The sequence below is a fragment of the Flavobacterium nackdongense genome (genome assembly GCF_004355225.1).
Lineage (GTDB): Bacteria > Bacteroidota > Bacteroidia > Flavobacteriales > Flavobacteriaceae > Flavobacterium > Flavobacterium nackdongense.
This window is the reverse complement of the sequence record NZ_CP037933.1, coordinates 3,861,717-3,977,059: the sequence shown is the minus strand read 5'-3', so window position 1 is coordinate 3,977,059 and position 115,343 is coordinate 3,861,717. Positions and strand designations below refer to the sequence as shown.

74 protein-coding genes, 1 other RNA gene and 1 pseudogene (2 of these 76 cut by a window edge) are annotated in these 115,343 nt (G+C 37.0%); 30 read left to right on the top strand and 46 right to left on the bottom strand.

What is annotated here, in order from left to right:
* Window positions 1-1,106: the 5' portion of a glycoside hydrolase family 2 protein gene (locus tag E1750_RS16915; RefSeq protein WP_133277899.1), read on the bottom strand. It extends 694 nt beyond the left edge of the window; only the first 1,106 of its 1,800 coding nucleotides appear in the window; it begins with the start codon at window positions 1,104-1,106; its stop codon lies off the left edge, out of view.
* A 673-nt stretch (window positions 1,107-1,779) separates the two neighbouring features.
* Between E1750_RS16915 and E1750_RS16910 the strand changes: the two genes are divergently transcribed.
* The 10 genes from E1750_RS16910 to E1750_RS16865 all read left to right on the top strand — a co-directional run bounded on the left by E1750_RS16910 (window position 1,780) and on the right by E1750_RS16865 (window position 18,272).
* The gene (locus E1750_RS16910; RefSeq protein WP_133277898.1) at window positions 1,780-3,192 is read left to right on the top strand and encodes a glycoside hydrolase family 5 protein; all 1,413 of its coding nucleotides are present in this window, start codon (window positions 1,780-1,782) and stop codon (window positions 3,190-3,192) included.
* Window positions 3,193-3,256: 64 nt separating this feature from the next.
* Window positions 3,257-3,859 (top strand): VPS52 family protein, encoded by a 603-nt coding sequence (locus tag E1750_RS16905; protein ID WP_227873920.1) that lies wholly within the window; start codon window positions 3,257-3,259, stop codon window positions 3,857-3,859.
* Between the two features lie 52 nt (window positions 3,860-3,911).
* On the top strand, window positions 3,912-4,907 hold the full coding sequence (gene mgrA / locus E1750_RS16900; RefSeq protein WP_133277897.1) for an L-glyceraldehyde 3-phosphate reductase: 996 nt from the start codon (window positions 3,912-3,914) through the stop codon (window positions 4,905-4,907).
* Window positions 4,908-5,357: 450 nt separating this feature from the next.
* A complete protein-coding gene (locus E1750_RS16895) occupies window positions 5,358-9,494 on the top strand; it encodes a two-component regulator propeller domain-containing protein (protein ID WP_133277896.1) in 4,137 nt (1,378 codons plus the stop codon).
* 340 nt (window positions 9,495-9,834) lie between these two features.
* Complete coding sequence (locus E1750_RS16890; protein ID WP_133277895.1) at window positions 9,835-12,861, top strand: SusC/RagA family TonB-linked outer membrane protein; 3,027 nt, start codon at window positions 9,835-9,837, stop codon at window positions 12,859-12,861.
* A 40-nt stretch (window positions 12,862-12,901) separates the two neighbouring features.
* On the top strand, window positions 12,902-14,494 hold the full coding sequence (locus E1750_RS16885) for a RagB/SusD family nutrient uptake outer membrane protein (RefSeq protein WP_133277894.1): 1,593 nt from the start codon (window positions 12,902-12,904) through the stop codon (window positions 14,492-14,494).
* 164 nt (window positions 14,495-14,658) lie between these two features.
* Entirely contained in the window at window positions 14,659-16,017 is a 1,359-nt protein-coding gene (locus E1750_RS16880; RefSeq protein WP_133277893.1) for a hypothetical protein, read from the top strand.
* Window positions 16,018-16,283: 266 nt separating this feature from the next.
* Window positions 16,284-17,060 carry a YHYH protein gene (locus E1750_RS16875; RefSeq protein ID WP_133277892.1) on the top strand — a complete coding sequence of 259 codons (777 nt, stop codon included), beginning with the start codon at window positions 16,284-16,286 and terminating at the stop codon, window positions 17,058-17,060.
* Window positions 17,060-17,656, top strand: a complete 597-nt coding sequence (locus E1750_RS16870; RefSeq protein WP_227873919.1) for a toxin-antitoxin system YwqK family antitoxin — start codon at window positions 17,060-17,062, stop codon at window positions 17,654-17,656. Before E1750_RS16875 ends, E1750_RS16870 begins: the two co-directional genes overlap by 1 nt.
* Window positions 17,625-18,272, top strand: coding sequence for an SCO family protein (locus E1750_RS16865; RefSeq protein ID WP_133277891.1), 648 nt, complete (start codon window positions 17,625-17,627; stop codon window positions 18,270-18,272). Before E1750_RS16870 ends, E1750_RS16865 begins: the two co-directional genes overlap by 32 nt.
* Before the next feature lie 630 nt (window positions 18,273-18,902).
* On the opposite strand, the gene E1750_RS16860 is transcribed toward E1750_RS16865, so the two are convergent.
* From E1750_RS16860 to E1750_RS16830, 7 genes are all read right to left on the bottom strand, one after another.
* Window positions 18,903-20,288 carry an MFS transporter gene (locus E1750_RS16860; protein WP_133277890.1) on the bottom strand — a complete coding sequence of 462 codons (1,386 nt, stop codon included), beginning with the start codon at window positions 20,286-20,288 and terminating at the stop codon, window positions 18,903-18,905.
* A 43-nt stretch (window positions 20,289-20,331) separates the two neighbouring features.
* A complete protein-coding gene (locus E1750_RS16855; RefSeq protein WP_133277889.1) occupies window positions 20,332-21,789 on the bottom strand; it encodes a sialate O-acetylesterase in 1,458 nt (485 codons plus the stop codon).
* Window positions 21,790-21,822: 33 nt separating this feature from the next.
* On the bottom strand, window positions 21,823-24,366 hold the full coding sequence (locus E1750_RS16850; protein ID WP_133277888.1) for a glycoside hydrolase family 2 protein: 2,544 nt from the start codon (window positions 24,364-24,366) through the stop codon (window positions 21,823-21,825).
* Between the two features lie 211 nt (window positions 24,367-24,577).
* Window positions 24,578-26,857: an FAD-dependent oxidoreductase gene (locus E1750_RS16845; RefSeq protein WP_133277887.1), complete on the bottom strand. Its 2,280-nt coding sequence runs from the start codon at window positions 26,855-26,857 to the stop codon at window positions 24,578-24,580.
* A gap of 13 nt (window positions 26,858-26,870) precedes the next feature.
* Entirely contained in the window at window positions 26,871-29,231 is a 2,361-nt protein-coding gene (locus tag E1750_RS16840) for a glycosyl hydrolase (RefSeq protein WP_133277886.1), read from the bottom strand.
* Window positions 29,232-29,246: 15 nt separating this feature from the next.
* A complete protein-coding gene (locus tag E1750_RS16835; RefSeq protein ID WP_133277885.1) occupies window positions 29,247-31,568 on the bottom strand; it encodes a glycosyl hydrolase in 2,322 nt (773 codons plus the stop codon).
* Between the two features lie 564 nt (window positions 31,569-32,132).
* Window positions 32,133-34,400 carry a sialate O-acetylesterase gene (locus E1750_RS16830; RefSeq protein WP_133277884.1) on the bottom strand — a complete coding sequence of 756 codons (2,268 nt, stop codon included), beginning with the start codon at window positions 34,398-34,400 and terminating at the stop codon, window positions 32,133-32,135.
* Window positions 34,401-34,710: 310 nt separating this feature from the next.
* On the opposite strand from E1750_RS16830, the gene E1750_RS16825 reads away from it, so the two are divergent.
* Window positions 34,711-35,736, top strand: a complete 1,026-nt coding sequence (locus E1750_RS16825) for a LacI family DNA-binding transcriptional regulator (RefSeq protein ID WP_133277883.1) — start codon at window positions 34,711-34,713, stop codon at window positions 35,734-35,736.
* Here the strand turns inward: E1750_RS16825 and E1750_RS16820 are convergent.
* The 8 genes and pseudogenes from E1750_RS16820 to E1750_RS16790 form a co-directional block, all read right to left on the bottom strand.
* Window positions 35,729-37,210: an alpha-L-fucosidase gene (locus E1750_RS16820; RefSeq protein WP_133277882.1), complete on the bottom strand. Its 1,482-nt coding sequence runs from the start codon at window positions 37,208-37,210 to the stop codon at window positions 35,729-35,731. The two genes, E1750_RS16825 and E1750_RS16820, sit on opposite strands and share 8 nt — an antisense overlap.
* A gap of 15 nt (window positions 37,211-37,225) precedes the next feature.
* The gene (locus tag E1750_RS16815; protein ID WP_133277881.1) at window positions 37,226-43,171 is read right to left on the bottom strand and encodes a glycosyl hydrolase; all 5,946 of its coding nucleotides are present in this window, start codon (window positions 43,169-43,171) and stop codon (window positions 37,226-37,228) included.
* Window positions 43,172-43,214: 43 nt separating this feature from the next.
* Window positions 43,215-45,176 (bottom strand): sialate O-acetylesterase, encoded by a 1,962-nt coding sequence (locus E1750_RS16810; protein WP_133277880.1) that lies wholly within the window; start codon window positions 45,174-45,176, stop codon window positions 43,215-43,217.
* A gap of 13 nt (window positions 45,177-45,189) precedes the next feature.
* Window positions 45,190-45,927: a T9SS type A sorting domain-containing protein gene (locus tag E1750_RS16805; protein WP_133277879.1), complete on the bottom strand. Its 738-nt coding sequence runs from the start codon at window positions 45,925-45,927 to the stop codon at window positions 45,190-45,192.
* A gap of 236 nt (window positions 45,928-46,163) precedes the next feature.
* The gene (locus E1750_RS16800) at window positions 46,164-48,524 is read right to left on the bottom strand and encodes a glycosyl hydrolase (protein WP_133277878.1); all 2,361 of its coding nucleotides are present in this window, start codon (window positions 48,522-48,524) and stop codon (window positions 46,164-46,166) included.
* Between the two features lie 408 nt (window positions 48,525-48,932).
* A pseudogene (locus tag E1750_RS16795) lies at window positions 48,933-49,691 on the bottom strand (IS4 family transposase).
* Window positions 49,630-50,094 (bottom strand): DUF4372 domain-containing protein, encoded by a 465-nt coding sequence (locus E1750_RS17950; protein WP_227873918.1) that lies wholly within the window; start codon window positions 50,092-50,094, stop codon window positions 49,630-49,632. The pseudogene E1750_RS16795 and the gene E1750_RS17950 overlap by 62 nt, the downstream one beginning before the upstream one ends.
* A 261-nt stretch (window positions 50,095-50,355) precedes the next feature.
* Window positions 50,356-51,867, bottom strand: a complete 1,512-nt coding sequence (locus tag E1750_RS16790; protein ID WP_133277877.1) for a family 16 glycosylhydrolase — start codon at window positions 51,865-51,867, stop codon at window positions 50,356-50,358.
* A gap of 1,173 nt (window positions 51,868-53,040) precedes the next feature.
* Between E1750_RS16790 and E1750_RS16785 the strand changes: the two genes are divergently transcribed.
* The 4 genes from E1750_RS16785 (at window position 53,041) to E1750_RS16770 (ending at window position 60,276) form a co-directional block, all read left to right on the top strand.
* Window positions 53,041-55,467 carry a T9SS type A sorting domain-containing protein gene (locus E1750_RS16785; RefSeq protein WP_133277876.1) on the top strand — a complete coding sequence of 809 codons (2,427 nt, stop codon included), beginning with the start codon at window positions 53,041-53,043 and terminating at the stop codon, window positions 55,465-55,467.
* 314 nt (window positions 55,468-55,781) lie between these two features.
* On the top strand, window positions 55,782-59,465 hold the full coding sequence (locus E1750_RS16780) for a T9SS sorting signal type C domain-containing protein (RefSeq protein WP_133277875.1): 3,684 nt from the start codon (window positions 55,782-55,784) through the stop codon (window positions 59,463-59,465).
* A 20-nt stretch (window positions 59,466-59,485) separates the two neighbouring features.
* A complete protein-coding gene (locus E1750_RS16775; RefSeq protein WP_133277874.1) occupies window positions 59,486-59,719 on the top strand; it encodes a hypothetical protein in 234 nt (77 codons plus the stop codon).
* Window positions 59,720-59,820: 101 nt separating this feature from the next.
* On the top strand, window positions 59,821-60,276 hold the full coding sequence (locus E1750_RS16770) for a hypothetical protein (RefSeq protein WP_133277873.1): 456 nt from the start codon (window positions 59,821-59,823) through the stop codon (window positions 60,274-60,276).
* A gap of 348 nt (window positions 60,277-60,624) precedes the next feature.
* Here the strand turns inward: E1750_RS16770 and E1750_RS16765 are convergent, their stop codons facing one another.
* The 8 genes from E1750_RS16765 to E1750_RS16730 all read right to left on the bottom strand — a co-directional run bounded on the left by E1750_RS16765 (window position 60,625) and on the right by E1750_RS16730 (window position 69,069).
* Window positions 60,625-62,070, bottom strand: coding sequence for an MFS transporter (locus tag E1750_RS16765; protein ID WP_133277872.1), 1,446 nt, complete (start codon window positions 62,068-62,070; stop codon window positions 60,625-60,627).
* Window positions 62,071-62,113: 43 nt separating this feature from the next.
* Window positions 62,114-63,526, bottom strand: a complete 1,413-nt coding sequence (gene uxaC / locus E1750_RS16760; RefSeq protein WP_133277871.1) for a glucuronate isomerase — start codon at window positions 63,524-63,526, stop codon at window positions 62,114-62,116.
* Window positions 63,527-63,530: 4 nt separating this feature from the next.
* Window positions 63,531-64,691, bottom strand: a complete 1,161-nt coding sequence (uxuA, locus tag E1750_RS16755; protein ID WP_133277870.1) for a mannonate dehydratase — start codon at window positions 64,689-64,691, stop codon at window positions 63,531-63,533.
* Between the two features lie 32 nt (window positions 64,692-64,723).
* The gene (locus tag E1750_RS16750) at window positions 64,724-65,551 is read right to left on the bottom strand and encodes an SDR family oxidoreductase (protein WP_317126142.1); all 828 of its coding nucleotides are present in this window, start codon (window positions 65,549-65,551) and stop codon (window positions 64,724-64,726) included.
* Window positions 65,548-66,213: a beta/alpha barrel domain-containing protein gene (locus E1750_RS16745; RefSeq protein WP_133277868.1), complete on the bottom strand. Its 666-nt coding sequence runs from the start codon at window positions 66,211-66,213 to the stop codon at window positions 65,548-65,550. Before E1750_RS16745 ends, E1750_RS16750 begins: the two co-directional genes overlap by 4 nt.
* 266 nt (window positions 66,214-66,479) lie before the next feature.
* Complete coding sequence (locus E1750_RS16740; RefSeq protein ID WP_133277867.1) at window positions 66,480-66,929, bottom strand: YhcH/YjgK/YiaL family protein; 450 nt, start codon at window positions 66,927-66,929, stop codon at window positions 66,480-66,482.
* A gap of 11 nt (window positions 66,930-66,940) precedes the next feature.
* A complete protein-coding gene (locus E1750_RS16735) occupies window positions 66,941-67,984 on the bottom strand; it encodes a sugar kinase (protein ID WP_133277866.1) in 1,044 nt (347 codons plus the stop codon).
* A 77-nt stretch (window positions 67,985-68,061) separates the two neighbouring features.
* Window positions 68,062-69,069 carry a sugar kinase gene (locus E1750_RS16730; protein ID WP_133277865.1) on the bottom strand — a complete coding sequence of 336 codons (1,008 nt, stop codon included), beginning with the start codon at window positions 69,067-69,069 and terminating at the stop codon, window positions 68,062-68,064.
* Window positions 69,070-69,167: 98 nt separating this feature from the next.
* Here E1750_RS16730 and E1750_RS16725 point away from each other — a divergent pair, with 98 nt between their 5' ends.
* Window positions 69,168-70,250: a LacI family DNA-binding transcriptional regulator gene (locus E1750_RS16725; RefSeq protein ID WP_227873917.1), complete on the top strand. Its 1,083-nt coding sequence runs from the start codon at window positions 69,168-69,170 to the stop codon at window positions 70,248-70,250.
* Between the two features lie 327 nt (window positions 70,251-70,577).
* Window positions 70,578-71,198 (top strand): SOS response-associated peptidase, encoded by a 621-nt coding sequence (locus E1750_RS16720; RefSeq protein ID WP_133277864.1) that lies wholly within the window; start codon window positions 70,578-70,580, stop codon window positions 71,196-71,198.
* 21 nt (window positions 71,199-71,219) lie between these two features.
* Here E1750_RS16720 and E1750_RS16715 read toward each other — a convergent pair whose 3' ends face one another.
* The gene (locus E1750_RS16715; RefSeq protein ID WP_133277863.1) at window positions 71,220-73,880 is read right to left on the bottom strand and encodes an MGH1-like glycoside hydrolase domain-containing protein; all 2,661 of its coding nucleotides are present in this window, start codon (window positions 73,878-73,880) and stop codon (window positions 71,220-71,222) included.
* 321 nt (window positions 73,881-74,201) lie between these two features.
* Here E1750_RS16715 and E1750_RS16710 point away from each other — a divergent pair, with 321 nt between their 5' ends.
* Window positions 74,202-74,582, top strand: a complete 381-nt coding sequence (locus E1750_RS16710) for a PH domain-containing protein (protein WP_133277862.1) — start codon at window positions 74,202-74,204, stop codon at window positions 74,580-74,582.
* 35 nt (window positions 74,583-74,617) lie between these two features.
* On the opposite strand, the gene E1750_RS16705 is transcribed toward E1750_RS16710, so the two are convergent.
* The 5 genes from E1750_RS16705 to E1750_RS16685 form a co-directional block, all read right to left on the bottom strand.
* The gene (locus tag E1750_RS16705; RefSeq protein ID WP_133277861.1) at window positions 74,618-75,382 is read right to left on the bottom strand and encodes a 5'-methylthioadenosine/adenosylhomocysteine nucleosidase; all 765 of its coding nucleotides are present in this window, start codon (window positions 75,380-75,382) and stop codon (window positions 74,618-74,620) included.
* 69 nt (window positions 75,383-75,451) lie between these two features.
* The gene (locus tag E1750_RS16700; RefSeq protein WP_133277860.1) at window positions 75,452-76,417 is read right to left on the bottom strand and encodes a glycoside hydrolase family 5 protein; all 966 of its coding nucleotides are present in this window, start codon (window positions 76,415-76,417) and stop codon (window positions 75,452-75,454) included.
* 11 nt (window positions 76,418-76,428) lie between these two features.
* Window positions 76,429-77,664 (bottom strand): glycoside hydrolase family 27 protein, encoded by a 1,236-nt coding sequence (locus E1750_RS16695; protein WP_133277859.1) that lies wholly within the window; start codon window positions 77,662-77,664, stop codon window positions 76,429-76,431.
* Between the two features lie 9 nt (window positions 77,665-77,673).
* Entirely contained in the window at window positions 77,674-80,556 is a 2,883-nt protein-coding gene (gene galA, locus E1750_RS16690; RefSeq protein WP_133277858.1) for a beta-galactosidase GalA, read from the bottom strand.
* A gap of 143 nt (window positions 80,557-80,699) precedes the next feature.
* Window positions 80,700-81,578 carry a helix-turn-helix domain-containing protein gene (locus E1750_RS16685; RefSeq protein WP_133277857.1) on the bottom strand — a complete coding sequence of 293 codons (879 nt, stop codon included), beginning with the start codon at window positions 81,576-81,578 and terminating at the stop codon, window positions 80,700-80,702.
* Between the two features lie 337 nt (window positions 81,579-81,915).
* Between E1750_RS16685 and E1750_RS16680 the strand changes: the two genes are divergently transcribed.
* The 6 genes from E1750_RS16680 to E1750_RS16655 all read left to right on the top strand — a co-directional run bounded on the left by E1750_RS16680 (window position 81,916) and on the right by E1750_RS16655 (window position 91,268).
* Complete coding sequence (locus E1750_RS16680) at window positions 81,916-82,986, top strand: glycoside hydrolase family 26 protein (RefSeq protein ID WP_227873916.1); 1,071 nt, start codon at window positions 81,916-81,918, stop codon at window positions 82,984-82,986.
* 37 nt (window positions 82,987-83,023) lie between these two features.
* Window positions 83,024-84,415, top strand: a complete 1,392-nt coding sequence (locus tag E1750_RS16675; protein ID WP_133277856.1) for an MFS transporter — start codon at window positions 83,024-83,026, stop codon at window positions 84,413-84,415.
* 24 nt (window positions 84,416-84,439) lie between these two features.
* Complete coding sequence (locus E1750_RS16670) at window positions 84,440-85,630, top strand: glycoside hydrolase family 130 protein (protein WP_133277855.1); 1,191 nt, start codon at window positions 84,440-84,442, stop codon at window positions 85,628-85,630.
* A gap of 243 nt (window positions 85,631-85,873) precedes the next feature.
* On the top strand, window positions 85,874-87,067 hold the full coding sequence (locus tag E1750_RS16665; RefSeq protein WP_133277854.1) for an AGE family epimerase/isomerase: 1,194 nt from the start codon (window positions 85,874-85,876) through the stop codon (window positions 87,065-87,067).
* Between the two features lie 29 nt (window positions 87,068-87,096).
* Window positions 87,097-89,943: a TIM-barrel domain-containing protein gene (locus tag E1750_RS16660; protein ID WP_133277853.1), complete on the top strand. Its 2,847-nt coding sequence runs from the start codon at window positions 87,097-87,099 to the stop codon at window positions 89,941-89,943.
* 32 nt (window positions 89,944-89,975) lie between these two features.
* On the top strand, window positions 89,976-91,268 hold the full coding sequence (locus E1750_RS16655) for a glycoside hydrolase 5 family protein (protein WP_133277852.1): 1,293 nt from the start codon (window positions 89,976-89,978) through the stop codon (window positions 91,266-91,268).
* A 331-nt stretch (window positions 91,269-91,599) separates the two neighbouring features.
* Here E1750_RS16655 and E1750_RS16650 read toward each other — a convergent pair whose 3' ends face one another.
* From E1750_RS16650 to E1750_RS16610, 9 genes are all read right to left on the bottom strand, one after another.
* Window positions 91,600-92,100 (bottom strand): hypothetical protein, encoded by a 501-nt coding sequence (locus E1750_RS16650; RefSeq protein WP_133277851.1) that lies wholly within the window; start codon window positions 92,098-92,100, stop codon window positions 91,600-91,602.
* Window positions 92,101-92,162: 62 nt separating this feature from the next.
* Entirely contained in the window at window positions 92,163-93,125 is a 963-nt protein-coding gene (locus E1750_RS16645) for an aldo/keto reductase (protein ID WP_133277850.1), read from the bottom strand.
* A gap of 85 nt (window positions 93,126-93,210) precedes the next feature.
* Window positions 93,211-95,505 carry a beta-glucosidase BglX gene (gene bglX, locus E1750_RS16640; RefSeq protein WP_133277849.1) on the bottom strand — a complete coding sequence of 765 codons (2,295 nt, stop codon included), beginning with the start codon at window positions 95,503-95,505 and terminating at the stop codon, window positions 93,211-93,213.
* A gap of 38 nt (window positions 95,506-95,543) precedes the next feature.
* Window positions 95,544-96,923: a sialate O-acetylesterase gene (locus E1750_RS16635; protein ID WP_133277848.1), complete on the bottom strand. Its 1,380-nt coding sequence runs from the start codon at window positions 96,921-96,923 to the stop codon at window positions 95,544-95,546.
* A complete protein-coding gene (locus E1750_RS16630; RefSeq protein WP_227873915.1) occupies window positions 96,913-98,013 on the bottom strand; it encodes an SGNH/GDSL hydrolase family protein in 1,101 nt (366 codons plus the stop codon). The genes E1750_RS16635 and E1750_RS16630 overlap by 11 nt, the downstream gene beginning before the upstream one ends.
* Window positions 98,014-98,247: 234 nt before the next feature.
* The gene (locus E1750_RS16625; protein WP_133277847.1) at window positions 98,248-98,817 is read right to left on the bottom strand and encodes a 2-oxoacid:acceptor oxidoreductase family protein; all 570 of its coding nucleotides are present in this window, start codon (window positions 98,815-98,817) and stop codon (window positions 98,248-98,250) included.
* Between the two features lie 3 nt (window positions 98,818-98,820).
* The gene (locus E1750_RS16620) at window positions 98,821-99,597 is read right to left on the bottom strand and encodes a thiamine pyrophosphate-dependent enzyme (RefSeq protein WP_133277846.1); all 777 of its coding nucleotides are present in this window, start codon (window positions 99,595-99,597) and stop codon (window positions 98,821-98,823) included.
* Entirely contained in the window at window positions 99,551-100,675 is a 1,125-nt protein-coding gene (locus E1750_RS16615; protein ID WP_227873914.1) for a 3-methyl-2-oxobutanoate dehydrogenase subunit VorB, read from the bottom strand. The genes E1750_RS16620 and E1750_RS16615 overlap by 47 nt, the downstream gene beginning before the upstream one ends.
* A gap of 20 nt (window positions 100,676-100,695) precedes the next feature.
* Window positions 100,696-100,926, bottom strand: a complete 231-nt coding sequence (locus tag E1750_RS16610; protein ID WP_133277845.1) for a 4Fe-4S dicluster domain-containing protein — start codon at window positions 100,924-100,926, stop codon at window positions 100,696-100,698.
* Between the two features lie 342 nt (window positions 100,927-101,268).
* Here E1750_RS16610 and E1750_RS16605 point away from each other — a divergent pair, with 342 nt between their 5' ends.
* On the top strand, window positions 101,269-101,961 hold the full coding sequence (locus E1750_RS16605; protein ID WP_133277844.1) for a hypothetical protein: 693 nt from the start codon (window positions 101,269-101,271) through the stop codon (window positions 101,959-101,961).
* A 133-nt stretch (window positions 101,962-102,094) separates the two neighbouring features.
* Here E1750_RS16605 and E1750_RS16600 read toward each other — a convergent pair whose 3' ends face one another.
* The 3 genes from E1750_RS16600 to ffs form a co-directional block, all read right to left on the bottom strand.
* Entirely contained in the window at window positions 102,095-102,598 is a 504-nt protein-coding gene (locus tag E1750_RS16600; protein WP_133277843.1) for a hypothetical protein, read from the bottom strand.
* A gap of 50 nt (window positions 102,599-102,648) precedes the next feature.
* Window positions 102,649-103,452, bottom strand: a complete 804-nt coding sequence (locus E1750_RS16595) for an SDR family oxidoreductase (protein WP_133277842.1) — start codon at window positions 103,450-103,452, stop codon at window positions 102,649-102,651.
* 220 nt (window positions 103,453-103,672) lie between these two features.
* An RNA gene (gene ffs / locus E1750_RS16590) (signal recognition particle sRNA small type) lies at window positions 103,673-103,770 on the bottom strand.
* Window positions 103,771-103,859: 89 nt separating this feature from the next.
* Here ffs and E1750_RS16585 point away from each other — a divergent pair.
* Both E1750_RS16585 and hutI read left to right on the top strand, forming a co-directional pair.
* On the top strand, window positions 103,860-104,909 hold the full coding sequence (locus E1750_RS16585) for a glutaminyl-peptide cyclotransferase (RefSeq protein ID WP_133277841.1): 1,050 nt from the start codon (window positions 103,860-103,862) through the stop codon (window positions 104,907-104,909).
* A 196-nt stretch (window positions 104,910-105,105) separates the two neighbouring features.
* Window positions 105,106-106,347, top strand: a complete 1,242-nt coding sequence (hutI, locus tag E1750_RS16580) for an imidazolonepropionase (protein WP_133277840.1) — start codon at window positions 105,106-105,108, stop codon at window positions 106,345-106,347.
* A gap of 49 nt (window positions 106,348-106,396) precedes the next feature.
* Here hutI and E1750_RS16575 read toward each other — a convergent pair whose 3' ends face one another.
* Window positions 106,397-107,278, bottom strand: a complete 882-nt coding sequence (locus tag E1750_RS16575; RefSeq protein WP_133277839.1) for a hypothetical protein — start codon at window positions 107,276-107,278, stop codon at window positions 106,397-106,399.
* 97 nt (window positions 107,279-107,375) lie between these two features.
* Between E1750_RS16575 and E1750_RS16570 the strand changes: the two genes are divergently transcribed.
* The 3 genes from E1750_RS16570 (at window position 107,376) to E1750_RS16560 (ending at window position 110,649) form a co-directional block, all read left to right on the top strand.
* Window positions 107,376-108,431 carry a formimidoylglutamase gene (locus tag E1750_RS16570; RefSeq protein WP_133277838.1) on the top strand — a complete coding sequence of 352 codons (1,056 nt, stop codon included), beginning with the start codon at window positions 107,376-107,378 and terminating at the stop codon, window positions 108,429-108,431.
* Window positions 108,432-108,736: 305 nt separating this feature from the next.
* Entirely contained in the window at window positions 108,737-109,990 is a 1,254-nt protein-coding gene (locus tag E1750_RS16565; RefSeq protein ID WP_133277837.1) for a DEAD/DEAH box helicase, read from the top strand.
* Between the two features lie 191 nt (window positions 109,991-110,181).
* Entirely contained in the window at window positions 110,182-110,649 is a 468-nt protein-coding gene (locus tag E1750_RS16560; RefSeq protein ID WP_133277836.1) for an Hsp20/alpha crystallin family protein, read from the top strand.
* Between the two features lie 36 nt (window positions 110,650-110,685).
* Here E1750_RS16560 and E1750_RS16555 read toward each other — a convergent pair whose 3' ends face one another.
* From E1750_RS16555 to aroC, 3 genes are all read right to left on the bottom strand, one after another.
* Window positions 110,686-112,896 carry a tetratricopeptide repeat-containing hybrid sensor histidine kinase/response regulator gene (locus E1750_RS16555; protein ID WP_133277835.1) on the bottom strand — a complete coding sequence of 737 codons (2,211 nt, stop codon included), beginning with the start codon at window positions 112,894-112,896 and terminating at the stop codon, window positions 110,686-110,688.
* 182 nt (window positions 112,897-113,078) lie between these two features.
* Entirely contained in the window at window positions 113,079-114,341 is a 1,263-nt protein-coding gene (locus E1750_RS16550) for a dicarboxylate/amino acid:cation symporter (protein ID WP_133277834.1), read from the bottom strand.
* 132 nt (window positions 114,342-114,473) lie between these two features.
* A protein-coding gene (gene aroC / locus E1750_RS16545) for a chorismate synthase (RefSeq protein ID WP_133277833.1) crosses the window boundary here: on the bottom strand, window positions 114,474-115,343 show its 3' portion. 189 nt of this gene lie beyond the right edge of the window; 870 of the gene's 1,059 nt are visible here — the last part of the coding sequence; the start codon falls outside the window, past its right edge; the stop codon is at window positions 114,474-114,476.

Genomic DNA, 115,343 nt, shown 5'->3' with positions numbered 1-115,343 from the left:
AATCCCATTTTTTCTGCTTCACGCACCATTGTCTCATTGTGTGGATAATGAGCCAAACGAACATAATTACAGCCCAATTCTTTGGCCCAAGTTAATAAAGTAATAGCGTCTTCTTTAGACCAAGCTCTTCCTTGGCGGAAAGGAGCCTCTTCGTGAATACTTATACCGCGCAAGAAAACTTTTTTCCCATTCAAGAAAATTTCTTTACCCACAGTTTTAATAGTTCTAAAACCAATAGCATCTGTTATACTATCATCAAATTTGCTAATGCTTATATCATACAGTTTAGGCGATTCAGGTGTCCATAAAACAGGATTCGCTTTTAATTCGAAATAAGCCATTCCATTCGAATCCGTAACAACTTGTTTTTTAATTTTGAGCTCCGGAATTGATAGGGTTATTGTTTGTTTTGCAACGACTGAGTTGAGTTTTACCCATCCTGAAATAACACCTTCCTTAGTTTTATCTAATTGAACCAAATAATCTTCAATATAGGTAATTGGCACTTGAGAAAGTACAACTTCACGCGTAATTCCGCCGTAATTCCACCAATCCATATTTACGGTAGGAACGTTGTCTTTATGGCGTTTGTTATCCACTTTGACAACCACAAAATTATTTCCATCTACCAGAACATTGGTTACATCAAAATTAAAAGGCGTATATCCACCAACATGGTTACCAACTAACTTGCCATTGACATAAACTTTGGCATCATAATTAACTGCTCCAAAATAAAGAATTCCTTTGGTTGAAGCCGATTTTTTGTAGACAAAATCCTTCTTAAACCACACAGTTCCTTCATAAAAAAACAACCTGTTGTCTTTACTGTTCCAATCTGAAGGAATATCCATTAAAGGCGAAGTATCAAGATCATATTCTTGTAATTCTGCGGTATTAAATTTTTTATTTTCGAAAAAACCATTGGTTTGAAAAGGCATCAAGCGATAGTCATAATAACCATTCTCCAATGGATCAACAACATAATTCCACTTCCCATTCAGGTTGATGTTATTTCTAGCAAAAACATTGGTTACTAATGGTACCTCTTGAGCCATAATGGTTCCTACCATAATTAAGGCAAAACATAAAATAATCTTTTTCATTTTTAATTTTTTATTGACGAACTTTAAATTCTTTTGTTTCAACATTATTTCTTTTTTACAAATCCTCAAATTAATGTTCGATGCAAAGCCACTCAGGGAGCACTTGCACTGGAAAGTTGCCGTTTAATCTTTGCAAAGCGTTTCAGATCTACATTTGTTATCCGTTTCTTTTAATTTTACTTTTGGTGTACAGATCCGTATTGGGATACAAATTTTAAAAAATACAGCGCCACAACGGATTCTTATAATTTTTCTTTAGGGGTTTATACGTACTTTTTAAGTCAAATTACAAAAAATTTGGCTAATTACTGATTTTATTTTGATTTGGGCTTCAACTACACATAGTTGAGTACTACTTCCTATACTACCACTTTTTGAGATAAATTATTCAGAGTCACAATCCAAAAAACTAATTTATGACTTTATTAATTTAATCATGTTCATCATAAATACCTTAAACTAGAAAATATTCTATAGCAAAAAACAGCCGAACATAAAACCAGATGTAATAAACGTCCTCAAATCATATAACAAACGTCCTTATTTGCTATTTACTGTTTTAAGATCAATGAAAACCGAATAAATTTGTGATTAAATTAATTGATTTAGCATTTAAATACTAAGAAGCAAATCTAATAAATGACCAATAAAAATTATTAATACATTTGAATCTATGAAAAAAATCATTCAAAAATTAACCTACCTTCTAGTAGGTCTCGCAGCTATCCTAAATTCTTGCAGTAGTGGCGGTGATTCTCTACCTACTACAGATACCAAAACACCATCCAATCTTTTAATTACAACTGAAATTGCTGGCGCAACGACAGCTAATCCTGGTGGTGATGGAAGCGGAACAGTACTATTTAAAGCAACTGCCACTAACGCTACTACATTTCAAATAACGGTCGAAGGAAAAACATTGCCAATGACTAATGGACAATTATCCTATACTTTTTCTACTGCTGGTACTAATACATTTACCGCTACTGTTACTGCATTTAATTCCGGAAAATCAGTCAGTGCATCTACGACAATTACGCTTACCATTCAAGGGGGGGTAACAGCAATCGATATCACTAAAGCAATGGGACCTGGATTCAATTTGGGAAATACTTTCGACAATGGAGCAAATCCAACGTCTATTACCTCAATTAAATCTATTATCGATATTTATACAGCTGCAGGAATGAAGCATGTACGAATACCGGTAAGCTGGATGCAAAGTGTAAGTGGTTCTACGCTAGCTAATACAGGAACTGGTAAAGTGGATTTTAACCACTCCCGTTTTCTTGAATTAAAAGCAGCGATAGATTACGCGATTAGCAAAGGATTATATGTTGTGATCAATACGCACCACGAACATTGGTTAAAAGATTATTATGATGGCTCGGCAACATACAATACAAAATTTTCAACTTTGTGGAGCGATATTGCAACCTATTTTAAAGATTATTCCAATAAGTTAATTTTTGATATTTTGAATGAGCCAGAGGGCACCATGGGGCAATGGGGAGCTGAAGCAGGTTTTTCATTCCCACAACCAACCAGTACTACAGCACTTAATCTTACAAGACAAATCAACAAAGTTGGTTATGATGCCATTAGGGCTACTGCTGGCGGAAACGCAACTCGAATTATCATGGTGGAACCCAACGGCCAAGGAAATCAGGGAATGATTGAAGAGGTATATCCAACCAAAGCAGATCTTCCAGGCGGTGGAACCGATAAATATCTTGTTATTCAAGTGCACACTTACGATCCTTGGGCTTTTTGTGGAGAAACGGGAGCCGATTCCGCTTATCCTGGAGCAACATCCATTGCTGCTGCCATAAATAAAGTCGCTGTACATTCAACACTTTTAGGAGTGCCTATTAATTATGGTGAATTTGGAGTGGGAAGAACTTCGGCTGCAAGAAATACGTCTGTAGTCTATGAATATTATCGTACGGTGAAAACAACCACTTTAGCTAATAATATGTCATTTTCAGTTTGGGATGACAGAGGCTGGTTTGGACTTATATCTTCACCCGACAAAATAACGTACAGTTTATCGACGAACAATATTGTTGTTGAAATGATGAAATAGCAATAATTTAAACTTTTATAAATACCCTTTTTGTAATTAGATAATAGCAAAAAGGGTTTTTTTAATGATAGTCGCTACGGTTTATATAAGGTCTGCCATAAAACTGCGAGAATTTGTTCGTGGGATTGATGGACCATTAGCTAACGCTCGTTTGAAAATACAATTGAGGCAACAACAAAAATTTAGATGTAAACACTTTAAAAAAATACTTAAAAAAATGGAAAACAAAGAAATGCTAGCAATCATAAACCATATTTTCAGCTCAATTGAAAAACTAATTCCTACTTACTTAGAAATCGATGAAGATAAAAATATCTCGAACGGAAATCTAGCCGTCTGCATCATTGATGAAAATCAAAACGTATACGGAAAAATGTTTGGAACCAATCAACCAAGTCTAAGAAATTCCTACAAACTTGCTTGGACAAAAGCCAGCCAAGTGTGGCTTACAGGAGTTAAAACAGGTGAATATGAGAGAATGGTTTTTACAAAAGAGGTAGATGAAAATGCAAATGGTATTCTTGCTCCTGATCTGATTGGATGGGAAGGCGGGCAACCTCTTGTTATGAAAAACGGGAAAAAACTTTCAGCTGGTTTTAGCGGTTTCCGCGGTACAACTGATCTTGAAATAATGGTCAAAGCACTTGCTTTGGCAGAACAGTATTAATACATTTACCGGTAATCTCATTTATTTATTTAATTTCTAAAACAATATAATAATGCAATACATAGCAAACCCAGATCGATATCAAAAAATGGAATATCGAAGATGTGGTAACAGTGGATTAAAATTACCTGCCATTTCGCTTGGTCTATGGCACAACTTTGGCCAAATCGACTCCTACGAAAATGCTCGAAATATTTTGCAAGTGGCCTTCGATAATGGAATTACCCATTTTGATTTAGCCAATAATTATGGTCCGCCAGCGGGTTCTGCAGAGGAAAACTTCGGAAAAATATTCAAACAAGATTTCATACCTTACCGCGATGAATTGGTTATTTCAACCAAAGCCGGTTGGGGTATGTGGGATGGTCCTTATGGAGATTGGGGATCCAAAAAATACTTGGTAGCGAGTCTTGACCAAAGTCTAAAAAGAATGGGGCTGGATTATGTGGATATTTTTTACCACCATCGCCCAGATCCCGAAACACCCCTTGAGGAAACTATGGGAACACTAGATTTGATGGTACGTCAGGGAAAAGCACTATATGTTGGAATATCTAGCTATGAACCCGAAGAAGCTGCCAAAGCATTTGAAATACTAAAAAAATTAGGTACGCCTTGCTTAATTCATCAACCGAGATATTCGATGTTTGATCGTTGGGTCGAAGATGGATTATTGGATTTATTACAAGAGGAAAAGGTAGGTTGTATCTCGTTTTCACCACTTGCTCAAGGATTATTAACCAACAAATATCTTAAGGGCATTCCAGAAGGCTCAAGAGCTGCTAGAAATCGTGGTAACGGTGCCATCGAAGAAGGTCAGGTTTCGGAGGAGAGGATCAACAAAGTGCTACAATTAAATGAAGTAGCACTTGAACGAGGACAAAACCTAGCACAAATGGCTTTGGCTTGGATATTGAAAGACCAACGGATTACTTCTGTTCTTGTGGGCGTAAGCAAATCGGAACAACTTTTAGACTCCATACGTTGCATTGAAAATTATTCGTTTACAAATGAAGAACTCAACAGAATAAATAACATATTGAAATAGACTAAATATCGCGTTTACCAACGGAATTTGATATAAAAGCTGCGATCTGTTTTTAAATTTGATAGCAGCTTTTCCTATTTCTTGAAATTTACTTTACTACAAAATCAAATGTTAGATTGGCAATTTGAATTTGTAGTATTGCCCCATTTCTTCAATAAATACTATTATAAGAGAGTTGTAATCTCTAATTTCACAAAGGTTTTTTTAGCTTATTGTACCAATCTGTGCATTGAAGGGTATTGGTTGAAAGTTACCAATTACAGGGCTCAACACCCAAAAAATCATATAAAAAAGGACAAATACACCCCTTAAAAAGAAAAAACAGAGACATTGTTTTATTTTCATTAGATTTACCTTGCATTGCATTAAATTATTCATCGGCGATCATCCTTTTTAAATATTGGATTCGAATTAGACGTAATTTAAGTGCCAAAAATTCATTTTATTTTTATGAAGAACATTAGTTTATTCTTAGTAAGCAGCCTTCTATTAATCACCAATTCCTTTCGTTCCCATGCTCAAAGACATGATTTGTACTTTGAGCATATAAATTATGATGAGAGTTTTTCACAAAGCATGATTTCAAGCATTCATCAAACCAAAAAAGGATTTATTTGGATGGGAACTGCCAATGGTTTGATAAATTATGACGGATACAATTTTTCAAGATATATCCTCAACAAAGACGATCAGAAAACCATCAGTAACAACCACATCAATGCCATTTTAGAGGATAATGAAAAGAATTTGTGGATCGGAACTAATAATGGTTTAAATTTATTTAACGAAAAAGAAAATAATTTTACACGCGTAGATATTCCTCCCATTAAAGGGGGTCGAAATTATATATCCTCCATCATACAAGATGCTGATAATAGAATATGGATTGGAACTTTTGGAGGGGTAAAACGCCTCGATAAAGAAAAATATTTATTGAAAGAAATTTCTAATGATCCCAATTCCCCATTCAAAACTAGCCGGGTTCTCTCTTTATTTTTTGATCCTCAATATGGCGTTTTAGTTGGCACATCTAAGGGCCTGCAATGTTTTGATCCAAAAACAGGTGCTCAGAAAAACTTACCAAAAATTTTAACAAACAGCGCATCTTTTCTTAAAGCTAAGGTATGGAAAGTGATTAGAGAAAAAAATGGGGATTTATGGTTTGCAACAGAAACCAACGGCGTTTTTAAGTATTCAATATCCAAAAATCTATTAACCAATTATTTACACAATTCCAACAACAACAGTTTATCATCTAATTGGGTCAATGATATCGTGGCTATTGATAACAATACCATTTGGTTTGCCACTAAAAATGGCCTTTGCGTTTACAAAAAAGATAAAAATCAATTTATTAAATACAAACACAACCCGCTAACTAGCTTCAGTCTGTCTGACGACGATTTAAAATGTTTCCTAAAAGACCGACGAAGCGATATATGGATCGGAACAACGGGCGGTGGCGTGAACTTATTTCAAAAAGCAAATGCCAATTTTATTAATATTAGAGAAACCATAAAACCCAATTTTGGGCTAAACAATGGATTGGTAAATGCGGTAGCCAAAGAAGCTGATGGCTCCTTATGGGTTGGAACGAATGGAGGTGGATTGAATTATTTAGACTTCAAAAACAACAAAAGCTATGTCTATACTATAGATTATTTTGATAATGAAAAAACAGTCAATACCATTACGGCCATTGTTCATCAGAATGAAGAAAATTTGTATTGTGGAACCTTTAACGGATTGTTTAAATTCAATAAAAACAATAAAAAATTTACTAAAATACCGCTTTCGCAAAAGGATTCCAAAAGTGGAGAACGACCCATAACTTGTTTAATAATGGACAATGGAGACCTTTGGGTTGGAACCAACGGAAGTGGAATCAAAAGAGTTTTGCAAGATGGAACAGTCGAAAGCTACTCGGCTGATGGTAAGCAAAGTTCTATTAGTGATAACTTTATAACCGATATAGCCAAAAGAAATAACGGCTTGTGGATAGCAACACAGTATGGATTAAATTTTTTTGATAAAAAATCTAAAAAAGTTACAAAAACATATAGAACTGCAGGAAAATTGAGCTTATCAAACAATAGCTTAACAGTCATTTTCACTGATTCAAAAAAAAGGTTTTGGATTGGCACCGAAAGCGGAGGAATGGACTTATTCGATGAAAAATCAGGACGATTTTATGGAATCAATCAATCGATGGGGTTTACCAACGAAACAATAAAAAGTATATCGGAAGATTCTAATGGCGATATTTGGGTTAGTGATAATGATCTGTTATATCGAATAAAAACAAAGATTTTCAAACCTGTTTTTAATATATCTAATTTTGAAATCACCTCTTATTCGGCTAAAGATGGCTTGAAAGTAAAACAATTTTCAAATAATTGCAGTTTGCAATTGAGTACTGATCAGCTAGTATTCGGCTCTTCAAAGGGGGTCATCATTTTCAATCCATTAAAATTGATAAAAACCCAAAATGAAAGCGAAATAATATTTACCAAACTTATCGTCAATAATGAAGAAATAAAACCAGGTAACAAAAAAATTCCTTTGGATAATTATATAACTGAAACTTCAGAAATTAGCTTGAGTTATGGTCAGGGATATATCGGGCTTGAGTTCAGTGCCTTGAATTTTGTAAATCCACAAAATAATAAATATGCGTACAAGCTAGAAAGTACTTTCAATAAAGACGATTGGCACGATATCGGTGGTCAACACGTTGTAAATTTAACCAATTTAAATTCAGGGACTTACAAATTGATGATTAAAACATCAAATGGAGATGGCGTATGGAATCCCAATATTAAAACTTTAAAAATTACGATGCTCCCACCTTGGTGGAAAACATGGTGGGCTTACCTATTCTATTTATGTTTACTCATTACTACTGGTTTCTACCTCAATCGTTTTATCAGAAATCGAGAGAAATTGAAACAAGCTTTATATTTAGAGCATCTTGAAAAAGAAAGACAAGAGGAATTGTACAAAATGAAATTGGATTTCTTTACCAATATTTCTCATGAAATCAGAACCCCTTTAACCCTTATAAGTGGTCCCGTTGAAGAACTACTTACCGGTGCTGAAAAAAATTCTAATCTCGAAAATAAATTAAAGACCATCAAAAATAATTCGGATAGATTATTGAAATTGGTCAATGAACTCATGGACTTTAGAAAGGCCGAAAAAGGAAGTATGAAAATATATTGTGAACAACAGGATATCGTTCCTTTTTGTTTTGATATTTACGAATCGTTCCGTGGTTTTGCTGTAGAGAAAAAAATCGACTACAAATTTGTCTTGAATATCAACACTAGTATGATTTATTTTGATAAAAACCAGATGGAAAAAGTAATTTATAACTTACTAGCCAATGCTTTTAAATTTACTGCTAAAAACGGCAAAATTACTTTATCGGTAGATCAAAAAGATAGTGATTCAGATACAATTGATATCAAAATAAAAGATAACGGTCTTGGGATACCCGATAATAGGAAAAAGAAAATATTTAAAAACTTTTTTCAACTAGACGATCGTGGCAGTAAAAACTTAGGAAGCGGAATAGGTCTAGCTTTGAGCAAAAGCATTGTAGAGTTACATCACGGTGAAATAAAAGTACAAACTGAAACAGATCCAAATTTCAATACTATATTTATAATTACCTTGAAAAAAGGAAAAGACCATTTCAAAAAATCACAAATTGTAGAAAACGAAATCACGACAACTGATTTAGCGAATCCTATTTCGGATATTAAAACAGAAATTATTCCCCGAGAGGCGGTACCTTTTGATGAAGAAAATAGCAATTCAAAAAAGACCTTGATTATTATCGATGATAACGAAGAAGTCTTGTCTTTTGTTAATGATATTTTGCGTGACGATTATAGAATTTTAAAATTCACCAATGGTCAAGAAGCTCTTGATTATATGGAAAAAGAAATTCCAGATCTTATCATTAGTGATGTTATGATGCCTGAAATGGATGGTTTTGAACTGTGTAAGATTTTAAAAACCAGCCAAAACACCAATCATATTCCAGTCATTTTATTGACCGCAAAATCATCGTCAGCAAACAGGATTGAAGGACTTTCTACGGGAGCCGATTCTTATATTTCAAAACCCTTCAGTATCGAGGAATTGAAACTTAAAATTATAAACCTACTATCGGCTAAAGAAATAATGCGCATAAAATATAGTGAAGGATTTATTAAAAATACCGAAGTTGAAAACATCAATACGCCCGAAAGCAAATTCTTGAAAAAATTAACTCAAATTATCGAATCAAACATAGATAATTCAAACTTTGACGTCAACGATTTGGTCAAAGAAATTGGAATGAGCAGGACTGTACTTTATAAAAAAGTACAAACACTCACTAACCAATCTGTAGCTGGGTTTATAAAAAACATGAGATTGAAAAAGGCTGCAAGTCTACTGATGAATTCCACTTACCCAGTATCTGAAATTACTTACATGGTAGGTTTTAATGACAGAAAGCACTTTAGTCGGGAATTTAAAAAACTTTACAAGTTCTCTCCAACGGTATACAAAAGTGAACAAACCAAAACAGAATAAAATAGTTTACGGAAGATAACCATTTTGCTGTATTAAATACTTGTTATAAAAAATGCCAATGGCTGTTTTTTTTAGCAAGTATTTTTTATTTACATCCATTTGAAAAATAAATTAAAACCAATTATAGACCATTTAATTATGTGTTGTATAATTTTTATCTTTTTTTTCAAGAATTCCATTTTTAAAAGGCTAGAAAGGCGTAAACAAAGAGATAAAGACATTCGTACCCCTAAAAACGGCTGAATTTCGCCCCTAGAATCCTCAGTAATTAATCAAATTTGCACTATAAATCACCAAAGATTTATTTAACCAAACCTAAGTAACAATAAAAATTTTAACAATGAAAAACAACAAACATGTAAAAAAGCTTTTTCTTGGAGGAAACTTTTTAAGAATTAGCCTGATTTTGTTTCTGTGCCTCTTTTTAAACAATGTTAGTGCACAACAAAATTTAATTTCTGGAAAAGTCGTTGACAATGCAGGATTACCAATTCCTGGAGCCAACATTCTTATTAAAGGAAGTAAGAAGGGAGTTCAAACCGATTTCGATGGTAAATTCAGCATCGATGCTCCTTCAAAAAGTACCTTAATTATTTCCTATGTTGGTATGGATAATGCTAATGTTGAAGTAGGTAACAAAAAAAATATAAACGTGGTGCTTCAATCTAGTTCTCAATCCTTAGAAGAAGTAGTCGTGGTAGGTTATGGAACCAAAAAGAAATCTGATGTAATCAGTTCTGTAGCTTCAGTAAAAACTAAGGATATGCTAAAAGTACCTACATCGGATATTGGCGAAATGCTTAGAGGTAAAGCTGCAGGGGTTCAAGTAACTACCAATAGTGGCGGGCCTGGATCCTCATCTACTATTAGAATTAGAGGAGACAGAACCTTGAGCGGAAATGATGATCCAATTATAATCGCAGATGGCGTTGTTATTGGGAGCATCAATGATGTCAATGCTAATGATATTGCTTCACTAGAGATTTTGAAAGATGCAGCTGCTCAATCAATATATGGAGCCAGAGCATCAAATGGAGTAATTTTGATTACTACTAAAAAAGGGAAAGTAGGCAAGCCAAAAATTTCTTATAATGGTTTTTCAGGAATTCAAACTATGAATAGAAATTTTGACATCTACAGCGGTGAGGAATTTGCTCAATTAAAAAGAGAAGCTGCTAGAACAAGTAACAATGGCGTTTATCAACCAGACAATGTGGTTTTTTCAAGTTTAGAATTACCTTCTGTTCAAACAGGAGATTACATTGATTGGGAAAAATATATGATCAAAACTGGTTTTACCAACAACCATAGCATAACAGTATCTTCTGCAACCGATAACACAAGTATTTATACTAGCCTTAACTATATCGATGTAAAAGGGATGATACCCAACTCTGATTTTGAAAAAGTATCCTTGAGAGTCAACGTAGACCAAAAAATTAACAATTGGTTAAAAATAGGATTGAATACTTCCATTCAGTTTGATGAATCACACGATCCAAACAAAGACGATAATGGTATTTTGATCAATTCAATAACTACATCACCATTAGGTCAAATTTATAATCCTGACGGTTCCTATCGCTTAAACCCGGGAGGAATACAAGAAACACCGAACCCATTAATTGACATCTATGAAACTACTAAATTTACCCAAAATAGAAATGACAATATTAATTTATACCTAGACTTTAATCTTGCGAAAGGATTGACCTATAAATTAAATACCAATCGAAGATCTTGGAATTACAAAAGACAATCGTATAACAACGGAAAATCTGTCTCTGGTCAAGCAAATGCGGGTCAAGGTTCAGGTCAGATCCAATTTCAAGATAATGTTGAATATACAATGAGTAATATCTTCAACTATAACTTTGCAGTGGCCGATAAGAATCACTTTGGTGTTGTGGCAGTTCAAGAAATGGTATCATCTTCCTACAATAATTTTCAAAATAATGCAGATAGAATCCCTAATGATATTCTTGGAATTTATGGACTAGAGGCCGCTTTTTTAAACACTCCCAATATTAGTGGATCAGAGGAAACTTTACTGTCTGGTGTGGCAAAAGTTGAATATGATTACGATAATAAATACTATTTTACATTATCAGGAAGAGCCGATGGTTGCTCAAGATTTGGTATAGAGAATAAATGGGGATTCTTCCCTGCCGCCAATGCAGCATGGAATGTTCACAAAGAAAGATTCATGCAAGAATATGTACCAGTGGTTAATAACCTAAAACTAAGAGCCAGTTATGGACAAGTAGGAAATAGACCCGAAAACCCATATTTAAGTCAGGCAACAGCCGATCAAAGAGATTATATCATCAATGGTGTGAAAGTATCAGGATATATTCCAGGTAGTAGATTATCTTCTCCAGATTTGAGATGGGAAACCTCGACACAATTGAACCTTGCTGTTGATTTTGGCTTATTCAAAAACAGACTGAGCGGAACGGTAGAAGTGTATGATACTAAAACTACTGACATGATCGTTAATGCCGCTATTAATCAAACAACTGGTTTTTCGAATCAATATCAAAACATTGGAGAAGTAAATAATCAAGGTATTGAGGTTACTTTAAATTCTGAAATAATTAGAAACAAAGATTTCAAATTAAATTTAGGAGCTAGCTTTACCAAAAATAAAAATAAAATCGTTTCGCTTTACGGTGATAAGGATGGTGATGGTGTTGAAGATAGCGATATAGGCAACAGATGGTTTATTGGACAACCTATATCTGTCTACTGGCAATGGAAAGGCATTGGGATATATCAGGTGGGAGAAACTATTCCTGCTGATGCAGGTACAGGGTTAATTCCTGGCGATATCAAACTATATGATGCAAATCCCGCTAATGGAGCTAAACCAGAAGATGCAGATAGAATTCTAACCCCGAGATATCCAGAATGGTACGGAACTGTTTCGTTAAATATGGAATACAAAAATTTTGATTTCTCTGCCGATGTATACACCGTGCAAGGGATTACAAGAGACAATCCATTTTTATACGGATACAACGAAGGTGCCTCCTTGCGTGGCATAAAAAATGGCTTGAAACAAAATTATTGGACACCTGAAAATCCATCAGGAACTTGGCCAAGACCAAGAGTAGGTAACGACCCACCAAACTTGAATACCATAGGATTGCAAGATGCTTCTTATATCAGATTGCAAAACATATCCTTGGGATACACTTTGCCAGCAGATTTAATTAAAAAATTAGGACTGGGTAATTTTAGAATGTACGTAACAGGCAATAACGTAATTACAATTACAGATTTTCAATCGTATAGCCCAGAAAAAAATGCTTCTGATTATCCTGAACCCGTATCTTACGTCTTTGGATTACAAGTTGGTTTTTAATACTTAATTTAAAACGTTTAATCAATTAAATAACAAGATTATGAAAAATAGAAATTTTTTATTTGTTTTGGCTCTCATTTTTCCTCTTGCATTTTCTTCCTGCGAAGATTATTTGGCAGAACCAGTGAAAGACTCAATTTCAACAGACTACATATACAACTCCCCCGCGGGGCTCGAAGTCGGAGTCAATGCACTTTACAACCGCATGCGACAATACAATTTACCTGCAGGCGATAATGCAGATTTGTGGGCTAATGTGTTCTTTATGGCATGCACGGATTTAGGATTGCATAGGACCTGGAACACACCCTACGGCACAAATCATACCCCAGCCAATTTTACAGGTTCGAAATGGTCTAATGGGTATCGAATTATCGACAGATGCTCAGCTATTATTACTGCTGCGCGAACCATCTCAATGGACGCGACTGCTAAGAAAAAATTAGTTGCTCAAGCCAGAGTGATTCGTGGCGAAGTATATTTGGATTTGAAGGAACAGTACAATACTATATTAATTGATACTATTCCAACCACTCCAGAAAACCTAAATGATCCCGTAGAATACAAAGTAGCAACTGATGCCGATGTTTGGAAACTAATCAACGACGATCTTGACTATGCCGTAGCAAATTTAGATTATAAAGTACTACCAGGTCGGTACGGACAAGGTGTGGCAAGGCACATTCGAGGTAAAGCAGCTATGTGGCAAAAAGACTATGCAGGCGCAGCAGCCCAATTTGAAGCAATTATCACAGAGGGCACACACGGCTTAGTAAATCTAACTGAAGTATGGGGACAAAACGCCAATCACAAAGAATCACTGTTAGCCTATCAAAAAGATTTTTTGCTGGGAGCTAGTAATGAACTCGCTGGTGGTGGAGGTTCCTGGTTGACTGGTGTTTTTTGCCAACGATTGTACGAGAAACAATCTGGTGCGGTAGCCGGACAGTTCGAGGTAATTAATGACATCAATTACGGAGGGCAGTCTTTAGGATGGTTTTTTCCAAATAATTACTTAAAATCGCTTTACGATCAAGCTAAAGATTTAAGATTCTCGACGTACTATTATCCAGATAGCTATTTGCTATATACAGTCAATAATCCAAAACACCCAAGATTTGGACAGCCTATTACCAAACCTGAAGATAATGCAAGAAGATTTCACTGGAGCTTGAAAAAATACCACGATTTAGAAAAACTGATTGGTACAAACGACAGCTACAAGGATATCATTTACTACCGTTTTGCCGAAACATTGCTATTGGCGTCGGAAGCGCAGCATTATCTAGGCAATGATGTCAAAGCACTAGAATATTTAAATAAAGTTCGACGAAGAGGATATACTGGCCTTTCTGCAAGTACTTCAACTGTGAACGACATCACCACTTGGACCCTAAATAATTATCTTGATGAGTCCGCTCGAGAGTTGGCTTTTGAGCATAATAGATGGTTTTTGTTAAAAAGATTAGGATTATTAGTTGAAAGACAAAATCTATATTTTCGATCTAGTACATCTGGTACTGAAGCTGGACAAGTACATTTAGATATGAAACCGTGGATGGTCAATATGCCTATACCACAAACTCAAATTAACTTGATGGGTAATCCTCCAGGATTTAATGTAGGATATTAAAAATATTTTGGTTAGTAAGTTGATTGAGATAATCGAGGTTAGATTTTTCTGGCCTCTTTTATCTTTTTCTGTGATTTAAAAAATGAGATTAATTTCAAATAAAAGGCCTATTTTTTATTTAATTTCTTGTTTTATTGTTAAAATTTACTTAAAAAAATCGAGCTATGATCAATAAATTTTTATTTTTAAGAGTATTAACTCTAATATTAATTACTTCTTGTTCTAATAAATCTCTTACAATTATAAATCCGAACAGTAAAAAAGATTCAAGCACAAAAGCGGTTTCAGAAATCCAAATAAGTCCCATTCTGGTCGGCAATAATGTTTGGTATAAAAATCCAACTCCTCAAGTTTGGGAACTAACGGCTCAATCTGGAGTGACTTCCATTCGGATTGGTGGGCACGCTTACGACGTGGAAATGCCCTCAAAAGCTGAATTACTAGATTGGGTAAAACGGATTCAAGCCACGGGCGCCGAACCTATAATGCAAGTTTCGCAATACGATTTAGCAACTTCAGCAGCAGATTTGGTAAAATATTTTAATGTGGATTTGGCTAGTGGTAAAGCTATTAAATATTGGAATATCGGTAATGAACCTTGGCTGCAAAACGGCAAACCAGAACTTTCAACTGTTGGGGCGATGGTGGAAGCGTATTTTAAACCTCGATCAAAGGCAATGAAAGCGGTTGACCCTACTATCAAAATATATGGCCCCGATGAATGCTATTATATGGAAGAAGCAATGAACGATTTGTTTGGTGGAAAAAATGATATCTCTGGCAAAATTCCTGGTAAAGACTATTATTATTGTGATGGCATTAGTTGGCATCGTTATCCTCAGGAAACGAATATCAATTTGGCTTACGAAGGCATTGAAGATTTCAAAAAATCAATCATAAAATGCAAAGCCAAAGTTGATTTTGTTAATGCTATGCACAACCGTTCTGGTGATGATGCCTTAGGTTGGGGAATCGGAGAATACAATGCTAAAGCTGGTCCACAAGTTCACACTTGGGAAAACGGACAAATGTTTGGGGGAGTACTCAATTTATGTATGAAATACGGAGCAACATTTGCCACGACTTGGAGCATGTTTGAAAATGACGGCAACAGAAAAGGCACCGATTTTAGTTCTATAGATGGAGCTAAAATGACTCCTAGACCAAGTTATCGCCATATGCAAATGATCGCCAAAAACTTTAAAGGGATTTACGTTGAGGGAAAATCTTCATTGCCAGATATCATAACTTTCGGGGCTGTTAATGGAACTACAATAAGTGTGATGATAATGAACAGAGCAAATACTCCAGCCACATTTACATTACACTTAAATAAAACGGCAGCAACTGTCAATGGGAATGTACAATTAAATATTGATGCAAGTAGCACCATAGTTTATACCGGTGCAATTGAAGCATTGGCTACACACACCTATGTTTTCAAAAACAATGAAATAAACAGAACGGTTTACACCAATCAACATTTCATTAACGAAAAAGCTCCAGATGAGTCTAAATTGTAGTTTTTGAAAATCACAAGACATCTAAATCACAATAAATCCGAAGGAATAAAAGCGTAATCACTTAGTTTCCTTCGGATTATTTATACTTTCAAATTAGTGGTTGGCTACTACTAATTGAGTGCAATGTACTACAATCAATTGATACCACGAAAATAAATTTTGATCGAAATAATGAAATTTAAAACTGTAGTTAATAAAAATCTGAGTAAAACGATTAAACCTTATTAATAAATTAACATCTTAACTGAAACCTAAAAACAAATTCTATGAAAACAATAACGAAAAAATATGCAGTAGCAATGCTAATTACTTTAACTATCATTGCCAGCTGTAGCAATGACGACCATACTTCCACATCCACCACAACGCCGGTTGTAACAGCGGTACCAACTGTTTACAAAAAAATATATGGCGCAACAAGCATTACAAATGATGGCACTTACATAACCATAAAAACAAATGGTGTACCCGACCATAAAAGTACCTACTACCCTACTACTAATGCGCTATACGAAGCGTATGCCGGTACAACATTTGAAGGCAATACATTTAAAAAAAACCCAAATGTAATTGCTACACAAACTCTAACATTTAAAATCCCAGTAAACCCAACAGCTGCCACAAACCACGCTGCTACTCCCTTGGGAGCAATTGGTGTTGCTCTAAACGGTGTTGCTTTATACAATCAATATGCGGGTCCAAATAACCAAGTACTCACATCAGAAATTGCAAGTTTTGATCAATATTATGGACACCCACAAGCTACAGGTCAGTATCATTATCATGTTGAACCATTATACTTAACAACAGTAAAATCAACTAAATCTGGTTTGATGGGTTTCTTATTGGATGGATTTCCTGTTTATGGTCCGCAAGAAGAAAATGGAACCACTGTTACTAGTGCAGGATTAGATGTATTTCACGGACATACTCACGCTACAATTGACTTTCCAAACGGTATTTATCATTATCATTTTACTGCCGATGCACCTTATTTGAATGGAAATGGCTATTATGGCACAGCAGGAACCGTAACTCAATAATGAAAATCTTACCCGTAATCATAACGCTTCTTTCGATTTGTTCTTGCTCGCAAAAAAAATCAGAAGAAGTTGTTTTTTTTAATCACCTAGTTCCCAAAACCTATATTTTACTGCCTTCTCCAACCATTCAAATAAAAAACGATACTGTTTTTGTAAATAATAAAAAATATTCAGGCTTTCTGTATGAATTGCAGTCAAACAACAAAGATACTATAAGCATAAAAGGCTATTATAATGGCTTAGAAACTGGTGTATCAAAAAAATGGTATGCAGATCGAAAAATAATGGAAGAACGATATTATTTAGATGGCAAGAAGAATGGAACGCAAATTGCATTTTGGGAAAATGGAAATAAAAAATTTGAATTTAAAGCCATTAATGATATTTACGAAGGCGAAATGAAAGAATGGAATGTTAATGGAAAATTAATTCACCTCGCTAATTATAAAAATGGTCAAGAAGAAGGAAGCCAAAAACTTTGGTATGATAACGGAAAAATTAGAGCCAATTATGTCATAATTAACGGCAGAAGATATGGACTTTTAGGAACTAAAAATTGTAGAAATGTATCGGATAGTATTTTTATTGTTAAGTAGTGTTTTGTTTTTAAGTTGTAATCAGAAAAAAAATGATGCAATCAAATTACCGTACTATAACGAACCCACATTTACACCTATTTTCAAAAAAGAAAATGTAGATTTAAAAAAGCAAATACCACATACCATTGGCGATTTTTCATTTTTAAATCAAGACAGTATTTTAATTAATCAAAAAAATATTGAAGGTAAAATACATATTGCCAATTTTATATTCACTTCGTGCGGCAGTATTTGCCCTACTATGACAAGAAATTTGAAAATTGTAAATGATAGCCTTATTGATTCAAAAAACCTTGTTTTCTTATCTTATTCGGTTACACCTTGGATAGACAGTCCTACTAAGTTGAAAAAATACAAACAAGACAACGAAATTAAAAATCCAAATTGGCACTTTCTAACGGGAACAAAAGGCGCTATTTATCAATTAGCTCGACAATCGTATTTTGCAGAAGAGGATATAGGATTCAGTAAAGATAGCACTGAGTTTTTGCATACCGAACACTTTATCTTGGTAGACAAAACTAAACGAATTCGTGGTATTTACAATGGAACTTTGACTCTAGAAATGCAACAATTGATTGATGATATTAAAACTTTGCAAATTGAAAAATAGAAGTAAAATTGGCTAATTAATTTTATTGAAAAACAATCAAGTGGTTCGATTTAATATTTATATTCTGTATTTTTGAAAATAATAAAAAATCAAGATTATCCTTTTTTGAAATTGTTAAAGGAATTATATAAATAAGCAGAGTAAAACATTCTTTTATAAACATACTTTATAGGCAAAACGCTTCCCTTTTGAACAAAGACGTTTTGCACTTCGATTACCACTCCTGCCCCACGCTCCTAAAAAAATTGCTGTCACGGTTTTTGAAATAGCTTTGCAAAAACTATTCTTCCTTCCTCCGGAAAATAACCAGTTCGGGAAAACAAACACGTAAACTGCGTGACTCGCGCCAGCAATTTTTTCCCGTATGCGGTGCTACATCATTGAGTATTATAGTTGATCACAAAGTGCTTTTATTGTTTTTTAGTTTTTGAACGGAAGCTATAATATCATTAATGTAAAACAGCCCCTCGGACAAAATACTATTTTTCTTAACCAATATTGCACCAATTAGTACGAAAAGAGCGCTATTTTAATTTCAAAAAAAGCCTAAAATTTGCATTAATCAAATTTTAGGCTTTTTTAATTTGTGATAATTTGTGTTGAAAATGATGAGAACAGAATTCAAAGCATTTATTTAGCCGTTGAATATCGGTAGATACCGCCAAACTTCAATAACAACCAAGCTAAAGGATGCAAGAATGCCATAATCAAAAACCACATTGCATATCCTTGTCCTTGTACCGCATTCAATATGGGATCTAATACAACGTGAAAAGCGGAATCTAAAAAGCCAGCGGGTTTATCAGAAGGCCCCGTTACCATAGCTGCGACAATCATATTCATCACAATTCCCCCTAAGGTACTTCCTGCGGCAACGACGCTAAATACTGTTCCTAAAGAATGTTTAGGTACAATATCTACGATTAAAGAACTAATATTAATCAACCAAGCCAAGGCAGCAATTACTGTAAACACTGTTAATGTTAGCGAAGCGTTTAATCCTGTGGCAGAGGCGATAAATGGAGACAAAGGCATTAGAATAGCACATCCCAACATCACCCACATTCTACTAGCGACGGGTAGAACGCCTTTTTTTACAATTTTACCTGAGATGATTCCACCCAGTAAACTGCCAATACCAGCAGCGGCATAAACAATCCAAGTTATTTTTAATTGATCCTGACTGAGGTCTCTATCGGCACTTAGATATTTAGGAAACCAAAACTGGTAGAAATACCACACTGGATCGGTAATTAAACGTGCGATTAACAGTAACCAAGTCCCTCTAAAAGAAAGCACCTGTTTCCACGACCAAGGATCAACATTCTCTGTACTTTTGCCTTGCTCGGCAACTGAATCGGTTTGTAACATAGTCAATTCAGCAGACGTAATCAATTTACTTTTTTCTGGACGTCTGTAAATCAACAACCAAGGTATCAGCCAAAGCAAACCAGCCACACCCGTTAATATGAATGCTACACGCCAACCCGTGCCTTGACCCAATGCGTGAGCAATTGCCGGTGCTACTAAAGAATAATTGTAGGTCGCCAGTGGAATTACGATATAAGGAGCTACAGTAGCCCCGATTGTTGCACCCATCGTATATAAACCAATGGCCAAAGCGCGCTCCTTGGCAGGAAACCATTCTGATACCGCTTTTGAAGCTGCAGGCCAAATGCCTGCTTCACCCAATCCTAGTCCGAATCGATAAAAACTTAATGATGTCACACCGCGGGCAGCAGCCGTGAGCATATTGAAAACAGACCACCAAGCTACGAAAATGAACAAACTGGCTCGTGTGCCTATCTTATCGGCCACGCGACCTGAAATAAGATACGCTATTGTGTACGCTATTAAAAATATATTAATTACGTTCGCATAAGCCTGATCATCCATTTCTAAATCTGCTTGTATCGTGGGGGCAAGTGCAGACAAGGTTTGCCGATCGATGTAATTCAAAACGGCGGCAACAAATAATAGTACAATAATCCACCAGCGCATCCCTTTAATTTTCATAAGTAAGTTTTTAAGCAGTTAAATATTTGATTTTTTGATAGTATTATTTTTTGGCTTTCGTCGCATCAGGCCAATCGTCTGTTCTAAAAGAAGATGCTGGCAAAAGATTGGTGTTTAACAATGTTCCTTTTACCCAATTGTTCCAATCGTATCTCACAGCAACAGGATTGGGAACTTTGTCACTAATGACCAAGACAGCTTTTCGGTCAATAATTTTAGCATTCGCGGGATAAAATACTTTATCGCTTCCTGCAATTTCGAATCCTTCAAGACCATTGTGGGCATAAATACCAATTTCCTCATTTTTAAATTTTAGCAACAGCCCTCCCTCCTTCTCTGTCATAGAATCAAAAACTGGTCCGGCAAAATTTATTGATTTAAGACCATACGTCTGATTCAATGCGTTGTACAATAATCGATCGGCAACTTCTTTCTTTCTTGGCGGATGAATTGGACTTTCCGCGCCTAAGTCCATTGTTATAGCGATACCTGAATTTGGAATAATGTCCAAGCATTGCAACTGAACTTCTCGGAAAAAAGCAGAATTTTTATTTGCAGCAGTTAAGTCATTTCCTCCGTAAAGATAAGGGGCAATTTGCACATAATAAAAAGGGAAATTACCGATATCCCATCGTTTTCTCCAATCCTCGACCATAGCCGGGAACAATTCTTTGTACTTGGCTGGCTGATCAACGTTTGATTCTCCTTGATACCAAATAGCACCTTTGATAGTGTATGGAATTATTGGATTGAGCATCGAATTAAACAGGGCAGTTGGAATCGCGTTGGGTTTTACTGCAATATCCCTGTTAGTTAAATCAATCGTCTGAAATTTGCTCAATGCTTCGTTACTCATCCAGGCTTGCACGCTACTTCCGCCCCAGGAACTTAATATAAGACCTACTGGAACATCTAAGATTTCCTGCAATTGTTTTCCGTATAAATAACCTACTGCACTAAATTTTAAAACTGATTCGGGGGTAGCTTGTTGCCAAGGCGAATACTTAATAGCATCTTTTAACGGAGTTTTGGAACCACTAACACGTGTTACGGAGAAGAGACGTAAATTTGGATTATTCGCTTTTGCGACCGCTTCGGCAGATCCAAAAATGGGTTGGCCAGCATAACCTTTCATTGGCATTTCCATATTAGACTGACCGGAACACAGCCATACTTCTCCGAACAATATATTTTCTAACTTAATATTAGATTCTTTACTTTTAATGGTTATGCTCTGAGGTTCTTTGCTATTTGTGGTTTGCGCTATACATTTCCAGTTTCCTTCCCCATCAGCTTGAATTGAAATTGATTTTTTTAACCAGGAGGTTTTGATCGTAATCTTCTCATTGGCATCGGCCCAGCCCCACAATTTTACGGTTGTATTGCGCTGTAAAACCATATTGGATGAAACAATAGCGGGTAGTTTAACCTCCGCATAAACAGATTGAAGTAGCGCACAATTCAATGCAGCGACTAATAATAGTAAGGTGATTTTTTTCATTTTTATATTTTTGTAACTCTTACATATGTTTTACTAATCCACCTTGATTTCGTGCGACCAATCGCTTGTAAAACCAGTTTGTTTCTTGGTACGGATTCTGAAATATACAGGTTTACCCTCGGGTACTTTAGAAAGTCGTACAACGCCTTGATTTTTGAAAGCTAACTTTCGAGTGTACTCTTTTGTGTTAAAACCATATTCTATTTCATACATATCGTCTTTGGGTAACACCTCAAAACCTATGAAAATATTGGTTTTATTTCGTATCGCATCCCAAACTGCGGGAGGTAAATCGTTTTCATTCATCGATGTTACAACAGCATCAGAGGCTTCACTTTGTCCAGCATTATTGTACGCAATAAGAGAACAAGTTAAATTTTGACCTTGTTTGATTTTCTTGTCATCAATTTCGACAAAATCATTGATGGTTTTCTTGGTAGTAAAAGTAGAATCTTTGTATTTATACTGAACAGCATATTCGTCGGCACCGGCAATTTTGTCAAAAACAAAACGAATTCCGTCAATAGCCTGATTAATGTGCTTAATTACTGGTTTGCTCGGTTTTGCAAAATATTTAATTTCAGTTAGAACGACATAGCCTTGAGGATCAATAAATTCTACTTGTAAACCATTGGCTTGAGATAAATCTGTTTTTAATGCTATCGAAAATGATTTGTCTCCGGGATTAATGGTAGGAAGTATTTTTTCACCAACTTTATTTACTTTGAATGCTTTATCCAAAATGCTCCATTTTACTTTGAAACTTTTCAAGATATTGGCTGGAATATCTAATTTGGTTCGAGGAGTAATATTGATTTTTGCCGTTCCTTTTTCTATATTTACTTCGGATAGTGACAATTCTTTTATTGGAGCATATTCCTTTTGAGTAGTTTCGTAAATACGTTTCGGGCGATTCATTGTCGTTATAATTCCCCAAGTTCTGTTTTGAGAAGGTGGCGTTGTCCAAGATGCGGCCGTTGGAGGCTCAGCATTGTACTTACTTCTATAATCATTTAATGTCCAGAGTGATAATCCCAAAACATATTCTTTGTTTCGCATATCATCCATCATTTTTTTGATGTTGAAAACGCCTAAATTCGGATCATCTGAATTTAGATTGTTACCAAATTCGGAAACAAAAATCGGTTTTTTATGAAATCCCCACGATTTATCAACGCCTGAAAATCCGCCGTATAAATTCAATAAAATCAAATCTCCGTGAATTGCCGCATCGTCTTTTTGACTTTGTGCAGTATTAGATGCATAGACAGCGAAACGATTCGGATCTAATGTTTTTGCCATTTCAATAGCTCCTTTGATATATTCTTTATTTCGAGGATTGTTCTTGTCGCTTCCAATTTCGTTTCCAATACTCCAACCAATAATGGATGGGTGATTGTATTCTTTTTTTATAATTCTTTGCAACCATTCTTTTGGCATTGGATGATCAGGATCTACCCAACGGTCTTTGCCCCAAAGTCCTACTTCCGAAAAAATCATAATCCCTTTTTCGTCCAAGTAATCTAAATAGGCTTCCGGAAGTGTTACGTGAGCCAAACGAGTCAAGACAACGCCCATATTTTTCATCCTATCGACATCGGCTTTGATTTTTTCTAAAGGAAGAGTTGTACCTGTGATTCTATCTTCGGCCAAAACGTTAAATCCTACAGCGCGGACACTTTCGCCATTTAGTAAAAATTGAGTGCCAACAATTTCTACTTTTCGGATTCCAAATTTATTAGAGATGGTTTGAGTCGTTTTATTTCCTTCATTTATTGTTACATAAGATTCATAAAGTACCGGAAAATCATAATGCCATAAAGTTACTTTCGACTTCGGTAACGCAAATGCAGTTGACGATTCGTAATCGATGGTATTGGCTGGTATTGTCGCATTTATTATTTTTTGAGCAACAGTTTTACCGTCTTTTTTCAGGAAAATGGTGTAAGAAATAGATTTTTCTGCTGCTGTTGTATTCGAAGCTACTATTTTTACTTTTACTTCGGCAGTGCCTTTTTTCAAATCGGGTACTGCGGTAATGTGTTGGTAATCTATTCTAACTGGCGCTGTAATTTCTAAAGAAACTGGACGGCGAATGCCACCCCAACTCCACATTGCTCCTTTTTTGAACATATTATTTACCAATACTGTAATTCTATTTTCTTGGTTATACATAATATGCTTTGAAACATCAAACTGAAAAGGCATAAATCCCAAATGATTTTCGCCAATAAATTTTCCGTTTATCCAAACTTTGCAATCATTAAAAACAGATTCAAATACCAATCGAACCAATTGATTTTTTTGAGATTCCTCTACTTTAAATGTTCTTGTGTACCAAGCATCTCCAGAATATTCAGAATATAAATTGTGTAAATTCCAATTGCCTGGCACTTCCATTTTCTCCCAATGCGAGGCATCAAAATTTTGCTTCTCGAAGCCTAAACTTTCGCCTTGAAATTCGGGATCTATTTTAAAAGACCAATCGCCGTCTAAAGAAATGTTTTTAGATTCTTGAGCGAATAAAGCAAGGCTGAAAAAACAGCAAATAGCAATGAGGATATTTTTTGGATGCATAGTTTAAATTTAAAAAACAATAAAGTAACGTTAATTTATGGTGATTCTAAAATTCTTTGATAATCTTAAATAGTTATTTATTTGTCATTCTGCCGAAGTAAGAATCTCAAGTTTGTTGCATAATCTTGATTGGATTCTTCCTTCGTCAGAATGACAAACGAGACAATTACATTCGTAAAAAGCAGTTTGACTCAAATAATAACAACCTAATTTATGAAATAAAAATCTCAAATACCGATACTGGAATGTCACTATTTGACGATTCAAATTCTACGACTAATGTATTGGTTTTGATACTTTCGCTTAGTTCAACTGTGTTAATTGTTTGATGATTTGCTTTAGTTTCATAAACTACATTTCCGTTTTGATCAGATATTTTGTAGCCTCTTGTACAAAAAGGCATTACACTTTCAGGATGTCCCATTAACGAAGATTCCATTGCGTGGTCATAATCGGTGTCAAAAAATAATTTGATGTTTTTGATTTCTTTGGTTTCGTTCCATTCAAAAGTCATTTTCGGATTGGCATCAGAAACGGAAGCTGCCCAAGCATTCGTACCTAAATAAGGTCGTACGAAACCATTCGTTATATTTTCTGTGCTGTATAATTCAATAGCTGGACTTACTGTCAATGCAAAATTCTGTCCGTTCGGTCTTCGTTGTGGAATCCAAAATTCAAAAGAGTCAAGACCCATATTGTCTGGCGGTGTTTGTTTTCCTAGGTTATTTACGGCTTTGTTCACGGCATTAAATACAGACACTAAACCGGTAGCTCTTTGTTCAGATTGACGAATGGAAACTAATTCATTAGGCAAAAAGGTGATAAAAGCGTATTGTTTTTCTGTTAAAACGCTATCAAAAGAAAAACTGATTTCTTGTTCGCCTGCCTGCAATTCTAGTGTTTTAGTTTCTAAAATAGCATCTGGAGTGTAGCTTCCTAATCTTTCTGAAGTTCTTAAATCTACTTGAATCGTAGTTTCTTTTTCGGCAGAGAATGAAAAAGTATAGTCGTATTTAGTATGTGCTTCTAATGGAAGTAATTGCGCTACACCTATTTCTAATTTAAACCATTTTCCGTTGGCTTGTAAATAATCTAATTTAAAAGTAGAAGATGAAGAAATAGACGCACTGCTCAACAAATTTGCTTCTTTATCAATAGCAATCCCAGGGATACTCTGCCCGTTTAAACTCAGCGTTTGTTGTAATTCTTTAATTTGATTTTGTTCCAACAATTGAGCCGGTTTAATTTTATTTTTGATACATTGTGCAGCTCCATAACCCACCGCTTGTCCGCTCAAAGCAGTTGTAGCCATTACTCGAGTAGAACCAAAAGCCACGTGTGTAGCACTGATCAATCGTCCGCCCAAAAATAAATTATTGATGTTTTTACTAATCATTGTACTCATCGGAATTTGATACACGCCTTTTGAATGGTATTGTGTACAGCCCGGCTTGCTGTCATAAACTCCATCTGATGGGTGCAAATCTACTGCCCAACCTCCAAAAGAAACTGCATCGTCAAACTGCGATTGTAGTACTAAATCTTGTTGTTTAATCATATAATGACCTTCAAAACGGCGACTTTCTCTCTTTCCTGGAATTGTCCCAACCCATTCTAAAGTTAAATTCTCGGCATCTGGAAATTCGCCTGAATTTTTGATATAATCCCAAACGCCATAAACCACTTTCCATAATTCCCATTTAATATCTTCCGATTCGTGAATGGTATCTCGTCGTCCGCCATATTCCAACCACCACAATCTGCAACCGAAATCTTTATCGTTTAATACTTTGTAACGTGGTATTTTGGTAATGTCTTTCAAGGCAAATTCTGGAGCCACGTATTTTACTGGTGCGCCAACATTTTTGCTATAAAAATAAATGGTATGTCCTAATAATTCGCCATAAGCAATGTCTGGAGCAAAAAGTTCTCCAAATTCTTCCACCGTTTCGGCACCCATTCTAAAGGCAGCACCTGCCTGAAAACCGACAATTCCGTCGCCAGAAGCATCACAAAATAAATCGGCATTTAGTTCATAAGTAGTTGAGTTCTGACTACAAAAAGCAACTACTTGACTAATGGTATTCGGATCAGATTTTTTAACATCATACACAGAAGTGTTCAACAACAAGGTAATATTTTTTTCGCTTACGACTTTTTCTAATAAAATAGTATCAAAAATCAAGGTATTTCCCTCTTTGTTTCGGTACATATTTTCAACCAAAATTTCATCAATGATTCCACCTTCGCGAGACCAACGATTGTTATTTCCCATATGCGATGTTGCACCTAAAGTCCATAAACGAACTTCACTAGAGGCATTTCCACCCAAAACTGGTCTATCTTGAACTAAGGTTACGGTTATCCCATCACGAGCTGCAGCAATGGCGCAACAAAGTCCGGCAAGCCCTCCTCCTACTACTACTAAATCCGATTGAGTTGTTATTGTTTTATTTCCTCTTGTAACTTGGCTAAATTCTTGTACTAGCATAATTATTTGTATTTTATTTTTTGATAAATTGTAAAGTTTCTGTGTTATTTACTTTTATAAAATAGATTCCTGCGCATAACTCTGAAACATCTACTGTTCGAGTAGCCTGTTTTGAAATCAAAACCTTAGCATTGATATCAAAAATTTCTACTGATTCTATTTCATTTTTTCCTTCGATAAACAGAGTGTTCTCAGCTGGATTTGGATAAATTGTAAATTTATTAATGTACTTGCTGTTTTCATTGACCCCAAGAGAGTTGAATTCCTTTCCATACACCTCGATTTCATAGAGTCTAACTATATTTGCTGCTGTTGAAGTCACATTCAATCGCAGCTTATTCGTTTTTACTTCTGTAAAGCTTTTTCTGTACAATGCTAATGTATTGTTGGTTTCAACTACTGCATTGACCCATTTGATACCATCCCAATATTGGAATTGAAAATTTGTAATTGGACTGTTATAACCTTGATAGCCACAATATAAAACAAGTTCGTCTACTAAATAAAAATCTTTTAGATCAATTTCTAGCGTTGCAGGAAAAGTACCAGCACTACTAACCCAACGACTGGTATCTGATATGATATCGTCGTCGACAGCAAGTTTCCCTGGATAAGAAGATGAAGTAGTTGAACTTACCTTTATATCTTTGAAACGTGCTACATTTTGTCTACCACCCGGCAGAACATCTACGATTGTAGAAACAGTTATGGAATTGCCGTAAACTGGGTGTATTGAAGTGATTTTGTACTTGTACTTTCCGAAGCCAATTGTTTCAACAGAATCAACATAAGTAGTGTTTGTCCCTCCGATAGTTGCAACTTGTGAAAATGCCCCACCATTAAATGATCTTTCTAGACTAAAAGTACCAGGTGTATTATCCATAAAATTTTCCCATACTAATCTAATACTGATGCCATTAATATTAGTACCTTTTAGGTTTTGAGGTGGTACCATTTTAAATGGAAAGTTTATTTGCTCTGCCGGATTAAATGCCATTGTTGTGACTTGATCCCGATAAGCTATCCCAATAGGAGTTATTTCATAATTTGGAATTGCTGGAGTTTTAAAAACAGATTTATTAAGAGGAAATTCACCATCTCTATTTAATTCCTCATCAAAATTAAAAATAGCATACCTTTCAATAATTCCTTCCTTGTCATATCTGTCTATTATTTCTGCTATTCGTTTTGCACTTTCTTCATAAGTACGAGGGGTTTTTGTCCAATTTCCGCCCCAATTGAATTCAGTTATCCAAATAGGTCTTTTGGTACGATCATAAACTCGTTTACAATTTCTATAAAATGATTCTGCTGTACCATCACCGTAATCGTGAATACAAACAAAATCGACTCTGTAATTCAATTCGTCGCACTTATCCATAAATTCAAAAAACTCATCCCAATTAGTAGGTGCTGGAGACCCCAAACGCATACCTGATTCCATAAATTTTGGCCAGTATTTTAATTGCTGTTCGACCGTCATATTCAATGGTCCAGCATTATTGGGTTCGTTATATCCTAAAAGGTGACTTGTATAATTTAAATTATTTATTTCTTGCCACTTAACATCGGTAGTTGAACTTGCATACGATTTCATTGTGACAAATTCAAAATCGGTTAAATCTTCATTTGAAGGAACTCCCCAATTATAAAACCAACTCGAGTTTGTCAGTTGTGCAGGTTTTATACTTCTGTTGAAATCAACAAATCCAGACCCAAAGCCTTTTTTTCCTGTATACCGCCACGGAAACACTCTAACAAAAGAAACTAGATTATTCAACCCAAGTGGAAGCATACTGATTTCGATATCATCCTTCTCGGCAATATATACTTTGCTGTAGCCTGTTCCATTTTCATTTTGGGCAAAAGTGGCCATATAGCCTTTTTTGAGTTTGAATGAAGAAACTGTATTATCAAAAGTTCCTAAATCGGCAATTTTATAATATTTATAGGGAATACATTTCATTTCATCGCCTACAAAAGCCTCATCTTTAAAAACCGACAATGCTTCATAGGTAGGCGAATGAGGCAGTATCACGCAACCTTGCAGGTAATTCGTTACTCGAACATTTACCTTATTTACTGCTGGCTGTCCGTTTACCGTGATATAAGAAAGATGGGATGCAATCGCTACCGATGGTAAAACACCCTCTAAAATAAGCCAAGCAGCATCGCTAGTGAAATTTACTTTACCAGTAAATGTGGCCGTAGGGCTACTAACCAGCAACTCTCCTTTATTTTTTAGCTCATAATTAGTACCAGCTAACGAGGCGATAGTTACTTTTTGATTTTCTATAATTACTGGATTTTGGGCAGTAAGCTTATAACCACCATTAACCAAGATAAGAAAAAGTAAAAATATTCCATTTTTCATAGTACTTGCAGAGCATTATTTTTTTATAAAACGGAATGTTTCTTTATCATTGATACGGACAAAGTAGGTTCCTGCTGAAAGTTCGGATACATCAACACTTTTGGTGTTTTCCTCTTTCAAAAGTGTTTTTGCATTGATATCAAAAATAACGATCGAATGTACCGGATCATTTCCTTCTACTGTTATAGCTCTTGAAGTAGGATTTGGATAAATGGTAAACTTATTTACGTATGGCTCATTTTCTTTAATAGAAAGACTGGAAATCTCCTTTCCGTATACCTCAATTTCAAATAGTCTAACCATAGCGCCCGTCGATTCATTAACAAATAACCTAACTTTATTTGTACTTACCTCAGGAAAGCTTTTTCGGTATGACGTTAGAGTATTTGCTGTTTCACTGATAGCATTTACCCATTTAGCACCATCCCAGTATTGAAATTGAAAGTTTATAATTGGACTACTATATACATTGTTAAGTCCGGTATAAAAAACAAGTTCATCAATTACGTAAGTACCGTTCAAATCAATCTCGATTGTGGCTGGTATGCTATTCGCCCTGCTAACCCATCGACTTGCATCTAAACTGATTCCTCCATCAACGGCATTGGTACCTGGAAAAGGAGCCGAATGTGTTGAACTAACTTTTACATCTTTGAAACGTGCGACGTTTTGTTTCCCGTTTGCAAGAACATCTACCATATTTGAAACCGTCAGAGAGTTTCCATATACAGGATTAAGACTTGTAATTCTATACGTATATCGTCCCAGACCACTCGAACTCACATTATCGATGTAAGTGGTATTGGTACCAGCAATTACGGCAATTTGAGTAAAAACGCCGCCGTTCAAGGAACGTTCTATTCTAAAAGTGCCTGCGGTATTATCCATAAAATTTTCCCAACGCAATCTGGTATTTGCAGCATCGGTATTAAAACCCATAAAATTAACTGGGGCCACTTGCTTAATAGGAATATTTATTTGCTCCGCAGGATTAAAAGCCATCGCCGAAGTCTGATCTCTATAAACAACGCCTAAAGGTGTGATTACTAAATTCTCTACAGGATTATAAAAAACAGCTCGGTTTTGATCTGCTTCGTCAAAATTAAAAATTGCATATCGTTCGATGATTCCCTCCGTGTCGTAACGCTCAATAATTTCTTTGATTCGTGCTGCCGATTGTTCATAAGTTGGTCTACCTGCTGTCCAAGTTCCGCCAAAATTGAACTCTTTAATCCATATAGGCCGCTTGGTTCTATCATAAATAGCCTTGCATTTATTGTAAAATGCTTGGGCTGTTCCCTCACCGTAGTCGTGTATTGCTACAAAATCGACTCTGTAATTCAACGCATCACATCTATCGATAAAAGCGTATAACAAATTTAGGTCGCTAGCCACCGCGGGAGACCCCAAACGCATACCTGATTCTAACATTTTAGGCCAGCGTCTAAGCATTAATTCTAAAGACATATTGGCTTGCTCTTGACCGTCTGGTTCATTAAATCCTAAAAGATGATTCGAACTGTTATTATTTAGGATGGTTTGCCACTGTGTATCAACGTCATTATTAGCGGACCATTTGCAAGGCACAAACTCAATATCAGTAGTACTTTCTGTGGTTGTTGGTCCCCAATTGTAAAACCAACTGCCTCGCAAAGTTCGAATTGGGCTATTGATACTCCAACCCATACCCTTTTTTTCTGTGTATCTCCAAGGGAAAACACGCACAAAAGAAACCTGATTATCTAAACCCAATTGAAGTGTACTGATTTCTACATCTGCCTTTTCTGCAATAAAAACTTTACTGTAGCCTGTTCCATCTTGATTTTGCGCAAAAGTGGCCATATAGCCCTTTTTCAATTTGAAGGAGGAAACTTCATTATTGAAGGTGCCAAGATCGGCTTCTTTGTAATATTTATAAGGGAAACATTTTAGTTCCTCTCCTGTATATCCAGCGTCTTTGTACATGGTCAAGGCCTCGAAAGTTGGCGAATGTGCCATGATGACACAACCTCTTAAATAATTGGTAACTTTAACATTTATATTATTCCGCGCTGGTTGACCATTAACTCGAATATAACTTAAATGCAAATTAATAGCACGTGATGGTAAAACACCATCGAGAATTAACCAGCCCGAATCGGCGGTCAAATTTACCGTTCCATTGCCAATTACAGGAGCGGTAATTAGTAATTCGGCATTGCTACCAACTGTGTAGTTGTTTCCGCCTAAATTCACTACTGTTACTTTCGTGTTTTCAACTAAAATATTGGTCTGAGCAGCCAAATTCGCACTTATCAAAACGAAGAGAAACATCGAATATTTAGCAATTCTTTTCATGATGGGGTCTTATTAAATGTTATTTTTAATTTTCAATATGTATTAACTAGTATCTCTAAAAAAATAATAGTAAATACGTTGGGTGTAATTATTAAAATTTCAATTAATGGATTAATTAAAAAATTAAACCACATAGAAACATAGAAAAAAAAAGAATTGGACAGCCAAATTCTTGGGTTCACATAGCTATGTTTTCTCAAATAAAGTGAAACGCCTTTTAAAAATCACAATAAAAATATTTCTATGTGGTTAAAAAAAATTACAAATTGCATTTCACCCAACGGGTCATAATAAGTAAAAATACAACTCCTTTTTCAGCTAGGATTGACTATTAACATTTAAAGGTTTCGGAAACGTTTACGACCACAAAGTATTTAACGGAAACGTTTTCGTAAATTAACCTTTTGTAAATAAAAAGTAAAGTTATCAATCCACTTGTACCCGATGATACGCCCAAAACCAGGGCGTTCTACGGCGGTGTTATTAGTTAAGCCAAATTGTATGCAAAGTCCTCTAGTAAGCAAAAAAATGCAAAGTCAGCATTAGTAAAAAACCAAGTTCGCTTTACTCTATAACTATTTTTACAGTTTGGTTCAAATTAGTTCGTAGAAAGTAGAACCCCTTGGCTAAAAATGACAGGTCAATTTTATTGGTAAAATCTCCTTGAAAAACTACTGCCCCATTTAAGTCAAAAATCTCAATTTTTTTGGGCTCATCTCTCTTTTTAATATTTAATATCCCCTTAGTAGGATTTGGATAAACCATCAAAGTTGATCCATTCTGATTAAAATCGGAAATGCTCAGCGTTCCTCCGCTCTCGGTTTTGAATGGCGATAAAGGCAAAGGCAAAGTATCGGTGGTAAAAACAGAAACTGTTGGGAAATTTAAAAAGGCATAACGGGCAAATGCCGGGTTGGGTACCGTGGCGTTTGTTAGTTTTATTCGATTATCGGCCAAGAGGGTTGCTGTGGCTGGTTTGTAAATTTTATCTGAGCCAGCAATTTCAAATTCTGTTATGGGTTTTATTGCTGTCAAACCACTCCCTAGATTATCAAAAGATAATATCATATCAGCACCTTGAACTTCGTGGGATTGATAAATGGGTGATTTGTGCGTTATTTGTTCGCCATAGACTAAAGCACGAACCTGCACCAACATTCTTTTTGCCACCGTATATTTATCAGTTGGATGAATATTCGTCGCTTCGCCCAAGTCAATAGTAACAGCCATTCCTGTGTTTGGGTCTTCTTTCCATACTTGAAGTTGAATATCACGGGTTTCGGCCCAAGTCAATTTAGTGGCATCTCCACCTGGGTCAAACGATGGCAGTTGCACAAACAACCAAGGCAAAGTAGGCTCGTTAAACTGAGTTCTCCAATCCTTAATTAGGCCTTTAAAAATAGTTTTATAGCTTTGCCAAAAAGATGCATTTGCTTCCGCTTGATACCATAAAACTCCTTTAATAGGATATCCGGCCACTTTCGAAATCATCGCAGTGTACAAGGAGGAAGGCGATTGATAATAACTAAAAATTCCAGTGGCGTTTGGTCGTTTTGCGGCGTCTAAAACCGGATCATTAGCATAGGCCTCTGGCGATATAAAGGCATCCGATGGAGCGCCACCGTGACTCACATTGATTAATCCTATTGGTACATTAAGGTGTTTATGCAAATCGCGACCGACAAAAAAGGCTACGGCTGACCAGTTAACAATTCGATCTGGTAGTGCACTTTTCCAAGGATTATCTTTGGCATTAATTAAAACCCCGCCACTCACAATTTTAGCTACTTCAAAAAAACGTAAATTAGGATAATTCGCGTCGGCTTTAGCATTTGCCACTTGATCTGCGTTCGACCCGCTGACATACATGGCCATATTCGATTGTCCGCCACACAAGTACACATCACCCATCACTATATTTTTATAGGTTAGGATTTCGTTATTGGCAGCAACTGTTAGTATATAACTACTCGCAGAAGCGCTTTTGATGGGAAGAAGCGTGGAGAATTTTCCGTTGGCATCACACTGTGCGTTGTAAGTCTGTCCGTCAAAAGTGATTACAACAGGTAAATTTGGTAATACTTCGCCATATACTTTGATTGGCTTATCACGTTGCAATACCATATTGTCCGAAAAAAGCGTTGGCATTTTTATTGTTGAATTTACTCCTCCGTTAGTAGGGTCTTCATCTGACAATAGTATTGTTGGACTTAATGTAGTATTCTCGCTCATAGCAAATCGCAATAAAGCATCGTTTCCAGCTGTAATTTTTATTACATAGGTCACTTTTTTGCTTGCAGTAGCCAAAACAGCCGCTAGACTCGAAGATATATCACATTCTAGCCAAGTATTGGCGTGCTCGGTTTGATTAATCAAGAGAGTCGCAATGGCAGCAGGAACCGCAGGACGTGTTGTCCAGGTTAATCCAGTTGTTTGATACTCTGGCAAACAATAAACGGAGACTGTTAGATCGCCAAATTTGTCGAAAGATTGACAAAAAATCTTCAACTTAGCCGATTTCGCAGCGATAGTAAGAGTTGATAAATCGTAGGTTAAATAGATTTCTCGGTTAAATCCGCTTCCTCGCTTTAGTTCTGCGGAAGTAGAGATGGCATTAAAATTTCCTGATGATTGTGCAACAAAGCCATCTAGAGTAGGTTTTATTTCTTCCTCAGTGAACTGGATTGTTTTGGCACGAAAGGCCGGTGAAGCGACCTGCGCGTTTCCGCTATCGGAGAGTACAAAAGTTACTACTGATAAAAATAATATTCTGTAAAAACTCTTAAAAAAAAGGATAGGCATTTGTTTCATAATTGAATAAATTGATCGCATTCTACGTCCATTTCGGTGAAATCTTTACAATTTTCGACAGTATTGAAACACAGAAGAATTTAAAACTACATAAGTTTTACTAGAATAGAAACCACTTGAACCTAAATGACATTCGTAAACGTTTACGGAAGCGCGATATTTTTACGATAACGTTCTCGAAAAAAGCAGTTTTGGGTAAATAAACATTGAAATCCTTGCGTACTTGTTGCTAAAATTGTACTTTTATTTTTATTTAATTCTATTCCATTTTATAAATGCCGTTGCGAATAAAAATAGAGCTTTTACCCACTTCATACCGAAATAATCTACGATGATTTACATTACTATAAAAGATATAGCCAAAAAATTAAATATTTCTATTGCCACAGTTTCGCGTGCTTTCAACGATAAAAGCGATATCAAAATAGAAACTAAAAATTTAATTTTAAAAACAGCCAAAGAAATGGGATATCGTCCGAATCCTATGGCTAAAAAATTAATACAAAAAAGATCTTTAACCATTGGAATTGTCGTGCCAGAATTTTTAAATAGCTTCTTTCCAGAAGTGATCATTGGCGCTCAAGAAATATTATTCGAAAAAGGCTATCAAGTATTGATTACACAATCCAACGAAAATTTTGAAACCGAGCTAAAAAATGTCAAAGCCCTCGAAGACAGTATGGTCGATGGCATCATCATTTCGCAATCTAGTGAAACTAAAAATGTGGATTATTACCAAAATTTAATCAACTCCGGATTTCCAATTGTTTTTTTTAATCGAGTTTGCGATACGATATCGTCCTCTAAAATTCTGTTTAATGATTATAAATGGGCTTTTTTCGCTACCGAACACTTAATCAATCAAGGGTATAAAAACATATACCATCTCAAAGGAAAAGAGTCAGTTTCCTTAACAAACGACCGTTTGAAAGGTTTTATGGATGCACACGCCAAACACAAACTAAGCGTTTCAAAAGAGCAAATTGTGCCCACAGGATTTCGCATAGAGGATGGTCAACGTGTGGCTCTTGAAATTATTGATAGTGGTAAAATTCCCGATGCCATCTTTGCTTCGAATGATCCTTCTGCCATTGGAGCGATGCAAGTTTTTAAAAAGAAGGGTTTCAAAATCCCTCAAGATATTGCCTTTGTTGGATTCACAGAATCGAGGATGGGGGCTATAATTGATCCTCCTTTGACCTCGGTTTTGCAACCTGCCGCCGCGATAGGCCGAGAAGCTGCCCGGATTTTGATAGAACAAATTGAAAATCCTGAAACCTTTAAACCTCAAATAGTGGTTTTAAATGGTGAATTAAACATTAGAGATTCTTCTGTTTTAGAACCTAAAATCATTTGACAATCTTCCGGACACCTCTGCTAGATTCTTTGGAAACCGAAAAATGACTAATTGATGGATTACCGTTTGATTTTAGAATTTTTAATTTAATCTTTTCTGCTTTAATCTCCGTCGGTAGTTTTATTATTTTGGTGGCTCCGATTACATCTCCAGTATAAAAAGTATCCCAAGCGCCATTGGAATAAGACAATAATTCATATTCCTGCACTTTAAAAGTTCGAATTTTAGAAAAATTATCGCCCAAGTCTTTCATCACCGGTTCTTCAAACAAAACCACACGATCAAAAACTACTTTATTGTCAAATGTAATCTCTAAATCGGCAACAGAATCATTGGCGGTCCAGAACGTTTCTATACTATAATCGTTTGCTTTTTCGGCTTCGAACTTGGCTGTTTCACTACTGGCTACTATTTTTTGTTTGAAGGTTAAGTTGATTGGTCCTGTTGGTAATTTCCCTTTTCCGCCTCTAATTCCTAATCGGTCTGCCAATTCAAAAATTCTATTCTTTTCGTTGGTTCTAATTTGTCCTGTTTGGTCTGGTGGAACATTGATAATCATAATATTATTATTGGCTGTTCCCCAATAAACGAGTTCTTCTAGTTCATCTACTGGCCTTGCTGCAATTGCTTTTTTCTTCTGGAACCAGTTCCATCGATCCGAAAGACAAATGGTGTGTTCGAACGGCAGGTAGTAAAGCGTTTTATCAAATTCATAATATTTAGGGTCGTCCCATCTGGCAAAATTTGGGTCTTTTATTCTGAAATCGATCGGAAAGTAGCGAATTGGGTCTCCGTATTGATAATCTACAGGATCTTTTTTAGAAGACCGATTTTCAGGTTTGCCAATGCAATGATTTACGGTCAAAAGACAGTTGGGTTGCATTTCTTTTACATATTTATAAACCGCCGGAATATCCCAAGAAGCTTCTTTTTTGTCCCAACCACCATCGAACCATAGTTCACAGATTTCGCCATAATTGGTCATCAATTCCGTCAATTGATTTTTCATATACAAATTATACTTTTCATCGCTTTTGTATCCTTTGAAATTTCTATCCCATAAAGAATAATACAATCCTAGTTTAATGCCGTATTTTTTACAAGCTTTAGAAACTTCGGCAATAATATCCGTTTTTACTGGTGATGAAGCTACATCATAATCGGTATATTTACTATCCCAAAGGCAAAAACCATCGTGATGTTTTGTAATTAAAATTACATATCGAAATCCTGCTTCTTTCGCTGTTTTTATCCACTGATCGCAATCTAAATTAGTAGGGTTGTAGGATGTTGCAGGCAGATTCCCTTTAGACCACTCGATTTCGTTGAATGTGTTGATACCAAAATGAATAAACATACCGTAGCCACGTTCAATTTGGCTAATTTGTAGCGCATTCATTTCTTTCTTTTGGCTTTGCGACCAAAGATTTAAACTAAGACTAAGAAATAGTATAAAGAAGATGTGTTTTTTCATTTCTTTTTAAATTATTTAAAACATTACTTTTTTGGACACAACGCTGTTATTTTCACCTGTAATTTTTACAATCAAGACCTGATTTTCGGTGTTCAAATTTTTGATTGTAGCTGTATTGGCTTTTAGGTTATTTTGTTCAGCAATTAATCGTCCTTGAATGTCAAATACTTTTACATTATAAATCGCAACTGCACCTGAATTAACATAGATAGTTCTGTTGTTTTTATACACTCTAACACTATTTTCGTTAAATGCTGTTGCATCCACTTTCAATGTTTTTTGGTATTTCAAAGAAAATCTACTATTGTCCACACCAGAAGCGGTTGTAAAGGTATGACTTGCAACTTTTAAGTCTACTTCAGCGCCTGTTTTGCTGTCTACTAAATACACATCTTGGCCATTGGCAAAAACGCCATCTAAATGGTCTAAAGCGATCGTGTATTCTCCAGCGACATCTGTTTTGAAGTTTAAAGCTACGATATCGCTCGGGTCAAATGAAGGACGACTCTGAATCGTATATTCTTCGTTGTTAATATTCGAGGTCAAAGCAATTGGACTATCATTAATGTATTTGCCATCAAAATCATCCACTCCCACAGTCGCATCATTTAGATACCCTATTAAAGCCTGGCTGAAAACTCCTGTTGTCGTGGTAAGATTTAACCAGAGACGGTCTTTCGTTTCTTGTCTCGTTTTGAAAAATTGTGTACTGGTATTTCCTAAACGCATTTCATTGGTAAAAGTTAAGGTCTGATTAAAGGAGGTAGCGAGCGGGTTAGTTCCAGGTTTAGCTCTTACGAAAAATCCTTGCCCCACCTGAATATTACCATTAGGCACTTCACTTCCAGCACCAGAAGCTGTTCCGCCAATACTACTATTCCAAGTTGCGTAGGCAGAACCTAATGCGCCATTCGTTTTTCTCCAAAAATACAAGGTACTTTCAATTTTTGTAGCATTTGCAGTGATAAAGGCAAGCGCATTTAGGGTTGATGGATATGGGTTTCCTATCATGTTATAACCGAAACCAAAAGGAGCCACATTTTTATAAGTCACTACCCTGTTAATAGAACCATTGTTTGGTATTCCTGTAAAAGTTCCGTTCCACACCATTGGAGTGGTTGGATGTGTATTGGGCATACGAATTAAAGTACCGCCAGCTAATCCAAACGCTGTTGTAGATGGATTGGCCACTGCATTGTATAAATTGCTCGTTTCGTTATAGTTGTAAAAACGATTTAATGAAGTTTCTGGTGAGAAAGCTGCTAAATTTTGCGATTCAACAGGCGAAGACCATATCGTATAATCCAAGCGTTGCAATGCGCTGCTACTCTTAGTAATATTAACATTACCCGTATTTGGGTTAAATTCTTCTCCCTGCAATAGGTTGGAATTGTTTGCTATATTCATAGTTCCTTCATTGTCAATGGTACCTTTAACGGTAAAGTTAGGGGCAGTTACTGTTAAGGTAGCTCCTGTGGCAATGGCTAAAGAATTTATAGTGGTTGTCGTCGAAATTGTCGGTTGAAAAGTTGCCCCTCCAGCAATTAAAACATTAGAAAATTGATCTGGAACGATTCCTGTTGACCAATTCGTAGCAGTAGTCCAAGCAGCGCTTGTTCCTCCTGTCCAAGTAGGATTGTTCTTCAAACCATACACTTCGAGCTCATACATTCTGATATAACCACTGTCATAGTGTCCCGTAATTAATAGTCTTACTTTAGTGGTAGCGACTGGTGTAATCGCTCTAAAAGTCCCCGCTGGCGTATTAGCATTATTTGTAACTGCTAAAGCGGTTGACCAACCACCTGCACCGGCGTTTAAGGCAGGATTCCAAACTTGGAACTCAAAGTTTCTTACTGCATTTGCTCCTTCAAAAATGCGGAAACTATCTACGGTAAAACTACCTTGTAAATCTACTTCAAGCCAAGCGGGTAATGGTTTGGTTGCAAATTCTACTAGCCATCGTGAATCCGTACTAGTTGTATCACCATCTACGGCATTGGAAGCAATATTGGTAAGATATACCGAACTTGATGTAGCAGGTTTATTAAGGGCAACATTTGGATTATTGGATAAATCTAGATTATTATCTTGATTTAAAGTCGGTTCAGGAACCGAAGGACTAGAATTTACAGGCGTTGTATTGTCAATATTTTTGTAAATAGTACCCACTAACGATGGAATTGTATTGGTTGGTACACGGTTAACTTCGTCCCAACCTGTAGTAAAGTGGGTACCCGTATTAAAAGGAAACCAACAATATCTTTCGATATAGTCTAAGCTTTCTAGATAAGGCAAAGCCAATTCTAAAAAGCCTGCATTAATAGCTTGTGAACGGGCAGGATTCGCATTAAATTCTGTTATCCAAATAGGTAAGCCGTATAAATTATGCACATTAGTAAGATAGGCTTTAAATCGGTTAAAAACTTGAAGAGCTGTAGGATTGGTATTAACAGTCGGATTACTGCCCCAATCGTACCAATGCACAGCGATAACATCTACTCTAACATCTTGAGCTGTAACCTTGTCGTAAAATGTTTTAAGCCACCCAAAAGGGGCTTCTTCTCTACCCCCAGGAGAAACGATTCGCATTCCTGTTTTCATCAAGTTTTTATGATATCCTACGGCGACATCTGTTTGGCACAAATTACCATACTGACCAGATTGTCCGTCGCAATCGTCAGGTTCGTTAAATGACATTACGTAAGGGCTATTGTATTTATCAACCAATAATGTAATATCCGCAGGATCATTTGCACTTGTATGTCCCCAAGCCATTGGTGCAAATTCGTGATCAATTGTTGTAGCTTGATTCGGATTCCATTGATAGCGCCAAGAAGCATTAAGGTTATCATCAACGGGTGCGTTAAAACCTTTTTTAGTCACCCAGTTCCACGGCATTACTCTAATAAAAGAAATTGCATTTTGTAATGTTTGAGGAAGTACATTTATTACTAAGTCGCTTTCGGACGCAATAAAATTTTTACTTTTTCCTGTACCATCATTTTCTATTGCAATCGTAACCATAAAACCTTTTTTAAGCACAAAAGACTCCATTTTGTTGTTCATCGTATTGGCAATGGCATCGCCGCTATGTATTGTATTGACTGTAATTGCAGCCGAACTGCCACCCAAATTAGCACTGTCATAAACAGTCAATGGTGTCGTTGCAGCCAAATTTGCTCTTATCACGCAGCCGTTGAGGTAGTAATGATCCAAACGTAAATTATTGGCATAAATAGCATTAATGTTATTCACTTTTATCTGTCCAATGTTATTATCGGAAACGGCTCGGGCGTTATAATTTGGTGTTTTTATCCATCCAATTCCTGATGTTAGGTTGATTTGAACATTATTAAGAAGCGGAGTAGCACTGCTCAATGTAACATAAGCACCATCATTTAACGTTACGGTTCCTCCTGAAAATGATGTAGCGGTAAGGTCTGCAGAACTGATGGTTAGGCTTCCACTGCCAAATTGAATTGCCCCACTTGTAATAGTAGCCGCCGCACTATTTATTTGTAATGGTAAATTGATATTTGCACCCGGATTGATTGTATTTGCAGCCGGTACAATATTAGTCACTGAGTCTTTCCAGTTGGCTTCGTTAAAGAAATTATTATCGGCAGCAGCACCTGTCCAAATTGTAGGTATTGTAATAACAGTATATACTAAATTAACTGCTGTAGGTGAAACATACGATAATGTCCATCCAGGTGTTAGACCAGTTACACTTGCAAAAGTACCTGAAATAGTGCCTGTTCCAGATGCAACTACTATTGGAATTACGGCACTGCTGCTTGGTGTGTATAAAGATGTAATTTCTAATGTTGCAGCTGATATATCAAATCCTCCATTAGTTCCGGAATTGGTAATTTGGTCGTAATCAATACCAGCAGATGTGTTACCTGAAACTTGTATAGCCAATTTTCCTAAAAGCGTGTTAGAAGCTCTTGCAAAATCCGTAATACCTTTTCCTGATGCTCCTCCAGGAGCAATAATACTATTTGCATCAAGTGTTAATGTAGCTGAAGATATCGTATTTAAAGCGAAACCTCCTCCTTGAGCTGTACTAATTGTCCCTGAATTTGTAGTATTATTGGATATTGCAGTTGTATTTATTCCACTAACTGCTGAATAATCAATAGTTGCGTCTCCAGAACCACTTACAAACGTAAGAGTTCCAGTTGCAGGAATTGTTGCAATTGGAGCTGTTTCGGCAAGTATTTCCAAACCTGTTCCATTAACTTTAGTAGTCCGTATGGTATACACATTTAAATTTCCATCTCTATAAGTCGATCCTACAGTTGCGGCTGCAGTTGCTAAAACCGTAAATATAGCTTGCGCTTTACCGAAATTAATACTCGCACCTATATTGTTAGTTAAACCGGCAAAACCAGCTATTGAATTATTTGAATTTACTGTTCCGTTATTAGTAAGTGTAAAACCTTGCGGAATAGAATTTATTGAACCGTCAATATTTAAAATACCAGTACTATTGTTGGTGAATAAGGTAGGCATACGCTGACCTGCTCCTGAACCCCAAATAGCATACCCAGATAAAGCTACCGTAGATCTATTTCTTAGGGTTACGCTACCATTGTTTGTAAAGAAAACACCTGCTGAACCCGAATGACCCGCCTGACCTTGTCGATAGGCTGCTTGACCTGACCATACAAATCCAGTTGGATTAGTTACTGATGGAGTAACACAGGCTAAATCAACATTTATAGTACCACCGTTTACGATATTAATTCTTATATCTTGAGCATTTGCAGTAGTAGTTACACCAGCACTAATACCGCTTCCGAGACTTTCTCCAAAAATATTTATTGTTCCATTATTAGTAAAATTTGTAGGAATACCAACAGCATTACTACCTAATACAATACCAGTAGTTGTATTTCCAGTTGCACTATTCATTTCTAAAGTAGTTCCACTATTAATGGTAAAGTTACTTTGATTACCAACACTTAATAATCCTCCTCTTACTGGAGTAGAAACACTACCCAATGTAAACCCAGCTCCGCCAATAATCACTGGTGACATTGCAGTACCACCTACTGTTCTTATAGCATATGATGTTGCAGTTGTACCAAGTGTAAAGTTAGTAGGACCATCAAATAGAAATTTATAGGTAGTAAAAGCATTAAGAGACGTAACATTTATAGAGGCGCTATTTGCCGTAGTTGAAGCACTTAAATTAACGTTCAAAGTACCAGAACCTGAATAAGTATATTCGTTTGTTCCAGAAGTAGGCGGAACAGTAGGAACTATACAATTTATACCAGTTGAAGCAGCAGTGCTAGTAGTAGTAATGCTCAAGGTTCCATTGTTTACGATATTACCCCCTGCATTTGAAAAAGGAGATGCAGAAACACTAGTTACTGTTAGCACTCCTCCATTATCGATTGTCAAGGTTGGCCCTGAAATGGAACCAAAATTATTACGCAATAACACAACATTGGCTACTGCACCTGTAGTACTAACTACAGGACTGCTAAGTGCAGCGTTATCAATAACAGCAGTAGAAGTATTAGGCGAGGTACCATTATTAGGGGCATTACCCGATTTCAAATACGTCTGAATAATTGACGCTGTGCCTGCAGCGGTAGTTGGCTGACTAAGCGTGATAGTTGTTCCAACAGCAGGAACGGCGCTAAAAGCTGTAACAGTTGTACCCACGGGAATTCCTGGGCCAACAATGGCATCACCCACCGCTAAAATTGTAGAAGGCGCAGCACCTTGAAGATTGGGAGTAACAATGATAACATTTGTATCTCCACTCGCAAAAGTAGCTGTGTGAATATACCTACCTGTTTTTGACCAGTTTCCGGCCGTCGTCCACGAGGTATTGACACCACCACCCCAGAAATAGTTAACGTTCTGCCCCATCGCAGTATTCGCAAAAAGCCCAATTAAGAAAATGAATACGGTTAAGAAGTGTCTTGTTTTTTTCATAGTAAATACTGTTTGGTAGTTTGTTTATAAAATGCGGTAAATTCTAGTTGTAATTAATCAATAAATATTGTTTTCCAACCGTCCAGGAATCTGTCCGGAATGGTGAGGCTGGTAAATCTTCAGTGTTAAATAATTTTTCACCTGCAGGGTTTTGCCCCCAAGCATAACGAACAGCTACTGGATTCGGAATGGCATCATTCCAAACAATTACTTTGTTTCCTTCGATTTTGGCTTGAGCCCAAGAAAATACTTTATTGCTTCCGGCAATGGCAAAATTGGTATGAGTTCCTACTGCTGTCCCAGTTGATTTGAATTTCAAGGGACTTCCCAATGTATTAAAAGTGAGCTCAATAGTATTTCCCACAATTTTCACAGATTCATACATTGGTCCAGATGAAACTAGTAGTGGGTTGTTGTAAGCAACTCTTTCAGCGGCAAGTGCCAACCTGATTCCTACTGGTTTTTTCCATACAGGATGAAGATTATTAGGATCTCCCACATCAATGGTTGTGGCCATTCCTGTGTTGGGAACTGCTAAGGTCTTCAATTGTGATTCTCTCAATAGCGCCCAATTACTTTCGACCGGATTCGCTACGGCCGCCTGATAATTGGGCAATTGAACATACAAAAAGGGCATCGTTGGATTGGCAAAAAGGCTTCTCCAATCTTCGATCATCGAACCTAAATAAATGGAGTACTGGCTTGGTTTACCGGTATTCCCCTCGCCTTGGTACCAAATTGCTCCTTTCAGCGCATAATTTTTCAAAGGTTCAATCATCGAATTGTATAAAGCGGTTGGTTTCCATAATAAATTCACGGGCGTTGGCAGTGTTGCCATAGCATAACCCACTTTGGTTTTCCAACTGCCTTTTAAATCAATGGTTTCATTCGTACCTATTAATTGAAAAATGGAGCCATAAAATCCACCTGTCAAACTATTATTTACAAGTCGAACCGTAATCGTGTTTTTGCCTTCGACCAATGTATTGGCGGGAATGTCATACTTTCTTATGGCATATTGATTATTGGTGTGTCCAACCAGTTTTCCGTTAATGTAAGTCGAATCTGCTTCAATAAGAATGGCTAACTGCAATAGTGATGCGTTTGAAGCGGTTTGGCTACTAACCATAATGTCCTTTTTATACCAAACCGAACCGATATCCTTTTTGGTAAAACCTACTGTAATATCCGACCAAGTCGAAGTATCTGTCGCGTTTGATTTCCAATTGTTTTTTATCCCTAAGTCATTGTTATTTAAAGTAGTATTCCAGTTATTTTCAAGATTGATATCGTTTTGGATAATAGTGTTCACGTAAGTTGGATTTTTCAACAATTGAATTTCAGCAATGGTCTCTGGAAAATTCTTCAAAGCTTTTTCGCTCATCCACGCGTGAATAGGCGTTCCTCCGTAACTGGAATGAATCAAACCGATTGGAACAGATGGATTTCTTGCGTAAAGTTCTTTTGCAAAAAAATAGGCAGCAGCCGAAAATTGCAACACAGAAGTCGGATTGGCTTTCATCCAATAGCCATCACTTAAATCGGTTCTAGGTGTGGTAAATTCGAATTCTCTGGGGACATTAAAATTTCGAATTTTATCATTGGTAGCATTGCTCACATCGGTCGGGTAAGTACTCGCTACACCTGACATTGCCATTGCCATATTCGATTGACCGGAACAAAGCCAGACATCTCCAACCAAAATATCATTGATTTCAATCGTGTTACTCGCTTGTATTTTCATAGTATAAGGACCACCCGCTGTTAAAGCAGGTAATTTCAATTCCCAATTTCCTGATGCATTGGCAGTAACCTGATAATCTGAATTGATAAAATTTATTGCAATAGCTTCATTCGGCGCAGCCCAACCCCAAATCTTAAGATTGGCATCACGTTGCAAAACCATGCCATTACTCACCAACTTTGGAAGTCTAATTTGAGCAAAAGATAAGGTCACAAAGAGCAACGAAACTAAAAGGGCACAGTATTTTATTACTATTTTCATTCTTAATAAACTATTAATTGACTAGGACCTGTTTCCAGGATTTTTCGGTTTCATTCTCCAATTCAAAAATGTAAAGCGCTTTCGGTAAATCAGTCACATTTACTTTTGCCTCGAGGCCATTATCATTAATTTTCACCGTTTTTACCAATGCTCCTGCTTGACTGTAAATAGTAACCCTAGATAAATTTGTTTTGGTTTTAATAAACACTTCGCTCGAAGATGGATTGGGATATAGTATTACTTTGTCATCAAATGCGACCTCTTCTACCCCTAAATTAGTAGTAAAAGTAGCTGTGGTAGAACCTCTGTTTGGATTGGGAGCAGTCGCAATAGCAGCACCTGAAAGTGACCAAACCAAATCAATTGAATTTGTTGCGTCAAAACCCAGTTGAAAATCATTTAAATCTGAATTGGTTAAGGTTCGTTCCAAGGTTACTGTTCTTTTACCAGCTGCCACGGTATTTGAGATCGTCTTCCATTGCTCTGTTGGGGCAGATGACATATTGATATTGGTTGTAACCGATGCCGTATAGACATAAACATCTCCACTCGTCGTTGACGAACTTGTCCCCAAGCTTAATGACGACCATTTATCGACAGGACCTGTCACTACTAAGGTCACTTTTGAACTTGGATTATCCAACGTCAATTTTGCCGTCATATCGGCATTCAACGATACCACTCCTGTTGACTTTGATTGGGCGTGACCAGCTGTAAATATCAATAAAAAAAAGAAAATAATTTTTTGCATACCTTTTCAACTGTTTCTGTTTACATCCCATATCAGACCGATGTTACTCTCGTTTTGATTTAAAAATTAAAAAAAGTGAATTAACCCCGTTGTGTAGTTAGTTCTTGATGATTATTTTTTGTCAGTTTTGAATGATCCCACAATGGAGCAGGATTGTATCGAGAACAGGCAAAATTTCACTAAAAACAGTTCTCGATACACTTTTAAATAATGACGCCCATTCTTACATCAAAAAATTACTTTTTGATGAATTTGTAGCTGTATTTATTATTGATTTTTAAGAAGTAAACCCCGGGTGCCAAATCGTGAACCGATAACTGACCATTTTCATAAGGCACATTAATTTTAGCTCCCAAAATGGTGAAAACAGCAACAGACTGAACTTCTTGCTCGCCACTAATATTTAAAATATTATTTGCCACTGGATTGGGATAAATGCTAAACTTTTGCCCTTCAAATTGTGGTGCAGCCAGAGTAGCCGCTGGCTTGCCGAATACTTCTAATTCCACCATTCGTATTAAGGTTGTACTGTTGTGCGCGGTAATATAGAGTCTCACTTTTGTAGTAGTTACAGGATTTATAGTTTTGTAGGTAATCAAGGGTGATGCTGGATTTCCAGTTACGGTTAAGGCATTACTCCATCCTCCTGCTCCTGCATTTAATGTCGCATCCCAGACTTGAAAATTAAAATCCTTTACTGCACTTGAGGTTTCAAAAATCCGAAAACTATCTACAGTGTAACTTCCTTGCAAATCTACTTCAATCCAAGCGGGAAGCGGGGTATAATTAGCGCTTCCGGTATTACCAATATTAGCAACCCATAGCAAAGTACTCGAAGTGGTATCACCATTTACAGCCAAAGCTGGCAAATAAGCGGCCGAAAATGAGGTATTGGCCGTTGCCGGTTTGTTCAAAGCAACGTTCGGAAACTGCACTAAATTGAGATTATTATTTTGATCTAGAGTAGCCTCCGGTATTGATGGTGAAGAGGCAACAGGTGTTGCGTTGTTGATATTTTTATAAATGGTACCCACTAGCGAAGGAGTTGTATCGCTCGGCGCGTTGGTCGCCTCGTTCCAGCCCGTAAAGTGGGTACCGGTATTAAAAGGAAACCAACAGTATCTTTCGATATAGTCTAAGCTTTCTAAATAAGGCAGAGCCAACTCAAGAAAACCTGCATTGATGGCTTGTGATCGCGCAGGATTAGCGTTAAACTCGGTGATCCAAATAGGCAAACCGTATAAATTGTGCACATTGGTAAGATAGGCTTTAAAACGATTGAATACCTGAAGCGCTGTAGGATTCGTATTGACTGTAGGATTGCTTCCCCAATCATACCAATGTACTGCAATCACATCAATCCTTACATCTTGCTCAGTTGCTTTTTTATAAAAATCTTTAAGCCATCCAAAAGGAGCTTCTTCTCGCCCACCGGGAGAAATCATACGCATGCCTGTTTTCATCAAATTTTTATGCCATTTAACCGCTTCGTCTATAACACACAATTTTGGATTACCATATTGACCTGATTGTCCATTACAATCATCAGGCTCGTTAAAGGACAATAAATGTGTAGTGTTGTAAAGTGCTATAAATTTTGCTACCCCAGCATCGTCTGCAGTTCCTTGGCCCCACGACATCGGGACATATTCATTTTGTGCAGGTGAATTCTCAAAGGAATTCCATTGATAACGCCAGGATGCATTAAGGTTTGAATCTACTGGTGCATTGAAACCCTTTTTAGTAGTCCAATTCCAAGGCATTACTCGGATAAATGAAATAGCGTTTTGCAAAGTTGCTGGTAATATATTAATTACCAAATCGCTTTCTGAGGCGACATAATTTTTACTTTTACCGGTACCAGCAGCTTCATCCGCTATGGTAACCATATACCCTTTTTTTAATAAAAAAGATTCAATTTTGTCATTCATCGCTCCTGGCAAAGCAGCTCCACTATGTATAGCGTTTACTGGTATTCCAACCGATGCCCCTTGCAAATTGGTTCCGTCGTAAACTGTCAATGGTGTTGTCGATGCCAAATTGGTTCGAATCACACAACCAGTAAAATAATAATTATCTAAACGCAAATTGGTTCGATACGCTGAGTTAGCTCCATTCACTTTGATTAGCCCCAAATAGGAAACTGAAACCAATCTAGCACTAACATTAGGCGTTCTGATCCAAGCCAATCCTGAAGTAAAGTTAATTTGAACCTGAGGAGTAGTGAATTTAAATGGTGCAGTATCTGATAATTCCACATAAGCCCCTTCGTTAATGGTAAAAGTACCACCAGCACCAGAAAAAGATTGAGCCGTAAGGTTTGCCATACCTATCGCAAGACTGCCTGAACCCAGATTAATTTCGCCGTTGGCGATAATCGTAGTAGTGACATTGTCAATTCGCAAGGGCAAATTTACAGCAACGCCTGGATTGATTGCGTCAATGCTTGGAGGTACATTTGTCACTGAATTCTTCCAGTTCCCTTCGTCAAAAAAATCATTGTTTGCAGCGCTTCCTGTCCACACTATATCTTGTGCATTGGCAAAAAATCCAATACACATCATAAACATTGTTCCTAGTTGTAAAATTCGTTTCATATTAAAATATTTTTATTTATTGAGGCAGGCTCTATTTCCGCTATTCTGCAATTGTTAAACTAAAATTTAATCTACAAATATAATCATCCTAGTTCAAAATTAAATTGGGCAAATATGTCAATTAGTAGGTGTATTAGGTCGCGAACCCATAATTAAGCACCTATTTTACCCATTTACTTACAAAATTAGTCTGGAACGACTCTTTGAAAATTGTATGTTTTGAAGACGTTCGTAGCTCGGTTTCATTGATATACCCTTTTAGATTTCACAAGTATAAAAAGACAACCGCTCTTCAAGGGATCCGGCTTTGGGCAGGGATGGTATCGAGAAACATTCAACAGCAGAGTTCCCAATAAGTTTTATAAAAAGTAACCGAATTTTTTAATAAAATCGAACACTAGTGTCCACTTAAAATAAGTTGAAAACCAGCTGGTTAGTAATATGTTCATTGACATTATTGTAATCTGATTTCATAAGTAATTCATTTACAGGTGTTTTATCGAGTAATGATGCTGATAAAATTTGTAGAATTTCGTAGATTGAACGATTGATTTTTAAATCTTTCGCAATGATTGATACCAAGCAATAAGTTATTATTGCGATGTTAATTTGTATGCGAACAGCATTTTCTGTTGTTCCCCAAAAGGTCTTAACTTTCAAATGTTGTTTAATCCATTTGAAGAATAATTCAATCTGCCAACGCTGTTTATAAAGTAAGGCGATTTGTTGGGCTGATAAATCAAAATTGTTCGTCAAAAAGATTAGCATTTTTTTGTTTTCATCATCAAAGAACTTGACTTTTCTTATCTTTTAAGGATAATCTTTGGAAGTATAAAAGCCATCTATTTTTCCTGTTTGGTCATAAATAACTCCTGAGGATTTATCGGTCTTCTTGGAATACATTCTTTTAAATTTTAAATTTGATTTTGCTCTAACAACAAAATATGCAGAAGATTTTGTAATTCGATAAAGTCTTAAGTAATCAACATAAGCACGGTCAAAAATATAATAAGCAAAACGTTCGTAATTGATTAAGTCCATTGCATTAACATCGTGAACGTTTGCCTCGGTGATGTGAATAAATACGGGGATTTGTGTATTAATATCAAAAAGTGTGTGAAGTTTTATTCCTGCCTTGGTTGTTAAAATGAGCCCACCAAAACACACTCAAACACAAATCAATTGTTGAAGAATCAAAAGCATAAATATTGCCTTTTATCTCAAAACTATCATTGCTGTTTTTTTCTTGAGCAATCAATATTAAATGATTAGCAAAGTCTTCGAATATTTTATAATTGCGATTCTCATTTGCCTTGGCTAAGTTACTTCGAGTTACATTTTTTCCAAAACCTAAATGATACGATTTTGATTGATGTGCTTCAATAACAATTATCAAATCTCTCAAGCTATCCCGAGAAGATAATTGACCAAAAATCATACATAAAAGTTGGTTCCAACAAGTAAAATGTCTAACCTTTTTGTTACCATCATACTTTGTTACAAATCTATCAAAAACACGTTGGGGCAGAAATTCAACTAATTGAGAAAAGACATATTTTCCGTGATTCATATTCGTAAAGTTAATTTACGAACATAATAGATTCATTTCAAATCGTCACGCTCTAAAATGATACTTAAAATACAGATTTACAATAATTTCAAAGAACTTTTTTTAATCTATAGTGGACACTAGTGAAAATCGAACTAAAAAAAATCAAGAATACTTCAGCATACTACTCTTAACAAATCAAAGTTGTTGTTTTAGATTGACTTGACTACCCTTTTCAATGCACCTACAATTACAGTTTTTTTTTACACGTTTAGAAATGCATTATTCCTTGATAATTTTGGTTGGTTTCAAATTTTCAACTTGAACAAAATAGACTCCATTCTTTAACTTACTGAGGTCAACTTTAGAACCATTGCCTGTAATAAATACTCTTCCTGAGACGTCAAATATCTTAAATTTTGGGTTGCTATTCGAATAGTCAATAGTGAGAACATTTTTTGCAGGATTCGGATATAGTACTGTCGCATCCTGTTTTTGCACTTTATCTACAGCCAAGTTAGCAGTCAATTGATACACCCGTACATAATCAACTATATACTGTGTTGGGAAAGCGAGGTTATTGACACTTCCTCCTGAAGAACCAAGTGCCAAGTTGAGTAATAAATAATGTTTTTGTCTAAAAGGATTTTGACCTGAGCAATTAGCAGTTCCATTGATGGTCGTGTTTAAATTTACCTCATTTAACAAAACACCGTCTAGGTAAATACTCATTTTATTGACATCCCAATCCATTGTCCAAATATGAAATTTACTAAGCCAGTCGGGATCTTTGCTTACAAAATTCGTCATCGTATTTAGTCTCACAGTATCCCATTTTGCATCCCATCTCGTGTTGGTTCCCCAAGCAAAATTCGCTAATATATTGCCACCATAATTTTCCATAATGTCTACTTCTCCATTCGATGGCCATTCGCAATTATTGCCCAAGGTCCAGATGGCTGGCCAAGTACCCGTTAGGTTGGTTACCTTGGCTCGTATTTCAAATCTACCGTACAACCACGATTTTTTTCCGGCTGTTTTTATACTCGACGCGGTATAATTGATGTATTGACGGGATTTTTTCCAATCTGTTGAATTAGGATCATAGTTAGGATTAATCCTAGTATTTACAAGGTTTTCTTTTCGCCCTTCGATAATCAAATTGCCTCCTTGCTGGAAGGCATTGTCAGATTGATACCATTGCACTTCCTCATTTCGGACAAAACCGTTTTCGAAACTCCAATTCGCTGCATCTACTATTCCGGTTCCATTAAATTCATCGGTCCAAACTAATTCATAAGGCGTTTCTGCAGTTTGTACTATCGAAAAAGTATCGGCAGTCATTTGATTACTACCACCGGCTGGATTACTACAATAAATTACCGCTGATGTATTGGCTGGTCCAGTGGTGAATTTAATCGATAATTGCGCATAGGCAGTCGAAGTCGTTGGCGCAGTCAATTCATTTCCTCCATGCCATTTAACGCCCAATTGCACCGGACTGGCATTGCTCGATTTCAACCAGCCCGTCAATACATAAGTGGTGTTTGCTGAAAGACCAGATATGGTTTGGGTAGCTTCGCCGCCGTCAGGAGCAGTTATTGAAAAACTTCCAGATTGTGGATCCGAAGCTATTCTTGTCGCTCCAGCTGAAAGCATCCAAGCCGTTGATCCATTTTCGAAACTTCCATCAACGACGAGGTTAGTTTGCGGATACATACAACTTGAAAAAAGAAGTATTCCTAAAAACAATAATGAATAGTTGAATACATTTTTAAGAATATTATTTTTCATTTTTTTAAGATGTCGTTGATAAATACGTTTTTTTTTTGTTTGGGTTAAATGCGTTAAAATACATTCTATATTTTTATGTTTTGTTGACTAAAAGAATATAACGCAAGTACATCAAAGATATCAGTTTCAATATAAATGCTAGGGGTTATATCTGTCATTTACGGGGTAATAATAAGTCGATTTAGCGCTAAAAGGTGGTTTATATGACAAAAAAAACATTGATTTCTCAGTACAGTATTACAGAGAAATAATCTGCTATCAAACTTCTTTTATTGTCCTTTCTTTTTGAAAAAAAGTCTATTCACGCAAGCGTATACGGGGCACAAACGCTATGACACTACCTTAACCGCAAAACTGTAATTTCTGACATTAAAAATGCCAAAATGCAATGCTAAGCTGATTTTGATTGATTTACCCCCACTAATTGCTTGATTTGACATATTTTAATCGGGAAAGAATATTTAATTTTACAAAGTTGCAAACGAAATCGATATTGTTAGAAATGCATTTGTTTGATATCGAAAATAAATAAGAAAGCTAGTGCCGTGAATGACAACAAAAAACGATTGGATTTTTCAAAATTCATGAAATGGTTTAACTTATGAATTTAATAGTTGAAAATAATTTAAAAAATGAACCGCGAATTCTCCGCCAAAAAAAACATTATTATCAAAGGAATAGAATTTGAAGCCCGTTTTTTAAAACATTAAAATAAGAAGAACCCGATGTGTGTAATTTTTAAAATTTCAATTAATGGATTAAATAAAAAAAATTAAACCACATAGTTCCGATAGCTATCGGAACATAGAAAAAAAGAATTGGATAGCCCAATTTCTTGGGTTCACATGGCTATGTTTTCATAAATAAAGCGAAACGCCTTTTAATAATTACAATAAAAATATTTCTATGTGGTTAAAAAACTTTACAAATTGAATTTCATCCAAGGGTTAAGAAGTATTTAATTGTAGTATATTCAAATAAGTGTTTTGCTGTAGAAAATTAAAAAATAAAATACCAATATTGAAGAATTAAACCATCAAGTCATTACCTATAAAATGAGCATAACTGAAAACTAGTCGTTAAACCGCTATAACTAATGCGACTCGAGCTTTAGGAAACAACCTAGGCAATTACATCTGACCAATAAATAATAAAACAATTAAAATCAATATTATGAAAAACAATTACTTGTCGAGCAAAAATTACAAAACGGGTTTAGTAATCCTCTTTTTGCTCTTTTGCGGACTTTTTTCGAATGTAGCTGCAGCACAATCAGCATCGGCAGCCAATGACACCTTCATCTGGAATGGTTCTAAATCATCTGATTGGGCTGATACGGCCAACTGGACCATTTTAAGAGGTACAACAACCCCAGGCACCAATACATATCCTGGCGAAATAGGAGTAATTGATTTGGTCTACATCAATAAAAGCGATACACCGTTTCCGGCTATCTATGATGGGCAAGTACTGGATATCGCTCGATTGTATATTGCTAACACTTTTGGTAGCGAAGCAGGGGCAATTTTTACGATTAACCCCGGAGCGATTCTCAATGTAGGGAATGTTGCCACACAATCTAACAATGTATTTTTGAATGGTGGAAGTATTGTAAACAATGGAACCCTCAATATAAAAGCCATAGGAGCTGGTTTTACCAGTTTTCCTGCAATTGGTATTAATTGTGGTAATCCAAATGTTTTACCGACTATCCCTAGAGAATATACTTATTCCGGAAGTGGTATGCTGACTATTGACCTTCCTAGTGCTAACTTTGCGGGTGCCGCTGCAATTGCCGTTCTTGGTAATAGCGGATCCACTACAACACCTACCAATAACGCCAACGTAACTTATAAATTTATTCTGAATAATCCAGAAATTACTTTTAATCAAGCTACTCTTCTTGGCATAGGTGCTGTCAGAGCGGCTGGAGGAAATAATGCCAACAAATTGATAATAGGAGGTACAGGATTTACTATAGGAACTGTAGGAAGTCCGTCAATAGGAGGTCTGATCAATTTAGGTGGAGGTACTAGCGTAACGGTAGAAGCTGGAACAACTCTTACCTTAAATAGTGCAGCCACAAATCTTAATAGTGCCATTGGAGGATTTTCAAGTAATAGTAACGCCACTAATTTTACCAATAAAGGAACAATCATTATCCAAGGCGCTTCTGCACGTTCAGGGATGGGTTTCAGCACGGGTGCTTCTGCTACTGCAAGTGTTTATAATATCAATAACGAAGGCACTATAAATATAAACTTAAATGCCGTGACTGCTGGTCATTCTGGGTTAAATATCGGTAATGGCGGTGGTGGTACTGCAAATGCAGGTTCTGTAGTAAATGTAACCAATACTGGCACAATGACTTTGAAGAACACATCAACTACGGTTGGAACAGGATTTGCAATTTTCACTGTCACTGCTGGCGAGGCACCTCGTTTAGTTTTATCTAATAGTGGCACTTTGAATTTAGAAGGCAGTACCTATAATTTAGGTTTGAAAACAACCCTAAACAATACCGGTATATTAAACACTAATAGCGAATTTAGAAGTTTTACTGCAGTTAACAACAATCTTGGAGGTAGTATTAATTTCGTTAGAACAGCAGCTACCGCAACCACCAGACAGGTTACTTTTACCGTTACTAACTTAGACACATCAGGTTCTGTAGGTTCTATTTACAGAGATAGTAACAATAACGATTATGCGGTTGTAGCACAAAAATTTGGGGGTGCTAGTGATGGAACAAACCTTGTTACGAATGTATTATCCACTGCTACTGTTCCAGCAACAGGAACACTTACTCGTATCACTGGAACAGGTACGACACCATTGCCTTATACAGCAGCAGGACTTCCTGCATTAAACAATGCTGCAGGAAATGTAAACAACTCAGGCACGATCAATACCGATACAGCTTCAAACCTTAATATTTTATCTTTGCTTTCCACTACAGCTACAAGTGTATTGTCACCGGGAGGTAACACTGGAAAAGGAATTCTAACACTACCAGCATTTCCTGCAGCAAATGCAAATCTTTTATCACTACAAGGTACCTTAAAAATACAAGCTAGCGGAAGCGCCACTGCGGGTGTCGATTATGATGCAATGCAAGTAACAGGATTGCTTGATGTTATAAATGTCAATGGAGCAACTCTTGATGTAACAGGTCTTTATACACCAGCTGTTTTTACTACCATAGATATTATTACTACTAACACAACAGCAGGTTCTGAAGGTTCGGTTGTTGGACCTTTTGCTAATGTTATTGGATTGCCTGCAAAATGGGCAGTAGTGATTAACCCTGGGTTAGGAAACAAGGCACAATTGGTTTATGACCCATCGCTAGGAAATGCCCAATTTGCTGATTTCAAATTCAGTGTGTATCCGAATCCAACAAGCGGACAGTTGAATTTGTCTGCTGCTCAAAACATCAGCAAAGTCGCACTTTTCAATATCTTAGGACAAAAAGTATTGAGCGAAACTATAGAAGCCAACCAAAGACAACTCAATATTTCGAATTTACAAAAAGGATTATACGTGATGGAAGTAACCATAGACGATGCAACACAAACCTTTAAAATTGTGAAACAATAAATAAAAAATTACCTCTGGGCTTTTTTAGTCCAGAGGTTTTTTATTACCCTATTTTGAACTAACCGCAGCGTTTTCTTTCAAAACTAGGTTCCTCGCCCCCAAGCAAATCCAACCTACCGACTGAATCTTCACCAAATTGTGAACAATACTTATCCAACTCGTATTTTGAGCTGGACAGGGGTTTTTATTTTAAAATTCAAAGGAAAACTTTGAGACATACTATAACAATACCAACAATAAAACCGCGGAATGCCTTGTAAAAAAGGTGGTACAAATTCCATTACTGTTAAAAACCAATTAAAAACAAATTACCTATGAAAAAAAACAACACGATTAAAAAACAAAAAAAGGGCTGGATAGTCCTGATGATAATCCTGTGTGGATTATTTGTGAATACGGCGATGGGGCAAAGAACATTTACTTGGAACGGATCCGTTTCAACTGACTGGGCAACAGCTGCAAACTGGACTCCAAGCGGAAGTGGCAGTACAAGTACTTATCCAGGAGAATCAACACTTACAAATGTAGATTGGGTGGTTATTAGTAGTAACTCAACTCCAAATGCACCGATCATTACGACAAGTCCTCCAAGTTCTGTAGCTAGAGTTACTATTAGCAATGCAACAGGAACAATTGCAGGTCCTACATTAACCATCAATTCTGGCGCTACTCTTTTAGTAAGAAGTGCGTCGATCACCAACGTTTCTCTTACTGGTGGAAAGATAGTAAACAACGGGACATTAGATATTTTAAGTACTGCAACTGCTGGAGGAGGAATCGCAACTACAGGGATAATTTGTAATACTCCTACGCAGCCTCCGACCAGTAACACGACATATGGCTACTCGGGTAACGGAACCTTAAATATAGATGTTAGTGCATCGACTACTGCAGCTAGTGCTGCGATAAGTGTTCCTTCTGCGAATGCATTCGCTATCTATAGTTTCCTAATTAATGCTACACCTAGTTTAAAGCTTAGCACAGGGACAAACACTTGTTTTGCCGTGAGATCTTCAAATATCTCTCCTGTAATTATAGGAGGTACTGGTTTTACAATCGGAAGTGCAGGAATACCAAGTAATGGCGGATTATTGGGTTTAGGAGGTGCTTCTACCGTAATTATAGAAAGTGGTACAAATCTTACTTTTTATAGTAAAAATACCAACCTCGCACGACAAATGAGCGTGTTTAATTCAGCTTCAACAACGACAACTGTAACCAACAGGGGAAACATTAATATCCTTGGAGATACTACAAATACCCCTATATTTATGAGTACTGGAGCAGGAACCAATGCACCAATTTTTAACTTAATTAACGAAGGTACTTTAAATATAGACCTTGTTTGTTCTAATATCGCTACTGGACCATTAGGTACAGGAAATGGTGGCGGCAAATCTACTGGCACTGGCGTAGGATTCTTCATTACTAATAGTGGCACATTAACTTTGAAAAACAGATCTACAACTGTGGGCAGAGGCAGTGCTATAGCTGGTTCAAGTGCTGGTGAAGCTCCACCGCTCACCATTACAAATAGTGGCGTTTTAAATTTGGAAGGGTCTACAAGTCACGCAGGTTTTAAAACATCCATAATCAATAATGGAATTATCAATTCAAATAGCGATTTTGTTAGTTTCAGTTCCATAGTTAATAACACCACAGGTACTTTCAATTTTAAAAGAACAGCTAGTTCTAGCACCAATAAACAAGTTACTTTTACAGTTGCAGATACAGCATTATCAAATGCTGGTACAACTTATACAGCTGATGGATTTACATTTACAGTTACCAATCAAAAATTTAGTTTTCCGCTTCCTAATCCACTTATCACCAATGTAGTGTCTAATGCTACTGTATCCCCAACGGGAACGCTTACATTGGCATCAGGTACAGGAGATGCGTCAATAGCCTATACAGCTGTAGCTAATCCAACCGCAAATAATGCATTTACTAGTGGTATCACAAACAATGGTATTATTAATACAGACACAGGTTCTAACCTTAATATTATTCCAGGTGTAACAACTACTGCTAATAGTATAATAGCTCCTGGAGGTTCTGCAGGGAAAGGAATCGTTGATTTTGCAAAAGGAGCTGCAACACTTAGCGGTAAAACTATTTTGCAAATTTCAGGAAGTGCTGCAGCAGGTGTTGATTATGACCAAATTACCAATAGTGCCATTGCAGGAACGCTTGCTGTTTCAGGAACATTAGATATTACTGGAATATACACACCAGCTGGACCGGTTACTATAGATATTGTTACCACTGAAGCAACTGGAGATCTTTCAGGAAATTTTGGAACTGTCATTGGTATAACTACAGGATGGTCTGTTGTGGCTACTACTGGTGTAGGAGGAAAAATACAATTAGTTTATGATCCATTAACTCCAGCTACAAGCACTACTTGGACAGGGGGAACGAGCACAGGTTGGATTAATGCACTAAACTGGTCAAATGGAGTACCTGATCAAAATTCTGACGTAACGATTGCAAATGGAACATTTCAACCCTCACCTTTTGTCAATGTAAGCATAAAGTCATTGACTATTGATTCTGGATCAACATTAACTATTAATTCAACTTATAATTTTACTGTAAAGGAAGCTATTACAAACAATGGAACCTTAACTGTCCTAAACAATGCTAACTTGATTCAAGTAGATAATGTTTCTAATGGAGGTGCAGGTACCACTACTGTGAACAGAAATAGCAATGCGTTAAGCCGTTTAGACTATACCATTTGGTCTTCTCCGGTGACTGGCACACAAAAATTAACAGATTTTTCGCCGTTAACGTCACAATCACCAAGTCGTTTTTACAATTATGCTGAAACTGCAAATCAATATACAGCGATTGCTAGCCCTACGACAACCACTTTCGCTGCAGGATCAGGTTACTTGATTCGTATGCCTAACGATGCTGTACCTGCACCTGCGACACAAACTTTTGCCGGTGTATTTTCAGGTGTGCCGAACAATGGAACTATTACAAACCCGATTACTTACGGTGGAGCCGCTTTAGGATACAATTTGGTAGGAAATCCTTATCCATCGACTATCGATGCACAAGCCTTTATCACTGCCAACACTACGAACATCGAAAGCAGTTTGTATTTCTGGAGAAAAATAAATGGGGCGACAGGTTCATCGTATGCGGTGTATAATCCATTGGGAGCAACTACTGCTACACCAAGTAGCGCGGTGCCAAACGGAACAATTCAAGTAGGACAAGGGTTCTTTGTAAAAGCTAAAAGCGCTTCGAACGTAAGTTTTACCAATGCCATGCGAGTTGCTAACAATAGCAATCAATTCTTCAAAACCAAACAAGTTCAAAAAGACCGTTTGTGGTTGAATTTGACAGGTGCAGCCGATGCTTTCAGCCAAGCTTTAGTAGGATATACTGCTGATGCAACTTTAGCTGTTGATATGTATGATGCAAAATACATTAACGACAGTCCAATTGCTTTGACTTCTAGTATCAACAACGAAGAATACACTATTCAGGGTCGTCCAGCATTTGATGCTAGCGACGTAGTAGCTTTAAACTTCAAAACTGATTTAGCTGGAGATTATACAATCGCTTTAGACCATTTTGATGGTGTTTTTGCAACGGGACAAGACGTTTATTTGTTAGACAACACCACTGGTGCAGAAACCAACTTGAAAAATGGTTCTTATACCTTCAATGCCACTGCTGGAATAGACAACAGCAGATTCTCTTTGAAATACCAAAAAACATTGAAAGTAGATGAACCAAAATTAAATGAGAACACTATTAGAGTATACAAAAATAATGGAACGCTTTATGTAAATTCAGGTTCGATTGCCATCAGTAGCATTAGTGTTTTTGATGTTCAAGGAAGATTACTATCCGAACAAAGAAACGTGAAAGCGAACACGGCTACAATCAAAGACCAAAGAGCCCTAAACCAGGTGCTAATTGTAAAAATTGTTGGTGAAGACAACTCAGAGGTGACCAAAAAAGTATTGAATTAAAAACATTAAAAAATTAAAAAATGAAAAATAACTTAGTAAAATTTTATATCACTGCTTTTTTCTTTGTGTGTACATTGGCCACTTTTGCACAACCAGGATCAGGGTCAGATAACGGAGGAATAGATGATAGCGGTACTAGCGATACAACCCCCGCTGCACCCATTGACGATTCTGTTTGGATTCTGTTGGCAATCGGACTAGTATTTGCCTTTCTTAGATTTAGAGCTGTTTATAAACAAGTATCCAATTCTTAAGTAAGAGTACATCTTGTTATTATTTACAGACCCTGTTCCATCTTGGGGCAGGGTTTTTTTTGACTTAAATTTTAAAAAAAACTTTGCTAAAATCCCTTATTATGATAGAAATCAATTGTATCCCCCTTTCTAAAAACTCGATTCGAAAAGCTAAATTTGATCAACTCACTTTGTCCGAAAATGGACTGCTTTTGAAACATCAAAACAAAGCCGAGCAAGAAATTCCATTTGCCCAGATCAATAAATTGTACATCAAAAAATACAATTTGCATCCCGCAATGGAACTATTTGGGATTTCTATTCCATTCTTGTTTATAATCGCAACCATTCAATATTTAGATTTATACCTCGCAACAGCAGGAAGTATGATCCTCGCTTTATTCATTATTAAAACTGTGATGAATTTCAAATGGTATCGTTTCTTTATAGTCCTAAAAGACGGCACAGTATTTTCAAAGAGAGTCCATATAAATAAAAAATCGGAGAATATTTCTGTATTAGAAAAAGTATATGCACAATATTTGCATAGTAATTTCAGTACAGCGAGCGCAGCATAAAACGATTGGAGTTCCGATTTTGCATATTAACATCCAGTACTGCTAGCAAGTATTTAGCTGTTTTAGTATAATAAAAAATAGCCCTAAAGCGAAACTTTAGGGCTATTACTAACAAAAAAATATAAAAATAACTCGTTGGGTGAAATTATTAAATTTTTAGAAATAGTAAAATTGAAACGCATAGAATCATAGAAAAAAGAGTTGGATAGCCCAGTTCTTGGGTTCACATAGCTATGATTTACTAAAATCAAGCGAAGCGTCTTAATAAAATTAATAAAAAACTATGATTCTATGTGTTTAAAAAAAATTAAATTGAATTACACCCAACGGGTTAAAAATAATAAAAATCTACAAATCGGTAATTGGGGAATATTTAGGCACCAATGATTTCATTATAATCCATCCGGTCAAATAACAAACCGAACAAATGGAGAAGATAATAAAGTAGCCTGCTTCGATTCCTTCAAATCCCATAAAAGCCATATTGGTTTCTTTGGTATAGTCAAACAGCAATCCTGAACCTTTGTTGATCAAGGTCGACCCTAAGCCGCCTGCTAAACCGCCAATTCCTGTGATGGTAGCAATTGCTTTTTTCGGGAACATATCACCCACCGTAGTGAAAATATTTGCAGACCAGGCTTGATGAGCCGCTCCAGCAATACCAATAATAATGATGGGCAACCAATAACTAATATAGCCTAACGGTTGCGCCACAAGTGCCAACAAGGGGAAAAAGGCAAAGATCAACATCGATCTCATTCGCCCTTCATAAGGATTCATTCCAACCTTTTCAACAAAATAAGTAGGCAACCATCCTCCAATAATAGAAAGTAAGGTTATCATATAAAGGACAAATAATGGGAAAGCAGCCTCAGTAGAATCCATACCGTAAACCGAACTTAAATAAGCCGGAGTCCAAAACAAGAAAAACCACCAAACACCGTCGGTCATAAACTTGCCACAAGCGAAAGCCCAAGTTTGTTTGTATCGAAAGCACTCCTTGAAAGTCACTTTATTGGTAGTTTCTGGCACATATCCAACTAATTTACTATCTGCGATATCGTCTTGTTGGATGTATTCGAGTTCTGCAGCCGTAACTCTTTTATGGTTTTCTGGCTTGTCATACATAAAAATCCAAAAGCCCATCCAGATAAAACCTAAAGCTCCAATTATAATAAATGCCATTTCCCAACCAAAAGCTTTGGCTATAAACGGAATAGAAATTGGAGCTGCCAATGCCCCGACTGTGGCACCAGCATTAAAAATACTAGTAGAAAATGCTCTGTCTTTTTTAGGAAAATATTCAGCCGTAGTTTTAATTGCCGCAGGGAAATTTCCAGCCTCACCCACCGCTAAAACAAAACGGGCAAAAATGAATAAACTAACACTCACATTAATCACTAATCCGGTATCATTTACAGTACTAAGCGCCTCTTTTGCACCTTCAAAACCAACAAACCAATTTCCAGTGATCCAGCCAGATGTTGCAATTCCTGCAAAAGCGTGTAAACAGGCTCCTACTGACCACACTCCAATAGCCCAAAGAAATCCTTTTTTGGTATCCATAAAATCTACAAACTTCCCTGCAAATAATAATGATACCGCATAAAATATCGAAAATAAAGCCGTAATATTTCCATAATCATTGTTGGTCCAATGGAATTCTGGGGCAATAAAATCATTCCAAGTCAAAGAAAGAACTTGTCTATCGAGGTAATTGATGGTCGTTGCAAAAAAGAGTAAACCACAAATGGTCCATCTGTAATTTCCAATTTTTGTTGTTGTTTTATTCATATCATTTTGGTTGTTTTTGGTTGGTTAAAAAAAATATTTGGAATTAAATAGTTACTTTGAAATAGGTCTTGGCATTTTTATAACAAATGTCTTCTACCATACTTCCTATGAGATTCAGGTCGTCGGGCAACTCCCCTTTCTCGATTTCATCGCCCAGAACATTGCACAAGATACGTCTAAAATACTCGTGTCTCGGAAAAGAAAGAAAACTTCTTGAATCGGTTACCATTCCAACAAATTTGCTCAATAATCCAAAATTTGAGAGTACATTGAGTTGCTTTTCCATACCATCTTTTTGGTCTAAAAACCACCAAGCGGCACCATATTGCATTTTACCAACCACAATTCCATCATTGAAATTGGCAGCCATCGAAGCAAACATCTCGCTGTCTCGTGGGTTCAAATTATAGACAATGGTATTGGCCAATCCATCGCATTGACTTAGCTTGCCGAAAAACTTGCTCATATTATCCGCCATATTCAAATCGCCGATAGAATCATATCCTTGATCAGGACCTATGCTTTGCAGCATCTTTACATTGTTGTTTCTAATGGCTCCAACGTGAAATTGTTGCGCCCAAGATCTGGATTTATTCATCAAAGCCAGTTCAAACAACACCGCCGATTTGTACTTATTGATTTCAAAGCGTGAAATTTTTTCGCCTTTTAAAGCTCTTTTTAAAATGACATTGATTTCAGTTGTCGTGTATTTTTCACCATAAAAAGTGCTATGACCGTGATCGGATATGCGACAACCCATTTCGTGAAAAAAGGTATGACGCTCCTTCAAAGCTTTAATCAGCGAATTGAAATCAGAAATTTCATAATGGACAGTCGATCCCAATTTTTGAATCCACTCGACAAAGGCTTTGCCCTTTTCTATTTCGGTGGCTTTGTCCGGTCTGAAGGAAGGCAAAACTTTGATTTCGAACTGATCGTCCTGCAATTGTTTGTGATAACGCAAATCATCGGTAGGATCATCCGTAGTTCCCACCACTTTTACATTCATTTTTCTAAGAATATTTCGAACACTGTATTCTGGTTTTTGTAACAATTCAGCACATTGATTGTAAATCGACTCCGCTGAATCTGCATTCAACAAGTTGGTTATTCCAAAATAATTTTTGAGTTCTAAATGGGTCCAATGGTATAGCGGGTTCCTCAAAGTTGTAGGAACCGTTTCTGCCCATTTCATAAATTTTTCGTAGTCGCTGGCATCGCCTGTAATGAATTTTTCATTCACACCATTGGCACGCATCGCTCGGTATTTATAGTGATCGCCATCCAGCCAAATCTGGGCTAAATTGTCAAATTGACGGTCTTCAGCAATGTCTTTTGGAGATAAATGACAATGATAATCAAAAATAGGTTGATGCTTTGCAAAATCGTGATACAGTTGAACTGCCGCTTTACTGTGAAGCAAAAAATTGTCGGTGATAAAATTTTTTTCTGACATTTTTTTAAAATAAACTTTTCTCAATTCCCATTTCCAAACCGCGCAATTCTGCTAAGCCTCTTAAACGGCCAATTCCTGAATATCCCGGGTTGGTTTTTTTATTCAAATCGTCCAACATTTGATGTCCGTGATCGGGACGCATTGGGATGATTCTTTTGGTTTCTTTTTGCTTTTTCAGAATAGCTTTTACCACTCCGTACATATCGACATCGCCTTCGAGATGATTGGCCTCATAGAAATTTCCTTCGGCATCGCGCTGTGTACTTCTCAAATGAATAAAATTCATTTTTTCTCCGTGACGATCTACAATTCCCGGTAAATCATTTTCGGCAATCACGCCGTAAGAACCGGTACACATACAAAATCCATTCGATGGCGAATCAATTGCATTCAATAATTGTATCAAATCAGCCTCGGTACTAACCACTCTTGGCAAACCTAAAATGGGATACGGAGGATCGTCAGGGTGAATCGCCATCAAAACGCCAACACTTTCTGCTACCGGAATAATTTCTCGCAAGAAAAAGTACAGATTTTCTTTTAATTTATTGGCATCAATTCCATCATAGCCTTGAAGTACTTTCAAGAAATCTTCTACTGTATAGGATTCTTCAGCACCTGGTAAACCAGCGATGATGTTTTGTTGCAATTTAATTTTATCGGCATCGGTCAACTTTTCGAAAGTGGCTTTTGCTTTGATTTTTTGAGCTTCGGTATAGGTGTTTTCTGCGCCGGGTCTTTTTAGAATAAACAATTCGAAAGCCGCAAATTCGTTGACATCGAAACGTAAAGCTTTAGAACCATCTGGCATTTCATAAGACAAATCGGTTCTGGACCAATCTAAAACGGGCATAAAATTGTAGCAAACAATATTAATTCCACAAGCGGCTAAATTTCTGATGCTTTGCTTGTAGTTTTCGATATAGTTTAAATAATCACCGGTTTGCTTTTTGATATCCTCGTGCACCGGAATACTTTCGACAACTGAAAGTGTCAATCCTGCGGCTTCCACCTCATTTTTACGCTTCATTATCTCGTCCACTTCCCAGACTTGCCCATTTTTTATATGGTGTAAGGCAGTGACAATTCCGGTAGCTCCGGCTTGTTTGGCGTCAGATAATTTTACTGGATCATTGGGTCCGTACCATCTCCAAGTTTGTTCCATAATTGTATATTTTAATTTTAAGAACTATTGTTTTAAACTCCGCTAAACGCACTAAAACCTCCATCGATAGGAATAACAACGCCGGTCACAAAAGAAGAGGCATCGTCGCATAAATATAGCGTGGTGCTGATTAAATCTTCTGGTTCGCCAAATCTTCCCATTGGTGTTTGTCCGATAATGGTATTTCCTCTTGGAGTCAATTCACCGTCTCCAGTGGTCAATAAAGCACGGTTTTGATCGGTTAAGAAAAACCCGGGAGCCAAGGCATTCACACGAATTCCTACTTTAGAAAAATGAACTGCCAACCATTGCGTGAAATTAGAAACAGCCGCCTTTGCTCCGCTGTATGCCGGTATTTTTGTCAAAGGAGTAAACGCATTCATCGAAGAAATATTCAAAATGCTACAGCCTTTTTTACCAATCATATCTTTTGAAAAAACTTGCGTTGGCAATAAAGTTCCGATAAAGTTCAAATTGAAAACGAATTTTATCCCTTCGGCATCTAAATCAAAAAAAGTTTTGAAACCTTCGGTGGTGTTTAATAAATCTTCCTCTAACAAAAATGGATTAGACGTAGTTCCCAACGGATGGTTTCCTCCTGCTCCATTGACTAAAATATCACAGCTTCCCAATTTTTCATTCACTTCTATTTTAGCTGCTTCGAGCGAATCTCTTTCCAAAACATTTGCTGCTACACCAATCGCTTTTCCACCCGCTGCATTAATTTCGTCGGCAACACGATCTGCTGCTTCTTTTTTTAAATCCAAAACCGCAATCTGATGTCCTTGCTTCGCCAATGCTTTCGCTAAAGTACCGCACAAAACGCCTCCCGCTCCTGTTATTACTACTGTTTTCATTATTTCTTTGTTATTGAATGAATTAAATCCAACACTTTTTTAGTTTCTGATTCGATGGTTGCATAATCTTTGTCGGCCATCAATTGTTTGCTGATGAGTTTGCTTCCCATTCCCACAGCAGAAACGCCTGCTTTAAACCATCCGCTAATATTTTCGCTGGTTGTATCCACGCCACCAGTAGGCATAAATCGTAAGTTTGGAAAAATATCTTTGATTCCGCTCAAGAAATCGGGTCCTAGCATATTACCAGGGAACAATTTAATGAATTTTACTCCCGCATTTTCAGCAGCGATAATTTCCGTTGGCGTCATACAGCCTGGGCTATACAAGACCGATTTGCTTTTCAAGAAAGTAGCGACTTCTGGCACGAACCCTGGGCTGATAAAAAAATCGGCACCAATTGTAAAATATTCTTGTGCTTGTTGTAGGTTTTTGATGGTTCCAATACCTAATAATAAATCGGGCATTTCGGCATTACGAACTTCGACCATTTTAGCAAAGTTGCTCATTGCGGTTTCGCCACGACTGGTGTATTCTACTGCTTTTACTCCTGCTCTATAAATGGCTCTTAACACTTCTATGGTTACGGCCTCGTCTGCATTAAAGTACAAAGGAAGCATTCCTTGTTGTACAATTGCATCGGTTACTGATTGTATTTTACTCATTTTTTTAATTTTTTTTACATTTATCAACCTCAAAGACGCGAGGTCGGGAGGTTTTATATTTTAATTTTTTGTTTGATAGATTTGACAACTTTTAAAAAGTTGTCAAATCTGACCTTTATGCACTGCGCTCGCGTGAGGGATGGCAGTGGAGCTCTTTTTTCTTTTGAATTGCCACGGGTTTAAACCCGTGGCAATTCAAAAGAAAAAAAGCGGGAACGTACAGCCCGACCCGCAGTTTTTACGGAGGGGCACGCCCAAATTATGATTTAAATTTTAACTTTAAATACTAACTTTTTGATTTCAGCTTCACCAATCATTGGCGCGTGAACGTCCTCTGGATAAAAGATAGCAAATTGACCATCTGTCAACTGAAAAGACATATCTGGCGCATCACTGAAAAAACGAACGTCTTTCTCTGGATTATAATCTCCGTTTGGAGTAACGCATTTTTCTCTTGGTTTCCAAGCAATGGTTTCCAAACCTTTTACGCAGACTTGAATGTCGATGTTTTTGTCGTGACATTCAAATTTGGCCAAACTTGCTTCGGCTGTTTTTCCGTTTCCGGTCGCCACAATTAGTTTTAATCCTTCGGCAATTTCTAGGACGCCGTCAGGAAGGTTGGCAATGTCATTTTGATTGATAAACTCAAATGCTTGGGCAAACAATGGATTCAATCCGATGTATTTGGGTGCGTTGGCTACTGTATCTATGATCATAAGTTCTTTATTTATCGTGCTACTCGACCCGAAGCGTCACCGCCCATTAATTTAGAAACTTCATCGACCGTTACTAGGTTCGCATCACCTTTGATGGTGTGTTTCAAGCAAGAAGCCGCTACTGCAAAATCCAAAGCGTTTTGGTCATTCCCAGGATAAGTCAATAATCCGTAGATTAAACCTCCCATAAAGGAATCACCGCCACCTACTCGATCCACGATATCTGTAATTTGATATTGACGGGTTTGCAACATTTGTTTTCCATCATATAAAACCCCAGCCCAAGTGTTGTGTGAGGCAGAAATAGAACCTCTAAGAGTGGTAATTACTTTTTTGGCTTTAGGGAATTTAGCCATCATTTGTTGGCAAACAGACAAGAACGCTTCAGCTTTGACATCGTGTCCGTGTGTTTGAACTGCCGCGCCATCAGGTTTGATGCCAAAGTGCATTTCAGCATCTTCTTCGTTGCCTAAAATCACATCGCAATACGAAGTCAACTCAGTCATAATCGCTTCACGGTCGCCACCGTATTTCCATAATTTAGCGCGGTAATTCAAATCCGTTGAAATTGTGATTCCTAATTTGCTCGCTGCTTTCACCGCTTCTAAACAAGCATCGGCAGAACTTTGAGAAATTGCGGGTGTAATTCCAGTCCAATGGAACCATTCTACACCTTCGAAAACTTTTTCCCAGTTAATCATTCCGGGTTGAATTTCTGACATTGAAGAATGCGAGCGGTCATAAACCACTTTACTACCTCTGCTCACGGCTCCGGTTTCGAGGAAATAAATCCCTAAACGTTCTCCACCCCAAACAATATTATCTACTCCAACGCCTCTTTTACGCATTTCCATCATAGCACATTCGCCGATATCATTTTTGGGTAAACGGGTAACGAAATCCACTGGGATTCCAAAATTCGCCAAGGAAACTGCCACATTCGATTCGCCACCACCATAAACAACATCAAAATTGTCTGCTTGTGAAAATCTTAAAAATCCTTGAGGTGCTAATCTTAACATTATCTCTCCAAATGTTACTACTCTTTTTGCCATTTTTTTGTGTTTAAATTATTTACTATTCTATTTTATATTTGTTTCCAAAACGTGTTCGCACACGCAACTAGTTAAAATTATCGTGATACGCGTCCCCCGCCAAAACCACTCATCAAAGCATTGATTTCATTTACGGTAGCCAAATTGATATCTCCTGAAATCGAATGTTTCAAGCAGGTGGCAGCCACCGCAAATTCCAAGGCCATTTGATGATTTTCCGGCCAAGTAATCAATCCGTAGATTATGCCCGCCATAAACGCATCGCCGGCTCCAATTCTGTCTATAATGTGTGATATATTGTATTCTCTGGACTGCAATAATTCGGTGCCATTCCAAATGGAAGCGCTCACCGCATTGGAGGAAGCATTGGCTCGCATTCGATGGGTAGAAGTGATATTTTTTAATTTCGGAAAAAATTTCATCCAATTGCTAAAAACCATTTCTTCGGTATCGGATTCATTTTTGGGCACGCCAAGCACCTTTTCAGACTCATCGATACCACCGAGTAATAAATCACAATGCTGAACAAGATCGGGCATTATTTCATTTGCATTTTTACCATATTTCCACAAAGTGGGTCTGTAGTTCAAATCGGCAGAAATCGTCAATCCCATAGCGTCGGCAACTACCAATGCTTCTTTACAAAGTTCGGCCAATTCCAGCGAGAGTGAAGGTGTGATACCGGACCAATGAAACCAATCGGCATCCTTGAAAATTGTTTCCCAATCGATCATTCCTTTTCTTAAAGTCGAAAACGAAGAGTCTTCGCGGTCGTACACCACTTTACCCGGACGTTCCGATGCACCTTGCTCAAAATAATAAATACCCAACCTTTTGCCTTGCATAAAAGCGATAGGCTCCACGCCAAAGGACCGCAACATACTCAAAGAAGATTCGCCCAATTCGTTTGAAGGTACAGCGGTAATGAATTTAACAGGAAGTCCAAATTTGGCTAAAGAAGCAGCGACATTGGCTTCGGCACAACCATAATACAGGTCAAATGAAGTGGCTTGGGTCAAACGCAAATGACTGGGAGGCGATAGCCTTAATAATATTTCTCCAAAAGTTACAATTCGCTTTGCCATTTGATATTAAAAATTCGTGTTCGCACACGGACAATGCAAATATATAAAAAAAACGACTAAAACAACTATTTCAAAATAATATTAATAAAAGATTTTTTTTGCGAAAAAATTATACTTTTACAGTCTCAAAACTAAAAGTAACGATTATCATTACAATAAAGAAAATAGCCGAAATTGCGAATGTATCTGTGGGTACAGTGGATCGAATTATCCATAATCGTGGACAAGTTACCGAGGAAAACATCGAAAAAGTAAACGCGATTATTAAGGAATACGGCTATAAAAAAAATATTTTTGCAAGCAATCTAGCGTTCAATAAAAGGTATAAGTTCGCTGTCTTTTTGCCCAAAAATAAAAATGTTGAATATTGGAGAGCTCCAATAATCGGCGTAGAAAAAGCGGCCGAAGAGTTGGCCAACTTTGGCATCTCTATTGACTATCTCTATTTTGATTACAAGATTAGCTCTTTCAAAAAAACAGCAAAAAAAATTTTACAACTCGATTACGACGGTCTTCTCTTTGCACCAATTTTCTACGAGGAATCGGTTTCTTTTCTGACGGAATACAAGAAAAAAAACATCCCCATTGTAATGATTGACTCTAACCTTCCGGAACTTGAAGGTGTAGCGTATATAGGTCAAGATTCTTTTCAAAGTGGTTACCTAGGAGGGAAATTAATCAGTTACGGGATCAAGAATGACAGTAACGTATTGATTCTAAAAATCATAAGAAATGTCGAAAGTACTTCGAGAACGAACGTCTTCCTGCAACGAATCAAGGGTTTTTATGCTTTTTTTGAAGACAAACCCAATCTTCCCCAATTTAATTTTACCGAAATCAGCATCAAATACGATATCGAAAACCAATTATCTACCACGATGTTTTCGGGTATCGATTGCGTTTTTGTACCCAATTCCAGGGTGTACATCGTCGCTGAATTTCTAAAAGCCAACCATATAAAAGGCATTCGAGTGGTGGGTTACGAATTATTAAAACAAAACTTAGAATACCTGAATGACGGTATTGTCGACTTTTTAATTCACCAAAAGCCAGAAGAACAAGGCTATATGGGCATTATTCATCTGTATAAAAAAATTGTTTTAAAAGAAGCCGTGACGGATTTACACTATATGCCACTCGAAATTATTGTGGAAGAAAATTACGTAAAAACACAATTGTAAATCATTGTTGTCCGATTAAAATTGTAATGAAACTAAAATCTCCAACAAATATAGTCCCTACGGGACATTAGGGGGCGAATGACTTGTTTTTTGACTACCAACATTATGCTCCTAACGGAGCATACCTCGTAGAGGTTAAATAGTGGTAGCGAGAGGATTACGAATAGTAAATTTGTCCCGTAGGGACAATACTTGCATTTCATCGGACAACAGTGATTGTAAATAAATACTATTTGATATTTTATTTTTGGTTCGAAAAGTCGAGCGGTACTATTGATTTTAACTTAGGGAAACTACTACATCTAAAATTAGAAAAATTCACTTTCCATGTGCTATCATACCAAACAAACCAAAGTAGCTCAAGAAGTCGAAAAGCGGTTCAAAGCCCAATTCCACAACATTGGCCTGTTTGAACCTCAACAAAGCATCAATGCGTTTGAATTTCCTTTAACCCCCATAATAACCGACCAAACACCACAGATCATTTCGCACTACAATTGGGGTTTAATTCCTTCTTGGGCAAAAGAATCGGCTATTCAAAAATACAACTTGAACGCTAAAATAGAAACGGTAATCGAAAAACCTTCGTTCGCGAACTCGGTCAACAAAAGATGTCTCGTGATTGCCAATGGTTTTTTCGAATGGCAATGGCTGGACCCCAAAGGAAAAACGAAACAAAAATATGAGATAGGCTTGCCAGAAGAGGAATTATTTGCCTTCGCAGGACTGTATTCACAATGGATCAATCCCGCAACAGCCGAAGTTAAAAACACCTTTACCATTGTCACCACCGAAGCCAATCCGCTTTTATCAGAAATACATAACACCAAAAAAAGAATGCCCATCATTTTGAAAAAAGAAGACGAATCACGATGGCTGCAACACGAACCTATTTTAAATTTTGCCCATCCCTACACTATTGATTTAATTGCCAATAAAATAGTTTGAACACCATTAGGGTAGCCAATATTACTCCTCTTCTTTATTCAAATGCCAGATAATTTCAGCTATCAGTCCTGTCCAACCCGTTTGATGATTGGCGCCTAAACCTTTGCCGGTATCGCCGTCGAAATATTCAAAAAATAAATTATTAGCATTGAAAAGAGGGTCTTCTTGGAATTTTTTGTATTCGCCATACATCGGAATTTTATCGTCGGCATCTTTAAGAAATAAAGCCAATAATCTACGCGCAACGCCCTTCGAAGCCTCTTTAAGGTTCATTTCATCTCCTGAATCGGTTGGGAATTCCACTTTAAAACCTTTACCATAATAATTATGAAATTTTTCTAAAGAGTCCAATATCAAATAATTCATTGGGAACCATATCGGTCCTCTCCAATTCGAATTTCCACCAAACATATCGCCAGTAGCCTCGGCGGGAGTGTAATCTACTTGAATAATTCCGCCGTGGTATTTGAACTTGTAGGGATGTTCTTTGTGGTATTTTGACATCGATCGAACGCCAAAATCAGATAAAAATTCTTTTTCATCAAACATCCGCTTGAGAATCATTTTCATCCTGTGCCCTCGCAAAGTGGAGAGCAAACGCGTTTCCCCTTTTCCGTGCACAAACCAACTGGAAACCAAGCTAGCCAAATCGGGTCTGTTTTTCAAAACCCATTCCACTCTGCGTTTGAATAAAGGTAATTTTTCGAGCAATTCTGGGGTCAAAACTTCGACTGCAAACAATGGAATTAAACCGACCATCGAACGTATTTTCAATAATTCGGCATCGCCATTGGGTTTATGAAGCATGTCATAATAAAATTCATCTTCTTCATCCCAAAGACTCACATCGTTGCTTCCCAACGACTGCATCGCTCCGGATATATGCAGGAAATGCTCAAAAAACTTAGAGGCCATATCCTGATAAACAGGGTTTTGGAGTGAAATTTCGCAGGCGATACGCAACATATTCAAGCAATACATAGCCATCCAACCCGTCCCGTCTGCTTGTTCGAGATGACCTCCGGTAGGCAAGTCATACGAGCGATCGAAAACCCCAATATTATCCATCCCGAGGAAACCACCACCAAAGATATTATTCCCGTTTTCGTCTTTCAAATTGACCCACCAGGTAAAATTGAGCAGTAATTTATGGAAAATACGTTCTAAGAATACCGTATCTCCTACTCCTCCATTGGCTTCCTTATCAATTTCATACACTTTCCAAGTGGCCCAAGCATGAACCGGTGGATTAACATCTGAAAATGACCATTCATAAGCTGGAATTTGCCCGTTGGGATGCATATAATATTCTCGCAGAATAACCAGCAATTGCCTTTTGGCAAAATCGGGATCCAATCGCGCCAAAGGCAAGGTATGAAAAGCCAAATCCCAAGCGGCAAACCAAGGATATTCCCATTTATCGGGCATCGACAGGATATTAGAAGTATATAAATGCTTCCAAGTGCTATTTCTGCCTTCGTTTCGTCCTCGTTCCGGTTTGGGTGTAGACGGGTCGCCTTTTAGCCATTCGTATACATTATAGTAATACCATTGTTTGGTCCAAAGCATCCCTGCGTACGCTTGTCGCTGAATGGATTTGAGTTTTTCGTCAACAACTCCCTTCTGGATCTGAGCGTAAAATTCATTCGCTTCATCGATTCTATTTTGAAAAATAGTATCAAAATCTACAAAAGCATCGTCTAGAGTGCCATTGGTAAAACGGATACGGTATTCCTTTTTGCCCAATGCAGGAATAACATCATCATAATGAACCGAAGCTTTGGTCCCGGTAGCATCTGGATTTACTGCCTTCTTTTTTCTGTTGACGATGTACTCATTGATACTATCCTTCGGAAAATGTGTTTTATTTGGTGAATGGTAGAGTCGTTCGAAATTGGTTTTATTTTCACAAAACAAAAGATTTTTTGCTTTGTCAGCATAGAGATTGAATGTACCGACAATTTTATGATCGACTTCGATTAGCGATTTGCCTTTTCCTTTTAAAGTTGGAATTTCCTTATAGTTTTCGTACCCCCAACTCCAAGTATTTCGGAACCAAATAGTAGGAAGGACTGTTATGGGAGCAGCTGTATTGGATCGATTTTCAACGGTAACTTTGATTAAAATATCTTGCTGATCGGCTTTGGCATATTCGATTGTAATATCGAAATACTCGTCATTATCGAAAACACCAGTGTCAATTAATTCGTATTCCGGTTCAAGACGAGAGCGTCTCTGACTTTCAGTAATGATTTTTTCATAGGGAAAAGCCGCGTGCGGATACTTGTAAAGCATCTTTTGGTAAGAATGCGTTGGAGTTGCGTCCAGATAATAATAAATTTCTTTAACATCTTCTCCGTGATTCGATTCGGCTGGTGTTAGCCCAAAATAGCGTTCTTTCAGAATCCGATCTTTATGATTCCAAAACGAAAAAGCCAAACAAATGTGCTGTTTATTATCCGAAATTCCACCAATACCCTCTTCACCCCAACGATAGGCTTTCGATCGCGCCATATCGTGCGTTGAGCTTCCCCAAGCGTAACCACTTTGCGAATAATCTTCTCTTACGGTTCCCCATTGCCGGTCTGTTAGATAAGGCCCCCATTTTTTCCATCCTTTATTATCGGTTCTTAATTTTAATCTTGCTTTTTCTGCATTCGTTTCACCATCTCTTGCTGACATACCTATTTTCATTTATTTCCAAGTCGCAATTTATAAAAACGTCATTAAAAATAACTATAGATTTGGCAAAAATTGAAAGGCAAAACCAACAAAACAATATTTCTCAATAGTTTATACAATTTATTAGCAAAAAGCCAAAAAAGAGGACCATAAATTAGTATTAGATACTTATTAAAGCTATTGAAACAAAGCTAATCTTATCAAATCGACGCCCTTAAAATTTCAGCAAAAATTAGCTTGCAATTTCGACTATTCGACGACTATTTATAGTAATTTTACGGCGACAATTATAGTAAACCACTTTATAAAAAACATAAAATTATGGGATTTTTATCAGCCTTAATAGGCAATGCAGGAGCAGTAAGCCAAGAAAGTTTATTGAAAGACTACGGAAAATTACTCATCGAAGGTGAAGAAATTGAGCTGGGTTTCAAACTCATTCGTGATGTTTTCATTTTTACAACTAAACGATTGATTTTGGTTGAAAAACAAGGATTAACAGGTAGCAAAATTGAATACAAATCCATCACTTATAAAAGTATCTCTAGATTTAGTATCGAAACTGCTGGCACTTTCGACTTGGAGGCGGAACTTAAAATTTGGGTTTCCAGCGAAACACAGCCCAGTATTGTAAAACAATTCAACAAGTCTGTCAATGTGTATGACGTTCATTTGGTTTTGGCAACGCACGTTTTGAAGTAAATCCTAGCTAATACACCACAAAAATTCGAACCATTTCAAATCGCACTAAAGATGTTTTTTATAATCTGAGCAGCATAAGTACTCGAAATTTTCTTAATAAAAGAGGGGAAATCAAGGTGCGCATGGTCGTCGGCCACATCTGAAATGGTTCGAATAATACTGAATGGAATTTTATATTCATAACAAACCTGCGCTACTGCGGCTCCTTCCATTTCTACACAAAGTATATTGGGCAGTTGGGAAATAAGATGCTGTTTTTGCTCATTTTTTGAGAAAAATTGGTCACCACTGGCAATATCTCCAACGAATAATCTGGGTTGCGAAATATTGAATTCTATCAAATCCTGTTCTCCAATAACCGTATGCAAACTTTTGGTTTCTAATAGCGCTTTTATAGCATTTGACGCTATGGATAAATAAGATACATCAGTTTCCAAATAAGTTTTAGAGAGTAACGGAATTTCAAATCTTGGCATCAAAGGCCTTGCATCCATATCGTGTTGGATCAACCTTTTGCCCAAAACAATGTCACCTATTTTCAACTCGGCATTGATGGCTCCTGCTACACCTGTAAACAATAATTCGGTAATGTTAAATTTGTGAATCAAAGTGGTGACAGTAGTAGCAGCGGCCACTTTGCCCCAACGCGAAAAAACCACCACCGTTTCTATTTCGTTGATTTGCCCCGAAAAATAAGTTCGCTTTCCTATTGTAGTTTGGGTACAATTCGATAGCAAAGCCACAACACCTTCAATTTCTTCGGGCATGGCTCCCATAATTCCAATAACTCTGTTTTTCATTTACAGTTTTTTAAATAAATCCACAAACCACAAAGATTATAAAATTATGGCGATATATTTTTCCTTTTATTATTGTTTCGGATTGTATTTTCGTAAGTATTCCCGTGTTTTCAAACCTGATTCCTGCAGATCAGTATCTTTCCATTTTCCATTTGAATTTGCATTTGGTTTAAGAAACGAACAAGTTTCGACTTTGCTGGAAACCGACCAAGTGATCCAACTAATTTTCCTTTCTTCCATCCAATCGATGTATTCTTGCCTAGCTAATAAATTCAAAGGACCGTCGCCCGAAGCTTCCATTCCTGCCGATTCAGATACAAAAATTGGCAAGCCGCTTTTTAAAGCATCGTCCGTTCGATCTCGCAACCATTTTCCGTGAGTACCTGCATAAAAATGCATAGTGTACATTAAATTATCGAAACCTAAAATTGGGTCTTTGGCGGGCAACTGAAGGTCTTGATCCCAACTCGGGCAGCCCACAAGAATAATGTTTTTAGAATCATTGGTGCGAATCACCTGAACCACTTCTTGCGAATAAGCTTTGACTTCTTCCCAAGATTCGTTGTCCGGTTCATTAAAAACTTCGTAAATAATGTTTGGGTATTGTCCATATTTTTTTGACATTTCGTCAAAGAAAACTTTAGCCTCTTTGAGATGAATATTATGGCTGTGAAAATCAATAATGACGTAAATATCTTGCTTTATTGCGGCATTTATGACCGTTTCGATCCTTATTTTTGAAGTCTTTGGATTCTGAAGATAACAATTTTCATCTGCATCTACGCCCATCGCTGCTCTCAATACCGTGGCATTCCAATCTTTATGAAGCGTTTGAACGACCTCTTTATTATAAAATTTACCCCACCAATTGTGCCAACCAAAACTCACTCCTCTTAATACAATTGGGTTTTGATTTTTATCTACTAATTGTGTGCCTTTCACGCTAAGTTGGCCATGATTTTTGACGAATTGTGCATTTGCCACACTACAACTGAATGCGAGAAAAAGCACTATAGTTTTAGATTTGAAGTTCATCTCTTTTAGTTTTAAGGAATTAATTTCAAAGTAATTACGTCGTGAGGAACGATATCAGCAGTGAAATTCTTTTTGGTGGTTCCGACTTCTTTGTTCTTCCAAAGATCTTTGATTTTGAAAATGGTTTTGTTAAAATCGGCTTCGTAACCAAAATCAACGTCTTTGATTGAATTTTTCTTCCAATCGAAATTGATTTTTTTAGCCAGTTCGGTTCGATTTAAGAAAGTTAATGCCCAAGCCCCATCGGACAACGGTTTTACCCAAACTTCTACTCCATCTTCAACCGTTAATTTGAATCCTTGAATTCCTAGTTTATCTTGATTTATGGCAATTAAATTCTTGTTGGTCAAAATCGCCAATGTTTCTGGTTTCATTTTTCGGAAATCATTTCCAGCGATTAAAGGCGATGCCATCATACACCACATCGCAAAATGAGATCGGTCTTCGATGCCAGTCATTTCGTTACCCACTTCCATCATATCGAAATCGTTCCAATGGTCTGGACCCGAAAATTTCCGGATGTCTTTTCGCATTTCGACAATTTTCATAAATCCCCAAGACGACCAATTCTCAGGATGCTTGAATTCGCAATCAAAACAAGGGTAAATATCTCCCGAAATTCTCCACAGATTTCCGATAGGTTTTGCCCAATCCCAAGGATTGTTATCTCCCCATTCGCATAAGCTAAAAACGATAGGTCTTCCTGCTGTTTTCAAGGCGTTGCTCATAGTGGCATATGCTTCTGGAGCATTTATTCCGGCTGTATTACACCAATCGTATTTCAGAAAATCGATACCTAAATTGGCATAAAAACGTGCATCTTGGTACTCGAAACCTCGCGTTCCTGGATAACCGGCGCAAGTGCGTGTTCCGGCACAATTGTACAAACCAAATTTCAAACCTTTGGAATGCACATAATCGATAAGGACTTTCATTCCGTTTGGAAATTTGATTGGGTCGGCAACTAGATTGCCATTTTCATCGCGCTCTTTGGCCATCCAACCGTCATCGAGTACAATATAATTGTAGCCCGCCGCCGCCATTCCTGAAGACACCATAATATCGGCGGTTTCTTTGACTAATTTTTCGTCGATATTTGTGGCAAAGGTGTTCCAAGAATTCCAACCCATTGGTGGTGTCATAGCAAGCCCTTCGAATTTGCCAGTTCCTTGTTTGTAGCTATTTCCTTGGGCGAACGCTTGAATTGCAATTGTGCTTATAATCAAGCTGAGAAGTAGTTTTTTCATTTTATGTTTTTATTTAATTGATGGTATTTTTATTTCCGCTTTCTTTAATCCATTTGCTGTGGCTGTCAATAAAATTTCGCCCACTTCCCCTGTCGATTGCACGATGACTTGTGCCAAACCGCTAAAGAGCCTGCGTTTCCAAGTTGGAGCCGGTGTGAGGATTTGGATTGTTCCCGGATTGGTGTTGACGGTTCCCCATTTGTATTTGTAAATTAATGGAACAGCAACAATCGCCATTGTGTTTTTCCCCGCTCGAAGATTGGTTTTGTCCAATACGAAACTGTCGCCTTTTTTGTTTTCTGGAATCGCGGTTGCAATTGGTTTTCCGTTGATATAAATCGATTGTGACTGACCGATGCTATTGTAAAACAAATTGATTTTGGCTTCCTTGAAATTTTCCGGTAAATCAAAATCAGTGCGATAGACTACGGCTTTGGCTTTCTTTCCGAAAAGGGTGTCACGAGCTTCTTTAAAAGCATTGTCCCAATTCGAAACATCGAGATTATCTACTGTTTCAGCCGTTTCTGAAATGGAATTAATGATTTTTTCTTTCAGGTTCGAAATGTTGATAACCGTGTTGTTTTCTATAAATTGGTCGGATTCGACAGAGGTGGGTTTCCCGTTTCCAACGCCAATTATTTTCCCTGGACCCGAAATCGTGAAGGCCACTTCATTTTCGGAAGTAGGAACCAATAAAGCCGATTTATCTTTGGTATCGACTGTAATCATTGCGATATCGGTAGCATTCGCTTGGATCGTTTTTACATTAGAATTCAAACCAAGAGCAACGGCATCGGAAGTTGTTTTTACGGTTTCGGTTAGGAATTTCTTGCCGTTTTTATAACCAATCGCTTCTAAAGTTCCAGGTTGGTAATTGACTTTCCATTCCAAGTGGCCATTTTTTTCCATCGTTTTTTTGCCCAGACTTTTCTTGTTTAGAAAAAGTTCGACCTCATCGCAATTGCTGTACGCCCAAACATCGATGGGTTGTCCTTCTTTTCCTTTCCAGTTCCAATGAGGTAAAAGATGCAAAACGGGTTCGGTTCCCCACCACGATTTTAGGTACCAAGCATCGTCTTTGTAAAAACCACATTGATCGAGCATTCCGAAATAAGAACCTGTTGCTGGCCAAACGTAAGGAGTGGGTTCGCCGCGATAATCAAAACCTGTCCAAATGTACATTCCTGCGAGATAATTGCGAGAATCATAATGTTTCCAACCTTGTTCGATGCTATACCAATCTTTGCTTTGAGGCAAATCGTAAGCGGGTTTGTATTGTTTTTGGTTGTCCTCAAAATAGATTCCGCGTGTGGCAAAAGTGGAGCCTTCTTCAGTTCCCCAACTGGCCAAATTTGGAAATTCTCGATGGTGTTTGTCGGTAGTTTCCTTGCCGCCGTGTTTGATGTAATTGTAGCCCACAATGTCAACGGCCGTGGCGATTCCGTTATCCCAATTGCCGCTAATTCCTGCTGTAATTCCTCTGGTGCTGTCGATGGTTTTGGCAAAATCCTGCATTGTTCTGGCCATTCGTGCCCCTATGATATTCCCTTCAACACCCCATTCTTCGTTGGCGATAGACCAACTTATAATAGACGGATGGTTTCTGTCGCGGAGCATCATCCGTTTTAATTCGCCCAATTGCGTACTTGTAATTCCCATTAATCGGGTTTCGTCTATGACTAGCATTCCCAATCTGTCGCAAGCGTCCAATAACTCTGGAGTTGGCGGATTGTGCGAACATCGATACGCATTGGAACCAAATGATTTTAAGGTGGCAATCCGAAAATCCTGCAAACCATCGGGGATTGCCGCTCCCACTCCTGCGTGGTCTTGGTGATTATTGGTTCCTTTTATTTTGAGATGTTTTCCGTTCAAAAAGAATCCTTCGTCGGCATCAAAACGCAAAGTTCGGATTCCGAAAGTGGTGGTTTGCGTGTCTGTTAATTCCGTTCCTGTATAAATATTGGTCACCATTTTGTGCAAATAAGGATTGTCAACCGACCAAAGTGTGGGATTGGCAACGGATAAATTTGCTTCGAATTCTTTGGTTTCCATTGGTCGCAAACTCAAATTATCGATAGTTGCCGTGGCGATTGATTTTCCGGTATTATCGAAAACGGTTTGAACAATTTTGAAATTTTGAGTCTTTGTTCCTTCATTGATAACGGAAACTTTTGAAGCGAGTGCAGCATTGTTACTATTTAATTTTGTTGTGCTTACAAAAGTTCCGTCAGCGGGAACGTGCAACGGATTGGTTTTGTTCAACCAAACGTGGCGGTAAATTCCGGCGCCTTCGTAAAACCAACCTTCTTCCATCATCGCATCTACTCGAACGGCGATGGTATTTTCGCCACCATAGTTGACATAGTCAGTAACATCGTATTCGAAACCCAAATAACCCGATGGATTTATTCCCAAATAATGTCCGTTGAACCAAACTATCGAATTGCGAAAAACCCCATCAAAAGCGATGTGGATTCTGCATCCCAAATCGCCTTCAGGAATGCTTATATTTTTTCGGTACCAACCGATACTAGTCTCAGGAAAGGCTCTTCCAATGTTTTTGAAACCGTGACTGTAACTTGCTTTTTCGCTAAATCCTTGTTCGACTGCCCAATCGTGAGGCAAATCGAGTTTTCGCCAAGAACGATCGTCAAAATCTGCGGCAGCTGCTCCGTCTCCGTAGGCAATTTTCGCCAAATAAGAAAAATAGCCAGTTCCCGTATTGAAATCTTTGGAAGCATCAAATGGATGACCAAAGGCAAATAGCCAATTTTTATCGATGGAGATGTGTTCCCGAATCGCTCTATTTGAGGACGATTGTGTAAACCCTGAGAAGTAAAAACTAAAAAAAACAATAAGTGAAAATAGTTTTTCTGGAGAATTTTTCATTGACAAAATAGTTACAAAGTTTGGAATTGCACATCATACAATGTTAAATAAAATTCACAGATAACAATAATACTTTATTGTCAAAATAACATCAAAACTTGACAAAAAATAAAAACCAGAGGAAACCTGATTTATAAGTTCATTTACAGAATGCGTTTGAGACCCGAAAAATCTTCGCGATATTGTGTTGGGGTACGATTTTTTATAGCTTTGAAACTTCTATTAAAATTGGCGATGTTCGGAAAACCAGACTTGTAGGCAATCTCAGCTACACTCATATCTTTTTCTAGCAACCATCTCGCGGCATAACCGATTCTAATATCATTGATATAATTGACAAAAGTTTTGCCCGTGCGTTTTTTGATAAAGCGATTGAACGAAATACTTGTCATATTACTAGCACTTGAAACCTCGTCTAAAGTGATTTTTTCGGCAAATTTTTTCTGAACATACTCGTACACCAATTTCATTTTATCGTCATCATCAAAAGTGGCATAATCTACGGTGTAAGTCGAAAGAAGTCTCTGATTTCGGGAGTTTGCAAGGTCAAATAATATCGAAGTGATCTCCAGAAAATAATCCATTCCGTCTAATTTTGACAATTTAATTAGCCTTGGCGTAAGCTCATCGGCGACTTTTTTGGAGAATAAAATACCGTGAATCGATCGATTAAACATCTCCCGAATGGGGTTCATTATTCGTCTGGAAAGTAAAGAATCTGGAAATAAATTATTGTCAAATTGAATCGTGATTTCGTGGATTTTCTTGCTGGTGCATTTATTCAATTCCCAACCGTGATACAAATTTGGACCAATTAAGACTAGTTCGACGGCGTCAATTTCTTCAATATTATCGCCCACAACTCGTTTTACACCTTTGCCATTTAGAATAAAATTGATCTCAAATTCGGGGTGATAGTGCACTGGAAAATCAAAAGTATCCTTGACTCTGTCGAAAACTAAAAAGCTATCGAGAGGTGACATTGGCGGGATTTCTCTGTAAAATTTCTTCAGATTACTCATAACCCATTTTTGTTTGCAATAATATGATATTTAATTGACAAAATAATACCATTTAGAATTAGACCTTAAAACTATCTTTGAAAGATGAATTGCACTTTTATTAAAATTAACTTAAAATAAAAACGATATTCAAAATAGTCTTCGGAAAAAACTAAAAAATATTTTAGAAAACAACGAATTACCGGACACGACATCACGACACAATAAAACCGTCCTTTTGGTCAAAAATACAGTTGAAAGGGCAATCAAAAAAATAAAAAAATCAATGAAAAAAATTCTTATCCAATTCAGTCTTCTACTCTTTTTCGGTTTCACTTTTTCAATGCTTGCTCAAACAATGAATACAAAATCCTCCATTGCTGATCAAAATGCGACTGCTAAAACCAAAATTCTATTCAAAAACTTGACAGATTTATCCAATAAAGCAATCCTTTTTGGGCATCAAGACGATTTAGCCTATGGGGTGAACTGGAAACAAGTGGCGGGAAGAAGCGATGTAAAAGACGTTGTTGGAGACTTCCCCGCAGTTTATGGCTGGGACCTTGCTGGTTTGGAAAAAAAATCAGACAAAAATATTGATGGAGTGCCTTTTGATAAAATGCGACAATACATTATTGAAGGACATTCAAGAGGCGGAGTTATAACCCTTAGCTGGCATCTTGACAATCCATTGACCGGGGGAAATGCTTGGGATACTTCTCCAAAATCAGTTGCATCGGCATTGCCAGGAGGCCAAAGCCACGAAAAGTTCAAACTTGCCCTCGATGAAGCCGCTAATTATATTTCCACCTTATCCGATAAGAAAGGAAATCCGATTCCTATTTTATTTCGACCTTTTCACGAGCTCACTGGCAATTGGTTTTGGTGGTGTAAAAACAATGCGAATCCAGAAGAATTCAAGGCTTTATGGAAATTTACCTTTCATTACCTTCAAGCAAAAGGCATTCACAACCTAATCTATGTCTACAATACGGCCGATTTCAAATCTAAAGAAGAGTTCTTAGACTATTATCCAGGTGCCGATTATGTTGATGTTTTAAGTTTTGACAACTATCAATTCAACGATCCAACCAAAGACAATTCTTTTGTTGAAAATTGCCAAAGACAATTTAAAATAATGGACGAAGTAGCCAAAGAGCAAAATAAAATTATGGCCTTGGCGGAAACTGGTTATGAAGCCATTCCGTATGACAAATGGTGGACCAACACTTTGATGCAAGCCATTGGCGATTACAAAATAGCTTATGTCTTAGTTTGGAGAAACCAGGGTTGGCAAGAAAAAGAGCAAAAAATGCATTATTATGCCCCATTCAAAGGGCAAACCAGCGAAAAAGATTTTGTTGATTTCTACCATCTTGACCAAATTTTATTCGAAAAAGAAGCCGCAAAAGTTAAACTTTACAAATAACAACTAACCCAAAAAACCAAAATTTACAACCCAAAAAATGCACGAAAAAATTAAATTAAAAGAAAAAATAGGATATGGCTTAGGTGATGCCGCTTCCTCCATGTTTTGGAAAATATTCAGTATGTATCTGATGTTTTTTTACACCGATGTTTTCGGAATTGCACCCGCCGTTGTTGGAACCATGTTCCTAATTACCCGTATTTGGGACTCTTGTTTTGACCCTTTTGTCGGGATAATGGCTGACCGAACCAAAACGCGTTGGGGCAAATTCAGACCTTATCTTTTATGGACAGCCATACCTTTTGCACTCATCGGAATCTTAACTTTTTACACACCCGATTTTGACGAAAAAGGAAAAATAATTTATGCTTATGTAACCTATTCCTTGATGATGATGGTGTATTCCGTAATCAATGTTCCTTATGCTTCTTTGCTCGGCGTGCTGTCATCGGATAGAAAAGAAAGAACAACGCTTTCCTCCTATCGTATGGTTTTTGCTTTTGGCGGAAGCTTATTGGCGCTTTGGTTAATCGAGCCTTTGGTCAATCATTTTGGCGGAAGTTTAAACTCCAAAACAGGTTGGTTATACACTATAATTGTATTTGGAATCATCACCACCATTTTCTTTTGGGGTTGTTTTTTCCTAACCAAAGAAAGAGTCGAACCTATCAATGACGAAAAACCAAATCTAAAAGAAGATTTAAACGACCTTTTAAAAAATCGTCCTTGGTGGATTCTTTTAGGAGCCGGAATTGGCGCATTAGTATTCAATTCGATTCGTGATGGAGCGGCTGTTTACTATTTTAAATATTATGTAAGCAGTACGGTAAGCTACAGTATTAATGTCTTTGGCGAAAATTTTGCAATGACACCTACCTCATTATATTTCGTTTTAGGACAAGCGGCTAATATTATTGGAGTCATTGCAGCCACACCCATCGCGAATAAAATTGGCAAAAAAAACACCTTTTTCGGTTCAATGGCATTGGCAGCACTATTAAGTGTACTATTCTATTTCCTTGGAAAAAACGATGTACTGTTGATTATGGTTTTCCAAGTATTAATAAGCATTTGTGCCGGTTGTATATTCCCATTAATCTGGTCAATGTATGCTGACAGCGCCGATTATTCGGAATGGAAACAAGGAAGACGAGCTACCGGACTTATATTTTCAGCTTCTTCCATGTCGCAAAAATTTGGATGGACCATTGGTGGAGCCGCAACAGGATGGCTTTTGGGTTATTATGGATTTCAAGCCAATGTAGAACAAACCGCAGTAACCCAAAATGGAATTCAGTTGATGTTGAGTATTCTTCCAGCCATTGCAGCAGGAGTTTCAGTATTATTCATTCTGTTATATCCATTAACCGAAGAAAAACTAGAAACCATCGGACACGAATTAAACGACAAAAGAACTACAACTAAATAATATTTGATTTTAGCACTATCACTCATGAACACAACAACAAACAGCATTTTCGATAAAAGAAAAGCAGCAATTGAAAAAGAATTCCAACAATTAATAGAGAGAAAAAACGAACCTCAATCTTCGGAGGGAAATGGAATATTCGCCAGATATAAAAATCCCGTTGTGACCAGAAATCACGCTCCTATCGAATGGCGCTATGATTTAAACGAAGCTACAAACCCATTCTTGATGGAACGCATAAGCATCAATGCTACTTTCAATGCTGGAGCAATGAAATGGGGTGATAAATACATCCTCGCTGTTCGTGTGGAAGGCGTGGACAGAAAATCATTTTTTGCCATTGCCGAAAGTCCAAATGGAGTTGATAATTTCCAATTTTGGGATAAACCTTGCGTGATTCCACAAACCGAAGAACCCGATACAAATGTCTATGATATGCGTTTGGTACAGCACGAAGACGGTTGGATTTACGGCATTTTTTGCACCGAAAGAAAAGATCCAAATGCTCCAAAAGGTGATACGAGTTCGGCTATAGCCAATGCGGGAATTGTGCGCACCAAAGATTTAGTGAATTGGGAACGTCTTCCTGATTTAATTTCGAATACAGGCCAACAAAGAAATGTAGTGATGCATCCTGAATATGTAAACGGAAAATACGCTTTATACACAAGGCCTCAAGACGGTTTTATCGACGTGGGAAGTGGTGGCGGAATTGGTTTGGGTTACATCGATACTATGGAAAACCCAGTTGTACAAGAGGAAAAAATCATCTTCGGAAAACAATATCATACCATTTACGAACTTAAAAATGGTTTGGGGCCGGCTCCAATTAAAACCGAAAAAGGGTGGTTGCATTTGGCACACGGAGTACGAAACACCGCTGCGGGATTGCGTTACACACTTTATATGTTTATGACCGATTTAAACGATATTTCAAAAGTGACTCATATTCCAGCAGGACATTTTATGGCGCCACAAGATTCTGAAAGAGTGGGTGATGTTTCGAATGTTTTGTTTTCGAATGGTTGGATTGCCGATGAAGATGGCACAGTTTTCATCTATTACGCTTCGTCAGATACTAGAATGCACGTGGCTGTTTCTTCTGTAGAAAAACTAGTTGACTATGTGATAAACACACCAGAAGATACCTTTATATCTGCAGGTTCTGTGAACACCATCATCGCTCAAGTTAATAAAAACCAAGCAATTCTATAACTGTGTCAACACCAACCGCTACGCAAAGTCTACGACTTTGAGGATGTGACCAAAGGTCTTCGACCGCATTTTAAACAAAGTAGTTATTACAAAGGTGCTATTAAATGTCCTGAAAATTCTTTTTTAAACCATTAAGAGATTTAAGAAAGTTAAGAACACTTCAAGTCTTAATACTCTTAAATTTCTTAATTTTTAAATATTTAGTCTTTCATAAAAATAAAGTAGAACCATAAAAATAAAAAAGTGTCAACACAAATTTTAAATCTAAAAACCGAATTAACCACTGAACTCAACAACATTCTTGAGTATTGGTCGAAGCAAACTATTGACAAAAAAAACGGCGGTTTTATTGGTCAAATAGATTGTAATGAGTTTAAAAATTTCGAAGCCGAAAAAGGTTCTGTTCTCAATGCTCGAATACTTTGGTCCTTTTCTGCGGCCTATTCCATTACAAAAAATGAAGAACACAAGCGCCTTGCCAAAGAAGCTTGTGAGTACATCATCAATCATTTTTATGATGCTGAATTTGGCGGAATATTTTGGAGCATCAATCCTGATAAAACGCCAAAAGACACTAAAAACCAAATTTATGCTTTGGCTTTTACCATTTATGGAATGAGCGAATATTACTCAATTTCCAAAGATGAAAAAGCCTTAGAATATTCCATTTTATTATACAAAAAAATTCAAGAATACAGTTACGACCCCATAAATAAAGGCTATTTCGAAGCTTTTACCCGCGATTGGCAACCTATAGAAGATTTACGTCTGAGCGATAAAGATGCCAACGAAAAAAAAACAATGAATACCCATTTGCATATTGTAGAAGGTTATGCCAATTTGTATAAAGTTTGGAAAGACGAAACCTTAAAAAATGATATTGTCGAATTACTCGAAGTCATCGAAACCTATTTTATTGACAAAAAAACGGGACATTTAAAACTGTTTTTCAACGAAAACTGGGTCGAAAAACCAGACGTAATCTCTTATGGACACGATATCGAAGCGGCTTGGTTATTATTACAATGTGCGGAAATTACTGAAAACACAGCTTTAATAGAACGCTACAAAAAATACGCTATTCTCCTAACTGATGCCACTTTCGAAGGGATTGACCCTGTAGATGGCGGCCTTTGGTACGAACTAGAACCCAAAGAGAACCAGTTGATGGCCGAAAAACATTGGTGGCCTCAATCCGAATTAATGATTGGTTTTTACAATGCTTTCCAATTGACAAATGACCAGAAATACTTGGATGTTGTGCTCAAAAACTGGGAATTTGTAAAGGACTATATTCTCGATAAAAAAAACGGAGAATGGATTTGGGGAATCCATCAAGATTATTCCAAAATTGAAAAAGACAAAGCCGGTTTCTGGAAATGTCCGTATCACAATACTAGAGTTTGCATCGAATTGATACGTCGAACCGAGAATTAATTTCCTTTTAATATTATTATAAAAACAAAATGAAAAACCTGAAACAATACTACCTGTTTTTATTTGTCATTCTCATATTTTTCCAAGCAGCTGCTCAAGAAAATGTAACAAAACTAAGCGATGGAATAGAAATTAAGATCAAAAAACCACAACGAAATGATGCCGCTGTTGTGAGAATACAAGTAGTTTCCAATTCGATCTTGCATATTACGGCTAGCCCAACGACTACTTTTGATACTACAAAAAGTTTGATGCTCGTTGATTTAAAACCAACTGCAACACCTTTTGAAGTAATCAGCTCTAATGAAAATGTAACCCTTTCAACAGCCAATTTGAAAGCTACCGTTTCGATAGAAACAGGCGAAATACTATTTAAAGACGCTGCCGGAAAAACACTTTTAAAAGAAACCAAAGGTGGCGGAAAAACGATTACTGGAACCACATTAGACGGCAAACAATCCTACATCGTAAAACAATCTTTTACGAGCGAAACAGACGAAGCTTTGTACGGATTGGGTCAACACCAAAACGGGGTTTTCAATTACAAAGGAACCAAAGTTTTATTGTCACAATACAATACCGAAGTCGCCATTCCTTTCTTGGTATCGAGCAAAAATTATGGAATTTTATGGGATAATAACTCGCTTACCAAGTCAGTTGATACTCGAGATTTTGAGAAAATTTCTACCCTAAGATTGTATTCAGATAAAGGAGACAAAGGCTGGTTGACGGCAACGTACACCAACAAAAAAGACCCTAAAAAAGTACTTTCTCGCCCAGAGTCGTTTATCGATTACAGTTATATCCCTTCATTAAAACACCTTCCAGAAGGAATTATTTTAGAAAACACTACCGTAAAATGGGAAGGTGCTTTTGAAACCGATTTTTCAGGCGAACACCAATTCAATCTTTGGTCATCAGGCTACACCAATGTGTATATCGACGATAAACTAGTAGCAGCAAGATGGAGACAAGGTTGGAATGCCACCAACGAATTGATTCGAATCCATCTTGAAAAAGGCACAAAACACAAACTAAAAATTGAGTGGGATCCATTGGGAAATGAATCATTTATATGTTTTAATTGGTCAAAACCATTAACCGAAGTACAAAAAAACGAATTCGCTTTTGAGTCAGAAGCGGGTCAAAAAATAGATTATTTCTTTGTCTCTGGAAAAAATATAGACGACGTAATAAGCGGTTATAGAACCCTTACGGGAAAAGCGACTATGATGCCCAAATGGTCAATGGGATTTTGGCAAAGTCGTGAACGCTACAAAACACAAGACGAAATACTAAACACCGTTGCCGAATTCCGTAAAAGAAAAATTGGCTTAGACAATATTGTACTCGATTGGAGATATTGGAGAGAAGGCCAATGGGGAAGCCAAGAATTTGACCCAGAACGTTTTCCAGACCCAAAAGGAATGATGAAAACGCTTCACGAAAAATACAATACCAAATTAATGATTTCGGTTTGGGCAAAATTTTATGAAGACACCCAAAACTACAAAGATCTTGAAGCCAAAGGCTATATTTTAAAAAGAAACGTAGCCGAAAATCGTAAAGACTGGTTGGGTTTCAACAACGCCATTTACGATCCTTTCAATCCCGACGCTCGAAAAGAATTTTGGAAATTAATCAACAAAAATATTTACACAACCGGCATCGATGCTTGGTGGATGGACGCTTCGGAACCCGATGTTCACAGCAATATGCCACCCGAAGTTCGAAAAGAAATGATTGGAAACACCTTTCTTGGCGCAGCAGAAATCAACTATAATGCCTTCTCCTTAATGAATGCTAAAGGAATTTACGAAGGTCAACGCAGTGTCGATCCCAACAAAAGAATCTTTATGCTGACTCGTTCTGGTTTTGCAGGTTTGCAACGTTATGCTGCTGCTACTTGGAGTGGCGATATTGGTTCGAGATGGGAAGATTTGAACAACCAAATTCCGGCTGGTTTAAACTTTACAATGTCAGGATTACCTTATTGGACAAGTGATATTGGAGGGTTTTCTGTAGAAACTCGTTACGAAAATGCCACTGGAGAAACGCTTGAAGAATGGAGAGAATTAAACGCTCGTTGGTATCAATATGGTGTTTTTTGTCCCCTATTCAGAGCGCACGGTCAATTTCCGTATAGAGAAATTTACAACATTGCGCCCGAAGATCATCCGGCTTACAAAAGCATTTTGTTTTACAACAAATTGCGTTATCGAATGATGCCTTATATTTATTCCTTGATTGGACAAACCTATCATAACGATTACACGATGATGCGTGGACTTCCAATGGATTTTAGCTCTGATAAGAAAGTATTAAACATTGCCAATCAGTTTATGTTTGGTCCAGCAATACTTGTCAATCCAGTTACTGAATACAAAAAACGCAGTCGTGAATTGTATTTACCGAACACCAACGGTTGGTATAATTTTTACACCAGCGAATTCCTAGAAGGTGGACAAACCATTACTGCCGAAGCAAAATACGAACAAATTCCACTCTTTGTAAAAGAAGGTTCTATTCTGCCTTGTGGCCCGAATATTGAATACACTTCTCAGAAATCTTCGGAACCTTTTACCATTTATGTTTATACTGGAAAAGACGCTTCTTTTAGTTTATACGAAGATGAAAACACCAATTACAATTACGAAAAAGGAAAGTTTTCGAACATAGAATTCCAATATAACGAAGCTTCAAAAACATTGACAATTGCCGACCGAAAAGGAAGTTTTGATGGAATGCAAAAAAACAGAGTTTTCAATATTGTCTTCATTGGCAAAAATAAAAACTCAACATTCAATTTGATTTCAAATGCAAATGAAGGCCAAAAAGTGAAATATAATGGTAGCAAATTAGAAGTGAAATTCTAATACTGAATCAGCTATTTGAAAAAATAATAATTATGAAAAAATCAGCACTACTACTAGTTTTAGCTATTTTTAGTTTGGGGAATTTTTCTTGTCAAGCGCAAAAACAGCAACCCAGAATCACAGTCAAAGGAACACAATTCTTCAAAGGAGACCAACCCTATTCTTACATTGGAACCAATTATTGGTACGGAAGTTTATTGGCTTCGAAGAAAGTGGGTGACCGAAAAAGATTGTTGCGCGAACTTGATTTAATGCAAAAAAACGGCATCGATAATTTGCGAATTTTAGTAGGTGGCGACGGCGGAAAATACGATTACACTGTTCGTCCCGCTTTGCAATACGAGCAAGGAAAATACGACCAAGATTTACTCGATGGTTTAGATTTCTTGATGGCAGAAATGGGCAAACGCAAGATGTACGCCGTTTTATTTCTGACCAACAACTGGGAATGGTCGGGCGGAATGTCGCAATATTTGGAATGGAATGGAAAAGGTCCAATTCCAGTGCCTGCAATCCCACCAAATACATGGCCGCAGTATATGTCGTACACCGAAAAATTTCATAGTTGCGAACCCTGTATGGAGGCTTTGAACAATCACGTCAAATTTATTATGATCCGAACAAATGCCTATACCAAAAAAAAATATACCGAAGATAACACCATTATGGCTTGGCAAGTGGGCAACGAACCCCGACTTTTTACAGAGGAAAACGAAGCGAAATTCACGACTTGGTTGAATAATATTGTCAATTTGATGGATAGTTTAGACAAAAATCATTTGATTTCTACAGGTTCTGAAGGATTGAACAGTTCGAATGACAAGATAGAAATTTTTGAAAGAACGCATCAAAATCCGAATATCGATTATTTGACAATGCACATTTGGCCTAAAAACTGGAATTGGTTCAAAGCCGACGAGGCAGAAAAAACTTTGCCCACCACATTAAAAAATGCGGGAAAATATATTGATGCTCACATCAAAGTGGCACAAAATCTAAAAAGACCCATCATCATAGAAGAATTTGGTTTGCCAAGAGAAAACGAAAGTTTAGTTTCAAGTTCATCAGTTGCCAATCGAGATGTTTTTTACAATTATATCTTCAATAGAGTTTTAGAAAGTCACAAAAATAATGGTGTGTTGCAAGCGGCTAATTTTTGGGGATTTGGTGGCGAAGGAAAAGCAGTTACCCCAGACGGAAAATGGAAACCCGGAGATCCATTAACCACTGACCCACCGCAAGAACCACAAGGATTGAACAGTGTTTTTTCTTCGGATAAATCGACTTTGGATATTGTTAAAAAGTATAATTTGGAGTTGAAGTAAAATTATAAAAAAGGGAGCAAGTTTGAATTTGCTCCTTTTTTAATTATAATGTCTAGCACATCCGGCAACAAAAGAAAAAAGAAACAGAAACAGAATAAATTAACCCGTTGGGTGTAATTCAATTTAATTTTTTTTAAACACATAGAATCATAGTTTTTTATTAATTTTATTAAGACGCTCCGCTTGATTTTAGTAAATCATAGCTATGTGAACCCAAGAACTGGGCTATCCAACTCTTTTTTCTATGATTCTATGCGTTTCAATTTTACTATTTCTAAAAATTTAATAATTTCACCCAACGAGTTAAATTAATATATGTTTAAAGGTCAAGCTAAACTTTAAATCGTCTTATTAGTTTGATTTTTGTATACTCATTGTTTTCCTTAATATTCAAAATAATAAAGGATTCTACAATCATTTTATCATATCGCAAAACATCAATCATGGTTTCATTTTCAACTGGATAGATTGCGATTGTAAAATAGTCTTCCGGATATTTAGTTACTTTTCTTGATGGAGGCTCTTTACAGTTGGATTCACTTCCCCGAATAAAAGATTTTTTGCGGTAAAAAGTCCAATCAATCGACTCGCACAAACTTTTATGCTTTAATGATTTATATAAAAAAGCAGTTAATGTGTCTTGCTTAAAATATAAACTATCAGCATTATTAAATACCCAAGCTTTATTGGAAGGCAAAGTAAATTTGCCGTCTTGCAATTCAACTTTGCTTTCTCTAATGATTTTCCTAAGAGTTGACTTTGTGATTTTACTTTGTGCAAACAAGAAAATCGGAAACAAAAAGACAATATATAATATTATTAATTTCTTCATTTTGCTTCTAGTAAAAGAATAGTTTTAATTAGCAGACAGTTTACTTATTACAACATTTCTTACTACACGAATGCCAAAATCCCTTCAATCTTATCCAACTCCGCTTTGGTAAAATCGATATTCTCCAACGCATCAATATTGTTTTGCAATTGTCCCACCGAACTCGCACCAATCAAAACCGAGGTAATTCTATTGTCTTTGAGTAACCAAGCCAACGCCATTTGGGCTAAAGATTGGTTTCTGCTTTGAGCGATGTCGTTCAAGGCAACGATTACCTTTATTTTTTCTTCCGTAATATCTTCTGCTTTTAAAAAACCATTCGGATTAGAAGCTCTCGAATTTTCGGGAATTCCTTTCAGGTATCTGTCGGTCAAAAGTCCTTGGGCCAAAGGCGAAAAGGCGATGCAACCAATTCCTTTTTCTTCCAAAACATCCAGCAAACCTTCTTCGGGCGTGCGAACAAACATCGAATATTTCACTTGATGAATCAAACAAGGTGTTCCCAATTTTTTCAAAATAGCAGCGGCTTCGGCAGTTTGTTCCGGAGGATAATTGGATATTCCTGCGTACAAGGCTTTCCCACTTCGAACGGCATAATCCAAAGCCGACATTGTTTCTTCCAAAGGTGTTTCTGGGTCAAAACGATGTGAATAGAAAATATCCACATAGTTCAAATCCATTCGTTTTAAACTTTGATCCAAACTTGACAATAAATATTTGCGTGAACCCCAATCACCATAAGGTCCTGCCCACATTCCATATCCTGCTTTGGTCGAAATCACGATTTCATCCCGTAGGTTTCCTTGAAAATTATTTTTGAGGATTTTACCAAAATTTGTTTCGGCAGAACCCGGAATCGGACCGTAATTATTGGCCAAATCAAAATGAGTGATGCCTTTATCGAAAGCCATTTTGGCAATACTTTCGGCATTTTCGAATGAATCTACCGAACCGAAATTATGCCATAATCCTAAGGAAATTTGTGGCAATTTCAAACCACTTTTTCCGCATCTATTGTATTCCATTTTTTTAATGTATTAGAATTAAATATAAAACACGAATTTCAGGAATTTTTACCAATTAATTAGTGCTAATTCGTGTTTCTTTTTTTTATTTCAACTCAAAACTACTTTCCAAACCTTTGTCAGAGCTTCCTCCTACCCTAATTTTGAAAGTGCCCGGTTCTACTAAATAATTTCCTTCATTGTCATAGAAACCAAGTTCTTTTTCGGTCAAAGTCAGAGTGACCGTTTTGGTTTCACCTTTTTTCAATGCGATTAATTCGAAACCTTTCAATTCTTTTACAGGTCGAGCCAAACTGGCAGCAACATCGTGAATGTACAATTGAACCACTTCTTTTCCGTCATAATTACCGGAATTGGTCACCTCAACCGAAACTTTAACGGCTTCTCCTTTGGCGAAAGCCGCTTTGTTGATTTTCAAATTTTTATAATCGAAAGTCGTATAACTCAATCCAAATCCGAAAGGAAATTGTGGGGTGTTTTCTACGTCCATATAATGGGACCAAAATACGTTATTATCGGTCATAATGGGTCTTCCGGTACTGTAATTATTGTAATAAATTGGGCATTGCCCAACGTTTCTTGGGAAAGACATGGGTAATTTTCCACTCGGATTATAATCGCCGTACAACACTTGAGCCACGGCATTTCCGGTTTGGGTTCCCAGTTGCCAAGCTTCAACAATGGCAGGGATATTTTTGGCTGCCCAAGGCAAAGCAAGTGGTCTTCCGTTGTTTAAAACCAAAACAATATTTGGATTTACTTTATAAATTTCCTCCAATAATTCTTGTTGCAAACCTGGTAAATCCAAATTAGTTCTGCTTCGAGATTCTCCAGATTGATACCCATTTTCACCTAAAACCATAACCACCACATCAGCATTGGCCGCTGCTTTTTTGGCCGCATCAAAACCGCTTTTATCAGTGGTATTATAAGCTACTTCAAAAAGAAAAGTTGCTTTTTGGAGCAGTAATTCAGGGCCTTTTTCAAAGGTCAATGTATTGTCTTTGTATTGTTGCATTCCTTCTAAAACAGAAACAGCGGAGTTGTCTTCGGCAGCCAATCTCCAGCTTCCTAATGGACTACTTTTGTCATTGGCCAAAGCGCCAATCAAGGCAATTTTTTGTCCTGATTTTTTTAGGGGAAGTAAATTCTTGTCGTTTTTCAACAAAACAATCGATTTTTTCGCCATATCCAAAACCCCATCGTTGTTGGCTTTGCTACCAATAACTGCTTTTTCTCTAGCCTCATCACAGTATTTGTAAGGATTGTCAAATAAGCCCAATTCAAATTTTACGCGGAGAATTCTACGAGCGGCATCGTCAATCAAAGACTCATTCACTTTGCCTTCCTTGACCAATTTTACTAAATCGTTGACATAATTATACGATTCCATATCCATATCCGAGCCCGCTTTTACGGCCTTTTCAGTCGCTTCTGCGCTATCTTTGGCATAGCCGTGAGTAACCATTTCTTTGATAGAACCCCAATCGGTCACTACATATCCGTCAAATTTCCATTTGCCTTTTAGAATATCTCTTTGCAAAAAGCTACTGCCTGTTGCAGGAATTCCATTCAGAATGTTAAAGGAATTCATAAACGTCCGAATACCCGCTTCCTCCGCCGCCTGAAATGGTGGTAAAACGATATTGTACAAGGTCGAATTGCTCATATCGACGGTGTTGTAATCTCTTCCCGCTTCGGCAAAACCGTAGGCAGCAAAATGTTTGGCACAGGCTGCAATGGTATTTACTTTGGCTAAATCTGCCTTTGTATCTCCTTGAAAACCTTGTACTCGGGCTGTTGCAATTTTACTTCCTAGAAAAGGGTCTTCACCAGCACCTTCCATCACTCTACCCCAACGGGCATCCCTAAAAATATCGACCATTGGAGCAAAAGTCCAATTGATTCCCGATGCCGATGCTTCATCTGCAGCAATTTGTGCTGATTTTTTGATGGCTTCCATATCCCAACTCGCGGCTTCTGCCAACGGAATTGGACTCAAAGTTTTATATCCGTGAATCACATCGAAACCAATAATCAATGGAATTCCCAATCGGGTTTCCTCGACGGCAATCTTCTGAACGGCTCGCACTTGTTTGACACCGCGAACCGAAAGCATCGAACCTACCCAACCATCACGCAAATGTTTGTATTTCAATTCGGCATTTCCTCCTTTAGGTGCTGGGCCAGTTACTTCCCAAAAACCGTTGTATTGGTTCATTTGCCCTACTTTTTCTTCGAGTGTCATTTGTTTCATCAACAAATCGATGCGTTCTTCGGTAGGTTTTGATTTATCCAAATGGGATTTGTTTTGGGCCTGGGTCACGCCAAACGAGAGGAGACAAAAAAGTCCAGAGAAAATTAAATTTTTAGCAGTCATAAGTGTAAGTTGATTTCGTTTTTGTAAAATTTATTTAATTATTCAGTAATGAATGTGGAAGCAGGCAAATTCGCTTTATTAAAAAGAGTTGACTGATCGGTGTTCTTCCAAGCATAACGCACCTTTACGGGCAATTTCACTTTATCCGATTGTAAAATAACATTATTTTTTTTGATTGTTGCCTTCGCTTCATAAAATATACCGTCTGCTCCAGTAATTTCAAACAAATCCGCTTTATTGTCTTTGAAATATAAACCCTCGGCAAAATCGAAAGAAACTACCACTTTGTTTTTCTCGATTTTTATCGCATTATAAAGTGGGCCATTGACCAATGCAGTATTGGTTTTATAAGTTTTGGTCAAAGCCAAATTTGCCAAACGAGTTCCTACCGATTTCTTGTCTTTGGGGTGAATGTCATCAATGGGCGAAATATCTGTTGTTAAAGCCATGCCAGTATTGGGAACTTCTCGCAACACTTTCCGCTGAGCATCACGAATGATGGCGCCACCAAAATGATTTTCACCGTATTTGTAAGGAGCAATTTGCACATAATAAAATGGAAAATCATATTGCCAGCCTTTTCTCCAAGAGGTAATGAGTGCCGAAAATGTTTTGTCATAAACTGTCGAACCCACATTACTTTCGCCTTGATACCAAATCACGCCTGCAATTTTGAATTGTACCAAAGGATAAATCATTGCATTGAAAGCGCGTCCGGGTTGGTTTGGACCATAACTTTCTTCTTTTCTAGTTTTGGCGGCTTCAATTAAAATGGTGTCGTTTTGAATGACTTCTTCGGGCATCCAAATCTCGGCTGGAGTTCCGCCCCAATTGGAAGAAATTAAACCGATAGGCACATTTTTCAAATCGTCTTGCAATCGTTTGGCAAAAAAATAACCCACTGCACTGAAATTTTTCATTGTTTCTGGGACGCATTCTGTCCAATTTCCAGGTAAATTATTTTGAGGAGTTGTAGCTGTCAATTTAGGCACGGTAAAAAATCGGATGTTGGGATTTGTAGCATTTTTGACCACTTCATCCCCATTTTCGATTCCCCAACTGGCGTTCATTTCCATATTAGATTGACCGGAACAAATCCAAACTTCGCCAACTAAAATGTTTTTCAACACAATTTCGTTGTAGCCTTTTATCGAAATGCTGAATGGTCCGCCTTCCTTTGGTGTGGGAATCTTAATTTGCCATATCGCCTGATTACTGGCTTTGATTATATACGTTTGATTGTTCCAACTTGGCGTAATCACGACTTCTTCCTGCGGATTCGCCCAACCCCAAAGGTTTACTTCGGCATTGCGTTGCAAAACCATATTATCCGAAAGCAGATTCGGCAGCGTCACATTGGCGAAAGCCATATTTGAAAATACCAGAAAAAGTATAAATGCAATTAGATTATTTTTCATTTAAAAGTTGTTTAAAATAAGGAATTAATTGGTCGGCCATCACTTTATCATCGGCAATATTGGGATGATAGCCGCAACCTTTTGGAACCATAGGTTGGAATTCGAATAATTCAATTTTTTTATGAGCCGTATCCTTTTCGAATGCTTGAATGACTTTTTTCAAACAATTTACAAAAGTTACATTTTTATCGCCCGAAACCATTGGGCTGTTGAGCAAAACAATGCGAGTATTGGGGGCGTGTTTGTAAACAGTTTTTATGAAATTAATATAATTTGAAATGAATTTTTCTTCGTTGAATGGCAATCTCGTTTTTTTTCCGTCGCCGTCTGAAAGGTCGTTGGTTCCTACACAAATGCTTACTAAATCGGGTTGAAATTTAAAATCATACGGTTGTAAACCGTCTGTATTGAGGTATAAATTTTCATATACATCGGGGATGATCGGTTCTTCGATATGCTCATCGTTCCAATTGCGATACATGCCATAACCTGAAACTGAACTCAGCACAAAATCGAGGTCCAAGGCTCTAGAAAGTACCGGACCATAAGCCCAATAAGCGTTGTGTTGATCGTACCAATCACCTGTTCCACAAGGAATGGTGGAGTCGTCGTTTCCAAAACCACTCGTGATCGAATCACCAATAAGCTCGATTTTCTTTTTGGATTTTGGAACTGAGCTTTCTATAATTTTGGCTATTGTTCCTGAAAATAAAACCCCACCGTTGGTCGCTTCGGTCGCTTTATAAATCGAGAGATGGTGTGTTTTTTTCTTTTCGGAAACTACAATTGGAAAGGATTTCGCTTCCCCTTTTTCGATACGGATTCGTCCGATGTATTTGCCATCGAGCACAAGAGCAACATAATTTTGGTGATCGACTAGACTTTGCAAAGCAATGGAACAAGAATTTCCCTGGAACTCAAACGAAACGGAAGACGCAGGGCCAATCAAAATCACTTTATTTTGGTCGAGAAGTTCAACCCTTCCTGAAAGTGAATAAAAAGTGTTTTTTGTATCCGCATTTTGTGACCAAGCCATTACTGAAAAAGTAAACCATACAAAAGCAAGGAACAGTTTTTTGAAAATCATCATGGAATAATTAGTATTGAAGGCAGTAAAAATAGCGCATTTATAGAAAAAATAAAGATACAAAACTGTCAATTTATAATATAAAATAGTCTTGATGTCACTATTTGAGCCCATTAACACTTGGCTTTTGTTGATCACAAAAAATCCAACAAAAAAACCTATAAGCCTGCAAAAAGGCTCATAGGTCTATTATAAAAAATCAATGCTTACTAATTCAAAATGATTTTTAATACTTTTTTAAGGTTGCATAGCAACGGCTACCACTTTATAAGGGACAATGTTTTTCATGCCCTTTGTTATGGCTTCAAGATTTAAAGGAATCAAATGGTGATAGCGCTCTGAGATGGATTTTTTCAAGCCTTCAATCACATTTTCTATTTTTATTACTGGTTTTTCTTTTAAAAAACCGCCCAAAATGACCATATTGAAGATTTTTTTATTTCCCATTTCAGCGGCTAGTTTGGTGCCTTCTATCTGAAAAATTTGGATATCGGTTCTCGTGGGATGATGCGTAATGCCGTTTGGATCGTAAATTAAATAGCCTCCTGGTTTCACCGATGCCTCAAATTTATCCATCGATTGTTGGTTCAAAATAATGGCGGTATCTACTATTTTCAAATACGGAGAACTGATTCTTTCGTCACTCAAAATCACGGTAACATTGGCTGTTCCACCGCGCATTTCGGGACCATACGAAGGCAACCAACTCACTTCTTGGTCTTGCATAATTCCAGAATAGGCCAATATTTTGCCCATTGAAAGCACACCTTGCCCACCAAAACCTGCAATAATTATTTCTTCAGTCATGATTTATACTTTAAGTTTTCCAGCCACTTTTATATCCCCAAGCGGAAAGTATGGAAACATATTCTCGACCATCCATTCATTGGCTTCATTCGGCGTCATTTTCCAACCCGAATTGCAATTGGAAAGAATTTCAATAAACGATAGTCCTTTTTTTAATCTAGTATTTTCGAATGCTTGTTTAATGGCAATTCTAGCCTTTCGAACGTGCTTATGCGTATGAAGCGCGTGACGACTTACCGAATACACGCCGGGAAGATTGGCAATTAATTCCGTAATTTTCAAAGGCGATCCCATCGTCGCGATTTCTCTCCCGTAAGGCGAAGTCGACGATTTCATTCCTTCTAAAGTGGTTGGCGCCATTTGACCGCCGGTCATTCCGTAAATACCATTATTGATAAAAAAGATAACCATATTTTCGCCTCTGTTGCAAGCGTGAATCGTTTCGGCAGTACCAATAGCGGCTAAATCGCCATCGCCTTGATAGGTAAAAACATATTTCTCGGGCCAAGTTCTGACGATGGCTGTTGCCACCGCAGGAGCGCGTCCGTGAGCGGCTTGGGTCATATCGATATTCATAAAATCATAAGCCAATACAGAACAACCAACGGGTGCCACACCAATAGTATCCTCTGAAATACCCATTTCATCAATGACTTCCATAATTAAATTATTGGCCGTTCCGTGACCACAACCCGGACAATACGACAAAGCATTTCCAGTCATTAACTGTGATTTACAGAAGACTTGATTCTCTGGTTTTATGATGTCTAAAACTTCCATTGTTGATTATTTTTTGTTCTAAAGCGGCTACAATTTCCTCTGGCGTGTGAATAATTCCGCCGGTTCTCCCGAAGTGTTCTACGGGCACTTTGTGTTCAACGGCAAGACGAACGTCTTCTACCATTTGCCCCGTATTCAATTCCACGCTTAAAATTCCTTTGACTTGATTGGCTAATTCGAATAATTCCTGTTGCGGAAAAGGGAATAAGGTTATGGGTCGCAATAAGCCTAGTTTTATACCTTTGGCTCTGGCTAATTCAACCGCTTTTTGCGAAATTCGAGCACTAGAACCGTAAGCTACCACCAAATAGTCTGCATCGTCGCAATTGATTTTTTCGAAACGCAAATCCTCTTTTTCCATTTGCTCGTATTTCTTTTGCAATCGATGCACTCGAGCTTCCATTTTCTCGGATTGCAAATCGAGTGAGGTAATGATATTGCGTTCTCTTCCTTTCTTACCCGTCACTGCCCAATCGCCGTTCTTTTCGATTAATTCCGCATCGGTCCATCTTGGTTTTTGGTCTTTAAGAATTACTTTTTCCATCATTTGACCAATTAATCCGTCGGAAAGAATTAAAACCGGTGCGCGATATTTAAAGGCAATATCGAAAGCATCTTCAACAAAATCGGCCATTTCCTGAACGGATGCTGGGGCTAAAACATAGAGTTTGTAATCGCCGTGTCCTCCTCCTTTAACGGATTGAAAATAATCGGCTTGTGAAGGCTGAATGGTTCCCAAACCGGGTCCACCACGAACTACATTTACGATAACGGCAGGCAATTCGGCTCCAGCCAAATACGATATTCCCTCCAATTTCAAAGAAATTCCAGGACTCGATGAAGATGTCAATGCCTTTTTACCCGTACTTGCTGCGCCGTACACCATATTAATGGCTGCGACTTCGCTTTCAGCCTGAAGCACGACCATTCCTGTTCTGTTTTCAGGACGTTCGTTCATCAAATATTCAATAATTTCGGTTTGCGGCGTAATCGGATAACCAAAATAAGCATCGACTCCGGCTCTAATTGCGGCTTCTGCCAAGGCTTCGTTTCCTTTCATCAATTTTAATTCCGACATTTTTAAAGGGTATAATTTGGTTAAGTTGCGACTTTTACTCTATAAACCGTAATGGCTCTGTCAGGGCATACAGTTCCACAATTGGTGCAGCCATTGCAGGCTTCGGGGTTTTTCATATAGGCATAATGATAGCCTTTTCTATTCACGTCATTTGACATTGCAATCACATTTTCTTGACAAACAGGAATACAGACTTCACAGCCTTTACAAACTTGAGTATTTACGACTATTGCTCCTTGTACTTTTGCCATATCAATAAATTTTTAGATGAATCTAATGCCATAATTTTATTATTCTCAAAGTTACGACTTGTCTATTGCAATTAAAATGATAATTATCATATTCAGCAGATTTGAAAGCTAAAAAATCATTGCTTTTTTCAAAAACAGTCTTTTACTTAACTATTCTTTTTTTGATTAAAACCCAACCTAATTTTATCTCTTTTCAGAAATTAAAAAAAAAGATAAACCACTAAAAATCAAAAGATTATTTTGTATCTTTAATGGAGTCAAATTTTGAGTTATTGTCAATTATCGTAAATATATTGCCTGCCAAAATTTGACAAAATTTCAATAGTATTAATAACTGATGCTATGAAAACGATTATCCTTATAAGCGCTTTATTTTTAGCTTTATTTTCGTCTGCTCAACAAAATATTGAAAACAATACTGCCATTGATAGTAGCTTACAACAGCAATCATCAAATTATAAAAGATGGTACAAAGTTTCTTTGGCGGAAATTGGTGGTGGTGGAGCTTATCTTAACTCGGATGGTACAAATACACAAACCCAATATAGCGGCTTGATTTCATCCTCCTTATTACCTTTTGCTATTGGGTTTCAAAAACTAGGAGGATTGGGTTTCGGTACTAAAGCCATCGAGTTTTTTGAGATTCAAGAGAGAATAGATATTACTTCGTACGCTCCTGTATATGCATATTATCCGATTTACTTAAGTAAAAAAACAAAAAAAGAACCGGGATCTGACTATTATAAAATACCTTCTATGATCAATTTTTATGTAGGCGGGTCTTTATGGTGTGATACTTCAACATCAACAACTGACGTACAAGAAATAATAAAAGCCAATAAATTTTGCCATATTGGAGTAAATTATATGTTTTTTAACTTTAGTACTAATGATGGTCATCCATTAGGAAATGGAAACTTTTCTCTAGAAGCTGGAATGATATTTTTTGATATCAAAAATTCAAACCTTAAAAATATCTTTCATATTAGCTTACTTTATAATTTCGTAGGTTTTGCAATTAAACCCTACAAATAATATCATCCATGTTATTCCAGAAAAGTTCCCGAATTAAACAGAACCATCAAAATATAAAAACCCGCTAAATTTTGCATTTAGCGGGTTTATGTTTGATTTTAAAAAGGTTAGCGCAGCGCTAAAAAGTGGTCCATTATTTTGCATTGACAATGTTCTCAATATTTTTTCGGTATTCCTTGCTTTTTTGCGCGGATACTTCATACACAACTTCTTTTTTTCCTGTATTGACGACGACCTTTTTTAAGTAATGTTTCAGCGATAACTCAGGCGGGCTTTTCATATTGATGGTGCAAGCTCCATCAAAGTAGCCATCGCTTTCTATCGTTTCTATTTCAGAAACTTTTGATCCATCGCTAAAAACAATCGAAATCGTCATCACTTCATTCAAAGTTGAAGTAAAAAAACCATCCATAACCAACATTAAGTGATAGGTATTTTTCAGCTCTGGTCCTTTAAACTCGTGGCGGGTGATGTTGTATTTTAATCCTTTGGCTAAAGTTGGAAATTTAACCGTACAATCCAATTCGAAACTGGCTACATCGCCTGCTTCGTCTACTCTGGTTACAATTTTTGCAATTTGAGCTTGGATTAGAAAACTAGAGAATAGAAACGCCAGCGATAATGTAAGTTTCCTCATAAATATTTAGATTTTACTTTTATTTATATACTACTTAATACCGACGCAAATTACAAATTAAAATGATTCATCAACATTTTTTCATACATTTTATCGGGCAAAATTCGTTTCAATACAATGGAGAATTTCTGCATAAAAGCGCCAACTTTGTAATGAATTCGTGGACTGGGATTTTGAATAATTTGATACACTGCTTCTGCCATTTCATTCGGATTACTGCCGCTATCTACGTGTTCGTCCATCAATTTGAGCGTGTTTCCATACGGAATTTCGTAGGCAGAATTTTTGAGCAAAGGCGCATGAAAACGTCCCGAAGCAATATTCGTGGCAAAATCGCCTGGAGCTATATTTGTAAGTTGGATTCCCATCGATTTGACCTCCATTCGCACGGCTTCGGTGATTAATTCCAGTGCTCCTTTTGATGCCGAATACACACTTCGATACGGCAAACCCATATAACCCGCGATGGAGGTGATATTGATAATCAATCCTGATTTTTGAGAACGCATTTGTGGCAAAACCGCCTTCATCACTTCGATGGGACCAAAAAAGTTAGTCTCGAAATTATTCTTGATTTCTGCCGTTGGAATTTCTTCCAAAGGACCAGTAATTCCAACACCAGCATTATTAATTACAATATCTAATCGTCCTGAGGTAGCAATAATTTTGGCAACAGCCGCCTGAATGGAATCGACATTTCGAACATCTAAGGCCACTAAGGGGAAAACTGAATTCAAAACTCGTTCGGGATTTCGGCTCGTTCCGTAGACTTCAAAACCCTTGTGGTGCAAAAATTCACCAATAGACTTCCCAATTCCCGAAGAACCTCCTGTGATCAAAACTACTTTATTCATTGTTATGGGTTATGAGTTGTGGGTTTTGAGTTTTGAGTCGCGAATCTCGTATTGGTTGTGGGTTTTAAGCAAATCCATTTTTAACTTTTAACTCATCACCTACTACCTCCATTGCGTAAAAATAAAAAAATCACGCCAAAAAACGTGATAAATGATAGAAAAAGATTCGTAAAAACTCCGTTCGCGTTGCTCGGGTGCTTTGTACCTCACAATGACAAAAAAAAGGCAAGCGACCTACATCGCACCGCTCAACCACGTACCCTTGCTATGTTCCCATCCTGGGGGATTCTGCAGGAGCTGGTCGTGTAGGACTTGCCGGCTGCAAATATACAATCTTTTTATATTTTTGCAAGGACTTTGCAGCTATAAAAATATCGTTGTATATTGCATCAACAAAAATTCAATTTATGAAAAATTACAACTTCCTATTTATCATTTTATTAGGAATAACTTTGACCAATTGTGGAGGTACAAAAAAAGGTGAAAATTCTATTTTTACTTTCGATAATTCGAAATTTGCTGCTCAATATCAACCACAGGAAGCTATAGAATTGGGGATTTTAAACCCAAATGCAAAAGCTATTGACAGTATTGAATACTTTGTCAATGACACAAAAATCGAAACTAAAAAAGGAATTGAAAAAATAAATTTCGAATTAAAAAACCAACGATTAGGCTATCAAAACCTAAAAGCGATAGTTTATTTTGAAGGCGAAAATTCAGTAGCTACAACACGAATTGAAGTGGTTTCGAATGTGCAACCTAAAGCATTAAAATATACCATTGTAAATACTTATCCTCACGATATCGGTTCTTTTACTGAAGGTTTGGAGTTTTATGAAGACACTTTGTATGAAAGTACAGGACTTAACGGCAAATCCTATTTGAGAAAATACGATTATAAAACTGGGAAAGTGTTCAAGCAAGTTGATTTAGATTCAAAATATTTTGGCGAAGGAATTACAATTATCAACAATAAAATCTACCAATTGACTTATCAAGATAAAACAGGTTTTGTTTATAACGCTGATACTTGGAAGTTAGAAAAAACTTTTACTTACGACAAAGATATCGAAGGTTGGGGAATGACCAATGACGGAAAATACATTTACCAAACCGACAAGACCGAGAAAATTTGGAGAATGGATCCTGCAACTCAAAAAATGATAGATTACGTGAATGTTTATATAGGTGGTTCCAAAATTCCGAGTATCAATGAACTGGAATGGATTAATGGCAAAATTTACACTAACGTTTGGCAAAAAGATGCCATTGCAGTGGTTAACCCTTTAAACGGAGCTGTTGAAGGGGTTTTGGATATGTCAGGTTTGAGAAAATTTGTTAAAAATCCTGAAGCAGAGGTTCTCAACGGAATCGCTTACAACCCAAAAACCAAAACCATTTTTGTAACTGGTAAAAATTGGGACAAAATGTTTGAAATCAAAGTTTCGGAATAATTTTATTCAATTGTCGCTACTGGTCAGCTTATAAAACTTTATAAGTATTTAAAAATAAGGTCTTTTTTCATTGAAACCATTAAGAAATTAAGGTTCATTAAGTCAAAAAACTTAACTATCTTAATTTGTTTATGGTTTAAAAAAATATTTCAAAATTTTGGTTCGCTTAGAGGACTTTACTATAATTTTCAACAAAATGAAAACGCTAATCATCAACATCAAGGAATTGCTTCAAGTTCGAGATGCTTCGATATTGAAAGTTTCTGGTGAGGATATGGCGGTTCTGCCCACAATCAAAAATGCTTATTTGATTATCGAAAATGATAGCATTTCCGATTTTGGCGTAATGGATGATTTGCCCGAAGATATCAATCCCGAAAAATGTATCGATGCCGATGGAAAAATGGTTTTGCCCGCTTGGTGCGACTCGCATACTCACATTGTCTATGCCGGTAATCGGGAGCAGGAATTTGTGGATAGAATCAATGGACTTTCTTATGAAGAAATTGCCAATCGCGGTGGTGGAATTCTGAATTCAGCCCAAAAACTCAACGAAACATCGGAAGATGAACTTTACAACCAATCCAAACTTCGTCTTGAAGAGATAATGCGGTTAGGAACTGGTGCAGTCGAAATAAAATCAGGTTATAGTCTGACTGTCGAGGGAGAGTTGAAAATGCTTCGCGTTATCGGAAGATTGTCAAAAGAATATCCCATAACCATAAAAGCCACCTTTCTTGGCGCACACGCTTTTCCAATAGAATATAAGTCCAATCGAAAAGAATACATCGATTTAATAATCGACAAAATGCTTCCTGAAATTGCCCTAAAGAAATTGGCAGACTTTATAGATGTTTTTTGCGAAAGCGGCTATTTTACCGTAGCCGAAACCGAACAAATTATGGAAGCCGGAATCCGTTTCGGTTTACGACCTAAAATTCATGTGAATCAATTCAACTCTATTGGCGGGATCCAAGCTGGAATTAAATACAAAGCCCTTTCGGTCGATCATCTTGAAGTTATGAATCCTGAAGATATTGAATCTTTAATAAACACGGAAACAATGCCCGTTGCTTTGCCTTCGTGCTCTTATTTTTTAGGAATTCCATATACTCCAGCACGTGAAATGATTTCAAAAGGTTTGCCCATTGCATTGGCCAGTGATTTTAATCCTGGATCTACTCCATCGGGCAATATGAATTTTGTAGTTTCTACTGCCTGTATTAAGATGAAAATGACTCCCGAAGAAGCCATCAATGCTGCTACTATAAACGGAGCCTATGCCATGGGAATTTCAGAAACTCACGGAAGCATCACAATTGGCAAAAAAGCCAATCTTATCCTCACCCAACCAGTTTCGTCTTTTTATCAATTGCCGTATGCTTTTGGCAGTAATTTGATTGATGCGGTATTTATAGAAGGAAAAGTTTTGGCATAAAAAAAGAGGAACATCGCTGCTCCTCTTTTCTTTAAAACTCTTGAAACTATTATTTCAATGTAAAACTTGTTTTAGAAACCAATTCATTTTTGTCGAATACATTCACAAAATAAGTTCCTTTTGCAAAATCTTTTCCAGGTAAATCTTCCGATACATTTACCGTTTTGTTTTCGTATTTCACTTTAGAAATAAAACTGTAAGTCAATGATTTATCTCCAAAACTTACGGTTTGTTTTTCGCCAAGAACATTGCTTTTGCTATCGATAACTTGAACATAATATTCTTTATCACCTGATTTTGCAATTTGATTTTCAGCGATGGTAAAGCTAATTTTAAGGACATCTGCTCTACTGGCTTTTTCAGTTTCGATTTGTTTTCCGGAACTTCTTAGTTTATAGGCTGCAGTTTGCATGTTTAAAACGGTCAATTTCGAACCTTTTTCTACTGTTTTTGATAAATCTTCGTTTTGACCCACCAATACTTCATTGTATTTTTTGGCTTCACCCAAAACTACCACAGTACTGTCACGTTGATTTGTTAAAGTTTTGTTTTGCTTTTTCAAACCTTCATTTTCAGCCATCAAAGACTTCATATTGCTTTCTAATTTTAGGTATTGACTTCTGTATTTTGATGCATCACCTTTCGATTTTTCTACATCATTCATCAATTGAACTACTTTGTCTCTTTCTTTGACTAATTCTTCGGAAAGTGAAGTGTTTTCTGCAATAGCAGCATCATAGGTTGCTTTTAATTCTTGCAAATCTTTCATAACTGATTCTTTTTCAGTTAGAGTCGTTGTCAATACAGTTTGAACTTGTTTCGCTTCGGTCGATATTTTATAAATATAGGCTAAACTTCCAATTAAAAGGAATGCTAAAACTCCTATAATTATTTTCAAACTGGTGTGCGAATTGTTTTGTTGATCTTCCATTATTTCTTGTGTTTATTTTATACAAATTTACTAATATTATATGACTTAAATAACGAATTCTAAACATTTATATTATATTTGGGAATTATATTTTGATATGGAAAAACTGATCCCATTTACGATAAATGATCTTGCAAAAGTAACCAACCACCGCTCTGGCGAAATAAAATTCGGGGAAAAGATGCTGACCATTCCCAAAGGAGTTGATCCCAAGATTTTCCTATCGACTTGCGAAGCAAAATTTGTATTATTTGGCATCCCAGAGGACATTGGCGTAAGAGCCAATTTCGGTAGGCCCGGAGCTGCGTCCGCTTGGGAATGCACCATTGCTAGTATTGCCAATATACAACACAATCGGTTTTGCAAAGGCAACCAAATATTAGTTTTAGGCAAACTGAACGTAAGCGAAGAAATGAAAGAAGTGGAACATTTAAATTTCCACGATATTGATGATCGATCCAAACTAAATCAATTGGTGGAGAAAATCGACAAAGAGGTTTCTCATATCATTTTCAACATTGTAAAATCAGGGAAAACGCCCATTATCATTGGAGGCGGACACAATAATTCGTACGGAAATATCAAAGGAACCGCACTTGCCAAAGGAAAATCCATCAACGCTATTAATTTTGATGCCCATTCTGACTTTAGAATTCTTGAAGGACGACACAGCGGAAACGGTTTTTCTTATGCCTATGAAGAAGGTTTTCTGAAAAAATATTTCATTTTTGGTTTGCACGAAAATTACACTTCAAAAAACGTCCTCGATATACTCAAAAAAATAGATGACCGAGTCCGTTTCAATACCTACGATAGTATCAATATTCGCAAAGAAAAGAATTTCAACTCTGAACTTATTCAGTCCTTAGAATTTATTAAAAATGATTTTTTCGGTGTTGAAATTGATTTAGATGCTATTCCGAATATTGCCAGTAGCGCGATGACTTTAAGCGGCTTTTCGATTGAAGAATTACGGCAATTTGTTACTTTCTTTGGTATGAATAAAAATGCAGCTTACCTCCATATTTGCGAAGGTGCACCCGATTTATGTTATGACAAAAACAATCATCTCATCGGGAAACTCATAGGCTATTTGGTTACTGATTTTATAAAATCTAAAAACAGCTTGTTACCTCCAAAACATATTGTTTAGCAAATGAACCTGCGCTAAAAACACGGCATTCGCTTTTAAAAATTTTTAGCCACGAATTTCACGAATTAGCACTAATTCAAAAAGAATAAAAACAAAATAGCACTAATTTTCTCTATATTTAAAATGAATTTGTGTAATTTAAGGACATCAAAATTCGTGTTTATTCGTGAAATTCGTGGCTTCTTTTTTTCTGTTTTAAAAGCGAATACCTTGCACTAATAAGGAGTAAACTACCATCAAAAATAATAAACCTATCTTTGCAAAAGTTTCTAGACAAAAATTACTAGAGATTTAAATCCAAAACTATGTTATTCGAAGATTTATCATTGTCCAAAAGTATTCAAAGAGCTGTATTTGAAGAAGGCTACACCAACCCAACTCCCATTCAGGAGCAAGCTATTCCGCTCGTCCTAGCGGGTAGAGATTTAATAGGTTGCGCACAAACGGGCACCGGAAAAACAGCAGCATTTGCCATTCCAATCATCCATCAATTGCATCGGATTGTTGGTTCATCGAAAAAAGCCAAAGAAATACGTGCGCTCATTGTCACTCCAACACGTGAATTAGCGGTTCAGATTGGACAAAGTTTCGACACTTACGGCAAGTATACTAATCTAGTTCAACTCACCATTTTTGGAGGAGTTTCACAAGTGCCACAAGTAGATGCGCTTCGCAAAGGGGTCGATATTTTGATTGCGACACCCGGAAGATTACTCGATTTGCACAAACAAGGTTTTATAACTTTAGACCATCTGCATACTTTAGTCCTTGACGAAGCCGACCAAATGCTCGATATGGGATTTATAAACGATGTCAAGAAAATCGTAAAGCTTACGCCAAAAAACAGACAAACCTTGCTTTTTTCGGCAACGATGCCCATCGCCATTCGCGAATTGGCCGAAATGTTTTTGAAAGATCCTGAAAAAGTGGAAGTTTCTCCTGTTTCCTCTACTGCCGAAAATGTGGAACAACACGTTTATTTTGTCGAAAAAACCGAAAAAAGAAACCTACTGTATCATTTGATAAAAAATCAAAATTTATCGGATGTTCTGGTTTTTTCGAGAACCAAACACGGAGCTGATAATGTGGTGAAAGCCTTGCGCAAAAAAGATATTCCTGCCGAAGCCATTCACGGCGATAAATCACAAAATGCGCGACAACGGGTTTTAGATGCCTTCAAAAACAAAGAAGTGGGCGTTTTGGTAGCCACCGATATTGCAGCTCGAGGTATCGATATCGATCAATTGCCTTATGTCATCAATTTTGACTTGCCCAATATTCCCGAAACTTACGTTCATCGAATTGGGAGAACGGGTCGAGCTGGAAACGAAGGAATAGCCATCTCTTTTTGTGGCAAAGACGAACATCAATATTGGAAGGACATTCAAAAACTCATCAAAGTCGAGGTCAAAATAATTAGTGATCATCCTTATCCTTGGCATTCTGGAAATCCAGAAACGGCTCCAACAGCTGCGCAGAAAAACTCGAATCGTAGCGGTGGTGCGCACAAATCCAGAAAATCAAATATTTCGAAACAAAACAAAAAACGCTGGTATTAGTTCCTTTTTTAATCCTACTAACACACCTTCAATACATCTACTTGAAGGTGTTTTTTTTTTACAAATATTTATTACTAATCTTCTTATTTACAGTGTTTTAATCGTTAATTTTTTGTTATCACGAAAATAATGTATTCAAATATTAACTAACTTTAATATGTAAAAATGAGAACAATTAAATATGTAGTATTATGAAAACTTTAGTTAAAAAAGACGGATTATTTCCGTCATTAGAAAACAAATCAATCCATAATTTTTTTGATGATTTTATAACAAAAGATTTATTTGATTGGACCGACAGAAATTTTGCAGCTTTGGGAAGTAATTTGCCTTCTGTAAATTTGAAAGAAACCGATACTAAAATTGAAGTTGAATTAGCCGCTCCCGGAATGAAAAGAGAAGACTTCAAAGTAGAAATCGACAATGATATTTTGATGATTTCTTCTGAAAAAGAGGATAAAAAAGAAGAAGTTAATAAGAAAGAAAACTACATCCGCAGAGAATTTAATTATCAAACTTTTAGCAGAACTTTTAGCTTGCCTGAAACTATAGATGAAAACAAAATTGAAGCTACCTATAAAGATGGTATTCTACATGTAGTGGTTGGCAAAAAAGAGGGTATTCAAAAAAGAACGCTAAAATCTATTCCTATAAAATAGGAATTTCACTTCAGTCTAATGTATAAAAAAACGCTGTCAATAGACGGCGTTTTTTTGTTTTTTTATCTGATCATTTATCACCTGAAATAATTTTATGGGCTCAAAAGGTTTTATCATGATATCATTCATTCCCGCCTCGATCGCTTCCTCGGTTATTTCGTCCTTAGCAAAAGCAGTCAAAGCGATAATAGGAGTTTGAATTCCCTTGTAACGAATTTTTCGGGTAGTCTCGAAACCACTGATTAATGGCATATTGATGTCCATCAAAATAACATCGAAAACATCCTTTTCAAGAATAGCCAGTGCTTGATATCCATCGTCAACAATACAGCAACTACAATGGTTTTTTTCGATTATTTTCTTAATGATAGTCTGATTGATTTTATTATCCTCGACAACCAATATCTTAAAAATTTGTCCAGTACTTAAATCAACTTTTATATTATTAATAATTTCAATTGTCTTATCGGGATTATGGTCGAAGGCTATGGTAAAAATAAAAGTGGTGCCAACACCTACTTGACTTTCGAGCGTAATTTCACTTTTGAAAAGATCTAGTAATCTTTTTACAATGGCTAATCCTAGGCCGGTTCCCTGATAATCATTTTCATTGCGACCTATTTGAACAAATTTATCAAATATCTTTTCTTGATCGGCAGCATCGATCCCCACTCCATTATCGGCAATTTGAAATTCTATATGATGAGCGGAGTTCTCTACTTTAATCAAATTGGCACGCACAACTACTTCTCCGTTTTTTGTAAACTTTAAGGCATTGCTAATTAAATTCATCAATACTTGGGCCAGACGCAATTTATCCCCGATCAAATACTCTGGAATGGCTTTGTCAACCTCAACAGTGATGATATCGTTATGACTTTGTGCAATAAATGAAAGCGCATTTTTAACCAAATTGATTTCATCTGAAATATTGAAAGTTAAGCTTTCGAGAACAATTTTGTTTTCTTCAATTTTATTGATTTGAAGAATATCGTTTACTAACGATAACAGATATCGGGCAGAAAATTTGAGTGAATGCAAATGAGGACTTTCCGCCAATTCGCGATGTTCATCCAACAACAAATTCGTGATTCCTATTACTCCATAAAGAGGCGTTCGTAACTCGTGACTTATAGTCGATACAAATTGTGTCTTGGCTTGCGAAGCTTTCTCTGCATTATCTTTGGCAATCATCAATTCTTCGTTGGCGATAGTCAGCTCGTGATTCGCTTTTTTCTTGAAATTGTAATTCTTAAAAAGTGAATACAACAGCATCAGAAGAACTAAAAAAACCGCAATAAATAGAACCACTATGATTCGGGATTGTTTTAAACTTTGTGCTTGCAAATTCTTTTCATCTTCGATTTGATCAATAGCCCGTTTGTATTCATCCAATTCCAGATTAATCCCAGCTATATGCGCTTTTCTGAGTAATTCTTCATTGTAAATTTCCGCTGTAATGGTATTGTATATTGCCAAATGTTCGTAGGCAGCTTTATAGTTTTCCATTTTCAATAAAAGCAAAGAGTATTCTTGGTGAGCAAAAGCCAGATCATTTTTTTCTCCGGATATCTTGCCTAGTTCGATGGCTTTCAAAAAATAAGATTCGGCTTTTTGATAGGCTCCTTTATCCCGATTGTACATACCATTTAGCATATTCAATACGAGCAAGGTTGATTTATCACCAAATTTCGAGTGGTATTTATTGATGTAGTACAAATAGGGAGCCCCATTTTCAAATTGGCCAATATCGAAGTACGCCCAAGCTATATTGAGTTTAGTAAAAACAATTTGACTGGTATCAGCCGCTTTCTCACTATATTCCAGTGATTTTTTATAGAATTTGATACCCTTTTCGTACTCTTTTTTTTCAAAGCAATACACATTGCCTAAATTATTGTTTATATAATTTTTGATGGTATCATTCGTAACTTTATTGGCATATGTTAATCCTTTTTTATAAAAATAAATGGCTTTATCATATTCTGATAGTTCATCATAATTGGCACCTATAATATTGTATGAAGCTGCAATATAATAATCGTCTTTTTGTACTGTGGCGTATTTTAAACTAAGTCTGGCCGATTCTAGGGATTTTTCAAATTTTTCAGAATTCAAATATTTTAAAGCCAGTTTAGCCTTTTGCCGAATGGCTGCTTTTGTGGGCAGTTGGGTTTGCGCGCCAATAGAATTACTGAAAGAAATCAGCAGTCCAAAAAGTAGTAAGACAAAGCGAATTTTTTGCATATTTGAAAATAATCATTTCAAATATACACTTAAATTTTAAATTTAAACGATATAAAATGAGGTTTTTATAAGTTATTCCCTAAACTATAATGAATAAAAATAGGAATCAATGGCTGCATACCCTAATAAAAAACCCGCTCGGTATTCGAAACGGGTTGCTATTCTTTACTTTCGATTAAAATTTATTCGGAACCGGAATCTTCACCTTCCCATTTTCCAACCACCGAAGTGGCCAAGGCATTACCTAAAACATTCGTCGCGCTTCTAAACATGTCGCAAAAATGATCGATTGGCAGAATCAAAGCGATTCCCTCGATGGGGATCTTAAACATTCCGCAAGTGGCAGCTACTATTACCAAACTAGCTCTGGGAACCCCTGCAATTCCTTTGCTGGTCAGCATCAAAACCAATAACATCGTCATTTGGGTGCCGACATCCAGATGGATTCCATAGGCTTGAGCAATGAACATACTGGCAAAAGTCATATACATCATACTGCCATCTAAATTGAACGAATAACCCAAAGGCAACATAAACGAAACAATTTTGTCTTTGATGCCAAAACGCTCCAATTCCTCGGTAAGTTTAGGGAAAACTGCTTCGCTACTTGTGGTGCTAAACGCAATTATAAGCGGACTAACAATATGATTCAATAAGGATTTCATTCTTTTTCCCAGAAATAAAAAGCCTATTGCTAGAAGAAAAACCCATAAAGTTGAAATCCCAACCAAAAAGGATCCGAAAAATTTGATATAAGTAAAAACTAAATCATTCAAATCTTTTATAGCAAAAACGCCTGCAATAGCACCAAAAACGCCCATTGGAGCAAATTTCATCACATAATTCACCATTTTCAGAACGATATGAGATAACACTTCTATAAAATTGGTCACAGGCTTTGCATAATTCCCAATTGAAGCAGCCGCTAAGCCGAAAAAGATGGAGAAAATTACAATTTGAATAATTTCATTATTAGCCATTGCTTCAACGATACTTTTGGGTATAATGTGCTCGATGAAGTTTTGTGCAGAAAAACTTTTTGTATTTCCTGTCACTTCGGCAGCCGTGGATAAATCGATGTTGGAGAGATTGAGTCCTACCCCAGGTTCTAATATATTGACCCAAAATAAACCGATTAATAGAGAAATAAAAGAAGCACTAAAAAACCAAGCCAAGGCTTTTCCGCCCACTCTTCCAACCGTTTTAACATCGCCTAATTTTGCGATACCCGGCACCAAAGTACTGAATACCAAAAGGGCAATAATCATTTGCACCAAACGGATAAAAACGGTCGCTAATATTTTGATCTTGTCACTAAACTCCTTGGCAAAGGTCGCATCGTAATTGTTGTGAATATAAATTCCCAAAAATGCGCCCAAAAGCATAGCAATAACAATTTGGACAGTTAAGTTTCCTAAGAAGGATGGTTTTTTGGTTTCAGTCATTTTTTTAATTTTTCGAGTTGCAGCTTTCCTGTTGTGGGTTGTGGGTTGTGGGTTGCGGGTTGCGAGTTTTGGTTATCAAGATTGGAATTTTTATCTACTACTGTTCCCACTTCTAACTTCCCGCTTCCAACATTAATACGTTTTGTTAATCAAATAGAAATCGGCAAGAACAATCGCTGCCATGGCTTCGACGATAGGAACAGCACGCGGAACGACACAAGGATCGTGTCTTCCTTTGCCGGTCATTTCAGTAATATTTCCCGTATTGTCGAGCGATTCTTGTTTTTGCATAATTGTGGCAACCGGTTTGAATGCCACTCGAAAATAAATGTCCATTCCGTTGCTAATTCCGCCTTGAATACCACCCGAAAGATTGGTTCTAGTGGTTCCGTCAGGATTATATAAATCATTGTGTTCACTTCCTTTCATCTTCGCACCACAAAATCCACTGCCAAATTCGAATCCTTTTACAGCATTAATTGAAAGCATAGCTTTGCCCAATTCAGCGTGTAACTTATCGAAAACAGGCTCGCCCAGACCAATGGGAACATTTTGAATCACACAAGTTACGGTACCACCGACCGTGTCGCCTTGCTTTTTGATTACCCGAATGTATTCCTCCATTTCGGCAGCCATTTTTTCATCTGGACAACGTACCGGATTACTCTCTATTTTTGAAAAGTCTAAATCTTGGTATGGTTTTTCTAAAAATAGTGGCCCCACCGATGAAACGTAAGCATTGATTTTTATATCTGACAACATTTGTTTCGCAATAGCTCCCGCCACTACTCTACTGGCAGTTTCGCGAGCTGAACTTCGCCCACCGCCGCGGTAATCACGAACGCCATATTTTTTTTCGTAGACATAATCGGCATGGCTAGGGCGGTAATTGTCTTTGATATGGGAATAATCGTCTGATTTTTGATTGGTATTCGGGATTATAAATCCGATGGGAGTTCCTGTAGTTTTTCCTTCAAAAATTCCAGATAAAAATTGCACATC

Coding starts and splice junctions, on each gene's coding strand:
- E1750_RS16710 (WP_133277862.1), top strand. CDS start 74,202: ATGGGATTTTTATCAGCCTTAATAGGCAATGCAGGAGCAGTAAGCCAA.
- E1750_RS16895 (WP_133277896.1), top strand. CDS start 5,358: ATGAAGAACATTAGTTTATTCTTAGTAAGCAGCCTTCTATTAATCACC.
- bglX (WP_133277849.1), bottom strand. CDS start 95,505: ATGACTGCTAAAAATTTAATTTTCTCTGGACTTTTTTGTCTCCTCTCG.
- E1750_RS16570 (WP_133277838.1), top strand. CDS start 107,376: ATGGAAAAACTGATCCCATTTACGATAAATGATCTTGCAAAAGTAACC.
- E1750_RS16885 (WP_133277894.1), top strand. CDS start 12,902: ATGAAAAATAGAAATTTTTTATTTGTTTTGGCTCTCATTTTTCCTCTT.
- E1750_RS16785 (WP_133277876.1), top strand. CDS start 53,041: ATGAAAAACAATTACTTGTCGAGCAAAAATTACAAAACGGGTTTAGTA.
- E1750_RS16565 (WP_133277837.1), top strand. CDS start 108,737: ATGTTATTCGAAGATTTATCATTGTCCAAAAGTATTCAAAGAGCTGTA.
- E1750_RS16575 (WP_133277839.1), bottom strand. CDS start 107,278: ATGGAAGATCAACAAAACAATTCGCACACCAGTTTGAAAATAATTATA.
- E1750_RS16880 (WP_133277893.1), top strand. CDS start 14,659: ATGATCAATAAATTTTTATTTTTAAGAGTATTAACTCTAATATTAATT.
- mgrA (WP_133277897.1), top strand. CDS start 3,912: ATGCAATACATAGCAAACCCAGATCGATATCAAAAAATGGAATATCGA.
- E1750_RS16845 (WP_133277887.1), bottom strand. CDS start 26,857: ATGCTAGTACAAGAATTTAGCCAAGTTACAAGAGGAAATAAAACAATA.
- E1750_RS16745 (WP_133277868.1), bottom strand. CDS start 66,213: ATGAGTAAAATACAATCAGTAACCGATGCAATTGTACAACAAGGAATG.
- E1750_RS16770 (WP_133277873.1), top strand. CDS start 59,821: ATGATAGAAATCAATTGTATCCCCCTTTCTAAAAACTCGATTCGAAAA.
- E1750_RS16615 (WP_227873914.1), bottom strand. CDS start 100,675: ATGTCGGAATTAAAATTGATGAAAGGAAACGAAGCCTTGGCAGAAGCC.
- E1750_RS16875 (WP_133277892.1), top strand. CDS start 16,284: ATGAAAACAATAACGAAAAAATATGCAGTAGCAATGCTAATTACTTTA.
- E1750_RS16635 (WP_133277848.1), bottom strand. CDS start 96,923: ATGAAAAATAATCTAATTGCATTTATACTTTTTCTGGTATTTTCAAAT.
- E1750_RS16675 (WP_133277856.1), top strand. CDS start 83,024: ATGCACGAAAAAATTAAATTAAAAGAAAAAATAGGATATGGCTTAGGT.
- E1750_RS16860 (WP_133277890.1), bottom strand. CDS start 20,288: ATGAAAATTAAAGGGATGCGCTGGTGGATTATTGTACTATTATTTGTT.
- E1750_RS16840 (WP_133277886.1), bottom strand. CDS start 29,231: ATGAAAAATGGAATATTTTTACTTTTTCTTATCTTGGTTAATGGTGGT.
- E1750_RS16650 (WP_133277851.1), bottom strand. CDS start 92,100: ATGAAGAAATTAATAATATTATATATTGTCTTTTTGTTTCCGATTTTC.
- E1750_RS16555 (WP_133277835.1), bottom strand. CDS start 112,896: ATGCAAAAAATTCGCTTTGTCTTACTACTTTTTGGACTGCTGATTTCT.
- E1750_RS16605 (WP_133277844.1), top strand. CDS start 101,269: ATGAAAACGATTATCCTTATAAGCGCTTTATTTTTAGCTTTATTTTCG.
- E1750_RS16865 (WP_133277891.1), top strand. CDS start 17,625: ATGTATCGGATAGTATTTTTATTGTTAAGTAGTGTTTTGTTTTTAAGT.
- E1750_RS16775 (WP_133277874.1), top strand. CDS start 59,486: ATGAAAAATAACTTAGTAAAATTTTATATCACTGCTTTTTTCTTTGTG.
- E1750_RS16855 (WP_133277889.1), bottom strand. CDS start 21,789: ATGAAAAAAATCACCTTACTATTATTAGTCGCTGCATTGAATTGTGCG.
- E1750_RS16890 (WP_133277895.1), top strand. CDS start 9,835: ATGAAAAACAACAAACATGTAAAAAAGCTTTTTCTTGGAGGAAACTTT.
- E1750_RS16630 (WP_227873915.1), bottom strand. CDS start 98,013: ATGATGATTTTCAAAAAACTGTTCCTTGCTTTTGTATGGTTTACTTTT.
- E1750_RS16620 (WP_133277846.1), bottom strand. CDS start 99,597: ATGGAAGTTTTAGACATCATAAAACCAGAGAATCAAGTCTTCTGTAAA.
- E1750_RS16870 (WP_227873919.1), top strand. CDS start 17,060: ATGAAAATCTTACCCGTAATCATAACGCTTCTTTCGATTTGTTCTTGC.
- E1750_RS16735 (WP_133277866.1), bottom strand. CDS start 67,984: ATGGCAAAAAGAGTAGTAACATTTGGAGAGATAATGTTAAGATTAGCA.
- E1750_RS16850 (WP_133277888.1), bottom strand. CDS start 24,366: ATGCATCCAAAAAATATCCTCATTGCTATTTGCTGTTTTTTCAGCCTT.
- E1750_RS16715 (WP_133277863.1), bottom strand. CDS start 73,880: ATGTCAGCAAGAGATGGTGAAACGAATGCAGAAAAAGCAAGATTAAAA.
- E1750_RS16740 (WP_133277867.1), bottom strand. CDS start 66,929: ATGATCATAGATACAGTAGCCAACGCACCCAAATACATCGGATTGAAT.
- E1750_RS16765 (WP_133277872.1), bottom strand. CDS start 62,070: ATGAATAAAACAACAACAAAAATTGGAAATTACAGATGGACCATTTGT.
- E1750_RS16830 (WP_133277884.1), bottom strand. CDS start 34,400: ATGCGATCAATTTATTCAATTATGAAACAAATGCCTATCCTTTTTTTT.
- E1750_RS16815 (WP_133277881.1), bottom strand. CDS start 43,171: ATGAAAAAAACAAGACACTTCTTAACCGTATTCATTTTCTTAATTGGG.
- E1750_RS16835 (WP_133277885.1), bottom strand. CDS start 31,568: ATGAAAAGAATTGCTAAATATTCGATGTTTCTCTTCGTTTTGATAAGT.
- E1750_RS17950 (WP_227873918.1), bottom strand. CDS start 50,094: ATGAATCACGGAAAATATGTCTTTTCTCAATTAGTTGAATTTCTGCCC.
- E1750_RS16600 (WP_133277843.1), bottom strand. CDS start 102,598: ATGAGGAAACTTACATTATCGCTGGCGTTTCTATTCTCTAGTTTTCTA.
- E1750_RS16685 (WP_133277857.1), bottom strand. CDS start 81,578: ATGAGTAATCTGAAGAAATTTTACAGAGAAATCCCGCCAATGTCACCT.
- E1750_RS16660 (WP_133277853.1), top strand. CDS start 87,097: ATGAAAAACCTGAAACAATACTACCTGTTTTTATTTGTCATTCTCATA.
- E1750_RS16780 (WP_133277875.1), top strand. CDS start 55,782: ATGAAAAAAAACAACACGATTAAAAAACAAAAAAAGGGCTGGATAGTC.
- E1750_RS16700 (WP_133277860.1), bottom strand. CDS start 76,417: ATGAACTTCAAATCTAAAACTATAGTGCTTTTTCTCGCATTCAGTTGT.
- galA (WP_133277858.1), bottom strand. CDS start 80,556: ATGAAAAATTCTCCAGAAAAACTATTTTCACTTATTGTTTTTTTTAGT.
- E1750_RS16820 (WP_133277882.1), bottom strand. CDS start 37,210: ATGAAAAAACACATCTTCTTTATACTATTTCTTAGTCTTAGTTTAAAT.
- E1750_RS16825 (WP_133277883.1), top strand. CDS start 34,711: ATGATTTACATTACTATAAAAGATATAGCCAAAAAATTAAATATTTCT.
- uxuA (WP_133277870.1), bottom strand. CDS start 64,691: ATGGAACAAACTTGGAGATGGTACGGACCCAATGATCCAGTAAAATTA.
- E1750_RS16810 (WP_133277880.1), bottom strand. CDS start 45,176: ATGAAAATAGTAATAAAATACTGTGCCCTTTTAGTTTCGTTGCTCTTT.
- uxaC (WP_133277871.1), bottom strand. CDS start 63,526: ATGTCAGAAAAAAATTTTATCACCGACAATTTTTTGCTTCACAGTAAA.
- E1750_RS16655 (WP_133277852.1), top strand. CDS start 89,976: ATGAAAAAATCAGCACTACTACTAGTTTTAGCTATTTTTAGTTTGGGG.
- E1750_RS16625 (WP_133277847.1), bottom strand. CDS start 98,817: ATGACTGAAGAAATAATTATTGCAGGTTTTGGTGGGCAAGGTGTGCTT.
- E1750_RS16805 (WP_133277879.1), bottom strand. CDS start 45,927: ATGCAAAAAATTATTTTCTTTTTTTTATTGATATTTACAGCTGGTCAC.
- E1750_RS16610 (WP_133277845.1), bottom strand. CDS start 100,926: ATGGCAAAAGTACAAGGAGCAATAGTCGTAAATACTCAAGTTTGTAAA.
- E1750_RS16800 (WP_133277878.1), bottom strand. CDS start 48,524: ATGAAACGAATTTTACAACTAGGAACAATGTTTATGATGTGTATTGGA.
- E1750_RS16730 (WP_133277865.1), bottom strand. CDS start 69,069: ATGGCAAAGCGAATTGTAACTTTTGGAGAAATATTATTAAGGCTATCG.
- E1750_RS16585 (WP_133277841.1), top strand. CDS start 103,860: ATGAAAAATTACAACTTCCTATTTATCATTTTATTAGGAATAACTTTG.
- E1750_RS16905 (WP_227873920.1), top strand. CDS start 3,257: ATGATAGTCGCTACGGTTTATATAAGGTCTGCCATAAAACTGCGAGAA.
- E1750_RS16595 (WP_133277842.1), bottom strand. CDS start 103,452: ATGAATAAAGTAGTTTTGATCACAGGAGGTTCTTCGGGAATTGGGAAG.
- E1750_RS16790 (WP_133277877.1), bottom strand. CDS start 51,867: ATGAAAAATAATATTCTTAAAAATGTATTCAACTATTCATTATTGTTT.
- E1750_RS16695 (WP_133277859.1), bottom strand. CDS start 77,664: ATGAAAAAACTACTTCTCAGCTTGATTATAAGCACAATTGCAATTCAA.
- E1750_RS16720 (WP_133277864.1), top strand. CDS start 70,578: ATGTGCTATCATACCAAACAAACCAAAGTAGCTCAAGAAGTCGAAAAG.
- E1750_RS16550 (WP_133277834.1), bottom strand. CDS start 114,341: ATGACTGAAACCAAAAAACCATCCTTCTTAGGAAACTTAACTGTCCAA.
- E1750_RS16910 (WP_133277898.1), top strand. CDS start 1,780: ATGAAAAAAATCATTCAAAAATTAACCTACCTTCTAGTAGGTCTCGCA.
- E1750_RS16680 (WP_227873916.1), top strand. CDS start 81,916: ATGAATACAAAATCCTCCATTGCTGATCAAAATGCGACTGCTAAAACC.
- E1750_RS16645 (WP_133277850.1), bottom strand. CDS start 93,125: ATGGAATACAATAGATGCGGAAAAAGTGGTTTGAAATTGCCACAAATT.
- hutI (WP_133277840.1), top strand. CDS start 105,106: ATGAAAACGCTAATCATCAACATCAAGGAATTGCTTCAAGTTCGAGAT.
- E1750_RS16560 (WP_133277836.1), top strand. CDS start 110,182: ATGAAAACTTTAGTTAAAAAAGACGGATTATTTCCGTCATTAGAAAAC.
- E1750_RS16705 (WP_133277861.1), bottom strand. CDS start 75,382: ATGAAAAACAGAGTTATTGGAATTATGGGAGCCATGCCCGAAGAAATT.
- E1750_RS16670 (WP_133277855.1), top strand. CDS start 84,440: ATGAACACAACAACAAACAGCATTTTCGATAAAAGAAAAGCAGCAATT.